Genomic DNA, 112577 nt, shown 5'->3' on the forward strand with positions numbered 1-112577 from the left:
AAGCTGTCCGACTCTTTCGCCCAGGTCGCGGACGAAACCATGCGCCAATTCGTGGTCAATACTTTCCACGTAGGGCATCCCGTTGCTTGGCGAATAGCCCCAGCGCAGTTCTTCGGCGCCGCAGAGGGCGCTCGTCAGGCAGAGGCAGATCAGGAGAAGACGCTGCAAGTCGGTCCCCATGTTCGGCGGGAGGTGACGGCAGCAGCAGTATAGCCGGCACAGGTGCCGGTCAGGCTGTTAAGATGGCGGCCTGCAAGGAGTGTTGTCATGAACGTGCAAGTCATCATGCGTGACGGCGAGGCGGAATACGCCGTTGTTCCCTGGGCCGAGTACCAGGCACTGTTGGCCGCCGCCGGCCGCGCCGCCGCTCAGGTGGTCCAGCCTGCCACAGCACCCGTATCCGATGAGGCGCCGAACTGGAAGTCCCTGCGCGAGGCGCGGGGGCTTTCCATCGAGACGCTGGCGCGTGCGGTAGGCATCAGTCCGTCGTACCTCGCTCTCATCGAAAACGGCGAGCGCGAGGCCAGCGACGCCATCCAGCACGGCCTGCGCCGTGCCCTGGGCAGTGGGGAGTCCGGGTCTTGAGCGTACAGATCAGTCGCAAACACTGGGATGGCCTGCTCGGTGAGCTGGAAGACGCACGCCGCCAGCGCCATCTGTTGACCTACCGGGCGCTGATCGAGCGCCTGCAGTTGCCGACGCCGGCAATGACCACCCTGACCGCTGCCCTCGAACATCTCGCGGCCCTGGATGCCCGCGCAGGGCGTCCGCTGCGCAGTTCTCTGGTGATCAGCCAGGGGGCGAGCCGCCTGCCGCGAACCGGCTTCTTCGAATGCGTGGAGCGCCTGGGGCGCTTCTCCGGCGCGCCGGATGGTCCTGCCGCAGCGGGTTGGCATGCGGCGGAGGTGGCTCGGGTGTTCGAGTTCGAGTACCCCGAGGAGCTCTGAGGTGGCGACGCCCCGTGAGCTGTACTGGCGCTTGCGCGCGCGGCTGACCTACGCCGTGGCGCGGCGTCTGATGGGCTGGCCCTGGCTGGTGCGCCAGCCGCGCGCCTGGCAGTGGATGCAGGGGCAGTACTCGCGCATGGCCAGCCTGGGCGATACCGCCGCACAGAGTTTCTACGGCCACCTGCTGCTGTTCCGTGGGCAAGGCCTGGGCGCTCGCGAGGAGGGGTTGCGCTTGCTGCGCCTGGCCGCCAGCGGAGGCGATGCCAAGGCGGCCTACCAGGTTGGCGTGCAGTCGCTCAAGGGCGATACGCGGCACGCCGCTGATGCGCAGGAAGCCGCGCACTACTGGGCGCAGGCTGCTGACGCCGGCCATCCACTGGCGGCGCGCCAGCTGATGGAACTGTACCGCAGTGGTGGCCCGGGTCTGCCGCCCGATGAAGCGCAGGCCGCGCGCTTTGAGGCGCGCGCCCATCAGCTGGGGCTCTGAATTCAGTCGGCGCTGAGGATGTGCAGGCTGTAGCCTGGCACCGCCTTGGCATGCCGCTTGGCCTCCGAGGCCAGTCCCGCCAGTTGTCCGGCATCCAGGCGCGCGCAGGCGCCGGGCGTCAGATGCACGACACCGATCGACAGTGACAGCAGCGGAAACTCCTCGCGCTGTCCCTGGCGGTTGTGCGAGACGAAGCAGCCTGCTTCGAGGTGCTCGCGGCTGTAGAAGCGCCGGCATTGTCCCTGGAAGTCTTCCAGCAGGTGATTGAGGCGTTCGCGCCAGTCCCGGGTACCCAGCACCAGCATGAAATCGTCGCCGCCGATATGGCCGACGAAGTCCTGTGCCGGGTCCACCCGCTCGCCCAGGCATTGTGCCAGGCACAGCAGCACTTCGTCGCCGCGCGCATAGCCGTAGAGGTCGTTGAAGGGCTTGAAGCTGTCGATGTCCACGTAGCACACCACGGCTTCCCGGCCCTGTTGCAGCAGCCGGCCCAGGCACTGCTGGATCGGCACGTTGCCGGGCAGCAGGGTCAGCGGGTTGGCGTGGCGCGCCTGGCGGATCTTCTGTTCGGTGATCAGCTTAAGCACGTCGATCACCCGGCCCAGCCCCAGGTAGCGGCCGTTCAGGGTAATGATGAAGTCTTCCTCGATGCGCTGCCGGGCACGGCTGGTCAGCAGGCGGCTGACTTGTTGCAACGATTGGCTGCGCTCGACGGCGAGGAAGTCGCCGCTCATCAGCCGGCTGATCGGCTTGCGCGCGTAAAGTTCCGGGGCGAAGGGCTTGAGCAGCGCATCGGACAGCGCATGTCGATGCACGATGCCCACCGGCCGGCCGTGCGGGTCGAGTACCGCCAGAGAGTTCAGGTTGGCCTGGGCGCGGAAGGCCTCCAGCACGTCATGGGTCGGGGTGTCGTCGCGTACCGCCGGTTGTTCCAGCAGCAGCGGCTGCAGGTCGGCGGGCTCGTCGGCGAGCAGGCTGCCGGTGGAGTCCACCTCCGGCAGCAGGTTGCGTGCATCGCGCGGCGGCTGTTCGCTGGGGCGGCCGAACAGGTAGCCCTGCACCAGGTCGACACCCATTTCCGAGAGCACCGCGAGCTCTTCCGCCAGCTCGATGCCTTCGGCGATGACCTGGGCGCGCGAGGCGTGGGCCATCTTCAGGATGGAGCCGACGAATTCGCGCTTCACCGCGTCCAGGTGGATGCCTTCGATGAAATGGCGGTCGATCTTCACATAGTCGGGGCGCAGCTCCGACCACAGGCGCAGGCTGGAATACCCCGCGCCGAGGTCGTCCAGGGCGATGGAGAAGCCCATCGCCCGGTAGTGGTGCAGCGCGGTGTCGAGCAGGCTGAAATCCTCGATGGGGGTCTGCTCGGTGAGCTCGATCACCACGTCGTTGGGCGAGATGCCGAAGGTCTGCAGCAATTGCAGGGTGCGGCCGGGCTGGTGGGTGGGTTCCAGTAGGGACTCGGGGGATACGTTGAGAAACAGCTTGCCGTCCAGGTTCAGCTCACGGAAGCGGGCGCAGGCCTGGCGCCGGCAGAGCAGTTCGAGCTGGCTCAGGCGGCCGCTGCTGCGGGCGATGCTGAACAGGGGCAGGGGCGAGTGCAGGGGGCCGTTGGAGGGCCCGCGGGTGAGGGCTTCGTAGCCCACCAGGCGCCGTTCGGAGAGCGACAGGATGGGCTGGAACAGGCAGTGCAGGTCGCCGTGAGCGAGGATCTGGTCCAGCGCGCTCAACTGCTCGGTGACGGTCATGACGGTTCTCGGTGGATGAAAATGCAAAGGGCCGGTTTCCCGGCCCTGTGCATTTCACGACAGCGTCATGACTGTTTGATTACATCCGATCAGTGTTTGGCGACCTGAGAATCCAGATTCAGGTAGTCGATCAGGATGTGCCCGGACTCGGTCAGGTAGGCGTCGTCCTGCGGCTTGGTCTTGTCTTCCTCCGGCAGGGCGTTCTCGTCTTCCTTCTTCAGTTCCTTGAGCGGCTCCTGGCCCTTGGATTTGCGCAGGGTGTTCTCCATGGCCAGCTGACGGTTCTCGATGCTGGTCTGCTGGGCACGACGCTTGGCTTCGTTGAGGCTGACGGTCTTCTCTTTCATCAGCTCCTGGGCCAGCGCCAGACGCTCGCGGGCATAGACGAAGTCGGCGTTGTTCGCGGTGCGCGCGTCATGCCGGCTGCGCAGCTGGTCGAGGAACGGCTTGAACGGATCGGCCTGGGCCTTGAGCACCGGCTTGATGGTGTCCCAGGGCATGGAGTCGGGCAGGGCGCTCTCGCCGATTTCCTTGTCGTCGACGATGGACGGGTAGCTGATGTCCGGGATCACGCCCTGGTGCTGGGTGCTCTGGCCGGAGACGCGGTAGAACTTGGCCAGGGTCAGCTTCAACTCGCCGTGGTTCAGCGGCTGGATGGTCTGCACGGTGCCCTTGCCGAAGGTCTGGCCGCCAACGATCAGTGCGCGGTGGTAATCCTGCATGGCGCCGGCGAAGATCTCCGAAGCCGAGGCGGACAGGCGGTTGACTAGCACGGTCATCGGGCCGGTGTAGAAGGCCTTGCCTTCGTCATCGTTGAGCACGTCGACGCGGCCGTCGCTGTTGCGCACCAGGACGGTCGGGCCCTGGTCGATGAACAGGCCGGTCAGCTCGGTGGCTTCCTGCAGGGAGCCGCCGCCGTTGTTGCGCAGGTCGATGACGATGCCGTCGACGTTGTCCTTCTGCAGCTCGCCGATCAGCTTCTTCACGTCGCGGGTGGTGGACTTGTAGTCCGGATCGCCCGCGCGGTAGGCCTTGAAGTCGAGGTAGAAGGCCGGCACGTCGATGATGCCCAGCTTGTAGGCCTTGCCTTCGTGGTCGAGAGTGATTTCCGACTTCTTCGCGGCCTGGTCTTCCAGCTTCACCGCTTCGCGGGTGATGGTGACGATCTTGCTGGTCTGGTCGTTCGGCGCGTTGCTCGCCGGAATCACTTCCAGACGTACCTGCGAGCCTTTCGGGCCGCGGATCAGCTTGACCACTTCGTCCAGGCGCCAGCCGACCACGTCGACCATTTCACCCTTGCCCTGGGCAACGCCGACGATCTTGTCGGAGGTGGCGATCTGCTTGCTCTTCTCGGCCGGGCCTGCCGGCACCAGGCGCACGACCTTCACGTAGTCGTTGTCGCTCTGCAACACGGCGCCGATGCCTTCCAGCGACAGGCTCATGTTGATGTCGAAGTTTTCCGCGCTGTCCGGCGACAAGTACTGGGTATGCGGATCGTAGGTCTGCGCGAAGGCGTTGATGTAGGCCTGGAAGATGTCCTCGCTGCGGGTCTGTTCCAGACGCATCAGCTGGTTCTTGTAGCGCTTGGTGAGCTGTTCCTGGATGGCCTTGTTGTCCTTCCCGGCGATCTTCAGGCGCAGGACTTCGTCCTTCACCTTCTTGCGCCACAGGTCGTCCAGTTCGGCGCTATTCTTCGCCCAGGGAGACTTCTCGCGGTCGATCTCGAGGGATTCGTTGGTGGTGAAGTCGATCTTGTCGACGCCCTTGCCGAGCATCGCCAGGGCGAAGTCCAGGCGCTCTTTCAGGCGGTCGAGATGACGCTTGTAGATGGTGAAGCCGGGCTCCAGCTCGCCGCTTTTCAGGAAGTCGTCGAACTGGGTGCGCCAGGGGGCGAACTGGTCGATGTCGGCGGCGGTGAAGTACATGCGCGCCGGGTCGAGGATCTTCAGGTAGCTGTCGTAGATCTTCGCCGAGCGATCGTCGTTCAGCGGCGGCTTGTTGTAGTGATGGCGCTTGAGCAGCTCAACTATGTTGAGGCTGGCGATCACCTGGTCCCGGTCCGGCTGCAGGCCATCCCAGACGTTCGGATTGCTGGTGGCAGCGAACGAGGACAGGGCGGTCGCGCCGAGGATGAACAACAGGGCGGTACGGGGCAAAAATCGCTTCATGCTGATTCGACTGATCGCGGAGTTATGACGCATATTAGGCCGTAATTGGCGGCGCCGGGTTCAATCGTTGGTGAATTCGGCGCGAAGAAAGGGCCCGACCTTACGGATCGGGCCCTGCAAGGTCACTATGGAGGCAGCGTGAAAGCATTGCAAGGTATCGAAGGGCGGGTGGAGTGGGGGGAGCGTCCCTCTCCGACCTGCACACAGGGGCAGATCCGCATCCAGGTCGCTGCCGCCGGTCTCAACCGTGCCGACCTGCTGCAGGTGGCCGGGCTCTACCCGCCGCCGCCGGGGGCCAGCGATATCATTGGCCTGGAGTGTTCCGGGGTGGTCACCGAGGTGGGCGCCGGCAGTACCTGGCAGGTGGGCGACCGGGTCTGCGCGCTGCTGGCTGGCGGCGGCATGGCCGAGGAAGTGGTGGTGGACGAGCGCCACGCCCTGCCGGTGCCGGCAGGCCTTTCCCTGGCTGAGGCCGCAGCCCTGCCCGAGGTGTACGCCACCGCCTGGCTGAACCTGTTCATGCTCGGTGCGCTGCAACCCGGCGAGAAGGTGTTGTTGCATGCCGGCGCCAGCGGCGTCGGCTCGGCCGGTATCCAATTGTGCAAGGCCTTTGGCAACCCGTGCTGGGTCAGCGTCGGCAGTGCCGAGCGCCTGGCCTACTGTGAGGGCCTGGGCGCCGAGGGCGGCGCGCTGCGCGGCGAGAGTCTCGAAACGCTTCGGGATTTCGCGCCGTTCGACGTGATCCTCGATCCGGTGGGGGCCAACTACGCCGCCCTGGACCTGGAAATCCTCGGTCGCGATGGCCGATGGGTGGTCATTGGCCTGATGGGTGGTCGCAAGGCCGAGCTGGATCTGGCCCTGCTGCTGGGCAAGCGCATCCAGTTGATCGGCTCGACCCTGCGTTCGCGCGATGCGGACTTCAAGGCGCATCTGATGGCGGAGCTGGGGCAGAAGGTCTGGCCATTGTTCGAAACTGCGAAACTGAGCCCGCAACTGGAGCGAACCTATCCGGTCGGCCAGGCACAGAAGGCCTTCGATGCGCTGGCCAGCAACCAGGTGCAGGGCAAGGTGGTGGTGCTGATCGACGAGAGCCTGAAGTAATCAGGCGCCGGACGCAGGGAGTGCGAGCATGGCGGAGACAAGGGAGGTCGCCGTTCACGGCGAAGCGGCGAGTGACTTCTGGAGCTTGCCGGGCTGGCTCAATGGGCTGCTCTGGCTGCTCCAGTTCAGCCTGAGCGCAGCAGCGGGCGCGTTGGCGGTGCTGCTGTCCATGTTGTGGCTGCCCGGGGGAGCGATCTGGAGTCTGTCGGGCATAGTCGCCGGCCTCTGCATCGTTTATCTGTCCGTCGTCGTCCATGAACTGGGCCATTTGCTGGCGGCACGCTGGGCCGGCATGACTGTCCTGCGCATGCGTGTCGGACGCCTGGATGTCCGACTGTTGCGCAAAGGCTGGAAACTGGGCTTTGCGCCGCGCACGCAAAAGCGCCTGCAGGGCTTCGTCATGGCTTTCGCCGACCCACGCGCTGCCTGGCGGCGGCAGCATATGGGCTTCGTTGCCGGCGGGCCGCTGGCGAATCTGACGCTTGCCGCGCTGGCTGGCGCCCTGGGGGCGTGGCTGGTTCCCGGTGCCGCCCACGGAGTGCTGCTGGCATTCGCCGCTTGCAACGCCTGCATCGGCGTCGCCAATCTGCTGCCGGTGGAGCGCAAGCCGCAGGTCAGTGATGGGCTCTGGCTGTTGCGCTGGTGGCGAGGTCTGGATGTCGCTCATCCCAAGCTGGCCTTCGCCCGTCTGATGGGGGCCGCCTGTGCGGGGCTGTGCGCCGATCAGGCGGACCCGGCGGATCTGCAATTGCTTGAGGCTCAGGGACAACCCATGTCACTGCTGGCCCTGTACATCCGCCTCAGGGGGCTGTTGGTGCAGGGGCGCTGGGAGGAAGCGGCCGCGCTGGATACCCTGTTCCAGGCGCAGCGTTCGGCGCTGCCGGAGGCGATGCTGCGTCCGTTGTACGATCTCTTGCGGTTGATGGAAACCGAACTGGCCTTCGCCCGGGCGATGGCCAGCAGGAGTGCCGTTGGCCTGTTCGACGAACTGCTGCCGAGCCGGCTGCAACGGGAATACACCAGCACCTGGGCGCGCTGCCTGGCTCTGCGTGCGGTGCTGGCCGGTGACGACGGGGAGCTTCGCCGTCAGCTGGCGCGGGGGATCGAGCATGCCGCGCGGTCACCCGATCTTTCCATGGAGAAAGAAGAGGCGCGCATTCAGCAGGGCATGCTCCGGTTCCTGGGTGGCTGAGTCGGCTCAGCTCCAGGCGAGACTGTCCCAGCCCATCTTCTGCGCATGCTCCAGCAGCACCGGATCGGCGTTCACCACATGCGGATGGCCGACCAGCTTGAGCAGCGGCAGGTCGTTGCGCGAGTCGGAGTAGAAGTGCGCGTCGGCCAACTGGCTGTCGTCCCCCTCCAGCAAATCGAGCAGGCGCAGGACCTTGCCCTCGCGGTAGGTGAGCACGCCGACGGTGCGGCCGGTGTAGTGGCCGTTCAGCACTTCCAGGTCGATCGCCAGCACCTCGTCGATGCCGATGCGCTCGGCGATCGGCTGCACCAGGTGCACGCCGGAGGCCGAGATCACCAGCGGGCGGTCGCCGGCCTCGCGGTGGCGGGCGAGGGTGGCGCAGGCGTCGCTGTGGATCAGCGGCTCGATCACGTCCTCGACGAAGGTTTCCACTTCACGCTCGATTTCCTCGACGCTGCGCCCGGCCATCGGCTCCAGGGCGAAGGCCATGTAGTCCTCCATGGGCAGCTTGCCCTGCGCGTACAGCGCCATGAGTTCGGCGTCGCGCTTGAGGAACGACTCCGCGTCGACCCAACCGAGATCGGCCATGCGCTGGCTCCACAGGCTCGCGCAGTCGCCGTCGATCAGGGTGTCGTCGAGGTCGAAAATCACCAGGGCCATCAGGCCACCTCCCGAATGCTTTCAAGGTCTATTTGCAGGCCGAGCGGGGTGCCGGCCGGGTACAGGCGCTCGGCGCTGCGGTTGAGGACGTCCACGGTCAGTTCGACGCCGGCGGCGTCCACCCGGTAACGGATCACGTTGCCCAGCAGGCTGTGGGAGAGTACCCGAACCGGGATGCCGTCGCCCGCGTCGGGGCTCAGGCGCAGGGACTCGGGGCGGATCGCCACCTGCTGGCGGAAGGGCCGGTCCAGCAGCTTCGTCGCCTGGGCGGCGTCAAGCAGGTTGTAGTTGCCGATGAAGCCAGCGGCGAAGGCATTTTCCGGCGCGGTGTAGAGGGTTTCGGCGTCGCCGCTCTGGACGATGCGCCCGGCGTTCATCAGCACGATGCGGTCGGACAGCGTCAGCGCTTCTTCCTGGTCGTGGGTGACGAACACCGTGGTCAGTTTCAGCTCCTGCTGGATGCGTCGGATCTGCTCGCGCAGGTGCTTGCGGATACGGGCGTCCAGTGCCGACAGCGGCTCGTCGAGCAGCAGCAGGCGCGGGCGGGTGACCAGCGAGCGGGCCAGGGCGACGCGCTGGCACTGGCCGCCGGAGAGCTGATGCGGGTAGCGCGCGGCCAGCGGGCCGAGTTCGACCATCTCCAGTACCTCGCGCACCCGCTGGGCGGATTCCGCCGCCGGCACTTTCTGCATGCGCAGGCCGAAGGCGACGTTCTGTTCCACGGTCATGTTGGGGAACAGCGCGTAGCTCTGGAACACCATGGCGATGCCGCGCTTCTGCGGGCTCTTGGGCACGATGTCCTCGCCGTCCAGCAGGATGCGCCCGCTGTCCACCGGAGTGAGGCCGGCGATGCAGCGCAGCAGGGTGGATTTGCCGCAGCCGCTGGGGCCGAGCAGGGTGACGAACTCGCCGCGCTCGGCGGCGAAGTCGATGTCCTGGAACACCGTGGTGCTGCTGTAGCTCTTGTTCAGTGTCTCGACGTTGAGGAAGCTCATGCCTTGTCCTTGTTAAGACGGTTCGCCGCCCAGGTGAGCAGCAGGACGAAGAGGAAATACGAGACCACCACCGCGCTGGTGTAGTGGCCGCTGCTGTTGCGCATGTTGTTGAGGAACACCTGCAGCGTTTCGTAGCGGGTGCCCACCAGCAGGTTGGCGAAGACGAACTCGCCGATGAGGAAGCTGAAGGACAGGAACAGCGCCACCATCAGGCCCTTGCGCAGGTTCGGCAGCACCACCAGCAGGGCGGCCTGCCAGGTGCTGGCGCCGAGCAGGTGGGCGGCGTCCATCAGGTCGTGCAGGTTGATCGCCTGCAGGTTGTTGCTGATCGCCCGGTACATGAAGGGCAGGGCGATGGTGAAGTAGCAGCCGATCAGCACCCAGGGCGTGCCGATCAGCGGCAGAGGCCCGGCGGCGTAGAGCTGCAGCAGGCCGACCGAGGAGACCACCGGCGGTACCGCGAAGGGCAGCAGGATCAGCACGTTCATCAGTGCGTCCAGGCGCGGGAAGTAGTAGTGCACGACGAACATCAGCGGCAGCACCAGCACCACGCTGAGCACCAGCGAGCCGAAGCACACCAGCAGCGACTGGCCAAAGGCGGTGAGGAAGCGCGGGTCGCTCCACAGCGTGAAGTACCACTTCAGGGTCAGGCCGTCGGGCAGTACGCTGGCGCTCCAGGAGGTGGCCAGCGAGTAGAGCAGGGTGGCGGCCAGCGGCAGCAGCAGGATCAGGAACAGCGCATACACCACCACGCGGTGGTAGATGTGGTTAGCGTTTCGCGACATGGTAGCTCCGGCGCAGCAGCCACTGATGGGCGAGGGTGATCAGGGTCATCAGGCCGACCAGGAACATCGCCAGTGCGCTGGCCATGTTCGGATCGAGGAACACGTCGCCCGAGACCAGGCCGGCGATACGGATCGGCACCACGTTGAAGTTGCCGGTGGTCAGCGAATACACCGTGGCGTAGGCGCCCAGGGCGTTGGCCAGGAGGATGACGAAGGTGCCCAGCAGCGCCGGGGTCAGCACCGGGATGCCGATGTGCCGCCAGAACGCCCAGTGGCTGGCGCCCAGCAGTGCGGCGGATTCGCGCCAGTCCTCGCGCAGGGCGTCGAAGGCCGGGTAGAGCAGCATCACCCCCAGTGGAATCTGGAAGTAGGTGTAGAGGATGATCAGGCCGGTCTTCGAGTAGAGGTTGAAGTCCTCGATGATTCCCGACTGCTTGAGCAGCAGGGTGATGGCGCCGTTGAAGCCGAGGATGATGATGAAGGCGAAGGCCAGCGGCACCCCGGCGAAGTTGCTGGTCATGTTGGCGAAGGCCATCACGAAGTCGCGCAGCTTGCTGTCCACCTGGCGCAGCGAATAGCTGCCGAGCACGGCGATGAGCAGGCCGATCAGGCTCGACCAGATCGATATTTCCAGGCTGTAGCGGATCGCCTGGCGGTAGAAGGGCGAGCCGAGGATTTCGGTGAAGTTGCCCAGGCCCCAGGCATCGCTGGTGCGCAGGCTGTTCACCGCAACCCAGAGCAGCGGGGCTACCTGGAAGGCGATGAAGAACACCGCGAAGGGCAGCAGGCAGAGCAGGGCGATGAGTTTTCCGCGATTCGATCTCATGCCTTGAGCAGCTCCCGGCAGACGGGTTTGTCGTGGGCTGCACCAAGGATTTCGCACAGCGTGCCGCACAGCTCGACCTGGCGTGGGCGCGCCTGGTCATCGAGGCTGAAGGCGTCGCCGAAGACGAACAGCGGCACTTCGCGCTCCTCCGGCAGGATGCCGCCGTGGCTGCGGTCGTCGTTCATGCCGTGGTCGGCGGTGACCATCACCTGGTAGCCGGCGGCCAGCCACTGGTGCAGGTACTCGGAGAGGATGATGTCGACGTGTCGCGCGCTGTTGCGGTACTGCGGCGTGCCCAGGCCGTGCTTGTGCCCGGTGTCGTCGATGTTCATCGGGTGCACCAGCAGGCAGTTCGGCGTGTGGCGGCGGCGCAGCGACTCGGCGTCGGTGAACAGATGCGAGTCGGGGTAGTGGTCGGTCCAGTAGAAGTGGCCGTACTGGATCGGCAGGGATTCGTCGTCGGTGTGGCGGTCGCGGGCCGGGTCGAAGGGGGTGCGGTTGTACAGCTCGCTCACCCAGTGGTAAGCCGCTGCGGCAGTGGACAGGCCGGCGGCGCGGGCATAGTGGAACAGGCTGCGCTGGTTCGACAGGCGCGATACGTCGTTGTGCAGGATGCCGCTGTCGATGGGCGGCACTCCGGTGAGGATGCATTCGTAGAGCGGTCGGGACAGCGAGGGCAGCTCGCATTCCAGCCGGTAGAGCTGGCCGCGGCCGGCGTTGCACAGGGCCTGCAGGTGGCCCATGCAGTCGTGGGCGACGCTGTAGTTGAGGCCGTCGAGAACGACCAGGATGAGGTCGTGGCGCATGGGGCGGGGCCTTTGTCGGAACGCGAAACCGCCCCGGCGAGCCGGGGCGGCCGGGCGTCACTGCATGTTGATGATGACGTTTTCCTGCCACATGCGCGGCAGACGCTTGGAGGTCTCTTCCCAGGCCTTGGCGTCCTTGATCGGCTGGGCCTTGGCGTACTGCTCGTTGGGCAGCAGCTTGGCCTTCACCTCGGCGGGCAGGGTCAGGTGCTCGGCGCGGATGGGCCGTGCGTTGCCCTTGGCCAGGTTGATCTGCCCGGCATCGCTGAAGATGTACTCGCGGGCCAGCTTGGCGGCGTTCGGGTTCTTCGCGTACTTGTTGATGATGGTGGTGTAGCCGGAGATCACCGAGCCGTCGGAGGGGATCAGCACTTCGAAGCGCGACGGGTCGATCTGGTCGCGGTAGCTCAGGCCGTTGAAGTCCCAGACGATGCCGACTTCCACTTCACCCTTCTCCAGGGTGTTGATCACCGGGTTGGTCAGCGACAGGCGGCCCTGCTTGGCGATCTGCGCGAAGAATTCCAGGCCCGGCTTGATGTTCTTCTCGTCGCCGCCGTTGGCGATGCTCGCGGCGAGCACGCCGTTGACCGCCTGGGCGGCGGCGCTGACGTCACCGATGGTGACCTTGTACTTGCCCTTGAGCAGGTCGGCCCAGCTGTGCGGCACGTCCTTGACCAGTTGCTTGTTGACGATGAAGGCGATGGTGCCGGTGTAGGCCAGCGCCCAGTGGCCGTCCTTGTCCTTGGCCCAGTCCGGAACCTGGTCCCAGGTGCTCGGCTTGTAGGGCTGGCTGACGTCCATCTGCATGGCGATGGGGCCGAAGGCGGCGCCGACGTCGCCGATGTCGGCGCTGGCGTTTTCCTTCTCGGCCTTGAACTTGGCCAGTTCCTGGGCCGAGCTCATGTCGGTGTCCATGTGCTTCAAGCCGTACTTGCTTTCCAGGTCCTTCCAGGTGTCTTTCCAGTTCGCCCAGCTGTCGGGCATGCCCACGCTGTTGACCTGGCCTTCCTTGCGGGCGGCGGCTTCCAGCGATTGCAGGTTGGCGTCGGCCGCCATGGCGAGGCCACTGCCGATGGCAATGGCCGATCCCAGCAGTGAAGCAAGCAAGCGTTTCATTCGGTGCTCCTTCGATCGTGAGGGTAGGTCCGTGTCCGGCATCCGCCGACGCGGGGAAACGAGTGGTCTAGATCAGCAAGACCCAGGCCAATCTATGCGGCCCGGATGACAGTTTGATGTCCGGCCTGGTGCGGGTTCGGGCGGCGAGGCAATCCGGCGGGGCATCCGGGGAAAGCGTAGACCATCGCCAATGCCCCGGTTTCATTGGGCTACGCTGCTTTGTGAAGCTGGCACGGGCGCTGCTTGAAAGCTGTCTGTCACGGGACCGTCACGGGATTTTCCTAGGATGAAGGCACCCCTGGCGGACGGCGAAATGCCCCGTTTTGGGGCTGGACTAGGCCAAAAGAGGAGTTGGCATGCGCGACACGGCGCTACCCACGGTGACGGCGATCTGCCGGGCACTGATCGAACAGATCGACAGCGGGCTGCTCAGCGCCGGTGGCAAGCTGCCGGCCGAGCGCAAGTTGAGTGAGCTGTTCGATACCACGCGGATCACCTTGCGCGAGGCCCTGGGGCAATTGGAGGCACAGGGGCTGATCTACCGCGAGGAACGCCGCGGCTGGTTCGTCTCGCCACCGCGCCTGCTCTACAACCCACTGGTGCGCAGCCACTACCACGCGATGGTGGAAGGTCAGGGCCGCGTGCCGGCCACCGAAGTCCTGTCGGCCCGGCAGATTCCCGCCAGCGCGGCGATCTGCGAGCTGCTGGAGCTGCCAGCGTTGTCCAGCGTGTTCCAGATCCGTCGCCTGCGGCGGGTGGACGGCCGGCTAGTGCTCTACGTCGAGCATTACCTCAACCCGGCGTACTTCCCGGGAATCCTCGACAGCGACCTGACCTGCTCGCTGACCGAGCTGTATGGCAGTCGCTATGACATCCGTTACGGCCGCGTACGCTTCGACATGGTGCCCACGGCCCTGCACGGCGAGGCGGCCAGCGTGCTGCGCGTTGCCGAAGGCAGTCCGGCGCTGCGCATCACCCGCATCAATCGCGACCAGCACGGACGGATCATCGATTGCGACCTGGAGTTCTGGCGGCACGATGCCATTCACGTGAGCGTGGAAGTGCCGGACTGACCGCCGGCATGAGGTGGAACCTGTAGGAGCGAGCTTGCTCGCGAACCACCCAACACCGGAGTCGCCAGCTGAATCTGTTGGCGGGCAAGCTCGCCGCTGCAAAAGAGGTTCAGCGATCCGGATTCCACTCCGGATACGCCGGAATCCCGTCCTGCGCCAGCCATGGTCGGTCATGGGATACCCAGATATGCCGCGCCGGCCGCGAACCCGGATCGTCGTCCAGGCTCGCCACGCGAACGATGACATGGGGTTGTCCGTCACGCTCGGCGATCAGTTGCGTCCCGCAGCGTGGGCAGAACTTGCGCAACTTGCCCGGCGACGACTCGTAGGCGGCGACCTTGTCCTCGCCGCGCGTCCAGCGGAAGTGCTCGCGCATCACCCCGGCGGTGGTGGCGAAGGCCGCCGAATGCGCTTTCTGGCAGGTCAGGCAGTGGCAATGGCCGATCGGCATATCCAGGCCGTCGACCTCATAGGCGATGTCGCCGCACAGACAGCTTCCGTTGAAGGGCATGTTCGATCTCCTGAAAGAAAAACGCCCGGCGGGTGCCGGGCGTTCGGGGGTCATGGCAGGTCGGCGCTGTCGTAGAAGGCGCTGAGTACCTTGGTCAGGTAGTGCAGGTCCTGGCTGCCGGCCAGCTCGCGGATGGAGTGCATGGCGAAGGTCGGCAGGCCGATGTCCACGGTGCGCACGCCGATCTGGCTGGCGGTGATCGGGCCGATGGTGGAGCCGCAGCCCATGTCGCTGCGGGTCACGAAGCTCTGCACCGGCACTTCGTTTTCCAGGCACAGGTGGCGGAAGAAACCGGCGGTCTCGCTGTTGGTGGCGTAGCGCTGGTTGCTGTTGATCTTGATCACCGGGCCGCCGTTGAGCTTCGGGCCATGGTTGGCGTCGTGCTTGTCGGCGTAGTTGGGATGCACGCCGTGGGCGTTGTCGGCGGAAACCAGCAGCGAGCGCTGCACGGTGCGGGTGAAGACGTCGCTCTCGGGCAGCACACGGCGCAGCACCTGCTCCAGGAACGGGCCGTCGGCGCCGCAGGCGGAGCAGGAGCCGACTTCTTCGTGGTCGGTGCAGACCAGCACGCCGCTCTGTTCGTCGCTGCTGGCCAGCAGGGCCTGCAGGCCGGCGTAGCAGGACAGCAGGTTGTCCAGGCGGGCGCCGGCGATGAAGGCCTGGTCGAGGCCGATCACGGCGGCGCGCTGGGTGTCGTAGAAGCTCAGCTCGTAGTCGAGGATGGCGTCGGCGGTAATGCCGTGCTCCAGCTGCAGCTGCTCGCCGAGCAGGTCGCGGAAGTCGCGGCCTTCGCCGGCGGAAACCTGGGCGAGGATCGGCGGCAGTTCGGTCTGCGCGTTGATCGCCCAGCCCATGTTGGCCTCACGGTTGAGGTGGATGGCTAGGTTGGGGATCACGGCGATCGGTGCCTTGAAGTCGATCAGCTTGCTTTCCACCTTGCCGGCCAGGCGGAAGGTGACACGGCCGGCCAGCGACAGGTCGCGGTCGAACCAGGGGGCGAACAGCGCGCCGCCGTAGACCTCGACGCCCAACTGCCAGTAACCCTGGCGCACCAGCTCGGGGTTGGGTTTGACCCGCAGGCAGGGGCTGTCAGTGTGTGCGCCGACCATGCGCAGGCCGTGCTCCAGCAGCGGCGCGGTGCCGAGCTTGAAGGCGATCAGCGAGGAGTCGTTGCGGGTGACGTAATAACGACCACCGGCCTCGGTGCGCCAGGCCTCGCGCTCGTCCAGACGCTGGTAGCCGGCTTCGTCGAGGCGACGGGCGAGGGTCTGGGTGGCGTGGAAAGGCGTGGGGGAGGCCGCGAGGAAATCGATCAGGCCCTGGTTGAGTTCTGCGCGCATGGGTAACTCCGAACAGCGAATGGCCGGAAGTTTATCGCAAATGCGGGAGTCTGCGGCCTGGATGAGAGGGCTCTTCGTAATGCCGTAGGGCGTACAACCGTTCGCGGTTGTACGCCGGTTCACCGGTGTATCAATAGGCGCAGGAGTGGTCGCGTGGGGCGTCAGAACGGCGCGGGGGACTCGAAGCGCAGGCGCTCGCCGGTCTGCGGGTGGGTCAGGCAGAGCATGCTCGCGTGCAGGCACAGGCGGTCGCGCAGGGTGAGGGCTTCACCCTCGGCATACAGGCGGTCGCCCAGCAGCGGGTGGCCGATGCTGAGCATGTGCACGCGCAACTGGTGCGAACGGCCGGTGATCGGCATCAGCTCGACGCGGCTCCAGTTGCCGTGGCGCTCCATGACGCGCCAGAAGGTCAGCGCATGGCGGCCCTGCTCGAAGTCCACCACGTGGCGCGGCTTGGTCGGCGGGTCGTAACGCAGCGGCGCCTCGATGCGGCCGCTGTCCAGTTCCGGCTCGCCCCAGCACAGCGCGGTGTAGGCCTTCTCGGTCTCGCGGTCGTGGAACTGCCGGGACAGCTCGCGGTGGCTGTCGGCGTCGCGGGCCAGGACGATCAGGCCGGAGGTTTCCCAGTCCAGGCGATGGACGATGCGCGCTTCCGGGTAACCGTTCTCCTGCAGGCGGGTGATCAGGCAGTCCTTGTTGTCGTCCGCACGGCCGGGCACGGAGAGCAGCAGGGTGGGCTTGTTCACCACCAGCAGGGCGGCGTCCTCATGGACGAATTCGATCTGGGACAGCGGCATGGAAGCTCTTGCGTGGATTAAGGGAGATAGAAACGACTGCGGCGGCCGAAGCCGCCGCAGGTTCACCACCGCCGGATCAACGTTCCGGCAGGGTGATGTTGAGTTCCAGGATCGAACAGCTGCCCTGGTTGGCCAGCTCGACCTGGACTTGTTCCTGGTCGATGGGCACGTATTTGCGGATCACTTCCAGCAGATCTTTCTGCAGCTGCGGGAGGTAGTCCGGTTGCGAACGGTTGCCGCGCTCATGGGCGACGATGATCTGGAGTCTTTCTTTCGCGATGGAAGCGCTGGAGGGCTGCTTCCGGCTGCGGAAGAAATCTAAAAGGCTCATTCACGTCCTCCGAACAGTCGTTGCAGGAATCCTTTCTTCTGCACGTCGAGGAACCGATGGGGCATTTCTTTGCCCAGCAGTCGCTCGACGGCGTCGCTGTACGCTTGGCCAGCATCGCTTTCTTCGTCGAGGATGACCGGTACGCCCTGGTTCGATGCCTTGAGCACCGCCTGGGATTCCGGGATCACGCCGAGCAGACGGATGGCCAGGATTTCCTCGACGTCCTCGACGCCGAGCATTTCGCCCTTGGTGACGCGCTCGGGGTTGTAGCGGGTCAGCAGCAGGTGTTCCTTGATCGGGTCCTCGCCCTTCTCGGCGCGGGCGGACTTGCTGGCCAGCAGGCCCAGCATGCGGTCGGAGTCGCGGACCGAGGAGACTTCTGGGTTGGTCACGACGATCGCCTCGTCGGCGTAGTACATGGCCAGGTGGGCGCCTTTCTCGATGCCCGCCGGGGAGTCGCAGATGATGTAGTCGAAGGACTGCTTGAGCTCTTCCATCACCTTGCCGACGCCTTCCTGGGTGAGGGCGTCCTTGTCGCGGGTCTGGCTGGCGGCCAGCACGTACAGGTTCTCGAGGCGCTTGTCCTTGATCAGGGCCTGGGTGAGGGTGGCTTCGCCGTTGATGACGTTGACGAAGTCGTACACCACGCGGCGTTCGCAGCCCATGATCAGGTCGAGGTTACGCAGGCCCACGTCGAAGTCGACGATGACGGTCTTGTGGCCGCGCAGGGCCAGGCCGGTGCCGATGGCTGCGCTGGAAGTGGTTTTACCGACGCCACCCTTACCGGAAGTGACTACGAGGATCTTGGCCAAGGTGATTCACCCCAAAGAAAAAACGAAGAATTCTGGTCCCTGAAAGTCGCGGCAGTATCCGTTAAAGGCGGGTGATGTTCAACACGTCACCCGACAGGCTGACGTGCACCGCCTGCCCCCATTGCGGACTGCGTCGAAGGTCTTCGGCGACCTTGTAATTACCAGCGATGGACACGAGTTCCGCGGCCAGTTGCTGGCAGAAGATCCGTGCGCTGGTGTCACCCTTGACACCGGCCAGGGCACGACCGCGCATCGGACCGTAAACATGGATATTGCCGTCGGCGAGAAGTTCCGCACCGGGGCTGACGGGGGCCAGCACGATCAGGTCGCCGCCGGCTGCATAGATCTGTACGCCGCCACGCACCGGAGTGGTGACCAGCTTGGTCGGCCTGACGACCGGTGCCGGCGGTTCGGCCGGTTTCTCCGGCGCGGCGTCCTTTTCCGGTTCCTGGGCCGCGGTCGGTTTTTCCGCCTGGGTTTCGGCCGGGACTGCCTCGGCAGGTTTTTCCGTCTGGGCAGTGGCGCTGTCGGCGGCCTGTTCCACGACCTTCTCGGACAGGCGCTCGCCGCGCGGACGGCGCACCGGGGTGGCGCCGGTCAGCGGGGTGACCGAGTCCTTCGGCTCGACGATGCGCTCGCGGGACGAGCCGGATGGCGGCAGCACGGGGATGTCGAACATGGTCGCCAGGCGGATGTCTTCCTCGCGGCTGGCGCGGATGGCCAGGGTGCGCAGGCCGTGGCGGCGGCAGATGTCCAGCACGCCCTGCAGGTCGAGCTGTCCCTCGCCGTCGGGCAGCTTGTCCAGCGCCAGCACCAGTGGGGTGTCACGGAAGAAGTTGGGCGCCTGGGCGACCTTGTCGGCGAGCTGGCGGTCCAGCCGCGGCAGGTCATTGTGGGCCAGTTCCAGAACGGTGACGGCCAGCATGCTGCCCTTGAGCTGGAATACGGGATCGTGGTCGAGAAGGTCAGCTTGGCTCATGGTCAGACTGCATCATTAAATGGGTTGGACTTATAGCGGACCGCCCCGGCAGCCGCAAGCGTGGCGCATAGCCAGGGCTCGAGGCAGGCACGGCGCGCATCGGCAAGGTAGAATGTCCGGCTTTGATCGTGACCGGAAAGTTCCATGGACCGCCCCACCTTTCGCCGTGAGTTCCTCCATCCCCGCCACTGGCCGCTCTGGCTCGGCCTCGGCGTGCTCTGGCTGGTGGTGCAGCTGCCGTATCCAGCGCTGCTCTGGCTGGGGCGCGCACTTGGCGCGGTGATGTACCGCGTGGTCGGCAGCCGCCGGGCGATTGCCGCGCGCAACCTGGAGCTGTGCTTCCCGGAGCTGTCCGCCGCCGAGCGCAAGCGCCTCTTGAAGGAAAACTTCGCCTCCACCGGCATCGCCTTCTTCGAGATGGCCATGAGCTGGTGGTGGCCCAAGGCGCGCCTGGCGAAGCTGGCGCACATCGAGGGGCTGGAGCACCTGCGCAAGGCCGAGGCCGAAGGCAAGGGCGTGATCCTCATGGCCATGCACTTCACCACCCTGGAGATCGGCGCGGCGCTGCTCGGCCAGGTACAGACCATCGACGGCATGTACCGCGAGCACGACAACCCGGTGTTCGACTTCGTCCAGCGCGCCGGCCGCGAGCGGCACAACGCCGACGCCACCGCCATCGAGCGCGAGGACGTGCGCGCCATGCTCAAGGTGCTGCGCGCCGGCCGGGCCATCTGGTACGCACCGGACCAGGACTACGGCATCAAGCAGAGCATCTTCGTGCCGCTGTTCGGCATCCAGGCCGCCACCGTTACGGCCACCACCAAGTTCGCCCGCCTGGGCCGCGCGCAGGTGTGTCCCTTCACCCAGTCGCGCCTGGCCGACGGTTCCGGCTATCGCCTGACGATCCATCCGCCGCTGGAGGATTTCCCCGGCGAGACCGAGGAGGCCGATTGCCTGCGCGTCAACCAGTGGGTCGAGCAGGAAATCCGCCGCCAGCCCGAGCAGTACCTCTGGGCGCACCGCCGCTTCAAGAGCCGCCCCGAAGGCGAGCCCAAGCTTTACGCCAGGAAGAAGTAGATCCCGCCCGGCTAATCTGGATACGACGCGACAAGGATTTCAGCCGTGACTGACGCCGCCAGCCCATCGACTTCCCCTGCCGTGACCGGCCTGATCCTCTCCGGGGGCGGGGCGCGGGCGGCGTACCAGGTCGGCGTGCTGGCGGCGATCGCCGAGTTGCTGCCGGAGGGCGCCGAGAATCCCTTTCCCGTGATCGTCGGTACCTCGGCGGGGGCGATCAATGCCGTTGGGCTGGCCTGCGGGGCTCTGTCCTTCCCGACGGCGGTGCAGCGGCTCACCCAGGTCTGGAAGGGCTTTCGCACCGGCCAGGTGTACCGCGCCGACTGGTCGGGCGTGATCGGCCAGGCCTTCAAGTTCCTCGGCCACAGCCTGCTCGGGCTGGGCAAGCGCCAGCCGGTGGCGCTGCTGGACAGCACGCCCTTGCGCTACCTGCTGGAACGCGAGCTGGATTTCTCCGGCATCGCCGCCGCGGTGCGCCGGCGCAACCTGCGCGCGGTTGCGGTCACCGCGTTCGGCTACGAATCCGGCCAGGCGGTGACCTTCTACCAGGGCCGCGCCACCATCGATCCCTGGCTGCGCCATCGGCGCGTGGGCGTGCCGACGCGCCTGGGTCTGGAGCACCTGCTGGCCAGCTCGGCGATCCCGCTGCTGTTCGCGCCGGTGAAGGTGCATCGCGAGTACTTCGGCGATGGCGCGGTGCGCCAGCAGGCGCCGATCAGTCCGGCACTGCACCTGGGCGCCAATCGCGTGCTGGTGATCGGGGTGAGCGGCAACCCGACCATGGGCAGCGCCAACGACACCGTGGCCAATTACCGTACCGGCCAGCCGCCGAGCCTGGCGCAGGTGGGCATCCATCTGCTCAACAGCACCTTCATCGACAGCCTGGAAGGCGATATCGAGCTGCTGCACCGGATCAACTTCCTCAGCTCCATGGTGCCGGAGGGCAAGCGCCGTGCGGCGTTGGGGCTGCAACCGGTCGATGTGCTGCTGATCTCGCCGAGCCGGCCGCTGGATGAAATCGCCGCCGAGTACCGCCACGAGTTGCCACGGGCGCTGCGCCTGTTCCTGCGCGGGCCGGGGGCGACCAAGGCGAGCGGGGCAGGGGTGCTGAGCTACCTGCTGTTCGAGCCGGGTTACTGCAATGCGCTGATCGAACTGGGGTATCGCGATGCCATGGAAAAGCGCACGGAGATCGCGCGTTTCCTGGGGATGGAGGAGTGGTCCCTGTAGGCGCGGACTTCGTCCGCGATCGAGGCCGCATCGGGGCTTTTCGCGGACGGAGTCCGCTCCTACGAGAGCTTGTCCGGGGAGGTGGGCCGTATAACGTTCGACGTTATACGGCGTTTGACCTGACGATCCGGGGGTATCGGCGTACAACCGCGAACGGTTGTACGCCCTACGGGTTGCTCTGGTCCCACAGGGGAAACATCAGACCGCCAGCACGCCGTCGCGGTAATCGCGCAGGGCCTGTTCGATCTCTTCGCGGCTGTTCATCACGAAGGGACCGTACTGCACGATCGGCTCGTTGAGCGGCTTGCCGGCCAGCAGCAGGACACGTGCGCCGTTGTCGCTGGAGAGCTGGATCTCATCGCCCTGGCCGAGCCGCACCAGGCGGTTGGTGGCCACGGTTTCGTCGCCGCGTTCGCCCGGTACCGTCAGTGAACCTTCGTAGACGTACAGCATCACCCGGTGTCCCGCCGGAATGCGCGGGCTGACCGAGGCACCCGCCGGCAGCCGCAGGTCGTAGTAGTGCGGCTCGGTGCCGGGGCGCTGCACGGCGCCATCCAGCGCGGTCTCGCCATCGTCGAAGCGGCCGGCGATCACGGTGACGCCGACGCCTTGCGCGGTGGTGGTGCGCGGCACGTCTTCCGGCTCGATGTCGCGGTAGCCGGCCGGGGACAGCTTGTCCTTCGCCGGCAGGTTCAGCCACAGCTGGAAGCCGCGCATGGCGCCTTCTTCCTGCTCAGGCATCTCGCTGTGGATGATGCCGTGGGCGGCGGTCATCCACTGTACGCCGCCGGGCTTGAGCAGGCCGCGGTTGCCCAGGTGGTCTTCATGGCGCATGCGCCCTTCGAGCATGTAGGTGACGGTCTCGAAGCCACGGTGCGGGTGGGCCGGGAAGCCGGCGATGTAGTCGTCGGGATTCTGCGTGTCGAACTGGTCGAGCATCAGGAACGGGTCGAAGCGCTCGATGCCGGGGCCGCCGATCACGCGGGTCAGGCGCACGCCGGCGCCGTCGGAGGCGGGGTGGCCGATGTGTTGGTCGATCAGGGTACGCAAGCGGGTCATGGGAACCTCCTTGATCAGTGAATGGGGTCATCCTAGACCCAAACGATGAATCAATGGTTGCGAGTTTTTCGCCAAAACAATCGAATAAATAGATTCATTGGTCGAAAAAGAAGCCGCCGCGAAAGGGCGGCGGCTTCGGGTCACTCCTGGATCTGCAGCTTGCGCGCTTCGCTGTAGACGTAGCGCAGCTTTTCGTACTCGAACGGGGAGTTGGTCTGGCCGTAGCGGAAGCTGTTGCTGTAGCGCTTGTCGATGACTTCCAGCACCGGCAGTTCCCAGTACTCGCTGTCGAGACTGGAGACATTGAGGTAGTTCACCTCGCGGGCCGCCACGAAGTCGGTCACCAGGCCGCCGGTGTCGCGCACATTGGAGGGGCCGAGTATCGGTAGTACCAGGTAAGGGCCCGCTGGCACGCCCCAGTAGCCCAGGGTCTGGCCGAAGTCCTCGCTGACCTTTGGCAGGCCCATGGCGGTGGCCGGGTCCCACAGGCCGGCGACACCGAAGATGGTGTTGAACAGCAGCCGCGCGGTGCTGTTCGCCGCCCGTTCGGGTCTGAGCTGGCCGATGTTGTTGAGCAGCGTCGTCACTTCGCCCAGGTTGCTGAAGAAGTTGCTCACGCCGGTACGGACGAAGCGCGGGGTGACGTATTCGTAGCCGTGGACGACGGGCAGGAACACCCATTGGTCGAAGCGGTAGTTGAAGTGGTACACGCGGCGGTTCCACGACTCCCACGGGTCATAGACGTTGAGGGCGTCCAGGGTGGCGCGTTCGAATTCGCGCTGGTCCAGGCCGGGGTTGAACTTCAGCGCGTCCATCGGGTGCTTGAAGCCGTCGGCCTCGGGCTGCTCGGAGAAGCTGTCGTTGCTGCTGGGATTGGATGTCGAAGTGGTGTCAGCCTGTGCCAGGCCGCAGCACAGCGCCAGGCCGAAAATCCAGGAAGAGCGGAGTCGCATGGATCAGTTCCCTGTCTGTGCGGTTGCCAGGCCGGGGGCCTGCGCATCCTGTCCTTTGAAGAACGCCAGCATGTCCTGCGCGTTCACGCGGTAGTTGAGGTTGCCGCAGTGGCCGCCGAGCGGGTAGAGCGTCAGGCGGTCGCCAAAGGTGCGGCGCAGGAAGCCGATATCGCCCGGGCCGAGGATGACGTCGTCGGCGTTGTGCATCACGGCGACCTTCGGGCTGTCGTGCAGGTAGTCCTGCAAGGCGTAGAGGCTCACCTGCTGGATCATCTGCGGCAGGCTGTTGCCCTTGCCGTGGGCGCGCCAGACCGGGATCAGCTGGTCGGTCAGGTAGCATTCGAAGTCACATTGCATGGCGCGCTTGAAGAAGGGCTCGAGGCTTGTGCCTTCCTTGATCGGGTAGTTCGGCGGGGTGATCAGGCCACGGCGGTTGATCAGGTCGGAGGTAAAAGCCATGTCGGCGGCCGAGAAGCGGAACACTGTCCCGATCAGCATGGCCATTTCCTCGTTGGAGAGGTGCTGCCTGGACTGCTGCAGTTCGTAGACGAAGGCATCGTTGAGGTCGATGTAGCCCTTCTGCTTGAAGTAGCGCGACAGCTTGCTCAGCACCACCTGGTAGAAGGTCTTGGAGTCGTTGATGCCCTTGACCCGGGTCTGCACCATCTTGTCCAGGTTGCTTACCGAGGTGTAGAGGTTCACCGGCGGGTTGAGCAGCAGTACGCGCTTGAAGTTGAAGCTGCGGCGGGTTTCGTCGAGCTGGCTGACGAAGGCGGCGTGCAGGGCGCCGAGGCTGTAGCCGGTGAGGTAGTACTCGCTGATCGGCAGGTCCGGATGCTGGGCGCGCACGGCCTGCATCACCCGGTAGAGGTCGTCGGCATCGGTGGGGGTGTAGCCGGGCGTGGCGGACTGCGAGGCCCCGGCCATGAAGTCCCAGCTCGTCGGCGAGGAAATCTGCACCACGTGGTAGCCGGCACTGTAGAACAGGCGCTTGAGGTATTCCGGGGTGCTGCTGAAGTAGGGCGCGCCGGTGCCGGCGATGATGAACACCAGCGGCGCCTCATGGTCCTGCCGGGCCAGGCGGTAGTGCAGCTTCTTCACCGCCCAGAAGTTTTCCGGCAACTGGTGCTCGCGCTCCGGCCGCAGCTTCAGGGCGTAATCGGACTGGCTGATGTCTTCGATATCGGGCAGCTGCGGACGCAGGTCCGGTGGTGTCGTGGCGATGGTGGCCTCGAACGGGTTGGTCAGCGGATAGCCGTAGCCGGCCTCATCGACATCGCGGCTGAACGCCGGCCCGGCGAGCCCCAGGGCGAGGCAGCCGAGCAGGACGGCCGCGCGTGAAAGACAGTTCATGGTGAGGGAGTCCTTTCGGAAAGAAGCCAACTCTAGGGAGACCGGCAAGTATGACCAGCGGATTGCCTACAAGTGCTACCGCGGCCTCACGCCTTGTGGGCCAGCTCACGCAGGGCGTCGCCGGTCAGGCGGTAGACCGTCCATTCATCCTGCGGACGGGCGCCCAGGCTGCGGTAGAAGCCGATGGCGGGCTCGTTCCAGTCCAGCACGGACCATTCCAGGCGTCCGCAGCCACGCTCCACAGCCAGTCGCGCCAGTTCCGTGAGCAGCGCCTTGCCCAGTCCGGCACCGCGGGCGGCGGGGCGTACGAACAGGTCTTCCAGGTAGATGCCCGGCTGGCTGAGCCAGGTGGAATAGTTGTGGAAGAACAGCGCGAAGCCCTGCGGCTGGCCGTCCACTTCGCCGATCAGCACTTCGGCGTAAGGGCGCGGGCCGAACAGGTGGTCGTGCATGCGCTGGGCGTCGGCCTTGACCTCATGGACCAGGCGTTCGTAGTCGGCGAGTTCGGTGATCAGCTCGATGATCAGCGGGATGTCGTCGGGGACGGCAGGGCGGAGCGTGACGCGCGGCATGGGAGCTACCTTGATGAGGGGACGCCCGAGAATGCCCCGTGGCCGGCGTCCCTGGCAACTGCCCGGTGCGACGGCGCTACAGGCGCTCCAGGCTCTCCACCCAGATCAGCTCGCAGGCCCCGGCGCCAGTGTCTTCGCGCGTCAGGGAACTGACCCAGCGCCAGCCGTCGTCGCCTTCCACCCGCACCAGTTTGCCGGAGAGACGGATGCGCTCGCCCTTGTCGACCTGCGCCAGGATGCGGGCCACGCTGTCGTTGGCGGGAATCATGTGCATGTTGGCGCTGTGGGTCTCGATGTCCCGGCGCGGGATCGGCATGGTATCGGCGTGCCAGTGGTACCAGCGGTTGCCCTGGGTGATGCGGATGCCGGCGAGGACGTTCGGATCGGCCATCGGCCCCCAGCCCAGGGCGAGGTCGGTGGGGGAAAGCTCGGCCTCGCGGCCCAGGCGGTAGTCCTCGCGGCCCAGCACCACGGCTTCGAGGTTGAAGTCCTGCAGTGGATAGATCGAATAGCGCTCCATCCGGAAGCCGCCGTTGGCCAGGATGTTGCCCTGCTGTTGCGGTGCGTGGGGCCGCTCGCCGGGCCACAGCCACCAGAAGCTGATGATGACGCAGACCAGCAGGAACAGGTTCGATCGCTTCATCGCAGGCTCCGCTGCCGCAGGCAATGTGAGTAGACGCAGCGCCTCTTGCATCGGCCATTGCGCTGGTTATGCTGGGCGCCGTTTTCGCCCCGGAGAGGCGCCATGCCCCGTCGATTGCCCGTCATCCTGCTGTTGCTCGTCCTGTTGCTGTGGCTGGCCGCCAGCTATGGCGTGCGTTTCGGGCTGATGGAGGATAGCCGCTGGGTCGGGCTGTGTGCCGAGTCGGCCGGCCGCTGGGAGTGCGTTGCGCGCTCACAACTGGGCCTGCTGATTCATTTCGGCGTATTCGGCACACTGGCGCTGGGCCTGTCGGCGCTGGCTTTCCTGGTCCCTGGCCGTAGCGGCTGGTGGCTGGCGGCGCTGGGGCTGTTCGCCGCGCTGCCGGCGCTGGTGCTGTACAACGCCAGCCTCGCGGTGTTCGCCGTGGTGCTCGCCGGGCTGCGCCTGGTGCGCGCGCGGCGGCCCTGATTCAACTGGCGCTTGCCGGCACGCCGCTCGCCAGCGGCAGGGGCTGCTGCAGACCGCGCCAGAGCGCTCCGAGCAGCAGCAGGCTGACCGCCGCCCAACCCAGCGCCTGCAGGTTGCTCAGGCCTTCCAGCAGCAGTTGCGCCGGCAGGCCGAGGGCGATGAACAGGATCAGCAGCAGGCTTTCGCGGCGCGGCGCGTTCACCGGCCGGCACAGGTAGACCAGCGCCGGGAACAGCAAGGCGACGCTGGGGAAGCTGCGGTAGCGGGCGTCGAACACCAGGCCCAGCATCAGCACCGCGCCAGCGAAGCCGGCCGCCGCCAGCCAGAGTCCTGCGCGTTTCTCCAGCCAGTCGAAGGCCGTAGCGCGCCAGCCCTGGCGTGCTGACAGGGTCAGGCTGAGGTGCGCCAGCACCAGCAGGTTCAGCCCGATCAGGAGCGCCGCCCACAGCCATTCGTCCCAGGACCGGCTGGTCACCACCGCCAGCTCTGCCCACAAACCGATGCAGGCGCCACCCAGTGCGGCGCCCAGAGGCAACAACAGCGCCGCGCGGGACGAGGCTGGGCGACCGCCCAGCAGCAGGCCGCCGGCCAGGACCAGCCCTGACAGCCCCAGCCACGCAGGCCAGCCCGGCAGGTTGCTGACGGGCCCGGCGAGCACGCCTTTCTCCTCGCGGTCGGCGCTGAACAGGCCCCAATAGCCGCCCACCGCGCCTTCGCTCTGGCGCTTCCAGGGTTGGTCGAACGCCTCGATCAGGTTGTAGTGCCAGCCGCGCTCCTCGGCCATGTGCACGAAGCCGCGGATGAAGCGCGCCTCGTTGACCCGGCTGGGCAGGGCGGTTTCGCGCTGGCGGCCTTCGCTGGGCCAGCCGGTCTCGCCGATCAGGATGTCCTTGGGTGCGAATTCGCGGCCGAAGTCTTCACGTATCTTCGCCACATGGGCGAGGGCGTCGTCGATGCCGCTGGGGTTGTCTTCCCAGTAGGGCAGCAGGTGGATGGTGACGAAGTCCACCGCCGGGGCGATTTCCGGGTGGCGGTGCCAGAACTCCCAGACATCGGCGTAGGTCACCGGCTGGTGTACCTGCGACTTCACCTGGCGGATCAACCCGGCGAGGTAGGTGGCGGTGACTTCCTTGCGCAGCAGGGTCTCGTTGCCGACGATCACCGCCTGGACCACGTCCGGGTACTCGTTGGCGGCCCTGATCAGCGCGGTCACCTCACTCTGGGTATCGACCGGATTGGCGTTCACCCAGGCACCGAGCATCAGCTTCAGGCCGTGCTTGCGAGCCAGCGCGGGGATGCCCTCCAGACCGGTCATCGAGTAGGTGCGCACGCAGTTGAAGCGCGTTGCCAGCAGGGCGAGGTCGGTGTCCATCTGCTCCGGGCGCAGGACGAAGGGCTTGTCGAAGGGCGACTGGTCCTTGGCGAAGGGACTGTAGGACGCGCATTGCAGCTTGTGCGTGGGCGTCGCCGCATCGGGCAGGTTCACCGGTTTGCCCAGGCCGTACCAGAGCCCGCACAGGGCGGCCAGAGCAAACAGCAGAGCGAGGCAATAGGGGAGGAGCGGAAAGCGCGAAGACTGTGGCATGAGGGCACGCGAACCGTGGCGAGGCGCGCATCTTAGCAACGCCGCCGGCTGGCGTCAGCGCCCCCGGCGTGCACTCAGGCGTGGCGGTGCAGCCAGTTGTGCGTCGGTGCGGCGTCGCCCGGCTGGCCCTGCTCGATTCGCTTCCAGAGCTTCTCGTGGAAGTGGAAGCCCACGGCGTTGCACAGCGGCTCGACGACCGCCAGCAGCCCACCCACGGTGATGCTGCCGGTCAGGGCATAGGCCACGCTGAAGGCGATGGTGAAGTGCATCAGGGTGAAGGTGACGGTCTTGAGCATGGCGGCTTCTCCGAGTTGAGAATTGTTCTCCGTTGAGAAAAGACTATCGCGGGGGAAGCCTGGTGGGTAATCGAGCCTCTGTATGGTGGTGATAGGAGCCCTGTTGTCGTGGAGGGAATGGCGCGGTCGTGGATGGAAGGATTCTGTCGCGGATCGGATCGTTGCGTGTCGTTCTCAGAGCAGTCCCCCCGCCGCTCGCGCAGATGATGGAGGGGCGGCCAAGACCGCGAATTGCGCCGGGTTCGCCCGGACGCTCCGACAAAAAATACGGGGAGAAAACCATGCGAATGATGCGACGCCTGATGGGCCTGGGCGCAGGGCTGGTGCTGTCGGCGGCTGCGGGGCTGGCCGGTGCGGCGGCCAAGCCGGAAGTCACTCTGGGATACGTGGACGGCTGGTCGGACAGCGTGGCGACCACGCACGTGGCCGCCGAGATCATGCGCGAGAAGCTCGGCTACCAGGTCAAGCTGATGCCGGTCGCGGCCGGGATCATGTGGCAGGGCGTAGCGCGCGGCAAACTCGACGCCATGCTCTCGGCCTGGCTGCCGGTCACCCACGGCGCCTACTACGACAAGATGAAGGACAAGGTGGTCAATCTGGGCGTGAACTACCCGGGTGCGAAGATCGGCCTGATCGTGCCTGAGTACGTGAAAGCCAACAGCATCGAGGACCTCAAGGCGCAGAAGGCCGATTTCGACGGCCGTATCGTCGGCATCGACGCCGGCGCCGGGGTGATGCTCAAGACCGATCAGGCAATCAAGGACTACGGCCTGGACTACAAACTGGTGGCCAGCTCCGGCAGCGGCATGATCGCCGAGCTGACCCGCGCGGAGAACGACAAGAAAGCCGTGGCGGTGACCGGCTGGATTCCGCACTGGATGTTCGCCAAGTGGAAGCTGAAGTTCCTCGAAGATCCGAAGAAGGTCTACGGCGAGGAAGAGCACGTCGACAGCGTCGCCAACCCGGCGCTGGAGAAGAAGGCGCCGGAAGTCTGGGCCTTCCTGAAGAAATTCCAGTGGAAGGACGGCCAGGAAATCGGCGAAGTCATGCTCGCCGTGCAGAACGGCGAGAAGCCGGACGTGGCCGCCAAGAAGTGGGTGGAAGCGCATCCGGATCGCGTGAAAGAGTGGCTGTAAGCGCTTAGATCGCACCGCGCTCGATACAGGGAAATCCCTCGCGAAGCCAAGTCTTCGCGGGGGATTTTTTTATTGCGCAGCGTCTATTCCGGGCTTGTTCGCAAAAACCTCGGGAAAGCTGCGACCCCCGCTACGACTAAAGTCGTCTGGAGCGCTTGCACCGTAGTCCTAAAGTGGAGATCGACGACATCCGCGTCATCCCCGCTGTGAGGACAAGAACAAAATGAACGACAGCATCTACCAGCGGATTGATACCAATCCGCGCTTCAAAGAATTGGTGGCCAAGCGCGAGCGATTCGCCTGGCTGCTCTCCCTGGTCATGTTGGGCCTGTACGTGGTCTTCATCCTGCTGATCGCCTTCCAGCCGCAACTGCTCGGCACGAAGGTCAGCGCCGATTCGTCCGTCACCTGGGGCATTCCCATGGGCGTCGGGCTGATCCTCTCGGCCTTCGTGCTCACCGGTATCTACGTGCGCCGTGCCAACGGTGAATTCGACCGCCTGAACCAGGAAATCCTCAAGGAGGCCCAGCAATGAAAGGCCGAATCGCCGCGGCCCTCGCTCTGGCCGCCCTTGTTCCCGCCTTCTGGGCTCCCGCACTCTGGGCTGACGCCCTCACCGGCGAGGTGCAGCGCCAGCCGCTGAACGTCTCCGCCATCGTCATGTTCGTTGCCTTCGTCGGCCTGACCCTGTGCATCACCTACTGGGCTTCGAAGCGCAGCAAGTCTGCCGCCGATTTCTATACCGCCGGCGGCAGCATCACCGGTCTGCAGAACGGCCTGGCCATCGCCGGCGACTATATGTCCGCCGCGTCCTTCCTCGGCATTTCCGCGCTGGTGTTCACCTCGGGCTATGACGGCCTGATCTACTCCATCGGCTTCCTGGTCGGTTGGCCGATCATCCTCTTCCTGATCGCCGAACGCCTGCGCAACCTGGGCAAGTACACCTTCGCCGACGTGGCCTCCTACCGCCTCAAGCAGAAGGACATCCGCACCCTGTCCGCCTGCGGTTCGCTGGTGGTGGTGGCCTTCTACCTGATCGCGCAGATGGTCGGCGCCGGCAAGCTGATCGAGCTGCTGTTCGGCCTGAACTACCACGTCGCGGTGGTCCTGGTCGGCATCCTGATGGTCATGTACGTGCTGTTCGGCGGCATGCTCGCCACTACCTGGGTGCAGATCATCAAGGCCGTGCTGCTGCTCTCGGGCGCCTCCTTCATGGCGATCATGGTGCTCAAGCACGTCAACTTCGACATCAGCACCCTGTTCTCCGAAGCCATCAAGGTCCACCCGAAGGGCGAGTCGATCATGAGCCCCGGCGGCCTGGTGAAGGACCCGATCTCCGCGTTCTCCCTGGGCTTCGCCCTGATGTTCGGTACCGCCGGCCTGCCGCACATCCTGATGCGCTTCTTCACCGTCAGTGACGCCAAGGAAGCCCGCAAGAGCGTGTTCTTCGCCACCGGCTTCATCGGTTACTTCTACATCCTGACCTTCATCATCGGCTTCGGCGCGATCCTGCTGGTCAGCACCAACCCGGACTTCAAGGACGCCACCGGCGCCCTGCTGGGCGGTAACAACATGGCCGCCGTGCACCTGGCCAACGCCGTGGGCGGCAGCCTGTTCCTGGGCTTCATCTCCGCCGTGGCCTTCGCCACCATCCTCGCGGTGGTTGCCGGCCTGACCCTGGCCGGCGCCTCGGCCGTGTCCCACGACCTGTACGCCAGCGTGCTCAAGGGCGGCAAGGCCAACGAAAAAGATGAACTGCGCGTATCGAAGATCACCACCGTCTGCCTCGGTGTGGTCGCGATCATCCTTGGCATCCTGTTCGAGAAGCAGAACATCGCCTTCATGGTCGGCCTGGCCTTCTCCATCGCCGCCAGCTGCAACTTCCCGGTGCTGCTGCTCTCCATGTACTGGAAGAAGCTGACCACTCGCGGTGCCAAGATCGGCGGCTGGATGGGCCTGATCACCGCAGTGGTGCTGATGATCCTCGGCCCGACCATCTGGGTGCAGATCCTCGGCCACGAGAAGCCCATCTACCCGTTCGAATACCCGGCGCTGTTCTCCATGGCCGTGGCCTTCATCGGTATCTGGTTCTTCTCCATCACCGACAAGTCGACTGCGGCCGACGAAGAGCGCGCGCGCTTCTTCCCGCAGTTCATCCGCTCCCAGACCGGCCTGGGTGCCAGTGGCGCCGTCGCCCACTGATCGCCTGAGCTGACCTGCCGGGGCCGGGGGTGGAAACACCTCCGGCCCCGTTGCTTTGAGACGGGGACTTCCCGATGTCCGACGATTTCAATTTCGCCTCTCCGCCCTTCGACCAACTGCGCCCGCAGGAGCGCGAGCAACTACGCGATGCGTTGAGCGTGGGCTACTACACGGTCGGCGAAGTGCTGCTGGAAGCCGGTGCGCCGGTGCCTGGCCTGTTCATCCTGCTCAAGGGCGTGATCGAGGAGCGCGGCGAGGACGGCAAACTGTTCGCCCAGTATGCCGCCGAGGACCTGTTCGACGTGCGCGGGCTGTTCTCCGGCAGCAGCAAGCACCGCTACCAGGCGGTGGAGGAGAGCATCGTCTATGAGCTGCCGGCGGAGGTGTTCCATCAGCTCTGTGCCGGCAATCCGGAGTTCGCCCGCTTCTTCCGCGCCGACCTTGCGAGCAAGCGTCAGCTGGAGCGCCGCGATGGCCAGAACCTCGCCGAATTCATCCTCACCCGCATCGCCCGCGAGCATCTGCTGCCGGCCATCGAGGTGGAGCCAACGCTGCCCCTGGGCGACGCCGCGCGCCTGCAACTGAGCCGGGGCGCCGACGCGCTGCTGGTGCGCGAGAATGGCGCGCTGGGCATCGTCACCCGCACCGACCTGATGGTCGCGCACTTCCGTGATGGCCGCAGCGAGGCCGAGCCCATCGGCCCGCTGGCACACCGGCCGCTGGCCAGCGTCGAACTGGGCGACTTTCTGTTCGACGCGATGATCCTGATGACCCGCCAACGTATCGAGCGGGTGGCGGTCTGCGAGGCGGGCAGGGTGGTCGGCCTGCTGCACCTGACTCAGGTGCTCAGCCTGTTCTCCACCCATTCCCATGTGCTGGCGCTGCGTATCGCTCGCGCCGAAAGCGAGGCAGAGCTGCGCGCGGCGGCGGAAACCCTGCACACCCTGATCGCCACCCTGGCCGGCAACGGCATCCGCCTGCGCTTCATCATGCAGCTGGTCAGTGCGCTCAACGAGCAATTGCTGCAGCGTCTGTTCGAACTGCAGATTCCCCCGGCGCAGCGCGGCAAGTGCTGCCTGATGGTGATGGGCAGCGAGGGCCGTGCCGAACAGCTGCTCAAGACCGACCAGGACAACGCCCTGATTCTCGCCGACGATCTCCCGGTGGAGCAGGGCCTGCACCTGATGCAGCGATTCTCTGCGGCCTTGCTGGACTTCGGCTATCCACCCTGTCCCGGCGGCGTCATGGCCAGCCGCAGCGAGTGGTGCAAGCCGCTTGCCGAGTGGCAGCGCGAATTGCGTGAATTGCCGCTGCAGGGACGTCCGGAACAACTCATGCGCCTGTCGATCCTCGCCGATGCCTGGCCGGTGGCTGGTAACCAGCAGTTGTTCGACGGCCTGCGCGAGGGCTTGAACGCCCTGGCCGGCGATGACAGCCGCTGGCTCAGTGACCTGGCGCTGCCGGCCCTGCAATTCGACACACCGTTGACCTTCCTTGGCCAGCTCAAGACCCAGGACGCCCACCTGGATATCAAGCGCGGCGGCATCTTCCCCATCGTCCACGGCGCCCGCGCGCTGGCGCTGCGCGAAGGGCTGGAGGAGCGCGGCACCCTGGGCCGGCTCGCCGCGCTCAAGGCGCTCGGCGTGCTGGACGAATCGCTGGCGGACAACCTGGTGGAGTCCTTCGAGCTGTTCCTGCAACTGCGTCTGCGCCAGCAACTGGACGACCAGCGTGACGGCCGCGTGCAGGGGCTCGACGTTTCGCGCCTGAGCCGCCACGAGCGCGACCTGCTGCGCTACGGTTTGCATGTGGTGAAGAAGTTCAAGCAGAGCCTGATCCGGCAATTCCACCTGGAGACCCGATGAACGCCTGCGTAAGCCTTCCCGATCAGCAGTGGTCCACCTGGCGTCGGCGCCTGTACTGGTGGCGCCACGACCCGGCGGACGCCGAGGAACTGGTGTCGCTGGACCTGGAGACCACCAGCCTCGATCCGCGCAAGGCCGACATCCTCAGCATCGGCGCGGTGCGCATCAGGCGCGGCAAACTGATCCTTGGCGAGCGCCTGGAGCTGCTGGTGGAGCCGCCGCCGAGCCTGAGCGGCGAGTCCATCCGCATCCACAAGCTGCGCCGCACCGACCTTGAAGGACAGCTACCGCTGGCCGAGGCGCTGCGCCGGGTACAGGCGTTCGTCGGCGATCGGCCGTTGCTCGGCTATTACCTGTCCTTCGATGTCGCCGTGCTGCGCCGGCACTTGCGCGAGCAACTGGGCGCGCGGCTTGATAACCCGCGGGTCGAGGTTTCCGAGCTGTATCACCGTAAGATGAGCCGGCGCTTCCCCGACCTGCACCTGGACCTGCGCTTCGACACCCTGGCGCGCCACCTGGATATCCCTGTGGAGGGCCGTCACACCGCCATCGGCGATGCGCGCACCGCCGCGCTGATGTTCCTGCGCCTGCGCAAGGGGTCGCTGCCGCGCAGCCTCGGTTGAGCCGGCTGCACGCTGACCGAATCTTTGAATCTTCCGGCGAACGCCCAAGTCCCAGATTACAAGCGCTGGCCGAATGCCTCACTGCGAGCCATCGCCCCTCGTCAAGCCAAGAGGAGAGACGATATGGGACTCGGGACCATTCTGTTGATCATTCTGATACTGCTGCTGATCGGTGGCCTGCCGGTCTTCCCCCACTCACGTAGCTGGGGCTACGGCCCCTCGGGCGCCATTGGCGTGGTGCTCGTCGTCCTGCTGGTGCTTGTTCTGCTCGGACATATATGAGTTGCGTCGGATCGCCCGGTGTTCCAGGCGGTCCGCCATGTCCATGATGTAGCAGGGTGATTCATCGCACAGCCCTGATGATGATGGCGTACTAACATACCGGTCCTTTGCCGTCGTGGAGTCGAAAGGATGCCGGGTATTGTGCTGATCGCACTGGGAGCGCTGTGGTTGATCATCCAGTGTGGCGTGGGTCTGCTGCCGCTGGCAGATGCCGTTGCGCTGGACCCGGTCAGTGAGCCCGAGCGTTTCTGGCAGTTCGCCTTCCTCGGCCCTTCCATTCCCCTTGCCCTGGGGATGTTCCTGCTGCGCTACCGGGTGCAGCGATTCGCGCAGCTCAAGCACGAGAGCGTCAACTGCGCTGCCTACGTGCTGATTTGCGCCGGGGTTGCCCTGGTGCTGGGCAAACTCTGCGCCCTGCTGATCGGTTGAGCGCTTGATCCGGGGGCCTGTGGCGGCGGTTTGCCGGGGGCATTCAGCGCCCTGATGTCGCCGCCGGGCCGGCGGGCCTTGGTTACACTTTGGCTCACTGTCCCGAACAACTCCCCGAACAAGAGCAGGCAAACCTCCCTATGCAAAACCGCATCATGATCACCGGCGCCGGTTCCGGCCTCGGTCGCGAAATCGCCCTGCGCTGGGCCCGCGAGGGCTGGAAACTGGCCCTGGCTGACGTCAACGAAGCGGGCCTGGCGGAAACCCTCAAGCTGGTGCGCGAGGCCGGCGGCGACGGCTTCACCCAACGCTGCGACGTGCGTGACTACAGTCAGCTGACCCAACTGGCGCAGGCGTGCGAAGAAAAGCTCGGCGGCATCGACATCATCGTCAATAACGCCGGCGTTGCCTCGGGCGGCTTCTTCAGCGAGCTGTCGCTGGAAGACTGGGACTGGCAGATCTCGATCAACCTGATGGGCGTGGTCAAGGGCTGCAAGGCCTTCCTGCCGCTGCTGGAGCAGAGCAAGGGGCGGATCATCAACATCGCCTCCATGGCCGCGCTGATGCAGGGCCCGGCGATGAGCAACTACAACGTGGCGAAAGCCGGCGTGGTGGCGCTCTCGGAAAGCCTGCTGGCCGAGCTGAGCCTGGTGGACGTAAAGGTCCACGTGGTCTGTCCGTCGTTCTTTCAGACCAACCTGCTGGACTCCTTCCGTGGCCCGAGCCCGGACATGAAGAACCAGGTCGGCAAGCTGCTGGAAAGCTCGCCGATCAGCGCCGCCGACATCGCCGACTACATCCACCAGGAAGTGGCCCGCGACGCCTTCATGATCCTGCCCCACGAGCAGGGCCGCATGGCCTGGCAGATCAAGCAGCAGAACCCGCAGGTGATCTACGACGAGATGGCGAAGATGGCGGAGAAGATGCAGGCAAAGCGCCGCACGCCCGCTTGAGAACCTGATTACGATCTGCTGCGCGTCGGCATAACTGCATAGGTAAGCGGAGAGAAATGCTTATTGACCCTCCGCTTTCTCAGTTGTCCTCGCCTTGTTCTCGTAAAGCAGGTTCCGAACCAGTCATTTGCCCTCTTTCGGTGCAGTGAAAGACAGGGCTTGCCCAGGCCGGTGCAAAGGGTTAGCTTTAGTCACCGGCCTGCCTGGCTGAAGAACGTTGGACCCCGGTGAAAGCCCCGCACATTTCGCGGGGCTTTTGCTTTTCCGGGCTACTGCGCATCGACGCGGATTCGCGCTTTGCGTGTCGGCGGGCCTGTGTTAGAAGGCACCGGTGTCATTGAAGGAAGAACCCGCTTGCAGTCCGAATCCATCGTCTATGGTTGCATCCGCGACTGGCCCGGCGACTCGATGGAGCGCCGCCTGCGCCGCGCCGCCAACCGCAAGGTGCTCGACAGCCTGCCGATGGGGGAGGCCTGGCCGTTCCTTGGCCGCGAGATGTTCAGTCGCTGCGAAACCGAGGGTGCCGGCCTGTACCAGTCCCAGGTGATCCATTTCGGCGCCAGCTACCAGACCATCGAGTACGAGTGGAAACTCTGGGTCGAGCAGTTCGAAGCCTTGCTGCGCCGTCTCTACTGGGCCAGCGCGGTGGTTCACCTGGAAACCGAAGTCAACGGCAGCCACACCTTCCGCTGGGAGTCCGAGAACGGCTTCCACAGCCCGCGCGAAGGCGAACTGAAAGTGCGCTGCGCCTGGGAACGCGAGGGCGGCCTGCGCGGCTGACCGGCAGGTTTCCCGTCACGGAAAGAGCCTCCCATGATCAATTACCTCTGGTTCGTCCTCGCGGCCTTCTGCGAGATTGGCGGCTGTTATGCCTTCTACCTCTGGCTGCGCCTGGACAAGAGCGCCCTGTGGATAATTCCCGGTCTGCTCAGCCTGACGGTGTTCGCCCTGCTGCTCACCCGCGTCGAGGCCAGTTACGCCGGGCGTGCCTATGCCGCGTACGGTGGCATCTACGTTGCCGCGTCGCTGTTCTGGCTGGCTTTCGTGGAGAAGAGCCGCCCGCTGTGGAGCGACTGGGTGGGCGTGGCGCTCTGCGTGATTGGCGCCAGCGTGGTGCTGTTCGGGCCCCGGTTCGCGCCCTGATTGGGGCCAACACCTGTAGGAGCGAGCTTGCTCGCGAACAGAATTACCCGGCCCCAATTGTGCTGGGCGGTTCGCGAGCAAGCTCGCTCCTACGAAAAGCGGTTTCCAGAGAAACATCCGCGCGCACCGGATGCAGGGGCAAGACCTTGGGTTACTTTCTGTGGGGCCGCCATCCGTAGTTTGAGAAAGTGACTCGCCCGAGGGGGCGAAACAAAATCTCTCAGCGGACACCGAAGCGGTGCAGGAACACCCAACCGAAAGCATCGCGGACAAGGTCCGCTCCTACGAGACCGCGCGAGTGCCGGCCCCGTAACGTAGGGCGTATAACGTTCGACGTTATACGCCGATTGACCTTGGTTTCAGATCACTCCGGACCTGGCCTCGGAGTCGACGCCAAACAGGGGTGTCACGGCGTACAACCGCGAACGGTTGTACGCCCTACGGTGGGGACCCGTTATTCCTCCAGCCACTCCTTCGGCACTTCGCTTTTCAGCATCAGCTGGCACTGCTGGCTTTCCGGATCGAAGACGATCACCGCCTCGCCGCGCTTGAGGGCATGCCGTGCGCGCTCCACGCGCACGTCCAGCGGCGTGTCGTCGCCGTTGTCGGTGCCTTCGCGGGTGACGAAGTCTTCCAGCAGGTTGTTCAGGGTGTCGGCTTCGATCAGGTCAAAGGGAATCAGCATGGCAGGGTACTCGCAATCGCAGCGCGGGATTGTAGTCCCGCGCTGCGGCGAGTGCAGCTTCAGTTCTTGCCTTTCTCGGTGTTGTCGCCGCTGTCGATCAGCTCATCCACCGGCTGCACATGGGTAGTGCTTTCCATGTGCACCGGATGCTCCAGCTGTTTGCTGAAGCGCTCCAGGGCGCCTTCGCTCGGCTCTGCATCGCTGTCGAATACCGGCGGGCTGAGCAGGTAGGCGGTGAGCAGGCGCGAGAGCGCGGCAAGGCTGTCGATATGGGTGCGCTCGTAGCCGTGGGTGGCGTCGCAGCCGAAGGCCAGCAGCGCGGTGCGGATGTCGTGGCCGGCGGTGATCGCCGACTGCGCATCGCTGTGGTAGTAGCGGAACAGGTCGCGGCGCACGGCGATCTCGTGGCGTTCGCTCAGCCGCAGCAGGTGTCGTGACAGGTGGTAGTCGTAAGGCCCGCCGGAGTCCTGCAGAGCCACGCTCACCGCGTGCTCGCTGGAGTTCTGCCCCTCGGCTACCGGAGCGATGTCGATGCCGACGAACTCGCTGACGTCCCAGGGCAGCGCACCGGCCGCACCGGAGCCGATCTCCTCGGTGATGGTGAACAGCGGGTGGCAGTCGATGGGCGGTTGCTGGCCGCTTTCGCGGATCGCCTTCAGTGCCGCCAGCAGCGCGGCGACCCCGGCCTTGTCGTCGAGGTGGCGGGCGCTGATGTGGCCGCTCTCGGTGAACTCCGGCAAGGGGTCGAAGGCGACGAAGTCGCCGATGGCCACGCCCAGGGTTTCGCTGTCGGCACGGCTGACCGTGTAGGTATCCAGCCGCAGCTCGACGTGATCCCAACTGATCGGCAGGCTGTCCACCGCGGTGTTGAAGGCGTGCCCGGAAGCCAGTAGCGGCAGCACGCTGCCGCGCAGCACGCCGTTCTCGCAGAACACCGTGACCCGGCTGCCCTCGGCGAAGCGGCTCGACCAGCAGCCCACCGGCGCCAGGGCCAGGCGGCCGTTGGGCTTGATCTCGCGGACGATGGCGCCAATGGTGTCCAGGTGCGCCGAAACCGCGCGGTCCGGGCTGTTACGCCGCCCCGAGAGGGTGGCGCGGATGGTCCCGCGGCGGGTCATCTCGAAAGGCACGCCGATCTCCTCCAGCCGTTCGGCGACGTAGCGCACGATGGTGTCGGTGAAGCCGGTGGGGCTGGGAATGGCGAGCATTTCCAGCAGCACGCGCTGCAGGTAGTTCAGGTCGGGTTGGGGCAATGCCGTCATGCGGAAGCCTCCATGCCGGGGTGGGATTCGCGGTTGAGCAGCTCGCGGCTCAGCGGGAACAGCAGGTCGACGAAGCGCTCGGCGGTGGGTTGTGGTTCATGGTTGGCCAGCCCGGGCCGTTCGTTGGCTTCGATGATCACGTAGTCCGGCTGGTCGGCGTCGCGCACCAGCAGGTCGAGGCCGGTGACCGGGATTTCCAGCGCGCGTGCCGCACGGATCGCGGCTTCGGCCAGCTTCGGATGCAGGCGCTCGGTGACGTCTTCCAGGGTGCCGCCGGTGTGCAGGTTGGCGGTGCGGCGCACGGCCAGGCGCTGGCCGCTGGGCAGCACGTCGTCGTAGCCGAAGCCGGCGGCGGCCAGGGTGCGCTCGGTTTCGCCGTCCAGCGGGATACGGCTTTCGCCACCGGTCGCGGCCTGCCGGCGCCGGCTCTGGGCTTCGATCAGTCGGCGGATACTGTGCCGGCCATCGCCGATGACTTCGGCGGGGCGGCGGATCGCGGCGGCCACCACTTCATAGCCGATCACCACGATGCGCAGGTCCTGGCCGGCGTGGTAGCTCTCCAGGATGACGCGGGTGTCGAACTGCCTGGCCTGGGCGATGGCGCTTTCCACCTCGCCGGTGCTGCGCAGGTCCACGGCGACGCCCTGACCCTGTTCGCCGTCCACCGGCTTGACCACCAGCGAGCCGTGCTCGGCGAGGAACCGGGCGTTGTCCTTGGCGCTGCCCGCCAGGCGCTGCTGCGGCTGACGCAGGCCGACGCGATCGAGGGCGCGGTGGGTGAGGGTCTTGTCCTGGCACAGGCTCATGCTCACCGCGCTGGTCAGGTCGCACAGCGATTCGCGGCAGCGGATGCGCCGGCCGCCCTGGGTGAGGATGAACAGCCCGGCGTCGGCGTCCTGCACCTGCACGTCGATGCCGCGCCGATGGGCTTCGTCGACGATGATCCGGGCATAGGGGTTCAGGCCTTCTTCCGGACCGGGGCCGAGGAACAGCGACTGGTTGATGCCGTTCTTGCACTTGATGGCGAAGGTCGGCAGTTCGCGGAAACGCAGCTTGCGGTAGAGCGCCTTGGCCTGCTGGTTGCTGTGCAGCACCGACAGGTCGAGGTAGGCCAGGCCCCGGCTCATGAAGTGCTCGATCAGGTGGCGCACCAGGGCTTCGCCCACGCCCGGCCGGCTGGACTGCGGGTCCACCGCCAGGCACCAGAGGCTGGAGCCGCCTTCCGGGTCGCGGAAGGCCTTGGCGTGGTTGATGCCCATGACGGTGCCGATCACCGTGCCGGTTTCGTCGTCCTCGGCCAGCCAGTAGGCCGGCCCGCCCTGGTGGCGCGGAGTGACCTGGGCGGCATCCACCGGGAGCATGCCGCGCGCCAGGTACAGGCGGTTGATCGCCGCCCAGTCCTCGTCGCTGTGTACGCGGCGGATGCGGAAGCCGCGGAACGGCCGACGCGCCGGCCGGTAGTCGGTGAACCACAGGCGCAGGGCGTCGGAGGGGTCCAGGAACAGTTGCTGCGGCGCCTGCGCCAGCACTTGCTGCGGTGCGGCGACGTAGAGGGCGATGTCGCGCTCGCCAGGCCGTTCGTTGAGCAGCTCGGTGGCCAGTTGTTCGGCGGTGGCGAAGGTGTGGCCGATCAACAGGCGGCCCCAACCGCATTGCAGGATCAGCGGGCCTTCGTGGCGCTGCGCGTGGTCGCCGGCAAATCGCGCCTGGAGGCGTTCATAGGTGGGTGTCTGGCCTCGCAGCAGGCGCTGGTTGTGGGGATGGGGCTGGTTCAAATGGGTCTTCATGGCTTACTCCCTGAAAAGCATTCGTCCCGGCTTCACAAACCCTGTTCGGTCAGCCAGAGGTTGAGCGCGGCCAGTTGCCAGAGCTTGGAGCCCCGCAGCGGCGTGAGGTCGGTCGACGGGTTGCTGAGCAGGCGGTCGAACATCGCCGTCTCGAACAGGCCGCGATCCTGGCTCGGGTCCAGCAGCAGTTCGCTGACCCAGGCGCGGGTGTTGCCTTGCAGGTGTTTGAGGCCGGGCACCGGGAAGTAGCCCTTGGGGCGGTCGATGACTTCGCTGGGGATGACGCGGCGGGCGGCGGCCTTGAGTACCTGCTTGCCGCCGTCGCCGAGCTTGAAGCGCGACGGGATGCGCGCCGACAGCTCCGCCACCCGGTAGTCGAGGAACGGCACGCGGGCTTCCAGGCCCCAGGCCATGGTCATGTTGTCGACCCGCTTGACCGGGTCGTCGACCAGCATGATGGTGCTGTCCAGGCGCAGGGCCTTGTCCACCGGGTCGTAGGCGCCGGGCTGGGCGAAGTGCTCGCGGACGAACTCGCCGGCCACGTCCTCTACCCGCAGGGCTTCGCGCACGGTCTCCAGGTACTCGCCGTGACTGCGGTCGAAGAACGCGGTGCGGTAGGCCTGCAGCGGGTCCGCAGCGCCGGCCACCTTCGGGTACCAGTGATAGCCGGCGAACAGCTCGTCGGCGCCCTGGCCGCTCTGCACCACCTTGCAGTGCCTGGATACCTCGCGGGAGAGCAGGTAGAAGGCGATGCAGTCGTGGCTGACCATCGGCTCGCTCATGGCCTGGAAGGCTGCCGGCAACTGCTCGATGACTTCCTTCTCGGCGATGCGCAACTGGTGGTGGCGGGTGCCGTAGTGCCTGGCGATCAGGTCGGAGTACTGGAACTCGTCACCGCGCTCGCCGCCGGCATCCTCGAAGCCGATGGAGAAGGTCAGCAGGTCGTCCACACCGGCTTCATGCAGCAGCCCGACCAGCAGGCTCGAATCGACTCCGCCGGAGAGCAGCACCCCCACTTCGCGAGCGGCACGCTGGCGCACGCTCACTGCGTCGCGCAGGCTGCCCAGCAGGCGGTCTTCCCAATCCTCCAGGGTCAGTTCCCGTTCATCGGGCAGCGGGCCGTAGTCCAGGTTCCACCAGCGCTGGCGCTCGGCGTGGCCTTCGGCGTCGATGCTCATCCAGGTGGCCGGCGGCAACTTGCTCACTTCGGCCAGCAGGGTACGCGGGGCGGGCACCACGGCGTGGAAGTTCAGGTAATGGTTGAGCGCCACCGGGTCCAGCGCCGGATCGATGTCGCCGCCCTTGAGCAGCGCCGGCAGGCTGGAGGCGAAACGCAGGCGCTTGCCGGTCCGCGACAGGTATAGCGGCTTGATGCCGAGGCGGTCGCGGGCGATGAACAGGCGCCGTTTGTCGCGTTCCCAGATGGCGAAGGCAAACATGCCATTGAGGCGTGGCAATAGTTCCTCACCCCAGGCGTGGTATCCCTTTAGAAGGACTTCGGTGTCGCCACCGGAAAAAAAGTGGTAGCCGAGGGCTTCCAGCTCCCCGCGTAACTCGGGGTAGTTGTAGATTGCGCCGTTGAACACCAGCGACAGGCCCAGCGTCGGGTCGATCATCGGCTGGCCGGAAGCTTCGGCCAGGTCCATGATTTTCAGGCGCCGGTGTCCCAGGGCCAATGGCCCTTCGCTGTGGAAGCCCCAGGCATCGGGGCCTCGTGGGGCGAGGTGGTGGGTGATGCGTTCGACCGCGGCGAGATCGGCGGCCTGTTTATCGAAGCGAAGTTCTCCTGCTATTCCGCACATGTCCTTACCGGTTCTCCGTTGGGGATGAGTGGGTGGTCCCTCAGGGGGGCCATAGGGGAGGACCGTCCGATTGGATGAGAGTTCTATTTGATTTCATTGAGGAAAGTTCGAAGGCGCAGGTGAACGATGATGGCTGATGGCAAATCTTCGACGCGTAACGCCCACGCCCTGTCGATGCTCCAGGCGCTGCGTCGCCTGCAGCAGGCGGCTGACGTGCACTCCAAGAGTCTGGGGCGCGATGGCGAGTTGACGCCGCTGCAACTGCTGATCCTGCAGGTGGTGGCGCTGGAGGGGGAAATTACCGCTGGTCAGTTGGCTGGACAGGTTGCACTGTCCCAGTCATCGCTGTCGGGCGCCCTGGCGCGCCTGGAAAGCCAGCGGCTGCTGACGCGCCGGCGCGATCCCGACGACCGCCGCAAGCAGTGGCTGAGCCTGAACGATGCCGGGCATGAGGCGCTGCGCGACGGGCCGGAACTGCTGCCCGAGCATGCCCTGGAGCGCTTCGCCGGGCTGCCGGAGTGGGAGCAGCACACCATTCTTGCCGGGCTGCTGCGCGCTGCCGAGCTGTTCGAGACGCCCGCAACGGCGGGCGTGGAAGAGGAAGAAAACTAGGACGCCAACAGCTTCTGCGCGGCCAGCGACAAGCTGACCGCCACCAGCATCAAGGCGAACAGGCGCTGCAGCGTTGCGCCACCCAGGCGCACGGCCAGGCGATTGCCGACCAGCACACCGAGCGCGCCACCCGCCGCAAGACAGGCCAGCAGCGGCAGGGGCGGCTGGGCATGGCTCAGGTAGAGCAGGAAGCCACCGCCGGAAACCAGTGCGATCACCGCCATCGACGTCGCCGTTGCCGCCAGCATCGACAGCGGGGTGAACCACAGCAGCCCCGGCACGATCAGGAAGCCGCCGCCCACGCCCATCAGGCCCGAGAGCAAACCCACCGCCAGCCCCACGCCCAGCAACGGACCGTTGCGTGTCGCCTGGCCGCATACGCGTTCCTGGCGCGAGCCTTGCCACATGCGCCAGGCCGACCACAGTACCAACAGGCAGAAGCCGACGATCAACCAGGCGTCCGGCACGAACTTTCCCAGCCACTGGCCGATGGCGTTGCCCGGCCAGCCGGTGATCACCAACCAGAACAGCGGCCGCCAGGCCACCTGGCCCTGGCGCGCCCGGGGTACCGCGCCGATTGTCGCAGACAGTGCCACCGCGCCGAGGCTGACGCCGATGGCGTCGTGCAGTGGCAGGTGCAGGCTGAGCAGCAGCGGCAGCGCCACCAGCGAGCCGCCGGCGCCGGTCAGGCCGAGCAGCAGGCCGAGGATCAGGCCAATGGCCGAGGATTCCAGCAGTAATGCATCCATGTCGGTGGTCCGCTCTGGAAGTGGGGCGCGGTCCGTCCGTCCGCGCCGGCGATCAGGAAGTCTTCTGCCCGCGCACGACTTCACGCAGGAAAAAACGATTGGGGTGGCAGGCCTCGGCCACGGTGCGGGGCAGCGGCAGCGGCTCGTCCTCCAGCCAGGCCGCCAGCAGTTCGCCGGACAGCGGCGCGGTGACCAGCCCGCGCGAACCGTGGGCGCTGTTCAGGTACAGGCCGTCGAACCAGGGGCAGGGCGTTTCCGGCACCTGGCGTGCGTCCTTGCCGAGCACCGCGTAGGCCGCGGCGAAGGCGTCGCGGTCGGCTAGCGGACCTACCAGCGGCATGTAATCCGGGGTGGTGCAGCGGAAGGCCGCGCGGCCTTGCAGGGTCGCCGGGTCGAGCTGGCCGACGTGCAGGCGCTCGCTCAGGTCTGTGGATATCTCCGCCAGCAGGTCGAGGTTGCTCAGGTGTTCTTCCAGCGAAGGCTCGGTGTCGTCCCTCTTGAATTCGAAACTGGCGCCGAGGGTGTGTTCGCCATGGCGCGGCGGCGCGACGTAGCCTTCGGCGCAGACCACGGTGCTCAGCGCCGCACTGTCGGCGGTGACCGGCAAGCGGGTGATCTGCCCGCGGATACGCTTCATCGGCAGGCCCTGGGCGCCCTCGAAACGGCGCACTTCAGCGGCGGTGGCAAGGACGGCGACCGGCGCGCTGGCGAGCTTGTCGTCACCGCTCCAGGCGCCCCAGCCGTCGGCATCGCGCTGCAGGCGGACTTCCTCGCCGGTCACGACGCGGATATTCGGATGCTGCGCCAGATGCCGGCACAGCGCCGGCGGATGCACCCAGCCGCCCTCGGGGAAGAACAGGCCGCCGGCGGGCAGTTCGACGCCTGCAATGCTTTCGGCTTCGGCCTTGTCCAGCAGGCGCAGCAGCGAGTCCGGAAAGGCCCCGGTCAACTGCGCCTGGCGCTGCGCTTCAGCGTCGTCGAAGCCCAGTTGCAGCACGCCGCAGTCCGACCAGTCCTCATCTTTCTGCAAGCCTTCGATCAGTCGCCGGGTGTGGCCGAAACCACTGACAATCAGGCGCGACAGCGCGGTGCCGTGGGCCGACAGCTTGAGGTAGAGCACGCCCTGCGGGTTGCCCGAGGCTTCTTCGGCCAGGGCGCCGTGGCGTTCGATCAGCGTTACCTGCCAGCCGCGTGCGGCGAGGCTTGCAGCGCTGGCGCAACCGGCCATGCCGCCGCCGATCACCAGCGCCTCGCGCGGGCCCACGCCACCCTGGGAAGAGCGGCGCGCGGGGCGGGCATACCAGGGTTTGCCGGCCGGCTGTTGGGCGCCGATGTATTCGCCCTGAGACATTTCCCATTTCTTGCCGAAGCCCAGGGTGCGACGGATCTTGAAGCCGGCAGCACCCAGTCCACGGCGGACGAAACCGGCGCTGGTGAAGGTGGCCAAGCTCGCACCCGGCGCCGAGAGTCGGGCGAGCTGGGCATACAGCGCGTCGTTCCACATCTCCGGGTTCTTCGACGGCGAGAAGCCGTCGAGGAACCAGGCGTCGATCTGCGCATCCAGCTCCGGCAGCATGTCCAGCACGTCGCCCACCAGCAGGGTCAGCACCACGCGGCCACCGGCGAAGACGAAGCGCTGGAAGCCGGGGTTGATCGCCACATACTGCGCCAGCAGTTGTGCCGACAGATGCTCCAGCTCCGGCCAGAGGGCGAAGGCGCGGCGCAGGTCGTCCAGCGCCACCGGGAACTTCTCCACGCTGACGAAGTGCAATCGCGCATCCGCCGGGGCCAGCGCTTCGAACTGCTGCCAGGCGCAGAGGAAGTTCAGTCCGGTGCCGAAGCCCGTCTCGCCGATGCACAACCGCCCGCCGGCAGGCAGTGCGGCGAAGCGCTCGGGCAGGCGGTTGCCGGCGATGAACACGTGGTGTGTCTCCTCGATACCGGAGGCGCGGGAGAAGTACACGTCGCCGTAGGCACGGGAGGTGGGCTGGCCATTCTCGTCCCAGTCGATCTGGGCGTTGTGGGCATTGGGAAGAGGAGGGAGCATGCGTCGGTCGTGGTGAAAGCAAAGGCGCAGTTTAGCCGATCCGTCAGGCGGACCTCAGGAATTGGCGAGCTTTCGAGGTGTGCCGCGTTGCCGCGGGTGATCACCGTCACGACAAAATCTCAGCAGTGCTGCCGCCACATCCGCTACCTTTTACGGCATTCGGAAACAAGGAGAGGTGCATGTTCGAATCCGCCGAGATCGGTCATTCCATCGACAAGGAAACCTACGAGAAGGAAGTCGCGGTGCTGCGCGAGGCCTTGCTCGAAGCGCAGTACGAGCTCAAGCAACAGGCGCGCTTCCCGGTGCTCATCCTGATCAATGGCATCGAGGGGGCCGGCAAGGGCGAGACGGTGAAGCTGCTCAACGAGTGGATGGACCCGCGCCTGATCCAGGTCGAGAGTTTCGTCCTGCCCACCGACGAGGAACTCTCCCGTCCGCCGCAGTGGCGCTTCTGGCGCAAGCTGCCGCCCAAGGGGCGTATCGGCATCTTCTTCGGCAACTGGTACAGCCAGATGCTCTACGCACGGGTGACTGGGGAGATCAAGGACAGCCAGCTCGATGGCCTGATCGCCGACGCCGAACGCTTCGAGCGCATGTACTCCGACGAAGGCGCGCTGATCTTCAAGTTCTGGTTCCACCTCTCGAAGAAGCAGCTCAAGGAGCGTCTCAAGACGCTGGAGAATGACCCGCAGCGCAGTTGGCAGCTCAGCGACCTGGACTGGAAGCAGAGCGAGGTCTACGACAAGTTCGTGCGTTATGGCGAGCGCGTGCTGCGTCGCACCAGCCGTGACTACGCGCCCTGGTACGTGGTCGAGGGCGCCGATGAGCGTTACCGCAGCCTGACGGTTGGTCGCACCCTGCTCGAAGGTTTGCAGGCCGCGCTCAAGCGCGAGGGCCGCCCGACGCCGCAACCCCATGCCGCCCCTCTGGTTTCCAGCTTGGACAACAAGGGGCTGCTTGGCGCGCTCGACCTGACCCTGGCGCTGGACAAGGACCAGTACAAGGAGCAGATGGCGAAGGAACAGGCACGACTGGCCACGCTGATGCGTGACAAGCGTTTCCGCAGCCATTCGCTGATCGCCGTGTTCGAGGGCAACGATGCTGCCGGCAAGGGCGGCGCCATCCGCCGCGTGACCGATGCGCTGGACCCGCGGCAATACCACATCGTGCCGATCGCCGCGCCCACCGAGGAGGAGCGTGCGCAGCCGTACCTGTGGCGCTTCTGGCGGCACATGCCGGCACGCCGGCAGTTCACCATCTTCGACCGTTCCTGGTATGGCCGCGTACTGGTGGAGCGGGTCGAGGGCTTCGCCTCGGACGCCGACTGGCTGCGTGCCTATGCGGAGATCAACGACTTCGAGGAGCAGTTGGCCAACTACGGCATCGTGCTGGTGAAGTTCTGGCTGTCCATCGACCAGGACACCCAGCTGGAGCGCTTCAAGGAGCGCGAGTCGATTCCGTTCAAGCGCTTCAAGATCACCGAGGAAGACTGGCGCAACCGCGACAAGTGGGATCTCTACGTGGACGCGGTGGGCGACATGGTCGATCGCACCAGCACCGAGATCGCACCCTGGACGCTGGTGGAGGCCAATGACAAGCGGTTTGCCCGGGTGAAGGTGCTCAAGACCATCAACGATGCGCTGGAGGCGGCGTACGCCAGTGCAAAGAAGGGTAAGAAGGACTGATGGCGCTGGCTTTTCTGTAGCGAGCTTGCTCCCGAACCGCCCAATACTGATGCAGCCGGGAAGTTTGTTCGCGAGCAAGGACTGGGCGTCTCCCTCGGTCCTACGGGTGTTCATCCTGTGGCGTAGGGGCAGTGGCGAGCCTTCGCGGACAAGGGCTAGGCGCCCCCGTCTCTCCTACGGGAGCATGCGCACCGCTCTGGCTCTGGATTTAACGATTTCCAGAGAAATACCCGCGCGCACCGGAGCGCCCCTTCAGGAGTCCGAGTGGAATCGGAGTTTCAGGGGTTGAGCGGCATGGATGCCGCGAGAGCGTCGTTGGGCCATGGATGGCTCGTCGACGCGTGCCCCTGAAACTTCGATGGAGCGAGGGAACCCCGGCGAAGCCGGGGCCGGATGCAGGGGCAAGACCTTTGCCTCCGTTGGGGCGTTTGCCAAAGGAGGTCGCCCGAGGGGGCGAAACAAAATCTCTCAGCACACGCCGAAGCGGCGCAGAAATGTCCAACCCCAAGCATCGCGGACAAAGTCCGCTCCTACGCCCCGTTCTTCTGCGACGGCCGCGGCGCCCCGATAAGCCTACCCATCGCCCCGGCAATCCCCATTTCCCGCAACACCTTCAACTCGCCTTCGCTCTCCACCATCTCCGCGATCAGCGGCAGGTCGATGCTGTTGGCCGCACGGAACACCGCCTCGATGAACAGGCGCTTGTCGTTGTCCTGGTCGATGGCGCGGATGTAGCTGCCGTCGATCTTCAGGTAGGCCAGGCCCAGGCGGGTGAGGTTGCCGATCAGGCTGAAACGACCGCCGAAGTGTTGCAGGCCGAGCTTGCAGCCGACTTCCTGCACGGACTGGCTGAGCTTCTCCAGCTCCGCCGGCGGCGGCAGGTAGCGTTCGTCCACTTCCAGGGTCATCAGCCGGGCTTCCTCCGGATGGGCGCGAAGGATGTCGAACAGCTGCCGCAACGGCGCGGCGCCGCGCACGGTTTCCGCCGAGAGCGACAGCGCCAGCGGCGCCGGCTGCTGGGCGAGGTGGGCGAGGGCGTGTTCGAGCATCGCCAGGTCGAAGCGCGCGGACCAGCCGAAGCGTTCGATCCACGGCAGGAACTGGCCAGCGGCCACGGCCTCGCCCTGCGGATCGAGCAGGCGCGCGAGAACCTTCTGGTGCAGCAGTTCGCCGCTTTCGGCGCAGGCGCGCACGGGCTGGAACCAGAGTTGCAGCTTGCCTTTCTGCAGGGCGTCGTCGAGCCAGTCGCGCCAGGCGTGGGAATCCTGCGCCGGTTGGCTGCCGGAACTGTCCAGGCGCTGCCAGGGGCGGTCCGGCGAGGACTGCGACTGGGCCAGCGCCTGGTCGGCGCGGGACAGGACGCTGGCCGGGGATTCGCCGGGGCGGAAGGCCGACAGGCCCAGGTGAGCCACCGGCGTGCAGTCGCTGGCGCCGGTGCCGCGCAGGTTTTCCAGGGAGGCGCTGAGTTCGTCCGCCAGTTGCTCGGCGCTGGCGCTGTCCAGGCCCGGGGCGAGCAGGGTGAATTCGCCACCGCGACTGCGCGCGGCCAGCCAGTCCGGAGTGCCGTGGTGCTGGCGGGTGCGTTCCAGCAATTCGGCAACGTCGCGGATCAGCGCGTCGGTGCGCTGTCCGCCCAGGCGCTGGTTGAGCCCGGCCAGGTCGTTCAGGCGCAGCAGCAGCAGGTAGCCGGCGGTGTTCTGCTCGCTGGGCGAGAGCTGCGCATCCAGGCGCGCATCGAACAGGCGGCGGTTGGCCAGGCCCGAGAGGCTGTCCTGGTAGGCCTCTTCGCGCAGCTTCTCGCTGCGCGAGGCTTCCTCGGCGAACAGTGCCTTGAGCTTGTCGACCATCTGGTTCATCGCCTGCACCACGCGCTTGAGTTCCGGGGTGCGCGGCTCCTTGGGCAGGGTGAGGAATTCGCGGCGGGTGATGGCCTGGGCCTGCTGCACCATCTGGTCCAGCGGCTTCAACTGGGTGCGCAGCAGCCAGCCGCCGAGGATGGCGCTGACCAGTCCGCACAGCAGCAGCCAGGCCAGGCTGCCCAGCGCGCTGTCCCACAGCTTGGCCAGGGCGAACTGTGGATGGCTGACCACTTCGACCCGCGCGGCCTGTTCCCAGCCGCGCATGATCAGCGCATCGCCCCCCTGGGCCTTGAGGTTCACCAGGCTGGCGAACCAGTGCGGTACCTGTTCGGACTGGGTGTCGGTGTCCCGTTCGACGATGACCTTGCCTTCGGGAATGCTGACCACGCGGATGGTGGCGAAGTAACCGGAGTCGAAGATCGAACTGACCATCAGCTCGATCATCGCCGGGTCGTCCACGTGCGGTGTCAGCGACAGGCCCAGCGCGGTGGCGGCATCCTGGGCATGGGAGCGCAACTGGCTGATCAATTGCTCGCGGGAGCTCTCCAGGCTGGTGACGAAGCTGCCGGCGAAGGCCACCACCAGGAACAGGCAGATCGCCAGGAACAGTTGCTTGAGCAATGACATGCCGGGTTCTCCTATCGCGTCTCGTCGAGGTCCAGGCCCTCGGCGCGCATCTTGGTCAACAGGTCCTGCCAGCGCGACAGCTTCTTGCTGTCGCCGGTGCGCTTGCCGCCGCCGGGGCCGGGCAGCCACAGCCCCTCGGCGTTGAAGGCGTAGACGGGCAGGAGGTCCTTGCGCTGGGAGGCGGGCCTGATCTGCGGAATCAGGTTGTCCAGTACCAGCGGGTCGGCAGTGGGGGTGGGGTAATAGGTGAGCACCATGTGCGCCTGGTTCTGCACCAGTGCCTTGACGTAGGTGATGCGCAGCTTGTCGCTGTCGACCCCGAGGCGGCGCAGGGTGACGTACTTGGCGATGGAGTAGTCCTCGCAGTCACCGGCACCCTTGTAGAGGGATTCAACGGGCGTGGCCCAGTAGTCCTCCTGGTGCCAGACGGTGCGGTCGTCGGTGAACACCAGGGCGCCATTGAAGAAGGAATTCACCGCCTTGAGCTTGGCGGCTTCGTCGAGGTTCTGGCTGTCGTCGATCAGCCGGCCCCAGGACTGCAGGCGAGTCTTGGCGGTGCCCAGGTCGCCGTAGCGCTGCTGGGCGTTCCGCAGGATGGTGTCGAAATTCCAGGCGGCGCCGGCGGTGAGCGCGAGGAGGGCGAGCAGCAGCCCGCCAGCCCGCAGACGCAGCGGGCTGGCGAACAGCCTAAGGGCTCCTCCGGTTGGCTGCATCGCCAGCGCTCCATGTGGGATGAATGGAGTCTAGGCGGTCCGTGGAAAGTTGCGCTGGCGTATTGCCAGTGAACGGGCCGGAGAGCGGACTAGTCCAGCCGGCGCGTCTTGACCCGGATCAGGTAGATCGTCACCAGCGTTGCGCTGGTCAGCATGAAGCCCCAGGCCCAGGGGCGCTGCACCAGATAGCAGGAGAGGGCGATGCTGCTCCACATCAGGCCGATGGCGTAGACCTTGCCCTTGAGCGGGATGCCTTCGCCGTCGAGGTAGTCGCGGATCCAGGGGCCGAGCTTCGGGTGGTTCACCAGCCAGTCGTAGAAGCGCTGGGAGCTGCGCATGAAGCAGGCGGCGGCGAGCAGGAGGAAGGGCGTGGTGGGCAGCACCGGCAGGAAGATGCCGATCACGCCCAGCGCCACGCTGAGCCAGCCCACGCCCAGCAGGCAGTAGCGAACCCAGGCGTGGCGGCTCTGGCGGATTTGCCGTGACATCGGTGTGCGCGATCGCATCCGGAGCCGCAGGGCGCGGCTCCGGCGTCGGATCAATGGGTGCGGGGTTTCAGCAGCGCCGGCTTCTCTTCCGGGGCCTGGCACAGCAGGAACAGGTTGGTCAGCAGTTCCGGGATCTGCGCGACCATGTCGTCGACCAGCTGACGGTCGCGGGCGATTTCGTCGAACTCGGGTTGTTCGTCGAACAGGCCGGAACCGACCATGATCGGCAGCAGCAGTTCGCTGACCTCTTCCTCGGCCTGCTCGAACCACACCGCTTCACGCAGGAACACGCCTTCCATGAAGCCGATGCACCAGCCGCGGATGTCGGAGTCGTCCGGCTCGTCGCCCAGGTAGGGTTCGCACGGCAGTTCCAGCTCTTCGTCGCTGGCCAGCAGGCGGGTGATGTGCGCCTTGAGCTGGACCAGGGTGCCCTCGATCTCGCTGCGTTCCTCGTCGCTGCGGTAGTGCGGCGGCTCGGCGAACAGGGCGTCGATCCACTCGCGGTCCGGCACTTCCTCCGGGCAGATCGCCAGGGCGGTCAGGTAGCCGTGTGCCGCCACGTAGTCCAAGGCTTCCTCGTGCAGGTCATCGGCATCGAGAAAGGCTTGCAGGCGGGACAATTGGTCGGCGAAGGACATCGGGTACTACCTCGGAGGTGATCGGCCCCAGATTGTAGTCGTTCCGGGGCCTCGCGGCAAAAGCGAAATACCCGCGCGGCCCGCACCGACGCGGGCTTCGGACGCATGTGGCGGATTTTTCCGCAGTTTCCCGGACAAGGTGCCGGTCGTGGACTGATGGCTTGCGTATAATGCCCGGCTTCATTCGGAGTCCCCCATGCTCGACCAGGCCCAGCGCATCCTCAAAGACGTTTTCGGTTACGACGCCTTCCGTGGCAATCAGGCGCGGATCATCGAGCGCGTGGCCAGCGGCGGCGATGCCCTGGTGCTGATGCCCACCGGCGGCGGCAAGTCGTTGTGCTTCCAGGTCCCGGCGCTGCTGCGCGACGGCCTGACGGTGGTGGTGTCGCCGCTGATCGCGCTGATGGAAGACCAGGTTGCCACGCTGGACGAGCTGGGCGTGCCGGTGGCGGCGCTGAACTCCTCGCTCAGCCCCGACGCCCAGCGCGAGATCGCCGACCGCCTGCTGCGTGGCGAGATCAAGCTGCTCTACCTGGCGCCGGAACGTCTGGTGCAGCCGCGCATGCTGGCCTTCCTGCAGCGCCTGCAGATCGGCCTGTTCGCCATCGACGAGGCGCACTGCGTGTCGCAGTGGGGCCATGACTTCCGTCCCGAATACCTGCAACTGGGCCAGCTCGCCGAGCTGTTCCCGGACGTGCCGCGCATTGCCCTGACCGCAACGGCGGACATGCGCACCCGCGAGGAGATGATCCAGCGCCTGCACCTGCAGAACGCCGAGCAGTTCCTCTCCAGCTTCGACCGGCCGAACATCTTCTACCGCATCGTGCCCAAGGAGCAGCCGCGCAAGCAGTTGCTGGGTTTCCTCGCCGAGCGGCGGGGCGATGCCGGCATCGTCTACTGCATGTCGCGCAAGAAGGTCGAGGAGGTCGCCGAGTTCCTCTCCAACCAGGGCTTCCCGGCGCTGCCTTACCACGCGGGTCTGTCCAACGACCTACGCGCCTATCACCAGAAGCGCTTCCTCAACGAGGAAGGGCTGATCATGGTCGCCACCATCGCCTTCGGCATGGGCATCGACAAGCCCAACGTGCGCTTCGTCGCGCACCTGGACCTGCCGAAAAGCCTGGAGGCCTACTACCAGGAAACCGGCCGCGCCGGCCGTGACGGCCTGCCCGCTGACGCCTGGATGGCCTACGGCCTGCAGGATGTGTTGCTGCTGCGGCAAATGATGCAGAACTCCGAGGGCGACGAGCGCCACAAGCGCGTCGAGCGGCACAAGCTCGAAGCCATGCTGGCGTTGTGCGAGGAAACCCGCTGCCGCCGCCAAGCGCTGCTGGCCTACTTCGACGAGGTGATGCCCAACCCCTGCGGCCACTGCGACATCTGCGTCGACGGCGTGGAAACCTGGGACGCCACCGAGCCCGCGCGCCAGGCGCTGTCGGCCATCTACCGCAGCGGCCAGCGCTACGGCGTCGGCCACCTGGTGGACGTGCTGCTGGGCAAGGACACCGAGAAGGTGCGCAGTGTCGGTCATCAGCACCTGGCGGTGTTCGGTATCGGCAGGTCCCGTGGCGAGGACGAGTGGCGCACGCTGTTCCGCCAGCTGGTCGCCCGTGGTTTTGCCGACGTGGATGTCGACGGCTTCAACGGCCTGCGCCTGACCGAAGCCTGCCGTCCGCTGCTGCGCGGCGAAGAGACGCTGGCGCTGCGCCGCGATCCCAAGCCGCAGCGCAGCAAGTCGTCGTCCTCCGGCGGCGCCAGCCCGGCCAGCCAACTGGTGCGCCAGGAAGAACGCGAGATGTGGGAAGCCCTGCGCACCCTGCGGCGCAAGCTGGCCGAAGAACACTCGGTGCCGCCCTACGTCATCTTCCCCGACGCCACCCTGCTGGAAATGCTGCGCAGCCAGCCCACCACGCTCACCGCGATGGCCCAGGTCAGCGGCGTCGGCGCGCGCAAGCTGGAGCGCTACGGCCAGGCCTTCCTCGATGTGCTCACCGAGTCCGACAAGGCACCGGACACGCCGGCGCCGGTCACCGACCTGCGCCACGAACTGGTGACCCTGGCCCGCGCCGGCATGACCCCGGCGCAGATCGCCCGCCAGCTCGATTGCAGCGAGAAGAACGTCTACAGCCTGTTGGCCGAGGCGATTGGCCGCCAGCAGCTGACCCTGGAGCAGGCGCTGGACCTGCCCGAAGAGTTGCTCGGCGAAGTGCAGGACGCCTTCCTCGACGAAGACGGTGAACTGCCGCCGGTGAGCGCCATCGCCGACCTGTTCGAAGGCCGCGTACCGCTGGGCGTCCTGCACTGCGTGCGTGCCGCCCTGCAGGCCGAGCTGGAAGTCTGATCGCGCGAGCCGCCTGGTGCTGATTCCGTTTTCGTAGGAGCAACTGTCTTCTTCTGGATAATCCGTGCCTGCGCTCCCCCTCACCCCAGCCCTCTCCCCCAGGAGAAGGAGCTGTCCGTGCCGGCTGACACCTCGGTTTGATCCTGCGCCGAACGGTCCCCTCTCCCCTAGGGAGAGGGTTAGGGTGAGGGCCGCCCCGAGTGCAGATGTATCTCGTAGGAGCGGACTCTGTCCTCGATCCGGCCGCAAGGCCGGCGGTCAGCCATTGCACCGCTATCGTGGTGATCGCGGACGGAGGCCGCTCCTGCATTCAATGCACCTCAATACACCCCGCTCCGTCAGTTTCGTGGCGTGTTAAAACGACAAACTTGTGACGCTCATCTCGAACGGCTATGGTGGCACTTAGACCTCCACGAGAAGAGGTGAACGTGTCACAACAAAGCTGGCTGGACGACGTCCACTCCAATGCCTACGCCGAGCAGCTCTCCCAGGGTTTTCGCCGCTTGCGCTTTGCGCCCGACCTCGAAACCCAATACCGCCACTATCTGCGGGAAGACAGCTTCGATCTCAAGCGCACCGCACTGACCATCGGCCTACTGATCTGGCTGGCGCTGGCGGTTATCGACTTTCTCCTCATCAGCGGTCCGGTGCACTGGCAGATGCTCGCCGTGCGCGCCGGCGTGCTGGTACTGCTGGTGGCCTGCGGCGCGCTGATCCTGCAGCGCCGCCATAGCCAATTGCTGGTGCCGCTGAGCCTGGCCTGCATCCTCAGCATCGGCGTCGGTGCCGCCGCGGTAGTCGCCATCGCCCACTCGGTCGACCAGACCTATCCCTACGAGGGGCTGTTGCTGGTCAGCATGGCCGCCTATTTCCTGATCGGCCTGCGCTTTGCCGAAGCGGTGGCCTGCGCCTTCGTCATCCTGCTGGCGTACGTGGGGGGCGAGCTGTATGTGGGGCTCCCGTTGCCCAAGCTGGTCAGCAACGTGGTGTTCCTGCTGTTCGGCAACCTGGTCGGTGCCGTGGGTTGCTACCTCCTTGAATACAAGTCCCGCCAGCACTTCCTGATCAGCCGCCTGCTGCGGGTGATGGCCGAGCACGACAGCCTCACCGGGCTGCACAACCGGCGCAGCTTCAATCGCCAGCTGGAACGCCTGTGGCGCCAGGCGCAGCGCGAGAGCGTGGGGCTGGCGCTGCTGCTCTGCGACGTCGACCATTTCAAGGCCTACAACGACCGCTATGGCCACCAGGCCGGCGATACCGTGCTACAGCGCATCGGCGAGGTGCTTGCGGCCTGCGCCCGGCGCCCGCTGGACATGGCGGTGCGCCTGGGCGGCGAGGAGTTCGCCGTGCTGCTCTACGGCGCCAGCGAGCGCGAGGCCAGGGAGCGCGCCGAGGTGTTGCGCGAATCAGTGCAGGGGCTGGGCATCGCCCACGAAGGCTCGCTGACGGCGGACGAGGTGACGTTGTCCATTGGCGTATCCTGCCTGTGGCCGGAGACCGGGCATCCGCTGCGCAGCATCTATGAGCATGCCGATCGGGCGCTGTACGAGGCGAAGGCATTCGGGCGTAACCAGGTCGTGGCGTAATGGCTTATTCCGTCCCCCGCACTGGCGCCGTGCGTGACTGCGGCGCCCGCAGGCGCGGTGCTAGCATGCGCCGGACCCCGCCACCGAGCCCGCGCCCATGCAGCAGCTGATCCAGTCCAACGGCCAACCGCACTACGGCATCTTTCCCACCACTCCGGCGACGATCAACTACCGCGACTTCGACTTCCGCTCACCCATGGGCCGCCGGCTCGGCGCGCTGAGCAAGTGGCGCAGCTTCCACCAGTTCCAGTATTTCGGCCTGATCAGTCCGACCCTGATCGGCGGCTGCGCGCTGGCCGACGTCAGCCTGCTCACCGTCGGCTTCGTCTACCTCTACCACCCGGAAAGCGGGCGGATGATCGAGCGCCAGTTCAAGTGCCCGCTGGGCATGGGCTCGAACTTCACGCAGAACCCCAACGATGGCATCTGCGAACTGCGCCAAGGGCGCAACCTGCTGCGTCTGGAGAACAGTTCCTCGCCCTTCGAGAAGCGCCTGCTGGTCGAGCTGGACGACGGCACCCGCATCGACGCGCGCTTCAGCGAGGAGCAGCCCGCTTTCGAGCCCATGAGCATCTGCACCCCGACGGCGGTGAACGGCTGGGTCTACGCGCGCAAGGTGGCCGGCGTGCACTGCCACGGCGAGGTGCGCAGCGCCCTGGGCAACTACGACCTGCGCGCGCTGGACGCCTACGCGCATCACGACTGGTCCGCCGGCTACATGCGCCGCGAGACGTTCTGGAACTGGGCCTGCCTGTCCGGCGAGGCACAGGGCCGGCGGGTCGGGCTCAACCTGTCGTGCGGGGTCAACGAAACCAGCTTCACCGAGAACTGCTACTGGCTGGACGGCAAGCTGGTGAAGGTGGACAGCGTCCGCTTCGAGTTCGACCGCGACCATCCGCTGCAACCCTGGACCATTCGTTCCTACGACGGCCAGGTCGAGCTGCGCTTCGAAGCCCATGGGCTGCACCAGGAACGCCTCAACCTCGGCGTGCTGGCCAGCAACTTCAAGCAGATCTTCGGCCGCTTCAGTGGCGTGCTGCGACCGGCGGGGCAGGCCGAGGTGCGCATCGACAACCTGTGGGGTTTCGTCGAGGACCAGTACGCCAAGTGGTGAGGCGTTCCGTCACGCCCTGCGACAATCTGTCATTGTACGGGCTTGATTAGCTGGCTAATAATTAGTCAAATCAATTAGCCGCATCATCCCCGACTTCTTTCAGAAAAAAGCCGCGACACAATGGCAGACAACGATAAGCACTACTTCGGTACCCAACTGGCCCAGGCTTCGCGTGCATGGCGGGCTGAACTCGACCGCCGCCTCAGTCATCTCGGCCTGTCCCAGGCACGCTGGCTGGTGTTGCTGCACCTGGCACGCCACTCCGCCGCACCCACTCAGCGCGAGCTCGCGCAATCGGTCGGCGTCGAAGGCCCGACCCTGGCCCGTCTGCTCGACGGCCTCGAAGCCCAGGGACTGGTTCGCCGCCAGGCCGTGGCCGAGGACCGCCGCGCCAAACGCATTGCCCTGACGCCCAAGGCTGACGTCCTGATCGCCGATATCGAGAGCATTGCCGCTGCGGTGCGCAATGAGGTGCTCAACGGCATCACCGAGGACGAGATCGCCCTCTGCCAGCGGGTCCTCAGCCGGATTCTTGGCAATCTGGAGAAGAACTGAGCAACTCATCACAGTAAATTCGGTAAGATAGCCATTTTTCTGGCGGTTTTTCGCGAAGCCGCCAGTCCACCACCCGATTACCCTGACCATTCGCCGGTTTTTCGACGATTTGTCTTGACCAAACCCGTTGCAGCACCTAATCCCTGATATCAATCGGCCTGTACCTTTCAGGTGCAGTGGTAGGGCGCGTGGGTCTGTGTCCGGCTAGGTGGTTCGAGTGTGTGGACAGGTAAAGCCTGCCGCTTTCGGGTGGTCAGGGAACGGCTAGCAGACCCGAACAATGGGATGGGGTTATGGCTCGTATAACAAATAGAATTCCGCTGACGCTCGCTGCGCTTTCGGTGTTTGTTTCCGCTCATGCCAATGCCCTTGGCCTGGGTGAGATCACCCTGCACTCGTCGCTGAACCAGCCTCTGGATGCTGAGATCGCCCTGTTGCAGACGGGCGACATGACCTCCGATGAACTGATCGCTCGCCTGGCGAGCCCGGCCGCTTTCGAGCAGGCCGGCGTCGATCGTTTCATGTTCCTGCAGAATCTGCGCTTCACGCCGGTGATCCGTGGTGGGCGCAGTTACATCAAGGTGGTGTCGACCCAGCCGGTCCACGAGCCGTACCTCAATTTCCTGGTGGAAGTGGAGCGGCCAAACGGGCGCATGCTGCGCGAGTACACCGTGCTGCTCGACCCGCCGAGTTACAACAGCAGCGCGCGGACCTCTGTCGCCGCCAGTATTCCCCGGCCAGAACGCACGGCGCCTGAACCCTATACCCAGCGCGCCGCACCGGTTCGCAGCGTCCCTGCGGCGCCGCCCATCCCCGCGGGCGAAGGGCGCTACACCACCGTGCGCAACGACACGCTGTGGCGGATCGCCTCGCGCCTGAGCGGCACCGGCGCCTCGCACAGCCAACTGATGGACAGCCTGCTGGCGCTCAATCCCCAGGCCTTCGTCAATGGCGACCCGCATCGTCTGAAGGTGGGACAGACGCTGATCCTGCCGCAGGGCCAGCAGTACGCCGGGCACACCAACGCTCCCGCGCCGCAGCCCGCTGCCGCGGCGCCCGCGGCCAATGCCACCGTGCAGCCCGTACAGGTCGAGCCGGAAGCCACGCCGGCCGCTGACGCGCCCGCCGCCGTTGCGCCCGCCTCACCGGCGGTAGAAGGCAACCTGGCCAAGGTGGAAGCCGATCTCGCCCTGAGCAATGCCCAGCGCGACCAGTTGAACCAGCGCATGGATGCCATGCAGAAACAGCTCGAAGCACTGCAGAAAGCCCTGGAAAGCCGCGACCAGCAGGTGCAGAGCCTGCAGGCTGAACTGGCCCGCCGTGATGCGCCTGGCACCCAGGCGGCTCCCGCAGCACCCAGGGCCGAGCAGTCGGCGCCGGTCGTTGCAACGCCGGCGACGCCCGCCAGCGATGCCTTGGGTAGCTCGTTCAACCTCTGGCCGTGGCTGGGTGTGGGTGCTCTCGGCGCGTTGCTCGCCGGGCTGCTGGTGATGCGCCGCAAGCGCGAGGATCAGCCGGTCAAGGACACCCGCGTCCAGTCGGCGCAACCCAAACCCATCCCGCCGGCCAAGCCGCTGGCCGCCGCGATCGTGCCGCCGGTGCCCGCGTCCGCGCCGGTCCAGCGTCCGCAGCCGGTGATCACACCTGATGCCGGTGTGGCGCGCCTTCCGGCGGCCAGCGCGGATAGCCTGGAGGGGGCGGACATCTACATCGCTTACGGACGCTTCAGCCAAGCGCGCGACATGCTGCGCAAGGCCGTGGCCCAGGAGCCTGAACGCCGCGAGCTGCGCATGAAGTTGCTGCTGGTGTTCGCCGAACTGGGCGACCTGGTCGGCTTCCATGAGCAGGAGCGCGAGTTGGTGGCACGTGGCGGCGACCAGAAGCAGATCGACCAGATCAAGTCGCGCTACCCGGCGATGCTCGAGCGCGCGGAGGAGGTGCCGGTCGTTCCGTCGGGCGAAACCCTGACCGACTGGGATGACCTGTCGCTGGATGACACGCCCGCACCGACTGCACATGCCACCACTGGCGACGCGGACCCGGACTTCGCGCTGAATCTGAGCGACATCTCGCTGGATCTGGACTGGGACTCCCTCGACCCCTTCGAGACGCCGCAGCGCAACAAGAACGTGCCGGCCGCCGAACAACCGGTTCCCGCGAATTTCCTCAGCAATCTTCGCGAGCTGCCGGAAATCACCGAGCTGGACCTGGATGGTGAGCACGCCAGCATGTTCGGCCAGGCCACGGAGACCGACCTGGTGTTCGAGCTGCCGGAGACCGAGGTGCACGAGCATGACGAGTTGCTGGCCAGCCTCGACGAAGCGCGCGCCTGTATTGACCGGGGCAACCTGGACGAGGCCTATCGCATCCTCAAGCAGGTGATCGAGAACGGCGACTCCAAGGCCAAGGCCGAGGCTCGCGAACTGCTGGCGCTGATTGCCTGATTCGCACGGTGAATGAAAAAGCCCGGCCTGGTGCCGGGCTTTTTAATGGGCGTTGATCGGCGTTTCGTAGGCGCAATTGTTTTCTTCGGGAAATTCGGTACCGGTATTTCCCCTCACCCCAGCCCTCTCCCTCAGGGAGAGGGGGCAGATCGTGCCGGCTGACGCTAACGTTTCATCCTGCACCGAACGGTCCCCTCTCCCGCTTGCGGGAGAGGGTTAGGGTGAGGGGCTCTTGATCTCGTAGGAGCGGTATGGGCGCCAAACTCAGGCGTGGTGTAACGGCGTACAACCGCGAACGGTTGTACGCCCTACGTCGCAGCGCTTAGAAATTCCGCCCCAGGTTGACATACACCGCATGCTCGCTGGCGTTGTTCAGGCCGTAGCTGAAGGACAGCGGCCCCAGCGGCGTTTCGAAGCCCATCAGGATGCTGCCGGCGTTGATGTAGCCGGTGTCGTAGCTGTTGTCGTTGTTCCACACCCGGCCGCGCTCCAGGCTGCCGCCGAGGTAGAAGGGGAAGTCCAGCGGCAGGAAGGAGCGCTCGGTCATGCGCCGGTAGTAGATGACCCGGCCCAGGCTGTAGTTCTGCCCGGCCAGGGCATCCTGGCGGTAGCCTGAGAGCTGGCGGGCGCCGCCGAGCAGGAAGCTCGACACCACCACGTTGGCGTCGTCGATGGTGCGACCATAGCCGCCGCCCAGCACGAAGGTGTCCGGACCGCTGCTCAGGGCCTTGTCCAGGCGGATATCCCACTGCCGGTAGCGGTCGTCGTCGCCCAGCGAGGGGGTGTGCTCGCGGAAGGCGGTCTGGATGTTTTCGCCCTCGCGGGGAAAGTCGACGTTGTCCATGGTGTCGAAGGAGTACTTGAGTTCGGCATAGCCTTCGTTGAAGTGGTAGTTGGGCAGGTCCTGCTCGCCCACGCGCACGTCGGCCTTGCCGTAGGCCTGGGCCACGCCGAAGCGGATCTCGCCGTTGTTGGCGATCTGCCGACCGAGGTTGAGGCCGTAGCCGTAGCGCTCCAGCCGGTACTCGGCGATGGGGTCGTTGTCGTCGGTCGCCTCGACGTTCTGCGCCTCGTTGAACAGGAAGGGCGCGACGAAGTAGCGCGAGCCCACGTCCAGCGGCTGGTAGAACTCGCTGTAGAGCTCCTGATGGTCGCCGATCTGCAGGCGGGTCAGCCATTCCGCGCCCAGGCGGTTGATGCCATTCATGCGATAGCTGGCGCCAACGTTGAAGGTGCTGTCGCCGCGCAGGTCGTCGGAGAGGCTCAGGCCCAGGCGCAGGTAGTCGGTGCCGCCGCGCTTGCCGTACGCGTGGATCACCAGGGCGTTGCCGTCCTTGCCATCTTTGCCCGCCTTGTGATGCACCACTCGGTATTGCACCTGATCGAAGTAGTCCAGGCCGTAGAGGGTGCTCATGTCGCGCTGCAGGCGTTCGAGGTCCAGGCGTTCGCCCAGCGGTTGGCGGATGTAGTGGCGGATGACGTCGTCGCTGACCTTGGAGTTGTTCTCCACCTCGATGCGGTTGATCACCGGCTGGCGCTCGCCCGGCGTGCGTGCCTGGTTCAGCGCCAGGGCGTGTTCGTCCTCGCTCTGGCGCAGGCTGGCCAGGCGCGGCGCGAGGATGGTGGTGGCGCGGTAGCCGGCGTCGATCAGTTGCGGCACCTTGCCGAAGTCGGCGGAGCTGTAGCCGCTGAGCGGCGGCTGGATCAGCACGTCGCTGGCGGTCAGGGTGGCCAGCTGCGCCTCGGAGTTCTTGCGGGTCATCAGGGTGACGGACTGGTTGAGCATGTCCACCACAGTGGTCAGTTGCTTGCGGTCCAGCAGCGGGTTGCCGATGTCGACCACGATGACGACGTCGACGCCCATCTTCCGCGCCACGTCCACCGGGATGTTGTCGACCATGCCGCCGTCCACCAGCAGCTTGCCGTTCACGTCCACCGGCGCGAACACCGCCGGAATCGACATGCTGGCGCGGATCGCCTGGGGCAGGTGGCCCTTGTCGAACACGACCTTCTCGCCGGTGGCGATGTCGGTGGCCACCGCGCGGAAGGGGATGGCCAGCTTGTCGAAGTCGCGGGTGTCGCTGGTGTGCACCAGCAGGCTTTCCAGCAGCATCGACAGGTTCTGGCCCTGGATCGCACCCAGGGGCAGGCCCAGGGTGCCGTCGTCGCGGAAGCTGAGCTTCTGCTTCACCAGGAAGTCGCGGTCGTCCTGCTTGCGCCGGAAGGGCATGTCGACCCGTGGCGGGGAGTCGGACAGCGCCTGTTGCCAGTCCAGGCCCAGGGCCAGCGTCTCCAGTTCCTTGGGCGTGTAGCCCGCCGCATAGAGCCCACCGATCACCGCGCCCATGCTGGTGCCGGCGATGGCGTCGACGTGGATGCCCTGTTCGTCCAGTGCCTTGAGCACACCGATGTGCGCCAGGCCCCGGGCCGCGCCGCCGGAGAGCACCAGCCCGATCTTCGGCGGCGGGTTGGCCGCCAGGGCGCCGAGGGGCAGGAGCAGGAGCAGGGCGAACAGCAGGCGGCGCATGACAGAAACATCCGGATAGGCGTATGGGCCGGTATTATAGGTGCGCGTCCTACAGCAGGGTCTGATTCATGTCCGAAGCCAAAGCCGAAATCGTCATCACCTATTGCACCCAGTGCCAGTGGCTGCTGCGCGCCGCGTGGCTCGCTCAGGAACTGCTGAGCACCTTCGGCGACGACCTGGGCAAGGTCAGCCTGGTGCCTGGCACTGGCGGGGTTTTCCATATCAGTTGCGATGGCGAGCAGATCTGGGAGCGCAAGGCCGACGGCGGTTTCCCCGAGGCCAAGGTGCTCAAGCAGCGCGTGCGCGACCGCATCGATCCGCAACGCGACCTGGGGCACAACGACCGGTCCTGAATCGAGAAGATCATTTCGATAGCAGGCTAACTTCCTTGCTGCATGTCAACGGGGTACGCCCCTACCACTCGTAGTCTGAGGCATCCATTCTCCGCAGGGGATGCCTGACATGAGCATCATCGTCACTGGCGCCGCCGGTTTCATTGGCAGCAACCTCGTCAAGGCGCTGAACGCGCGCGGCGAGGCCGACATCATCGCGGTCGACGATCTGACCGATGGCGACAAGTTCGCCAACCTCGCCGACTGCGACATCAGCGACTACCTGGACAAACGCGATTTCATTGAGCGCTACGCCCGGGGCGACTTCGGCGTGGTACGCGCGCTGCTGCACCAGGGCGCCTGCTCCAGCACCATGGAGCGCGATGGGCGCTACATGATGGACAACAATTACCGCTACAGCTGCGATCTGCTGGACGCCAGCCTGTCGTTGGGCGTGCCGTTCCTCTACGCCTCGTCGGCGGCGGTGTACGGCGGTGGGCATGAGTTCCGCGAGATGCGCTCGTGCGAGCGCCCGTTGAACGTCTACGGCTATTCGAAATTCCTCTTCGACCAGCGGGTGCGCAAGGTGCTGCCCACCGCGCGCAGCCAGGTGGCGGGCTTCCGCTACTTCAACGTCTACGGCCCGCGCGAGCAGCACAAGGGACGCATGGCCTCGGTGGCCTTCCACTGCTTCAACCAGTTCCGCGAGACTGGAAAGGTGAAGCTGTTCGGTGAATACGGCGACTACCCGGCGGGCGGTCACCTGCGCGACTTCGTCTCGGTGGAGGACGTGGCCAGGGTCAACCTGTACTTCCTCGACCACCCCGAGCGCAGCGGCATCTTCAACCTGGGCAGTGGCCGTGCGCAGCCGTTCAACGACGTGGCGCTGGCGGTGATCAACACCCTGCGCGCGCAAGAGGACCTGCAGCCGCTGACCCTGGATGCGGCGATTCGCGCCGGGCTGCTGGAGTACACCGCATTTCCGGATGAGCTGCGCGGCAAGTACCAGTGCTACACCTGCGCCGATATCGATTTCCTTCGCGAGGCGGGTTATCGCGAGCCGATGCTGGGCGTGGAGGAGGGCGTGGAGCGGTATTGCCGCTGGCTGCTGGAGCAAGCCTGAGACGGCATGTATTGCCGGTTTTACCCAGTCTTTACCCAGTGCTGACACTCAAGGACGGGGGAACACGCGATCATTGCACTCAGAGCGGCGGACATCGGTCCGCCCGATACCGCTTCAACCGAGGCTCCTGAAACATGAGAGCCGTCACCGGACAGGCCGCTTCGCAGGCTGTCATGCGAGGAATCCTTGGCAATCCCTCCCCGGGGCAAGGACTCGAAATCCGCATGCTGCGAAGCGGCCTTTTTATTGGATTCGCGAGAACGCGGAGCCCAGTGACGTAGGGCGTATAACGTTCGACGTTATACGCCGTTTGACCATGGCACCCGAGCACGTCGGGGGTTGCCCCCAAACCACCGTTCCGAGCTCGGCAATGGCGCCGATAATGAGCACGGTGTATCGGCGTACAACCGCGAACGGTTGTACGCCCTACGGGGTCAGTGCGATCCGCGCGCGCTGAGGAAGGTGGCGAAGATGATCAGCGCGCCGCCCGCCAGCATGCGCAGGCTTGGTGCTTCGCCGAATAGCACGGTGGCGAAGGCGATGCCGTAGACCGGCTCCAGGGCGAAAATCACCGCCGCCGTGCGTGCCTTGATCAGCCGCAGGCTGGCGACGAACAGGCTGTGGGCGACGCCGGTGCAGAGCACGCCCAGCAGTACCAGCCACAGCCAGTCCATGCCGCGCACCGACGGCAGCTCGACGAACACCAGCGGCAGCAGGCAGGCGATGATGGTCAGGTTCTGGCACAGCGCCGCCTGGATCGGGTCGATACCACGCACGCTCACCCGGTTGGCCAGCGACAGCAGGGCGAACAGCAGGCCGGAGAGGGTGCCCCAGAGCAGCCCGGCGGTGGCGCCGTCGCGCAGGTCCAGGGTTGGAGTGACCATCACCAGGCCGATGCACACCAGCGCCACCACCCCGTATTCACCCTTGCGGATGCGTTCGCGGAACAGCAGCCCTTCCAGCAGCACGGTGAAAGCGGGGAAGCTGGCGAAGCCGAGGGTGGCGACGGCGACGTTACCGACCTTCACTGCGAGGAAAAAGGTCAGCCAGTGGGTGCACAGCAGCACGCCGCCGCCGACCAGCATGGCCACCTGTTTCAGCGTAGGCCTTTGCTGCTCGCGCAGGTGCCTGGCGAACACCGCCGCCAGCGACAGCGAGCCGAACAGCGCGCGGCCGAAGACGATGACCAGGGGGCCGGCGAGGATGAGTTTGCCGAAGATGCCGGACAGGCCGAACATCAGGGCGCCGATATGCAGGCCGAGCAGGGCGCCGCGGGGAGTGAGTCGGGAAACGGAAATCATGCCTGCGAACCCGCCGACTGCCGTGGCGGGACCTTGATGGAAAGGAAGAAAGCGCGCCGGAGCAGCCGGCTTGCGGTGAAGCTCAAGTCAGGCCAGCCGTGCGCCATTGGGCAGCGGCTTGTCGAAGCCGGCCAGCACCACCTTATCGTCGCTGTCGTAGGCACCGGTGACCAGCACTTCCGAGCGCACCCCGGCGATGGACTTGGGCGCGAAGTTGCAGACGCAGAGCACCTGGCGGCCGATAAGGTCTTCGATGGCGTAGTGTGCGGTGATCTGCGCGCTGGAGGTCTTGAGCCCCAGCGGGCCGAGGTCCACCTGGAGGATGTAGGCGGGCTTGCGCGCCTTCACATTGGGTTCGGCCTGGACGATGGTGCCCACGCGCAGTTCGACGCGTTCGAAGTCCTGCCATTCGATGGTGTCTGCCGACATCGCTGTTTCCTTGTGTAGTCGCCTGTTCGATGGCCGGCAGTCTAGGCCGTGGGCGCGTAGCTGTCTGTCGCGCGGCTAGCGGGAATTGTCGCGCGCCTCCTGGCGCAGTTGGCGCGCCGTGGTGCCGAACTGACGCACCAGCGCAGCGGTGAAGGCGCTCTGCGAGGCGTAGCCGACCTGCGCGGCGATCTCGCCTACCGGCAGGTGCGTGCTGCGCAGCAGGTCACGGGCCTGTTGCAGGCGGCGCTGGCGCACGTAGTCCATGGGCGTCAGCCCGGTCTCGGCGAGGAAGCGGGCGTGGAAGCGCGCGGCGGAAAGGCCGGCGAGGCGCGCCAGGTCGGCCACCTGCAGCGGGTGCGCGGCGTGGCGGTCGATGTAGCTGTCCAGGCTCGCCAGCGGCAGTTGCGCCGGTTCTTCGATGCGCTGCTGGCCGGCGGCGAGGCTGGCCAGCAGCAGGATCGCGCCCTGGCGCGCCAGCACCGGGTCGTGCAGCGAGCTGCTGGCCAGCCAATGCACCAGTTGCGCCTGGTCGTTGTTGAGCAGGCGCTGGCCGGGGGTTTCCAGCAGGCGGCGGCCGGCGTCGGCGTGCTGGCCGAGGCCCGCGAGCAGGTCGTCTTCGTCGTCCAGATCGACCACCAGGCAACGGCTGCCGTCGGGGCTGGCGCAGGCGTGATGGGTTTCGCGCGGGACTACCGCGAAGCACTGCCGGGTTACCAGGCTGCCGCGCCCGCCCACCTCGAAGTCCAGGCTGCCGGAAAGGCCCAGCACCAGTTGCGCATGGCTGTGGCTGTGGGCGAGGTGGTCATGGCTGTAGTTGCGCAGGGAGAGGATCTGGCTCATCGGGGCTGCTTATCCGGGACGCTGTCGGGCAGGCCGCCAGTCTAGCGCGGCACGGGTTGTAACGGGACTGTCGCCAGTCGGTCATGTGCACTTCACCGCCAGCGCCGAAAATTGGACAAACCCCACTGGAGGTTGCCGACGATGAGCAGCGCGCAACGCATGACGCCGACGAAGAAACAACGGGTACGGACCCTGTGGATATCCGATGTCCACCTCGGCACCCGCGATTGCCAGGCCGAGCATCTGGCCGGCTTCCTCAAGCGCTACCACGCCGACCGTATCTACCTGGTCGGCGACATCATCGATGGCTGGAAACTGCGCGGCGGCATCTACTGGCCGCAGGCGCACACCAACGTGATCCGCCGCCTGCTGACCATGAGCAAGCGCGGCACCGAGGTGATCTACGTCACCGGCAACCACGACGAATTCCTGCGGCGCTATTCCTCGCTGCTGCTGGGCAACATCCGCCTGGTGGACGAGATCGTCCACACCACCGCCGACGGCCGCCAGTTGCTGGTGATCCACGGCGACCAGTTCGACGTGATCACCCGCTACCACAAGTGGCTGGCCTTTCTCGGCGACTGGGCCTACGAGTTCACCCTGACCCTGAACCGCTGGCTTAACCATTGGCGCAGCCGCTACGGCTATGGCTACTGGTCGCTGTCGGCGTACCTCAAGCACAAGGTGAAGACGGCGGTTAACTTCATCAGCGACTTCGAGGAGGCTATCGCCCACGAGGTGCACAAGCGTGGCCTCAATGGCGTGGTCTGCGGGCACATCCACCACGCGGAGATCCGCCAGATCGGTGAGGTGGAATACCTCAACTGCGGCGATTGGGTGGAATCCTGTAGCGCGCTGATCGAGCACTGGGACGGCAGCATCCAGCTCTACCGGCTGGCCGAGGAACAGGCGCAGGTCACTGAGCTGGCGGCGGTCGAGACGGCGGCATGAGGCTGCTGATCGTCACCGATGCCTGGCTACCGCAGGTCAACGGCGTGGTCACCAGCCTCAAGGCGCTGGTGGCGGAGCTGGAAGGATTGGGGCATATGGTCGGGATGATCACCCCGCAGGATTTCCGGCACCGACCCTGCCCGAGCTATCCGGAGATTCCGCTGGCCTGGGACCTGTGGAAGGTCGGCGAGAAGATCGCCGAATTCGCCCCCGACTGCGTCCATCTCGCCACGGAAGGGCCGCTGGGCTGGGCCGCCCGGCGCTGGCTGATGCGCCGGGGCCTGAGGTTCAGCAGCGCTATCCACACGCGCTTTCCCGAATACGTGAACACCCGTTGGCCCTGGTTGCCGTTGTCCTGGGGCTATGCCTTCCTGCGCCGCTTCCATGCACCCAGCCAGGCCGTGCTGGTGAGCAGCGAGCGGATGCGCGAGGCCTTTGCCGAACAGGGCCTGGAACGCCTGGCGTTGTGGCGCAAGGGGGTCGATCTGTCCCGTTTCCAGCCGGACGAAGGAGCGCCGGCGGCGGAGCCGGTGTTCCTGTATGTGGGGCGCCTGGCACGGGAGAAGAATGTCGAAGCCTTCCTGGAGCTCGACCTGCCCGGCCGCAAGCGCGTCGTGGGTGACGGCCCGCAGCGTGCGGAGCTGCAGGCGCGTTATCCACAGGTGGAATTCCTCGGCTATCGCCACGGAGAGGAGCTGGCAACGGCCTATCGCAGCGCCAGTGTGCTGGTGTTCCCCTCGCGGACCGATACCCTGGGGCTGGTGATGTACGAGGCGCTGGCCTGCGGCACGCCGGTAGCGGCCTTCCCGGTGGCGGGACCGCTGGATGTGCTGGAGGAAGGCGTGACCGGTGCGCTGGACGACGACCTGCGCAGCGCTTGTATGCGAGCGCTGGAACTGGACCGCCAGGCCTGCGCGCAGTGGGCGCGTGGTCAATCCTGGCGGTCGTCGTCGCAGGAATTCCTTTCCCTGCAGGTACGTCTGACGGAATTGCCGGTCAGCGAAGCGCCGGCCTGCTGATCAGAACAGCGGACGGTCGTGGTCCAGACTCTGGTCCACCAGCCATTTACCGTGGGCGATGGACGCGTGCTGGGCTTTCTCCAGGTCCGCCATGTAGGCGAACTCCAGCGGCAGGGTCTTGCGCTTGGTGGTCTTGCCGTCAGGGCTGGTGATGTGGCAACCGCCGGCCCAGGGCGTGGGCATGCCGGGGTGTTCGACGACATCGGCGGTAATGGTGTACTTGCGGTATTCGCACTGCATCAGGCTCATGGGACGTCCTCCGGTCGAATCGCCAGTGGCCCGGGCCGGGCGCCTGGCGGGGCAGAACGAGCCGACAGGGTTGCCGGCAAACCTTGTCAATCCCCACCATAGACCAGCCGTAAAGCCCGTTTGCCGGATACCGACGAACGTGAATGTCATCGCCGCTGGCTTTTCCTGCGCGAATCTTCCCTTCCCGGGCGCTGCGCGCCAGACTGTCGGGCATGCCAATCCAGACCCTTGCCCGCCTCGCCGATGTGGATGCCCGTCAGTGGGATGCCCTGCTGCCGGACGACCAGCCGTTCCTGCGTCACGCCTTTCTCAGCGCCCTGGAGGAAAGCGGCAGCGTCGGCGGTCGTACCGGCTGGACGCCCGCGCATCGCGTCCTGTTCGGCGACGATGACTGCCTGCTCGCCGCCGTACCGGCTTACCTGAAGAGCCATTCCTACGGCGAGTACGTGTTCGACTGGAGCTGGGCCGATGCCTGCCAGCGTGCCGGCATTCGCTATTACCCCAAGCTGCTGGTGGGCATTCCCTTTACGCCGGTGGGTGGCGCCCGCCTGCTGGGCGCGCCCGAGGCGGCCCTGAGCCTGGTTGGCGTACTGGCGGGGGAGGTGGACGAGGCGCACTGTTCCGGCGTGCATGTGAACTTCACCGATGGCGCCGCCGATGCGCTGCTCGGCGGCGCGGACGGCTGGCTGGAGCGCCTGGGCTGTCAGTACCACTGGCGCAACCGAGGCTACCGCGACTTCCAGGATTTCCTCGACGCCTTGAGTTCGCGCAAGCGCAAACAGGTGCGCAAGGAGCGCGAGCAGGTCGCGGGGCTGGGCATCGATTTCGTCTGGATGGCGGGCCATGAGCTGTCCGAGACGCACTGGGACTTCGTCTACGCCTGCTACAGCAGCACCTACGAGGTGCGCGGGCAGGCGCCGTACCTGACGCGGGCCTTCTTCAGCCTGCTTGGCGAGCGCATGCCGGAGGCCATCCGCGTGGTGTTCGCCCATCGTGGTGGCCGCCCAGTGGCCATGGCCTTCAGTCTGGTCGGCGGCGACACCCTGTACGGTCGCTACTGGGGCTGCCTGGCGGAGTTCGACCGGCTGCATTTCGAAACCTGCTTCTATCAGGGCCTCGATTACGCCATCGGTCATGGCCTGCAACGTTTCGATGCCGGGGCGCAGGGCGAGCACAAGCTGATTCGCGGTTTTGAACCGGTGATCACACGCTCCTGGCATCGCCTTGGTCATCCGGGCTTGCGGGAGGCGGTGGCGGAGTTCCTGGAGCAGGAGCGGGTGGGGATTCTGGCGTACGCGGAAGAAGCGCGGGCGGCGTTGCCGTATCGGCAAGGTGACGCGTAGGGCGTTCAACCGTTCGCGGTTGTACGCCGTTACACCATCGTTTGCCATCGGCTCCGGGGCTGAGTTCGGAGTGCCCTGAGATCAAGGTCAAACGGCGGATAACGTCGAACGTTATCCGCCCTACGTTCCTGATGTGCCGGTGCCAGGCGGTTCGCGAGCAAGCTCGCTCCTACAGGCGGCGCCGTCCTCGGAGATTTTCCTGTAGGACCGGATTCCTCCGCTCTGGATTCCGCGGACAAGGTCCGCTTCTACGGGCTGGCGGTGCCGCTGTCATCAGGATCGCCCCCCGACCGCCACCACAGGCTCGCGGGGTTTGGCCAAGACGGCCGGAGGGCGATGTTCGGTAAGGCTCAACCCTGGCTGGTGCTACCGCCCCATTCGAGGAAGCGAACCTTGTGGGTTTCGCCCTGGTGATCCTGGTAGACCATGTATGCCGGAACGATGCCGACCTTGCCGGAGTTGTCGGTGCGGTGCAGCACCTTGTCCACATCCAGGGCCATGCCGTAGTGGTATTCGGTGGCCGGCAGATCGGCGCCGGGGGTCTTGATTGCGTCCTGGGCAAAAGCCATGGGGGCGAGGCTGGAGATGACAGCCGACACGACAGAGGCAAGCTTCATTCTGATATTCCTCGGTAGCGAACTCGGTGTGCGAGCTCGATCAGTGGGTTTGAAAGCCCCACCGGGGAGCGCTGGCATCGATGATGTCTGTCCTGGGGTCCAGACAGGACAGGGGACGATGCTGCAGGCGTCCATCAGGTGGCGGGGCACGGGACAGATATTTCCATCCCGGTCGCCCGCCGAGAAATTGATGTGCTTGCTAATGAAGATTGATGCAGGTGATGCGGCGCTCTGCCGCAGCCCCGCTCTTGAGCTGAAGAGCTAGGGCGTCCAGTCGCGCCAGTGCTCGCAGTCGCCCCGGCACTGGCCGGGGCAGGCGCAGCCGGTACGGCTGCGCCCGGTGGCTTTTTCCATGCGCCGGGCCACTTCGTCGTCATCGGCGAAGGGCAGCATGCTGGCCTCCTCGATGCCATGTTCGCGGTGCGCCCGCAGGGTCCAGCCGACACCGAAATACAGCGCCAGCAGGCCCGCCAGTCCCAGCCACAGCGTCATCTCAGGCCATCCGTTGTGCGGCCAGCATGGCCTGCGGTTGCGCGCGGCGCACGGTCATCCAGGTATTCCAGGCCATCAGCAGCATGCCGCTGAGGAACATCAGACCACCGGTCATGCGCACCACGAAGCCCGGATGGCTGGCCTGCAGGGCTTCGACGAAGGAGTAGGTGAGGGTGCCGTCGGCATTGACCGCGCGCCACATCAGCCCCTGGGTGATGCCGTTGACCCACATCGAGGCGATGTAGAGAACCGTGCCGATGGTGGCCAGCCAGAAGTGCGCGTTGATCAGGCCGATGCTGTGCATCTGCTCGCGGCCGAAGACCTTGGGAATCAGGTGGTAGAGCGAGCCGATGGAGATCATCGCCACCCAGCCCAGGGCGCCGGCATGGACGTGGCCGATGGTCCAGTCGGTGTAGTGCGACAGGGCGTTGACGGTCTTGATGGCCATCATCGGGCCTTCGAAAGTCGACATGCCGTAGAACGCCAGCGACACGACGAGGAAGCGCAGGATCGGGTCGGTGCGCAACTTATGCCAGGCGCCCGAGAGCGTCATCATGCCGTTGATCATCCCGCCCCAGCTGGGCGCCAGGAGGATCAGCGACATCACCATGCCCAGCGACTGCGCCCAGTCGGGCAGGGCGGTGTAGTGCAGGTGGTGCGGGCCAGCCCAGATGTACAGGGTGATCAGTGCCCAGAAGTGGACGATGGACAGCCGGTAGGAATACACCGGACGCCCGGCCTGCTTGGGCACGAAGTAGTACATCATCCCGAGGAAGCCGGTGGTGAGGAAGAAGCCCACCGCGTTGTGGCCGTACCACCACTGCACCATGGCGTCGGTGGCGCCGGAGTACACCGGGTAGGACTTGAACCAGCTCACCGGAATCGACAGGTGATTGACGATGTGCAGCATCGCGGTGACCACGATGAAGGCGGCGAAAAACCAGTTGCCCACATAGATGTGCGGGGTCTTGCGCTTCAGCAGGGTGCCGAAGAACACCACCGCGTAGGCGACCCAGACGATGGCCATCCACACCGCGCCGGTGAATTCGATCTCGGCGTATTCCTTGGTGGTGGTGTAGCCCAGCGGTAGGGTGATCAGCATCACCACGATCAGCGCCTGCCAGCCCCAGAAGGTGAAGGCTGCCAGGCTGTCCGAGAACAGCCGCGCCTGGCAGGTGCGCTGTACCGTGTAGTAGCTGGTGGCGAACAACGCGCAGCCGCCGAAGGCAAAGATCACCAGGCTGGTGTGCAGCGGGCGTAGGCGCCCGAAACTGGTCCATGGCAGGTCAAGGTTCAGTTGTGGCCAGACCAGTTGGGAGGCGATCAGTACCCCCATGGCCATGCCGACCACGCCCCAGACCACCGTCATGATGGCGAACTGGCGAACCACCTTGTAGTTGTACGCCTGCTCCGTGCTTATCGTGTTCATGCTGGATTCCCGCTTGTGTCAGAACGTCCGGGCGCGCGCAGGTGGGCCGGCGGCGTGCTCCGGTGAGCGGGCAATCTAAGGAGATGCGTCAGCGGGAAACAGATTCAGATGGGCCGTGCAAATGCATATCAGTGGTCCGCCGCGCGGATTCAGTCGGTCCGGGCGCACCCTGCGAGGAAATGCCGCAGGCGTTCCTGCAGGTAATCCACCGCCTGCTCGTGGGCGAGGTATTCGCTGACGCGCATCAGGCGCCAGTACTGCCCTTCGTCGCCGAAACGGATGGCATCGAACTCGGCCTGTTCCAGGCGCGCCACCAGGAACCAGGCCCAGGGAGCGGGGCCGTGGGTGGCGCGGTAGCGGCGCTGCCATTCGATGCGCTGTTCATCCAGGCGCACGGTGAACTCTTCTTCCAGCTCGCGCAGGGCGCATTGCGCCGGTGTTTCGTTGCCCTCGCGGCCGCCACCGGGAAAGTCCCAGCAGCCGGGGTAGGGGATGCCGGGTTTCTCGTCGCGCTTGTAGACCACCAGTTGGCCGGCATGGAACAGCGCCAGCTTGGCGCCGGTGAAGTCATCTTCGTGCCGCATGGACGCGTTCCCCCGTAACTCGACTAGTCTTTCCCGATCGCGGGCGGTGCTTTGCCGCCCGCAAGCGCGTATGATGCGCGACCTTTTTTATTCGTTGCATGCCACACCGGGAGGTGCCCAGATGACCGACACGCACGAAAACCTTGAAGAACTTACCCCAGCCCCGGCCGGCGAGAAACTGCAGAAAGTTCTCGCGCGCATGGGCGTCGGCTCGCGCCGCGACGTCGAAGCCTGGATCGAAGAAGGCCGCGTCAAGGTCAATGGCGCCGTGGCCACCCTTGGCCAGCGCGTGGGCGACCGCGATGCCATCGCCGTCGACGACCGCCTGCTCAAGCGCGAGAAGATCGAAGAGCACGTCCGCCGCGTGCTGATCTACAACAAGCCCGAAGGCGAAGTCTGCACCCGCGACGATCCGGAAGGTCGTCCGACCGTGTTCGATCGCCTGCCGCGCCTGCGCAGCGGCCGCTGGATCAACATCGGCCGCCTGGACATCAACACCACCGGCCTGCTGATGTTCACCACCGACGGTGAGCTGGCCAACCGCCTGATGCACCCGTCCTACGAGATGGACCGCGAGTACGCCGTGCGCGTGCGTGGCGAAGTCGACGAAGAGATGATCGAGCGCCTGAAAGCCGGCGTGATGCTCGAAGACGGCCCGGCCAAGTTCAGCGACATCCAGGAAGCGCCCGGTGGCGAAGGCTTCAACCACTGGTACCACGTGGTGGTGATGGAAGGCCGTAACCGCGAAGTCCGTCGCCTGTGGGAGTCCCAGGGCGTAATCGTCAGTCGCCTGAAGCGCGTGCGCTTCGGACCGGTCTTCCTGACCTCCGAGCTGACCATGGGCCGCTACCGCGAAATGGATCAGCGTGAAGTCGACATCCTCAGCGAGGAAGTCGGTCTCAAGCCCGTCGCCCTGCCGAACCTGTCCGGCAAGGCCATGGAAAAGATCGAGCGTCAGTCGCGCAAACTCGGCAAGAAGCTGGCGCCCAGCGAGCGTCCGGGCCGTGGCTCGCGTTCGCGCAAGGAGCATGACGAGGGCGAGCGTTCTCATCGTGCGCCGCGTCCGGCTGCCGGCGAGCGCCCGGCCCGTGGTTCGCGTGACGGCGATGAGCGTCCGGCCCGCGCCCCGCGCGGTGAAGACAGCCGTGCCCCGCGCAAACCGCGTGACGCCGGCAGCGATCGTCCTGCACGCGCTCCGCGCGATACCGGTGATCGTCCGGCCCGTGGCCCGCGCAGCGATGCTGGTGAAGGCCGCGCTCCGCGCAAGCCTCGTGACGCCGGTGGTGATCGTCCTGCACGCGCTCCGCGCGATGGTGCGGATCGTCCGGCCCGTGGGCCGCGTAGCGATGCTGGCGAAGGCCGTGCTCCGCGCAAGGCTCCGAGCGATCGTCCGGCGCGCGCCCCCGAGCGCGACAAGGGGGCCCCGCTGGCCGAGCGTCCGGGCAAGCCGGCGCGCAAGCCGATCGCCAAGCGTCGTCCGCAAGCCGCCGGTGATGGCATGCGTCCGGGCTTCAAGCGCTAAGCGTCAGCTGAAATGAAAAAAGGACTCCTCGGAGTCCTTTTTTCTTGCCTGGAATTCGACGGCTTTTTGTAGGGGCGGATCTTATCCGCGATCACCGCGACAGCTGTGCATGCTCCAAGGACCGGCCTATCGGCAGGCTCGCGGATAAGATCCGCTCCTACGAAGAGAAGAGCCTGCGATTCTGGAACGGGTTGCTATCAGCTGGCGCAGGCGAGCCGGTTCCGCCCATCACGCTTGGCGCAGTAGAGCGCGTTGTCGGCGCGGCGCAGCAGGTCGTCCACTGACTCGCCGGCATCGAGCGAGGCGCAGCCCAGGCTGATCGACAGCGGCAAACGTTTGCCGTCGATGGCCAGGTCCAGCTCCTCCACGGCGCGCCGCAGCCGCTCGCCCACCTGGGCGGCGCTGCTGCCGGAAGTGTTGGAAAGCAGCACGAGGAATTCCTCGCCGCCAAAACGGAACACCATGTCGACATTGCGCAGGCTGGCCTTGATGGCCTCTGCCACCGCACGCAGGGCATCGTCGCCGATGCTGTGACCATAGACGTCGTTGATCTGCTTGAAGTGGTCCAGGTCGAGCATCAGCACCGACAGTGGCTGCAGGTGGCGCCGGGCGATCTCGACCTCGCGGGTCAGGGCCTGGTCCATGGCGATGCGGTTGCCGGTGCCGGTGAGCGCGTCGCGCAGGGCCGACTGTACCGCGGCGCGGTAGAGCAGGGCGTTGCGCAGGGGGTAGAGCAGGCAGGCCATCAGCGATTCCAGCTGGCCCAGCTCGGCCTCGGAGAAGCGCTGACGGCGACGGAAGCAGAGCTCGCCCAGGTACTCGCCGTCGTGAATGAGGCGGTAATCGGCGCTGTGCTGTGCCGCGTCACCGAATTCCAGGCGCAGGTCGGCCCCGCTGTGATGGTAAGCCAGGTAGTCCACCGGCAGCAGGCGCTGAATCTCGCTGAAGAACACCGCCAGGATGCGGTCGGCTTCCAGGCTCGCCTGCAATTGCAGGTTCAGATGCTGGCGCAGCTCCAGCAGGTCGAGCGGGCGCCCGGAGCGCTGGCGCGGCTCTTGGGCGGCCAGGCGCTGGAGCTTGGCGGCATCAAAATCGATGGTGTTGGACTTGGGGGGAACCATGGCGCGAGGCAACCTCTGGCGCGTTTCATACGGCGACAGGAGGGACAGAGCGATTTCCGTGCCAGCCCTCGAAAAATCTCCAAAAGAGGGCTTATGGACCGACAGGAGGGGGCTTGGGTTCCGAAAGTAGGGCGGATTTGTCAGAAGAATGGCGAAATGATGGCACTTTGCGCGAAGGGGAAAAGCGAAGTTGCCAGAAAACCGGCGGAAAGCGGCGCCCTCGATGCGGGGCGAGGGCGCCGTGTATCGGGTGTCAGTCCTGGGCGTTGAAGGCCTGGCCGTTGACGCCCTTGCTGTCCGGGCCCATCAGGTACAGGTAGACCGGCATGATCTCTTCGGGCAGCGGGTTGTTGAACGCGTTCTCGCCCGGATAGGCGTGGGCGCGCATGGCAGTGCGGGTGGCGCCGGGGTTGACGCTGTTGGCGCGCACGCGGGTGATGTCCTCGCATTCGTCCGCCAGCACCTGCATCAGGCCTTCGGTGGCGAACTTCGACACCGCGTAGGCACCCCAGTAGGCGCGCCCCTTACGACCGACGCTGCTGGAGGTGAAGATCACCGAGGCATCCTCGGAGAGCTTGAGCAGCGGCAGCAGGGTGTGGGTCAGGCTGAACATGGCGTTGACGTTCACCTGCATGACGCGGGTGAAGTTGTCGGTGGAAATCTGCTCGATGGGCGAACGCAGGCCGAGGATCGAGGCGTTGTGCAACAGGCCGTCGAGCTTGCCGAACTCCTTCTCGATGGTGGCCGCCAGCTCGTCGTACTGGTGCGGCAGGGTGGTTTCCAGGTTCAGCGGGATCACCACCGGTTCCGGATAGCCGGCGGCGACGATCTCGTCATACACCTCGTTGAGGTAGTCCTCGGTCTTGCCCAGCAGCAGCACGGTGGCGCCATGGGCGGCGAAGGTGAGCGATGCGGCCCGGCCAATGCCGCGGCCGGCGCCGGTCACCAGGATCACGCGGCCCTTGAGCAGGTCGGGACGGGCGGAATAGTCGAACATGGAGGCTCCTTCGGAGAGCGGCAAGCTTCAGGCGGTCAGCGGCAAAGAGCGGCGTGAACGTGAAGCTTGCGGCGTGTTGCTTGAGGCTGCTTCAGCAGCTGCAGAGGGCGCGGTCGAGGACGGCCAGCAGCTCGCTCGGGTGGTTGACGATGACGTCGGCGCCCCAGTGCGCGGGGTTGTCGTCCGGGTGGATGTAGCCATAGCGCACGGCTGCAGTCTTGGTCCCGGCGGCGCGGCCCGACTCGATGTCGCGCAGGTCGTCACCGATGAACAGCACTTCCGACGGATCGACCTTCAGCTGGCTGCAGGCCAGCAGGAGCATTTCCGGGTCCGGCTTGCTGTTCTTCACGTGGTCCGGGCAGACCAGCACGGCGGAGCGCTCGGCCAGCCCCAGTTGCTGCATGATCGGCGCGGCGAAGCGCACCGGCTTGTTGGTCACCACGCCCCAGATCAGTCGCGACTGCTCGATGCTTGCCAGCAGCTCGGGCATGCCGTCGTACGGGCGGGTGAAGACAGCGCAATGCTCCTGGTAGCGGTCGAGGAACTCCTGGCGCAGGGTCTCGAAGCCGGGAGCTTCCGGGTCCATGTCGAAGGTCGCGGCGACCATGGCGCGGGCGCCACCGGAGACCACGTCCTGGATGCGCTTGTCGTCGATCGGCGCGCGGCCATGGGCTTTGAGCATCGCCTGGCAGACGGCGATGAAGTCCGGCGCGGTGTCCAGCAGCGTGCCGTCCATGTCGAAGAGAACCGCCTTGAGCATGCGATTCACTCCTCGCGCAGGGTCTGGATCATGTAGTTGACGTCGACGTCGTCCGCCAGCTTGTAGTGCTTGGTCAGCGGGTTGTAGGTCAGGCCGATGATGTCCTTGACCGCAAGGCCGGCGTCGCGCGACCAGGCGCCCAGCTCGGAGGGGCGGATGAACTTCTTGAAGTCGTGGGTGCCGCGTGGCAGCAGGCGCATCACGTATTCCGCGCCGACGATGGCGAACAGATAGGCCTTCGGATTGCGGTTGATGGTGGAGAAGAACACCTGGCCGCCGGGCTTGACCATCTTGTAGCAGGCGCGGATGACCGAGGCCGGGTCCGGCACGTGTTCGAGCATCTCCAGGCAGGTCACCACGTCGAACTGCTCGGGCATTTCCTCGGCCAGCTCTTCGGCGGTGATGCGGCGGTATTCCACCGGCACGCCGGATTCCAGCTGATGCAGCTGGGCGACGGCCAGGGGGGCTTCGCCCATGTCGATGCCGGTGACGGTGGCGCCACGCTGGGCCATGGCTTCGCTGAGAATGCCGCCGCCGCAGCCGACGTCGAGCACCTTCTTGCCGGCGAGGCTGACGCGCTCGTCGATCCAGTTGACCCGCAGCGGGTTGATGTCGTGCAGGGGCTTGAACTCGCTTTCGCGGTCCCACCAGCGGTGGGCGAGGGCCTCGAATTTGGCGATCTCGGCGTGGTCGACGTTGCTCATGGTGTCCCTATGTTTATAAAGCTGAAAAACGAATGCCGCCTATGATGCCAGCTTCGTGCGGCAGATGGGGCGCGGCATGACAGATTGTCGCAGCGGCGGCCCGTATCGGGGCCGCGCTGCGTAGGGATGGCCGATCTTGAGAGGGCTCAGGCGCCGGCGATCTTGCGACCCCATTCGCCGGCGACGGCGATCAGGCGCTCTTCGTCCAGGCGGGTGAGTTTGCCGTCTTCCAGCAATTGCTTGCCGCCGACCCAGACGTGGCGCACGCAGTCGCGGCCGCTGGCATAGATCAGCTGGGAAACCGGCTCGTAGACCGGCTGCTGGGCCAGGCCGGAGAGGTCGAAGGCGGCCAGGTCGGCGGATTTGCCCAGCTCCAGGCTGCCGGTTTCCTGCTCCATGCCCAGGGCGCGGGCGCCGTTCAGGGTGGCCATGCGCAGGGCTCGGTGGGCGTCCAGCGCGGTGGCCTGGCCGGCCACCGCCTTGGCCAGCAGGGCGGCGGTGCGGGTTTCTCCGAGTAGGTCCAGGTCGTTGTTGCTGGCCGCGCCGTCGGTGCCGATGGCGACGTTGACGCCGGCCTGCCACAGGCGTTCCACCGGGCAGAAGCCGCTGGCCAGCTTGAGGTTGGATTCGGGGCAGTGCACCACCGAGCTGTTGGTTTCCACCAGCATGGCCAGGTCCTCGTCGTTCACCTGGGTCATGTGCACGGCCTGGAAGCGCGGGCCGAGGAGGCCGAGGCGGTGCAGGCGGGCCAGCGGCCGCTCGCCGTTCTTCTCCAGCGCTTGTTGGACCTCGAAGGCGGTTTCGTGGACGTGCATGTGAATGCCCGCGTCCAGCTCCTCGGCGAGCATCAGGATGTTTTCCAGCTTGTCGTCGCTGACGGTGTAGGGCGCGTGCGGGCCGAAGGCCACCTTGATACGCGGGTGGTGCTTGAGGTCGTCGCGCAGCGCCAGGCCCTGGCGGATCGCCTCGTCGGCGTCGCGGGCGCCGGGCACCGGGAAGTCCAGCACCGGCACGCTGATCTGTGCGCGTACACCGGCCTTGTGCACCGCCTCGCAGGCCACCTGCGGGTGGAAGTACATGTCGGAGAAGCAGGTGATGCCGCCCTTGAGCTGCTCGGCGATGGCCAGTTCGGTGCCGTCGCGGACGAAGTCCTCGCCAACCCACTTGGCCTCGGCCGGCCAGATGTGCTCCTGCAGCCAGGTCATCAGCGCCAGGTCATCCGCCAGGCCGCGGAACAGGCTCATCGCCGCGTGGCCGTGGGCGTTGATCAGGCCGGGGGCGAGCAGCATGCCCGGCAGTTCGCGGGTTTCCGTGGCCGGATGGCGCAGGGCCTCGGCGCGCGGGGCGAGCAGGGCGATGCGGCCGTCGCGGATGCCCAGGCCATGACCCTGCAGGACGATGCCGGCAGGTTCCACGGGGACGATCCAGGTGGGGAGCAGAAGCAGGTCGAGCGGGGCTTTGGCGGTGGGCATGAAGCGCATCCTGGGCGCGGCGGAGAGAGGTCCGGAGTATAGCCGAGCGCCACTGCCGCAGGCTCGGTATACTCGGCGCTTTTACCCGCTTGTGCGGGAATATTCCTGGGGGCCGGGAAGGGCCCGCGATTCCATTCGAATGACGAGGTGTTCCATGCGTGAGCGACTGTTGGCGGCCGAACGGGTTACGGCCATTGATTGGCGCAAGGGGACCCTCCGCCTGCTGGACCAGCGCTTGCTGCCGCTGGAAGAAACCTGGCTGACCTATGAAAGCGCCGAAGGCGTGGCCGACGCCATCCGCCAGATGGTGGTGCGTGGCGCGCCGGCCATCGGCATTGCCGCCGCCTATGGCGTGGTCCTGGGCCTGCGCGCCCGCCTGGCCGTTGGTGGCGACTGGCGTGCGGCGCTGGAAGAGGACTTCACCATACTGGCCGAGTCGCGGCCGACCGCGGTCAACCTGTTCTGGGCGCTGAACCGCATGCGCGACCGCCTGGAGCGCCTGAAGCCGGGTGAGGACCCGATGCCGGTACTGGAAGCGGAAGCCATCGCCATCCATGAAAGCGATCGCGAGGCCAACCTGACCATGGCCCAACTGGGCGTGGAACTGATCCGCAAGCAGCACAGCGGCCCGCAGAAGATCCTCACCCACTGCAACACCGGGGCCCTGGCCACCGGCGGTTTCGGGACCGCGCTGGGGGTGATCCGCGCTGCGCACCTGGAAGGCTTGATCGAACGCGTCTACGCCGACGAAACCCGCCCCTGGCTGCAGGGCGCCCGCCTGACGGCCTGGGAGCTGGCCAACGAGAACGTGCCGGTCACCCTCAATGCAGACGCCGCCGCCGCGCACCTGATGAAGACCGAAAGCATCACCTGGGTCATAGTCGGGGCCGACCGCATCACCGCCAACGGTGACGTGGCCAACAAGATCGGCACCTACCAGCTGGCGGTCAATGCCATGCACCACGGCGTGCGCTTCATGGTGGTGGCGCCCAGTTCGACCATCGACATGAGCCTGGAAAGCGGCGAGGACATCCCGATCGAGGAGCGCGACGGCCGCGAACTGCTGGAAATCGGTGGCAAACGTGTCGCTGCCGAGGTCGACGCCTTCAACCCGGTGTTCGATGTGACTCCGGCGGACCTGATCGACGCCATCGTGACCGAGCGCGGCGTGGTCGAACGCCCGGACGCCGAGCGCATGGCCCAGCTGATGAGCCGCAAGCGCCTGCATTGACGGGGCCTGCGGCAATTCATCGAGGGGCTTGGGCGAGGGTAGGGTTTGACCCTGGCTTGTGGTAAGCTCCGACGGTTCTTCGGGGGGCGTTTTCGCACCCCCTTCAGCATCGCGGATCAGCGCAATAAGTCGTTGATTTGTAGAGAGTCGGTGGCGCTTTGATGGCGCACCGCGCTCCGCCGGGCTCAGGACGAGCGTGGCGGAGTCCCATTTGAAAAAGGAACCAGGCTTCTCATGGGCGAACTGGCCAAAGAAATCCTCCCGGTCAACATCGAAGACGAACTCCGACAGTCCTACCTCGATTACGCCATGAGCGTGATCGTCGGTCGTGCCCTGCCCGATGCGCGCGACGGCTTGAAGCCCGTGCATCGCCGCGTCCTGTACGCCATGAGCGAACTGGGCAACGACTGGAACAAGCCCTACAAGAAATCCGCCCGTGTGGTCGGCGACGTGATCGGTAAGTACCACCCGCACGGCGACACCGCGGTGTACGACACCATCGTCCGCATGGCCCAGCCCTTCTCGCTGCGCTACATGCTGGTCGACGGCCAGGGCAACTTCGGTTCGGTGGACGGCGACAACGCCGCGGCCATGCGATACACCGAAGTGCGCATGGCCAAGCTCGCCCATGAGCTGCTGGCGGACCTGGACAAGGAAACCGTCGACTGGGTGCCCAACTACGACGGCACCGAGCAGATCCCGGCGGTCATGCCGACCAAGATCCCCAACCTGCTGGTCAACGGTTCCAGCGGTATCGCCGTGGGCATGGCGACCAACATCCCGCCGCACAACCTCACCGAGGTGATCGACGGCTGCCTGGCGCTGATGGACAACCCCGAGCTGTCCATCGACGACCTGATGAACTACATCCCCGGTCCGGACTTCCCGACCGCGGGCATCATCAACGGTCGTGCGGGCATCATCGAGGCCTATCGCACCGGTCGTGGCCGCATCTATATCCGTGCCCGCGCCACCATCGAGGACATGGAGAAGGGCGGCAACCGCCAGCAGATCATCATCACCGAGCTGCCCTACCAGCTGAACAAGGCCCGCCTGATCGAGAAGATCGCCGAGCTGGTGAAAGAGAAGAAGATCGAAGGCATCACCGAGCTGCGCGACGAGTCCGACAAGGACGGCATGCGTGTGGTCATCGAGTTGCGCCGCGGCGAAGTGGGCGAGGTCGTGCTGAACAACCTCTACGCCCAGACCCAGCTGCAGAGCGTTTTTGGCATCAACGTGGTGGCCCTGGTCGACGGCCAGCCGCGCACGATGAACCTCAAGGAAATGCTCGAGGTCTTCATCCGCCACCGCCGTGAAGTGGTGACCCGCCGGACCGTCTATGAGCTGCGCAAGGCCCGCGAACGCGGCCACATCCTGGAAGGTCAGGCCGTCGCCCTGTCGAACATCGACCCGGTGATCGAGCTGATCAAGACCTCGCCGACCCCGGCCGAAGCCAAGGAACGCCTGATCGCGACCGCCTGGGAATCCAGCGCCGTAGAGGCCATGGTCGAGCGCGCCGGCGCCGACTCCTGCCGTCCGGAAGACCTGGACCCGCAGTACGGCCTGCGCGACGGCAAGTACTACCTGTCGCCGGAGCAGGCCCAGGCCATCCTGGAACTGCGCCTGCATCGCCTGACCGGCCTGGAGCACGAGAAGCTCCTGTCCGAGTACCAGGAAATCCTCACCCTGATCGGTGAATTGATCCGCATCCTGACCAGCCCCGAGCGCCTGATGGAAGTCATTCGCGAAGAGCTGGAGAAGGTGAAAGCGGAGTTCGGCGACGCCCGCCGCACCGAGATCGTCGCGTCGCAGATGGACCTGACCATCGCCGACCTGATCACCGAAGAAGAGCGCGTGGTGACCATCTCCCACGGCGGCTACGCCAAGTCCCAGCCGCTGGCCGCCTACGAGGCCCAGCGTCGCGGTGGCAAGGGCAAGTCCGCCAGCGGCGTGAAGGACGAGGACTACATCGAGCACCTGCTGGTCGCCAACAGCCACGCCACCCTGCTGCTGTTCTCCAGCAAGGGCAAGGTCTACTGGCTGCGCACCTTCGAGATCCCGGAAGCCTCCCGTACCGCCCGTGGCCGTCCGCTGGTGAACCTGCTGCCGCTGGACGAAGGCGAGCGCATCACCGCGATGCTGCAGATCGACCTGGAAGCCGTGCGCGCCCAGTTCGCCGGTGAAGACGGCGATGATGACGACGTGGTCGCTGAGCAGGTCGCCGAAGTGGTGGAAGCCGAAGAGGGCGAAGAGGGCGACGACGCCGACTTCAGCCAGGACGAGCCGACCGGCGCGTACATCTTCATGGCCACCATGAAAGGCACCGTGAAGAAGACCCCGCTGATCCAGTTCACCAAGCCGCGCTCCAACGGCCTGATCGCCCTGAAGCTGGAAGAGGGCGACTCGCTGATCGCCGCTGCCATCACCGACGGTTCGAAGGACGTGATGATGTTCTCCAACGCCGGCAAGGTGATCCGCTTCAAGGAAAGCAAGGTGCGCATCATGGGCCGTAACGCCCGTGGCGTGCGTGGCATGCGCCTGGCCGAAGACCAGCGCATCATCTCCATGCTGATTCCGGAATGCCGCGAGGCGCAGATCCTCACCGCTTCCGAGCGTGGCTACGGCAAGCGCACCCCGCTGGCCGACTACCCGCGTCGCGGTCGTGGTGGCCAGGGCGTGATCGCCATGGTGATCAACGAGCGTAACGGCAACCTGGTCGGCGCCGTGCAGGTGCTGGATGGCGAGGAAATCATGCTGATTTCCGACCAGGGCACCCTGGTGCGTACCCGCGTCGACGAAGTTCGCGGTGCGGGCCGTAACACCCAGGGCGTGATCCTCATCAAGCTCGCCGCCGACGAGACCGTCGTGGGCCTGGAGCGGGTGCAGGAGCCTACCGTCGTGGAAGACGACGTCATCGACGGCGAGATCGTCGAAGGCGAAGTAGCGGACGAGAACCAAGAAGCAGGCGAAGCTGCGGCTGAAGAAGCCCCGCAGGCCAGCGAAGACTGATAGCGAGAGTGGATGTGAGCAAGCGAGCCTTTAACTTCTGCGCCGGTCCCGCGGCGCTTCCCACCGAGGTGCTGGAGCGCGCCCGCGCCGAACTGCTGGATTGGCAGGGCAAGGGCCTGTCGGTCATGGAGATGAGCCACCGTAGCGACGACTACGTGGCCATCGCCGAGAAGGCCGAGCAGGACCTGCGCGACCTGATGAACGTGCCGTCGAACTACAAGGTGCTGTTCCTGCAGGGCGGCGCCAGTCAGCAGTTCGCCGAGATCCCGCTGAACCTGCTGCCCGAAGATGGCGTGGCGGATTACGTGGAAACCGGCATCTGGTCGAAGAAGGCCATCGAAGAGGCTCGCCGCTTCGGCAACGTCAACGTGGTTGCCAGCGCGTCCAAGTACGACTACTTCGCCATCCCCGGGCAGAACGAGTGGAACCTGTCCAAGGACGCCGCCTACCTGCACTACGCGTCCAACGAGACCATCGGCGGCCTGGAATTCGACTGGGTTCCGGAAGTCGGCGACGTTCCGCTGGTGGTGGATATGTCCTCGGACATCCTCTCCCGCCCGACCGACGTGTCGAAGTTCGGCCTGATCTACGCCGGCGCGCAGAAGAACATCGGCCCGTCCGGGCTGGTAGTCGTCATCGTTCGCGAAGACCTGCTGGGCCGTGCCCGCAGCATCTGCCCGACCATGCTCAACTACAAGGTCGCCGCCGATAACGGCTCCATGTACAACACTCCGGCTACCTACTCCTGGTACCTCTCCGGCCTGGTCTTCCAGTGGCTGAAGGAGCAGGGCGGCGTCGACGCCATGGAGAAGCGCAACCGCGCGAAGAAGGACATGCTGTATTCCTTCATCGACAGCAGCGACTTCTACACCAACCCGATCCAACCCAGCGCCCGCTCCTGGATGAACGTGCCGTTCCGCCTGGCCGACGAGAAGCTCGACAAGGCCTTCCTCGAAGGCGCCGACGCGCGCGGCCTGCTCAACCTGAAAGGCCACCGTTCGGTGGGCGGCATGCGTGCCTCCATCTATAACGCCCTGGGCCTGGACGCCATCGAAGCCCTGGTCGGCTACATGGCCGAGTTCGAGAAGGAGCACGGCTGATGAGCGACGCTGACCAGCTCAAGGCTTTGCGCGTACGCATCGACAGCCTCGACGAGAAGATCCTCGAGCTGATCAGCGAACGTGCCCGCTGCGCCACCGACGTGGCGCGCGTGAAGATGGCCTCCCTGGCCGAAGGCGAGAAGCCGGTGTTCTACCGGCCCGAGCGCGAGGCCTGGGTGCTCAAGCACATCATGGAGCTGAACAAGGGCCCGCTGGACAACGAGGAAGTCGCTCGTCTGTTCCGCGAGATCATGTCCTCCTGCCTCGCCCTGGAACAGCCGCTGAAAGTGGCCTACCTCGGCCCGGAAGGCACCTTCACCCAGGCTGCGGCGCTCAAGCACTTCGGCCACGCGGTGATCAGCACCCCGATGGCGGCGATCGACGAAGTGTTCCGTGAAGTCGCCGCCGGTGCGGTGAACTTCGGCGTGGTGCCTGTGGAAAACTCCACCGAAGGTGCGGTCAACCACACCCTCGACAGCTTCCTCGAGCACGACCTGGTGATCTGCGGCGAGGTGGAGCTGCGCATCCACCACCACCTGCTGGTGGGCGAGAACACCAAGACCAACAACATCACCCGCATATACTCCCACGCCCAGTCCCTGGCCCAGTGCCGCAAGTGGCTGGACGCGCACTACCCGAACGTCGAGCGCGTGGCAGTCTCCAGCAACGCCGACGCCGCCAAGCGGGTGAAGAGCGAGTGGAACAGCGCAGCCATCGCCGGCGACATGGCCGCCAGCCTGTACGGCCTGGACAAGCTGCACGAGAAGATCGAGGACCGCCCGGACAACTCCACGCGCTTCCTCATGATCGGCAACCAGGAAGTGCCGCCCACCGGCGACGACAAGACCTCCATCATCGTCTCCATGCGCAACAAGCCGGGCGCGCTGCATGAGCTGCTGGTGCCGTTCCACACCAACGGCATCGACCTGACCCGCATCGAGACCCGCCCGTCGCGCAGCGGCAAGTGGACCTACGTGTTCTTCATCGACTTCGTCGGCCACCACAAGGACCCGCTGATCAAGGACGTGCTGGAAAAGATCAGCAGCGAAGCCGTTGCCCTGAAGGTGCTGGGTTCCTACCCCAAAGCGGTTCTCTGAGAAACCGCGAGCCGCAAGCCACCGGTGCGCCGGGGAACGGCTTGCGGCCCATAGCTTGAGGCTTTTAGCGATGTCGTGTGATTTCCTTGCCCTGGCTCAGCCGGGCGTGCAGAAGCTTTCCCCCTATGTGCCCGGCAAGCCGGTCGATGAGCTGGCCCGTGAGCTGAAGCTCGATCCTGCCGGCATCATCAAGCTGGCCAGCAACGAGAACCCGCTGGGCCCGAGCCCGAAGGCGCTCGAAGCGATCCGCGCCGAACTGGCCGAGCTGACCCGCTATCCCGACGGCAACGGCTTCGAGCTGAAGAGCCGCCTGGCCGCTCGCTGTGGCGTCGGCACCGCGCAGGTGACTCTGGGCAACGGCTCCAACGACATCCTCGATCTGGTCGCTCGTGCCTACCTCGCGCCCGGCCTGAACGCCGTGTTCAGCCAGTACGCCTTCGCCGTCTACCCGATCTCCACCCAGGCCGTCGGCGCCCAGGGCAAGGTCGTGCCGGCCAAGGAATGGGGCCATGACCTGGAAGCCATGCTGGCGGCCATCGATGCCAACACCCGCGTGGTCTTCATCGCCAACCCGAACAACCCCACCGGCACCTGGTTCGGCCCGGATGCGCTGGAGCGCTTCCTGTCGCAGGTTCCGGAGAACGTCCTGGTGGTGCTGGACGAGGCCTACATCGAGTACGCCGAAGGCGAGGAACTGCCGGATGGCCTGAAGTACCTGGCCCGCTACCCGAACCTGCTGGTTTCGCGCACCTTCTCCAAGGCTTATGGCCTGGCGTCGCTGCGTGTCGGCTACGCGATCTCCTCGGCGCAGGTCGCCGACGTGCTCAACCGCGTGCGCCAGCCGTTCAACGTCAACAGCCTGGCCCTGGCCGCCGCCTGCGCTGCGCTGGACGACGCCGAGTACCTGGCCGAAGGCAAGCGCATCAATGACGAAGGCATGGTTCAGCTGGAAAACGGCCTGCGCGCACTCGACCTGCAGTGGATTCCTTCCAAGGGCAACTTCATCGCCGTGGACCTCAAGCGCGACGCCGGCCCGGTCTACCAGGCCCTGCTCGCCGAAGGCGTGATCGTCCGCCCGGTCGGCGGCTACGGTATGCCGCAGCACCTGCGCATCTCCATCGGCCTGCCGGCCGAGAACGCCCGCTTCCTCGAAGCGCTGGCCAAGGTGCTTGCCCGTGCCTGATGTCCAGCCGCACAAGCTCCGCCGCCTCGTCGTGGTGGGGCTCGGCCTGATCGGCGGCTCCTTCGCCAAGGGCATCCGCGAGAAGGGGCTGTTCGAGGAAGTGGTCGGCGTCGACCGTGATCCGGAAACCCGCCGCCTCGCGGTGGAGCTGGGCGTGGTCGACCGCTGCGAGGAAAGCCTCGCCGCCGGCTGCCGCGAGGCGGACGTGATCCAGCTTGCCGTGCCGATCCTGGCCATGGAGAAGGTCCTCGGCGAACTCGCCACCTTCGATCTGGGCAACGCCATCCTTACCGACGTGGGCAGCGCCAAGGGTAACGTGGTACGTGCCGCGAAAGCGGTGTTCGGCGGAATGCCGTCGCGCTTCATTCCCGGCCATCCCATCGCAGGCTCCGAGCAGAGCGGGGTGGAGGCAGCCAACGCGAAACTGTTCCGCCGTCATAAAGTCATCCTCACGCCGCTGGATAATGCAGACGCGGACGCGGTCCTGTGCGTCGAGAGCCTCTGGCGCGGGTTGGGCGCGGATGTCGAGCAGATGGACGTGGAGCACCACGACGAAGTCCTGGCGGCGACCAGCCACCTGCCGCACCTGCTGGCCTTCACGCTGGTCGACTCGCTGGCCAAACGCAGCGAGAATCTGGAAATCTTCCGCTATGCCGCTGGTGGCTTCCGCGACTTCACGCGGATCGCCGGCAGCGACCCGGTGATGTGGCACGACATCTTCCTCGCCAATCGCGGGGCGGTGCTGCGCATCCTCGACGTATTCCGTGACGACCTCGATGCGCTGCGCGAGGCCGTTGACAAGGGGGACGGGCAGCAACTGATGGGCGTCTTCACCCGCGCCCGGGTTGCCCGCGAGCATTTCAGCAAAATCCTGGCCCAACGGGCCTATGTGGACGCCATGCACAACAATGACCTGATTTACCTGGCCCAGCCGGGTGGCCGCCTGTCCGGACGTGTTCGCGTACCGGGCGACAAGTCCATTTCCCATCGCTCGATCATGCTCGGCTCCCTGGCCGAAGGCACGACCGAGGTGCAAGGCTTCCTCGAAGGCGAAGACGCCCTGGCCACCATCCAGGCGTTCCGCGACATGGGCGTGGTCATCGAAGGCCCGCACCACGGTCGCGTCACCGTTCATGGCGTCGGCCTGCATGGCCTGAAGCCGCCGCCCGGCCCGATCTACCTGGGCAACTCCGGGACCTCCATGCGCCTGCTCAGCGGCCTGCTGGCGGCGCAGCCGTTCGATTCGACCCTGACGGGCGACCCGTCGCTGTCCAAGCGCCCGATGAATCGCGTAGCCAAGCCGCTGCGCGAGATGGGCGCGGTGATCGAGACCGGTCCGGAAGGCCGTCCGCCGCTGACCATCCGTGGCGGCAAGAAGCTGACCGGCATGCACTACGACATGCCGATGGCCAGCGCCCAGGTTAAATCCTGCCTGCTGCTCGCCGGCCTCTACGCCGCCGGTAGCACCTCCACCACCGAGCCGGCCCCGACCCGCGACCACACCGAGCGCATGCTGCGCGGCTTCGGCTACCCGGTCGACGTGGAAGGCGCCACCGCCAAGGTCGAGTCCGGCCACAAGCTGACCGCCACCCAGATCGAAGTCCCGGCGGACATTTCCTCCGCTGCCTTCTTCCTGGTCGCCGCGAGCATCGCCGAAGGTTCCGACCTGGTGCTGGAGCACGTCGGCATCAACCCGACCCGTACCGGCGTCATCGACATTCTCAAGCTGATGGGCGCCGACATCACCCTGGAAAACCAGCGTGAAGTGGGCGGCGAACCGGTCGCCGACATCCGCGTGCGTTCGGCCAAGCTCAAGGGCATCGACATCCCTGAAGACCTGGTGCCGCTGGCCATCGACGAGTTCCCGGTACTCTTCGTCGCCGCCGCCAACGCTGAAGGTCGCACCGTACTGCGCGGCGCGGAAGAGCTGCGGGTGAAGGAATCCGACCGCATCCAGGTCATGGCCGACGGCCTGATCGCCCTGGGCGTGAAAGCCGAACCGACCCCGGACGGCATCATCATCGAAGGCGGCGCCTACGGTGGCGGCGAAGTCTGGAGCCACGGTGACCATCGCATCGCCATGTCCTTCAGCGTGGCCTCCCTGCGTGCCGGCGCGCCGATCCGCATCCACGACTGTGCCAACGTCGCGACTTCCTTCCCGAACTTCCTCGGGCTGGCCTCCGGCGCGGGCATCCGCGTCGCCGAGGAGAAGAACTGATGAACGCTGAATGGCCGGTCGTCGCCATCGACGGCCCCAGCGGTTCCGGCAAGGGCACCGTCGCCGGCCTGCTGGCCAAGCGCCTGGGCTGGAACCTGCTGGACTCCGGCGCGCTATACCGCCTGCTGGCGTTCGCTGCCGGTAACCACGGCATCGACCTGACCAACGAGGAAGCCCTCAAGGTCCTGGCTGCGCACCTGGACGTCCAGTTCACCCACGCCAAGGGCGGGCAGGGCCAGCACATCATCCTCGAAGGCGAAGACGTCACCGACACCATCCGCACCGAACAGGTCGGCGCTGGCGCCTCGCAAGTCGCCGCGCTGCCGGCGGTGCGCGACGCCCTGCTGCAACGCCAGCGCGCCTTCCTCGAAGCGCCGGGCCTGGTGGCCGACGGCCGTGACATGGGCACCGTGGTCTTCCCCAGCGCCCAACTGAAGATATTCCTCACCGCTTCGGCCGAAGAGCGCGCCCGCCGCCGCTACCTGCAGCTCAAGGACAAGGGCATCGAAAGCGACCAGGCACAGCTGGCAGAAGAAATCCGCGCCCGCGACGAGCGTGACAGCCAACGCGCTGTAGCGCCGCTGAAGCCGGCCAAGGGTGCAATTCTGGTGGACTCCACCGAGATGAGCATCGATGCAGTGGTGGAAAGTATCCTCGCCGAAGTTTCACGGTTGGGATTGGCCGACTGATCGGCTTGGACACAGAAATCCCTCGGCAGCGCCGGGGGATTTTCCTTTCAAGGGCGGGGTGGATCTGACAAACGGTGAAGCCGCTTGCCCCGCTTCGCGCGAAACTGACAGACCAAGGCTGGTGCTCACAAAAGAGCGTCGTATCTCAGTAGCCAGACTCGCTCAATTGACGCGGTCTGCAAGCATTGCTACCATTCCAGACCTTGTATCGGGAGGGTTTCGCCCATATTGAGCGAAGCGTTCCCTTAAAATCTGAATGTGGAGTGCCCGTTTCGGCGGGTGCAACAGGGGGCCGGCAGGATACCAGTCTTGATCCTGCTGGCTTCTTTTTCATCACTTGACCGTGTTTGCTGGTGACGCGGAATCGGGCTTACAAGCCTTTGACTACAGGTATAGACATGAGCGAAAGCTTCGCAGAACTCTTTGAAGAAAGTCTGAAATCCCTCGACATGCAGCCCGGTGCCATCATCACCGGCCTGGTGGTCGACATCGACGGTGACTGGGTTACCGTTCATGCCGGTCTGAAATCCGAGGGCGTCATCCCGGTCGAGCAGTTCTACAACGAACAGGGCGAGCTGACCATCAAGGTGGGTGACGAAGTCCACGTTGCGCTGGACGCGGTTGAAGATGGCTTCGGTGAGACCAAGCTGTCCCGCGAAAAAGCCAAGCGTGCAGAATCCTGGCTGGTTCTGGAAGCTGCCTTCAACGCTGACGAAGTGGTCAAGGGCGTCATCAACGGCAAGGTCAAAGGCGGTTTCACCGTCGACGTCAGCGGTATCCGCGCGTTCCTGCCGGGCTCCCTGGTGGATGTGCGTCCGGTACGCGACACCACTCACCTGGAAGGCAAAGAGCTCGAGTTCAAGGTCATCAAGCTGGACCAGAAGCGCAACAACGTTGTCGTTTCCCGCCGCAGCGTCCTGGAAGCCGAGAACAGCGCCGAGCGTGAAGCTCTGCTGGAATCCCTGCAGGAAGGCCAGCAGGTCAAGGGTATCGTCAAGAACCTCACCGACTACGGTGCGTTCGTTGACCTGGGCGGCGTCGATGGTCTGCTGCACATCACCGACATGGCCTGGAAGCGTATCAAGCATCCGTCGGAAATCGTCAACGTTGGCGACGAGATCGATGTCAAGGTTCTGAAGTTCGACCGCGAGCGCAACCGCGTATCCCTGGGTCTGAAGCAGCTGGGCGAAGACCCATGGGTTGCTATCAAGGCTCGTTACCCGGAAGGCACCCGCGTTACCGCGCGCGTCACCAACCTCACCGACTACGGCTGCTTCGCCGAGCTGGAAGAGGGCGTGGAAGGCCTGGTACACGTCTCCGAAATGGACTGGACCAACAAGAACATCCACCCGTCGAAAGTCGTTCAGGTTGGCGACGAAGTGGAAGTTCAGGTTCTGGACATCGACGAAGAGCGTCGTCGTATCTCCCTGGGCATCAAGCAGTGCAAGTCCAACCCGTGGGAAGACTTCTCCGGCCGCTTCAACAAGGGCGACAAGATCTCCGGCACCATCAAGTCGATCACCGATTTCGGTATCTTCATCGGCCTGGAAGGCGGCATCGACGGTCTGGTTCACCTGTCCGACATCTCCTGGAACGAAGTTGGCGAAGAAGCCGTTCGCCGCTTCAAGAAGGGCGACGAGCTGGAAACCGTCATCCTCTCCGTTGATCCGGAGCGTGAGCGCATCTCCCTGGGCATCAAGCAGCTGGAAGACGATCCGTTCTCCAACTACGCCTCGATGCACGAGAAGGGCACCATCGTTCGCGGCACCGTGAAGGAAGTTGACGCCAAGGGCGCTGTCATCACCCTGGCCGGCGAAATCGAAGGCATCCTGAAAGCCTCCGAAATCAGCCGTGACCGCGTTGAAGACGCTCGCAACGTTCTGAAAGAAGGCGAAGAAGTCGAAGCCAAGATCATCAGCATCGACCGTAAGAGCCGCGTCATTTCCCTCTCCATCAAGTCCAAGGACGTTGATGACGAGAAGGATGCGATGAAAGAACTGCGTAGCAAGCAAGACGCAGAAAGCACTGGTCCGACCACCATTGGTGACCTGATCCGTGCTCAGATGGAGAACCAGGGCTAATCCCTGCTTCCTCATCCAAGGAAAAGGGCGACTTCGGTCGCCCTTTTTCGTTTCTGCCTTTCGCAGGCGGCGGGCGCGCAGCCCTTTTCTCCAGAGTGAGACTGGCGCTATGGTGCTTGCCCCGTTCCGGTCGCATCCCTCATGCCATACCTGCTTTTCGTTACCGTCCTCTGGGCGTTTTCCTTCAGCCTGATCGGCGAGTACCTCGCTGGGCAGGTCGATAGCTATTTCGCGGTGCTGACCCGTGTCGTGCTCGCCGGACTGGTATTCCTGCCGCTGACTCGCTGGCGCGGCGTGCATCCGCGCTTCGTCGCCGGCGTGATGCTGGTGGGGGCGCTGCAGTTCGGCATTACCTATGTCTGCCTGTATCAGAGCTTCCGGGTGCTCACGGTGCCCGAGGTGCTGCTGTTCACTGTACTGACGCCGCTGCACGTGGCGCTGATCGATGATGCGCTGAACCGTCGCTTCAATGCCTGGGCGCTGCTGGCTGCCGGAGTGGCGGTGCTGGGGGCCGGGATCATTCGTTACGACGGGGTGAGCGGCGACTACATCGAAGGTTTCCTGCTGCTGCAGCTGGCCAATGCCACCTTTGCCGCCGGCCAGGTGTTCTACAAGCATCTGGTGCAGCGCTATCCCTCGGATATCCCGCAGTTCCGCCGCTTCGGTTACTTCTTCGTCGGGGCGCTGTTGATCGCGCTGCCGGGCTGGCTGCTGTTCGGCAATCCGCAGAAGCTGCCGAGCACCGAAGTGCAATGGGGCGTGCTGGTGTGGATGGGGCTGCTGGCCACTGCGCTGGGGCAGTTCTGGTGGAACAAGGGCGGAACCCTGGTGGATGCCGGCACCCTGGCGGTGATGAATAACCTGCACGTGCCGGTGGGGCTGCTGATCAATCTGCTGATCTGGGGTGAGCAGGCCGATCTGCCCCGCCTGGCGCTGGGTGGTGCGGTGATCGTCGCGTCCCTGGGCGTCAATCGCTTCGGTTTGCGTCGTCACAAGGAGCGTTTCGCATGAATATTTCCGGACGTGGTGTGGCGCTGTCTTTGGCGTCGTCCGTTTTGTTCGTGACCTTGCCGGGCTATATCCATGCGTTGGAGCCGCTGACCAGCATCCAGGTGATCGCTCACCGGGTGGTCTGGTCGATTCCCATGGTGCTGTTGCTGGTGTGGTTCACCCGCCAGGGCGGGGTGTTGCGTGACGCGGGGCGGCGCCTGCTGCGCGAGCCCTGGCTGCTGGCGTGTTTCCCGCTGACGGCGGCGATGATGTTGGTGCAGTGGGGTGTGTTCATCTGGGCGCCCATGGTCGGGCGCACCCTGGAGCTGTCGCTGGGCTATTTCCTGCTGCCCCTGACCATGGTGCTCTGCGGTCGAGTGTTCTACGGCGAGCGACTGACGCCTTTGCAGGCCATCGCGGTGGCCTTCGCCGTCGCGGGTGTGCTGCATGAACTGTGGCTGACCCGGGCGTTTTCCTGGTTCTCCATGATCACTGCGCTGGGGTATCCGCCGTATTTCATGCTGCGCCGCAGGATGGGCGTGGATGCGTTGTCCGGGTTCGTCTTCGAGATGGTCGTGTTGCTGCCGTTCGCCTTCCTGGCGCTGTGGATGACCGGTAGCGGGCAGGTGCTGGAGGAGACGCCACGGCTGTGGGCGCTATTGCCGATTCTGGGGCTGATCAGTGCGCTGGCCTTCGGCGCCATGATGGCGTCCAGCCGGCTGCTGCCGATGGGGCTGTTCGGGATTCTCAGCTATGTCGAGCCGGTACTGTTGTTCGCCATTGCCGTGCTGTTCCTGGGCGAGGCGTTCAATCCGGCGCAGATCTGGACCTACGGGCCGATCTGGATCGCCGTGTTGTTGACCGGGTGGGATAGCGCGCGATTGCTGCGCCGACAGGCGCGTCGCGAGGCGTTCGAGGTGAAACGCTAGGAAGGGAATCGCTCTCCCGTGAGGGGAGAGCGCAGGCCGTCAGTCGAAGCGACGGCCGCCGACGTCGGCCTTGGCCAGGGTTTCCGGCAGGATGCGGCGAGCAGCGGTGTAATGACGCTTCCAGTAGTCGCCATTGAGGTCGGAAACGCGGACCTTCTGGCCGCGGCGCGGCGCATGAACGAACTGGTTGTCGCCGACGTAGATGCCAACGTGGTCGACATTGCGGCGATTGTGGATGCGGAAGAACACCAGGTCGCCGGGCTGAAGGTCATCGCGTGCCACCTTCGGGTTGCCGCGCATGCTGTAGATTTCGCGTGCGGTACGCGGCAGGTCGACTTCATCGATGTTCTGGAACACGTAGTTGACCAGGCCGCTGCAGTCGAAGCCGCGCTTGGGCGAGGTGCCGCCCCAGCGATAGGGCGTGCCGATCATGCTGTAGGCGCGCTGGGTAACCTGGTGCGCCTCGCTCTTGGCCGGCTTGTCGGCCTGGGGCGTCATGGTCAGCAGGGCGCTGCCCTGGACCGGGACGCGCAGGTCGACCGGAGCAGGGTGGTAGGTGCGTGAGACCTTGGAGGAGGCGGTTGCCTCGGTGGCGGCCAAGAGGGTCGCCAAGCCTATGGAAAGGCATGTCAAAATGTTACGTCGCATTCGGCATGTCTTCTTGCTGGTTGATGTCACCCAGACTCCGCTGGATCGCCGTTGCTTTCGGCGTGGTTTCCTTTTTGTCCGTTCAAAAATTCGGGGCATTTTGAACGAGTTTTCATGACAGTTTTTACCGTCTGTCGATTCTGACGATTGTCATGTGACTTGCCGGACGTTGCGTGACATGTGAACGGACCCACTGGTCACGACCACGGCTTATAGCTTGAAGCCCTATAGCATGCGGGTTTCGGCAATGATGGCGGGGCGCTGTGGCTCTGATGGCGCAAAGCCAGGCGAGGCGCACTGTCGCAGGTAAAAACCCGACGAAATGCAGGTTTTTAGGGGCGGAATCAGCCCAGGTGCTGGAGGAGGGCGGGCAGTACCTGTTCGCGCAGGAGCGGTGCGAGCTTGTGCGGGGTGTTGGCGGCGGGAGCCAGCCAGGCCAGTTCTTCCAGCTCTGCCGCCGGGCTTACCGGGTGGGGCAGGGCGGCGACATAGACCTGCGCGTCGACCCGGGTATCGGGCTCATTGGCGGCGTCGGCCTGGAAATGGCCCAGGGGCGTCAGGGCGTTTTCCGTCAGGCGCAGATTGAGTTCTTCATCCAGTTCGCGCAGCAGCGCCTGTACCGAGGTTTCGCCGGGCTCGTGCTTGCCGCCGGGCAGCATGAAGGCCTGGGTGCCGCGCTTGCGTACCAGCAGCAGGCGGCCGGAGTCGTCGAGCAGGCAGGCGGCAGCGATGCTGATGGTGGCGCGGGTCATGATGAGAGACTTTCCTTGAGGACCTGGTAACGCAGTTGCACGATTCCACTGGGAAAGCTGCGCTGTTCCAGCAGTTGCAGACGTTGCTCGAGTCCGATGCTGAACAGCGGAATGCCGGCTCCGAGCAGGTGCGGAATGATGCTGACGATCAACTCGTCGAGCAACCCCGCGGCGAGAAAGTTTCCTGCCAGACTCCCTCCGCCAACCAACCAGACTCGCTTGCAGCCCTTGGTTTGGAGGGTTTCCAGGGCTTCGCTCGGTGGGCAATGCATCAGCTCGATCTGGGGGCCTGCCAGCGGCAGGTGGTTGGCGCGGGTCAGGACCAGGGTTGGCTTGTTCGGATAAGGCCAGTCGCCTTGGGTCAGGCAGTGCAGGTAGGTGGTCCGCCCCATCAGCAGACCGTCGATGCCCGCATAGAAGGCGCTGTAGCCGTGGTCGTCGGTCGCGCTGTCATAGCCCAGCAGCCAGTCGACGCTGCCGTCGGGGCGGGCGATGTAGCCGTCCAGGCTGGCGGCCACGAAATAAACGAGAGTCGATTGCACCCTGTTTCTCCGTTGCGGAAAGCTCGATCAGAGCATGGCACGGCGACTGCGGGGTGCTGATACGTTCGTCCGATTCCTGCCTACGTTGGGCGGCGTGTCATCCAGCAAGCTCTTCCAGGGTTCGGCCGCGGGTCTCGATGCCGAAGGCCCAGACCACTCCGGCGGCGAGCAGGAAGCACAGCGCACCGAGGCTGAACACGCCTCCCTGGCCGGCCACCGGCAGGATCACGCCGCTGACGGTGGGGCCGAGCAGCGAGCCGATGCGGCCGACCGCCGAGGCGAAACCCGACCCGGTAGCGCGCGCCGAAGTTGGGTAGAGCTCCGGCGTATAGGTGTAGAGCACCGCCCACATGCCGAACAGGAAGAACTGCATGGCCAGGCCAAAACCGATCAGCAGGGCCAGGCTGCCGCCGAATACCGCCGTCTGCCCGTAGGCATAGGCCATCGCACCGCCGCCCAGGAGCATCAGCACGCAGCTCGGTTTGCGGCCCCAGCGCTCGACCAGCCAGGCCGCGCAAAGGAAGCCGGGAATGCCGGCCAGGGAAATCAGCACCGTGTAGTAGACCGACTGGGTTGCGGCGAAGCCCGATTGCTGCAGTAGGGCGCTGAGCCAGGAGGTGAGGCCGTAGAAGCCGAGCAGGGCGAAGAACCACAGACTCCAGACCGTCAGGGTGCGGCGCCGGTAGGCCGGCGACCAGAGTTCGGCGAAGGCGCGGAAGAAGCCCGGCGCACTCGGCTCCGGGCGCGCCAGCGGGCGTGGCTCCGGCAGGCTGCTCAGCTTGAGCGAGGCCATCACCCGGGCCTCGATGCGTTGCAGGGAGCGCTCGGCCTGATCGAGCAATCCGGCCTGCTCCAGCCAGCGTGGCGATTCGGGGATCATGAAGCGGATCGCCAGGACGAAGATCGCCGGGAAGGCCAGCAGCAGGAACAGGCTGCGCCAGCCGGCCACCGGCAGCACGAAGTAGGACAGGCAGCCGGCGGCGATGAAGCCCAGCGGCCAGAAGCCGTCCATCAGCGCGATGTACTTGCCGCGCTTGTGCGCCGGGATCATTTCCGAGAGCAGCGACTGGGCAATGGGGAATTCCATGCCCATGCCGATCCCCAGCAGCACGCGGTAGAGGGTCAGTTGCTGCACGTCGCCGGCGGTGGAGCAGAGGTAGCTGGCGATGCCCCAGAGCACGATGCTCCACTGGAACACCGGCTTGCGCCCGAAGCGGTCGGCGAGCAGCCCGGACAGAGCCGCACCGACCACCATGCCGACGAAGCTGGAGCTGGCCAGCAGTCCGGCCTGGGCGCTGGAGAGGCCGAACTCGGCTTTGATCGAGCCGAGCAGGAAGGTCATCATCGCCAGGTCCATGGAGTCGAAGAAGAACGCCAGGGCGATGATCACGAAGATCAGCCGGTGGTAGGGGCTCAGTGGCAAGCGCTCCAGACGTTCGGCGGCGGTCGGGCGGTGCGTCATCGCGGCGTTCCTTGTGCGGCATTCTTGGGCGTTGCAGCCAGTCTGGGAGTGCCTTGCGGACGCCTCTGTCCCGCACGCGACGTGGGCCATACCGATTGCGACCGGCGAATAAAACCCGCGCATCGGTTACGCTATGCAGCTATTTGGTCTTTACGTGATATCGAGGTCTGCCTTGTTCTCCCAATTCGCCCTGCACGAACGCCTGCTCAAGGCGCTCGATTCGTTGTCCTTCTCCGAGCCGACCCCGGTCCAGGCAGCAGCCATCCCGAAGGCCCTGGAGGGACGCGACCTGCGGGTGACGGCGCAGACCGGCAGCGGCAAGACCGCCGCCTTCGTGCTGCCGCTGCTGCATCGCCTGCTCGCCGAGGAGAAGCCCAAGAGCGGCGCCCGCGCGCTGATCCTGCTGCCGACCCGCGAGCTGGCCCAGCAGACCCTCAAGGAAGTCGAGCGCTTCGCCCAGTTCACCTTCATCAAGGCCTGCCTGATCACCGGCGGCGAAGACTTCAAGGTGCAGGGCGCGCGCCTGCGCAAGAACCCGGAAATCATCATCGGCACGCCCGGCCGCCTGAACGAGCAGTTCAACGCCGGCAACTTGCCGCTGGGTGATGTGGAAGTGCTGGTGCTCGATGAGGCCGACCGCATGCTCGACATGGGCTTCTCCGAAGACGTACTCAAGCTCGCCGCGCAGTGCCCGGCGCAGCGCCAGACCCTGCTGTTCTCCGCCACCAGCGGCAGCGGTCTGCACGAGATGGTCGAGAAGGTCCTGCGCGAGCCGGAAAACCTGCAGCTCAACCGCGTCAGCGAGCTGAACGAGGACGTCAGCCAGCAGGTGATCCTGACCGACGATGTCGCGCACAAGGAAGCCCTGGTGCACTGGCTGATCGGCAACGAGACCTACGACAAGGCGATCATCTTCACCAATACCCGCGTCGCCGCCGACCGCCTGACTGGTCGCCTGATCGCCGCCGGGCACAAGGTCTTCGTGCTGCACGGCGAGAAGGACCAGAAGGACCGCAAGCTGGCCATCGAGCGCCTGAAGCAGGGCGCGGTGAAGGTGCTGGTCGCCACTGACGTGGCCGCCCGTGGCCTGGACGTCGACGGCCTGGACCTGGTGATCAACTTCGACATTCCGCGTCGTGGCGACGAGTACGTGCACCGCATCGGCCGCACCGGCCGTGCCGGCGCCTCGGGCACTGCGATTTCGTTGGTCGGCCATGGCGACTGGAACCTGATGTCGAGCATCGAGCGCTACCTCAAGCTGCGTTTCGAGCTGCGCACCATCAAGGAGCTGAAGGGCACCTACAAGGGGCCGAAGAAGGTCAAGGCCTCTGGCAAGGCCGCCGGCACCAAGAAGAAAAAAGATGATGTGAAGAAGACCGGCAGCAAGGCGCCGGCGAAGAAGAAGCCGGCTGCCAAGCCCAAGGCCGGCCCGTCCAAGGTCGTGAGCCAGGACGGCATGGCGCCGCTCAAGCGCAAGAAGCCGGCGGCGGAGTAAGCCTTCCGCGTCACCTCAAACGCCTCCCTGACCGGGAGGCGTTTTTGTTTCTGCGCGGGCTAGCCCAGCGTCTCCGGCGGCGCCTCGTAGCTGCCGGACTCGTAGCTCACCCCGTGGCGGATCACCGGCGGCGCGTCGCCCGCGTGCAGGCTGGTGACGTTGTCGATGATGGTCTTGTCCTCGATGGTGAGACGGTCGAGCATTCGCAGGTGGCTGATCCAGTTGTCCACCAGGAACAGCTCCTGCCAGATTTCCGGGTTGCTCACATCGCGATACAGCGCCCAGCGCTCCGCGCCATTGCGCAGACGCAGGCGGCGTAGCGGCTTGGCGGCGCGGACGAAGTCGCGGGTGCGCTCGGCCGGGATGCGGTACTCGATGGAGACCAGCACCGAACCCCGCTCGGGGTTGAACACGAAGGTCGGCTGGCCCGGCATTCCGCTCGGCGCGCGAGCGATGTTGCTGGCGTCCAGCTCCGGCAGGCGCGAGTTGTACAGCACCGCCACCGACACCAGCAGCAGGCAGCCAGCGGCAATCAGCGCCCCTTGTACGCCCAGTGTCTCGGCGAAATGTCCCCAGAGGAACGAGCCCGCCGCGAGACCGCCATACAGCGCGGTCTGGTACAGCGCCAGCGCCCGCGCCTTGACCCAGTCGGGCACGAGGATCTGCACCGCGGAGTTGTAGGTCGCCACGGCGGCGATCCAGCAGGCGCCGCCAAGGATCAGCGCAGGGAAGATCACCCAGAGGTTGTCGATCCAGCCCAGGGTCAGCATCACCAGTGCCAGCGTGGCGGCGGAAAAACTGATCAGCCGGCTGCTGCCGAGCAGCAGCCGGGCCTTGCTCACCATGGTGCTGGCGACGATGGCTCCCAGGCCCAGGGCGCCGAGCATGTAGCCGTACACCGAGGCGTTGCCGTCTGGATTACGGTGTGCCAGTAGTGGCAGCAGTGCCCAGATGGCGCTGGCGGACAGGCCGAAGGCGAAGGAGCGCATCATCACCAGGCGGGTGACGCTGGAATACTGGGTGAAGCGCAGCGCGGCGATCACGCCCTCGAAGATGTGCTCCGGCGGCAGGGTGCGTTTGGGCACCTCGCGGCGCCATTGCCAGATCGCCCAGATCAGCGCGGCGTAGCAGATGCAGTTGAACAGGAACACCCACGACGGTCCGGTGGCCGACAGCAGCAGGCCGCCAATGGCCGGGCCGACGGCGCGGGCGACGTTGTAGTTGACGCTGTTGAGCAGCACCGCATCGCCCACCATGCGCGGCGGTACCTGCTCGTTCACCGCCGCCTGCCAGGCGGGGATGGTGATCGAGCTGCCCAGCGAGAGCCAGAGGATCGACACGATCAGCATCAGCGGATCGAGGTAGCCGAGGAACGCCAACAGCGTCACCAGCGCGGCGCCGGAGAGTTCGACCGAGAGCCCCACCAGCATGATCTTGCGGCGGTCGTGGTTGTCGGCCAGCACGCCGGACATGATCGACAGCAGCACCAGCGGCAGCGCCGAGGCCACCTGGATCATCGCCACCATCAAGGGGCTGGCATGAGCTTCCGTGACCACCCAGGCGGCCGCTACCGATTGCGCCCAGGTACCGAGGTTGGCGAACAGGTTGCAGATCCAGATGATGCGGAACGCGGCGATGCTGAAGGGGGCGAGGACGCCGCTGCGGGGTTCGGCTGGATCGGGTTTGAGGGGAAGGTCGTGCTTGGGTGAAACGGACTGCAGCATGGGAACGCCCTTATTTCGAGTGACCGGCCATCAGGCAGCGCCGGTGTCTTTCCATGCCGGGCAAGTGTAGTGGCTGAGGCGCTTCGCGCCATTGATGATGGTCAGCCGTGGCGTTATCGGTGACATACGCTGGCCAACTTCGACAGTGCCGTCGTGGCTCCGGATTGTTAGGCTGCGTCCGAATTTTTCTTCCGCATTGCCCAATAAGAGCGAAAAGCCGATGAAGCGACTCTCCACCTGTCTGCCCACCTGCCTGCTGGCCGGCCTGCTGGCGCTGCCGCAAAGCCTCTGGGCCTGGTCCAATCACACCCTGGGCAGCTACATCGCCCTGCAGCAACTGCCGGCGATCACCCAGGCGCCCGAGGTTGAGGTGGAGCCGCTGGAGAGCTTCATCAGCCAGCAACGGGCCGGCCTGGTGAAGCTGCTGGATGAGCAGGAAACCTATGCCCGCGAACATTTCCGCCAGTACCCGCCGCGCCCGGATGATCTGCGTCTGACCGAGGACGGCCGCGACGACCTGGGCAAAGCCTTCCTTATGGCGCTGCGCCTGAACCCGGAGATCAAGCTGGCCACCGCCGTGCAGCCGCCGCCGGGTGGCGAGCTGCCGGGCCATGTGGCGCTCAAACCGGCCGATGTGCTGGTGTTCCACAATCTGTCCGGCTGGAACCAGTGGCGCTTCGTGCAGTTGCAGGCGGGGGAGAAGATCCCCGCGCTGGACGTGCTGGCCAGCGCCGCCGACGAGCCGGACTTTGGTCACGACATCAACCTGTTCAGCGACAATCCTGGCGAAGTCGGCCAGCGCTACGGCTTCGGCCCGCAGCCGTTCGGCGACCCGCGCTACGAATTCAGCTCCCAGGCGCCGTTCCACATGGGCTTCTACCACGAGGACGCGATCATCTTCACCGGCGCGCCGTACCTGGAGCGCAACTGGCCGGAATGGCGCGCCTACCAGTTCTACGGCCTGGCGCGCTTCGCTTTCGACAAGGGCCATCCGTACTGGGGCTACCGCTTTCTCGGCTGGGCGATGCACTACATCCAGGACATGACCCAGCCGTACCACTCGACGCCGCTGCCGGGTGAAACCACCACCAGCATGCTGTGGACAGCGGGCAAGTCCATGGCCGGCTTCGATGCCGACAAGCAGGCGGCGATCCAGCGCGTGGCGGACCGGCATACGGGTGTTGAGCGTTATCAGGTGGACTGGCTGCGCGAGACGCTGCGCCAGGGCGGGCAGTCGCCGTTGCTGGCGGCCTATGCGGATGTCAGTACCGATGGAAGTTATCCACCGTACTCGACGGAGTATCTGCGCGAGGTGGTGGCGAGCGAGTCCCATGCCCATGCGGCGGCGTTCGACGCGGCCATTGGCCATTGGCTGGAGAGTGAAGAGAAGCCGGCGGGGGATTTCAGCGCGGGGAACTCACCGGCGCCGTTCCGCCACGATGAGGCGCTGGATGAGCAGATTCTGCAATTGATCCGGCATTTCGGCGCGCACAGTCGCAACATCGCGAAGGCGGCCCTGCAGCCGTAGTTTCCACGGCTGGAATCCAGGGCACTCCCGGCGCGGCGGCGTGGAGCCGCGCCGGGAATGCACAAGCCTGATCAGCCGCCGGAGCAGCCGTTGCCCCACACCTGGTATTCGACGGTGTGGCGCTGACCCTGGGAATCCTCGTAGGTCATGCGCGCCGGCACGATGCCGCACTGGCTGGACACGTCGGTGGTGGAGATCACATGGGCGACGTCCAGTTTCATGTCGTAGGTGTACTGCTCCACGGCCGCGCTTTGCGCCTGGTCGCCGGCATTCGCCTGCTCGGCCAGGGCGAGCGAGGAGAAGCCCAGCATGGCCAGGATGACTACAGCTTTCATGAATTTACCTGCCTTGTTCCCGCTGTCCGGACGTGACTCGTCCGTGACGCTGAGCCGGAGCTGCATCGGGAAGCGTTGGGGGATGATTACGGGTGTCGAGTGGTGTTGCGGCGCGCGCTGTAACAGCACGGAAATAATAGGATTTGCCTGACCTGAGTCATATATCCAGGTGCCAACAAGACTTCGTACTCAGAGGCAATAATCCAGGATTGACGCGGGTTGCAGGGCAGGTTCTGCGGTGGCTGGTCGCAGCTTGGTCCCGGGAGCGATGTGGCTGTCGGGTGCGTGGGAGCAACTGTCTTCTATGGTAATTCCGTGCCACTGAATTCCCCTCACCCCAGCCCTCTCCCAGAGGGAGAGGGGTAGGGGCTCGCGAACCCGCGTAACTCAATCGCGCAACGGCGACTGCGGATCGAGTAGCGAGGTGCGGATGAAGTGCAGGTAGCTGCACACCCGCCGCAGCGGCGAGGAGTCGAAGTGCGGCGGCCGGCGATCATCGGTGGAGCGGGTCGCGTGGATGGCGTGCTCAACCGCCGCCAGTGCACGCTGGCGATTGCTCTCGCTGGGCTGGATGAACAGCCGGATCAGCGCGCGGCCCAGGGCACGAATCGCCCGCCGCCAGGGCATGCGCTCGGCGTACCAGGGCTCCTTCGGCAATGCCTCCTGCTCACGGCGCAACTCGATGATCGACAGGCCGATCTCCTGCACCTGGAAAGTCCAGCGCAGCAGCCTGCGCTGCACATCCGGGCGGCCTGTGGATAACCCGTAGGCCTGGTTCAGCAGGTCGCGGGTGCCGCTCTCGAAGCCGGACGACAGGCCTTTCAGCGGATCGCTGATCACCCGCACCACGCGTAGGCGCAGCTCGGCTTCCAGGCGCTCCCACAGCCACGGCCGGTTCGGCGGCAGGATGACGATGGCCGCGACCACCGCCATGCCCATCGACAGCAGCATCGCCAGGTATTCGTTGATGAAGGTGTAGGCGTCGTAGCGGGCGACGTTCGCCGGCAGCGAGGCGATGCAGAACCACACCAGCAGGCCGACGCCATAGCCGCTCCACTTCGGCCGGGAGATGAGGAAGGCGCCGAGGGCGAACACCGGTGCGAGCACGAAGCACAGCAGCGGGAACCCGTCGATGTGCGGCAGCACGCGGAAGGTGATGATGAAGCCGAGCGTCGCGCCCAGCAGGGTGCCGAGGGTCAGTTGCAGTGACAGGCGCTTGGGGTTGGGCGAGGCGGAGGAGAGGGCGGCGATCAGTACCGAGGTGAGCGCGAAGGTGGCGCCGCTTAGCCAGGAGGTTTCGATCCAGAACACCCCGCCGACGATCACCAGCAGCGCGCAACGGAAACCCGCGACCGCAGCCGCCAGGGCGTTGGCCTTGGGCGTGAAGCGCTCCTTCCACTGCTCGCGCTCGTGCTTGTGGGCGGCCAGCGAGGCGTGGGTCTGGGCATAGTTGTGCATGTCGTCGGCGAAGCGGTAGAGCAGCTCGGCGGCGGTCTCGAAATCCAGCTGGTCGGCTTCCCGCGGGCAGGTGTGGCCGAGCGTGGCGCGGGCCTCGCGGATGCGCGGCATCAGGTGGTGCTTGCAGAGTTCCAGCTGCACGCTCAGGCGCTCGGCGTCCGCTTCGCTGAGTGGCCGGCCGTGCCAGCTGGCGAGCAGTTCGCTGACGTCGATCAGGCACGGCATCAGCACTTCCAGCACGTTGCTGGCCTGGCGCTCGCGCAGGCGTTCGAGCAGGCGCTGCAGGGCATGGAAGCGCGTGGTCAACTGCATGAACTCGCTGTTCAGCCGCGCCAGGCGGCCGCTGCGCAGGCGCATGTGCGGGTCCTCGAAGGCGGTGACGTTGCGCAGGCTTTCCAGGCCCACCACTTCGGCGGCAATGCGCGCGCTGGCCTGCTCGAAGCGTTCGCGCTCCAGCGTGCCATTGAGGCCGGCGCTGGCGAGCCCGGCGAAGTCGCCGAAACGGGTATTCAGCGCGTTGCGCAGGGCGGCGGTGCTGGTCTGCGGCAGTACGATGGCGCTGACCACGCCGGTGCAGAGAATCCCCAGGGTGATCTCCAGCACCCGCCACAGCGCCTGCATGAAGGCGCCCTCGGGGTGCAGGGTGGCGGGGATGCCGATCATCACTGCCGTGTAGCCGGCGAGGAGGCAGGCATAGGCGCGAAAATCCCGGTAGCGTGCGGCGCCCGCCGTGCACAGGCCGACCCAGATCGCCACGCAGAGCAGGAACAGCACGCGCTCCTGGGCGAACAGAGCGATGAAGGTGACCATCACCGTCAGCCCGGCGAGGGTGCCGAGGATGCGGTAGAAGCTCTTCGCCAGCACCTGGCCGCTTTGCGGCTGCAGCACGATGAAGGCGCTTACCAGCACGGTGTTGGGCTGCGGCAGCTCCAGGCGGTAGGCCAGCCACAGCGCGGTGAAGGCGGTGATCAGCGTCTTGAGGATGAACATCCAGGTGACGCCGTCGGTGTGCGCCCAGTCGGACAGGGCGAAGCGCAGCGCGGCAGCCTTGGGCAGGCGCACGGAGAGACTGCTCATCAGGCTTATCTCGGCAGGCGTTGTTCGGGGCGGATCGGGTTTTGATAACCCTGTAATTCGAAAGTGGAGCGAAGGGGTGGAAGCACGTTGCACGAAAGGCGGAGCACGGCTGCTTGTCCTGGGAGGTTGCGGGAGACCGCGTTGGGGACGGCGATTCTAGAAGTGCGCCAGGGGCAGGATAAGCTGACGGATGGGCGAATTATTGTTACCTGAAAGTACAATAATCCCCGCCCGGCACCTGTGCGACAATTCGCCGCCTGTCATGAATCTGTAACAAGGCGTTGCTCGGTCGAGCGCCGTTGCAGAGACCGCCCGCCGTGGCGTCTGACAGGCTCTTCAGGAGAAATGATGGACCTGCTGCACAACATGCGTGCTTTCGTCTGTGTCGCCGAGACCGGCAGCTTCACCGCCGCCGCCCAGCGCATGGACCTCACCACCGCGTACGTCTCGCGGACGGTGGCCAAACTCGAAGCGCACCTGCGCACCCGCCTGCTGCACCGCACCACCCGCCGCATCGCCCTCACCGAGGCCGGCCAGCGCTACCTGCAGCGCTGCCAGCAGATCCTCGGCTACATCGAGGAGGCCGAGGCCGAAGCCGGCGACGCCCACGCCCGGCCCCACGGCAAGGTGAAGGTGCATGCCATGACCGGCATCGGCCAGCACTACCTGATCCGCGCGATCTCGCAGTACTGCGAGATCTACCCGGAGGTCAGCTTCGACCTGACCCTGGCCAACCGCATCACCGACATCCTCGACGAGGGCTACGACATCTCCGTGGTCATCGCCCAGGAGCTGCCGGACTCGGGTTTCGTCTCCAAGCGCATCGGCAAGACCTACAGCGTGCTCTGCGCATCACCCGAGTACGTCGCGCGCCATGGCATGCCGCAGAAACTTGCGGAGCTGACCGAGCATCGCTGCCTGCGCCTGGTGAACTCGGTGATGTCCCTGGACAAGTGGCTGTTCGACGGCCCGGACGGCCAGGAGCTGGTCGGCGTCAACCACAGCCATTTCCAGGTCAACACCGCCGACGCCATGACCGAGGCGGTACGTGCCGGCATGGGCATCGGCGCGCTGCCGGTGTATTCCGCCGTGCAGGGCCTCAAGGACGGCAGCCTGGTGCGCGTGCTGCCGGACTACAGCCTGTTCCACCTCAACGTCTACGCGCTGTACCCGTCGCGCCAGTACCTCGATGCGAAGATCCGCACCTGGGTGGAGTTCCTCCGCGATTGCGTGCCCGGCATGCTCGAGGAGCACGAAAGGATGATGGTGCAGCACGGGCGTACTGCTTTGGTCTGATAGTCGCTTACGACCGCCAGAAGTCGCACTTATGGGGCCCATCAGTACGGGGTCCCGAGTGGTAAGACCATGGTCGAATGGCCCGGAGGAGTGTGTCGCCGTTACAACTGACGGCAACAAAAACAACACTCTTCACCGAGGTAGAACGCCATGACTGCGGCATCCGTGTACCCCGTGCGTCCCGAAGTGGCCGCGACCACTCTGACCGACGAGGCCACCTACAAGAAGCTGTACCAGCAGTCGGTGGTCAACCCCGACGGCTTCTGGCGCGAACAGGCCCAGCGCATCGACTGGATCAAGCCGTTCACCAAGGTCAAGCAAACCTCCTTCGACGACCACCACGTGGACATCAAGTGGTTCGCCGACGGCACCCTGAACCTCTCCTACAACTGCCTCGACCGCCACCTCGCTGAACGCGGCGACCAGGTCGCCATCATCTGGGAAGGCGACGATCCGGCGGATCACAAGGAAATCACCTACCGCGAACTGCACGAGCAGGTCTGCAAGTTCGCCAACGCCCTGCGCGGACAGGACGTGCACCGCGGCGACGTGGTGACCATCTACATGCCAATGATCCCGGAAGCCGTGGTTGCCATGCTGGCCTGCGCCCGTATTGGCGCGATCCACTCCGTGGTGTTCGGCGGCTTCTCTCCCGAAGCCCTGGCCGGCCGCATCATCGACTGCCGCTCCAAGGTGGTGATCACCGCCGACGAAGGCGTACGTGGCGGCAAGAAGACCCCGCTCAAAGCCAACGTCGACGACGCGCTGACCAACCCGGAAACCAGCAGCGTGCAGAAGATCATCGTCTGCAAGCGCACCGGTTCGAACATCAAGTGGAACCAGCACCGCGACGTGTGGTTCGAGGACCTGATGAAGGTCGCCGGCACCACCTGCGCGCCGAAGGAAATGGGGGCCGAGGACCCGCTGTTCATCCTCTACACCTCCGGCTCCACCGGCAAGCCCAAGGGCGTGCTGCACACCACCGGTGGCTACCTGGTCTACGCCTCGCTGACCCACGAGCGCGTGTTCGACTACCGCCCGGGCGAAGTCTTCTGGTGCACCGCCGACATCGGCTGGGTCACCGGTCACACCTACGTCGTCTACGGCCCGCTGGCCAACGGCGCGACCACCGTGCTGTTCGAAGGCGTGCCGAACTACCCGGACATCACCCGTGTCGCCAAGATCGTCGACAAGCACAAGGTCAACATCCTCTACACCGCGCCGACCGCCATCCGCGCCATGATGGCCGAGGGCAAGGCCGCGGTCGAAGGCGCCAATGGCTCCAGCCTGCGCCTGCTGGGTTCGGTGGGCGAGCCGATCAACCCGGAAGCCTGGCAGTGGTACTACGAGACCGTCGGCCAGTCGCGCTGCCCGATCGTCGACACCTGGTGGCAGACCGAAACCGGCGCCTGCCTGATGACTCCGCTGCCGGGTGCCCATGGCTTGAAGCCGGGCTCCGCCGCCAAGCCATTCTTCGGCGTGGTGCCGGCGCTGGTGGACAACCTGGGCAACATCCTGGAAGGGGCCACCGAGGGCAACCTGGTGATCCTGGATTCCTGGCCGGGCCAGGCGCGCACCCTGTACGGCGACCACGACCGCTACGTGGACACTTACTTCAAGACCTTCAAGGGTATGTACTTCACCGGCGACGGTGCCCGTCGCGATGAGGACGGCTACTACTGGATCACCGGTCGCGTGGACGACGTGCTGAACGTCTCTGGCCACCGCATGGGCACCGCCGAGATCGAGAGCGCCCTGGTTGCCCACCCGAAAGTGGCCGAGGCCGCTGTGGTTGGCGTGCCGCACGACATCAAGGGGCAGGGTATCTACGTCTACGTCACCCTGAATGCCGGTGAGGAGTCCAGCGAGCAGCTGCGCCAGGAACTGCGTGCCTGGGTGCGCAAGGAAATCGGCCCGATCGCCACCCCGGACGTGATCCAGTGGGCGCCCGGCTTGCCGAAGACCCGTTCGGGCAAGATCATGCGCCGTATCCTGCGCAAGATCGCCACCGCCGAGTACGATTCGCTGGGTGACATCTCCACCCTGGCTGATCCGGGTGTGGTGCAGCATCTGGTGGAGACGCACCAGTCCATGCGCGCGGCCTGATCCAGCGCTCGATGAAAAACGCCCCGCTTGTCGGGGCGTTTTTCTTTTCGGTTTTTTGATTTTCGTAGGAGCGAGCTTGCTCGCGAACCCTGCCTGACGCCGGCTTTGCCGGCGGATCGCGGACAGAGTCCGCTCCTACAGGCTGGGCTCGGTACAGCTCCTGTAGGAGCGGACTCCGTCCGCGATACTTTTTGTTCTTGTTTGGGTGTCCATGCGCCGCTTCGGTGTGTGCTGGGGCTTTTTGTTTCGCCCCCTCGGGCGAGTCCCTTTTGGGGCCCAAAAGGAACCAAAAAGCCTCGCCCCTGCATCCGGTTTTTCGCTTAGGCGAAAAATGCCCTCGCTCCATCGAAGTTTCAGGGGCACGCGTCGTCGGGCCATCCATGGCCCGACGACGCTCTCGCGGCATCCATGCCGCTCAACCCCTGGAACTCCGATTCCACTCGGCCTCCTGAAGGGGCGCTCCGGCGTGTGCGGATGTTTCTCTGGAAACCTTTGAGGGCCAAAGCCAAAGCCAAAACCAAAGCAGAAGCTGCGCTCCCGTAGGAGCGGACCTTGTCCGCGAAGTCCCTCGCGGATGAATCCATTTCCACAAGGGGGCGCCGGTGCTTTGCGCTTGCGTAGGCGTGGGCTCTGTCCGCGATGAAGCCGTGCGGGTCGCGAGCAAGCTCGCTCCTACAGTGTGCGTCGTGCTCTCCGGTAACATTTTCGCGCAGCAAATTGAGGCGTCAGGAAACAATTCGCACAGCCTTGGTGCGCATTTTTTGTCGACTTCGAGTGGGCTAATATTCCGGAGCCCGCATGAATAGTGAGTCGTTAAATTTTTGGCCTGATAACTGCAAGTAAAATTGGTTTTACTACTCGCTTCCGGATCACTTAATATCCGCGCCGTCAAGCCGCAGGGGCTCTGTCTCCAGCGCTTCTATAATTACTTGTCGCATTGAAGAAATAACCGCTCAGGGGCTGTCGCTAGAATGCCGCTCACCCCAGTAGGCGCGCTTTTCACAAGAATCGCGCCGGCAATGCGCAGACGAACAATAACCTTCACTTCTGCCGGGCAGCCTGGGCCAACCCCTTTCTCCTGCCAATCGAAGTCTTACCCTCGAAGGAGTTACTGATGAAGAAGTTTGCACTTCTCGGCGCGCTGGCCCTGTCCGCGCTTTCCCTGGTTGCCCACGCTGACGACAAGCCTGTCCGCATCGGCATCGAAGCCGGTTACCCGCCGTTCTCCTTCAAGACGCCCGATGGCAAGCTCGCCGGTTTCGACGTGGATATCGGCAACGCGCTGTGCGAAGAGATGAAGGTCAAGTGCACCTGGGTCGAGCAGGAGTTCGACGGCCTGATCCCGGCACTGAAGGTCCGCAAGATCGACGCCATCCTCTCGTCCATGACCATCACCGACGAGCGCAAGAAGTCCGTCGACTTCACCAACAAGTACTACCACACCCCCGCGCGCTTCGTGATGAAGGAAGGCGTGACCCTGAACGATCCGCTGGTGGACCTGAAGGGCAAGAAGGTCGGCGTGCTGCGCGCTTCGACCCATGACCGCTACGCTACTGATGTCCTGGCCCCGGCCGGCATCGAAGTCGTGCGTTACAACTCCCAGAACGAAGCCAACATGGACCTGGTCTCCGGCCGCATCGACGCGACCATGGCCGACTCGGTCAACCTCGACGACGGTTTCCTCAAGACCGACGCCGGCAAGGGCTACGCCTTCGTAGGCCCGGAATACAACGATCCGAAGTACTTCGGTGGTGGCGCCGGCATCGCCGTGCGCAAGGGTGATACCGCCCTGGCCGAGAAATTCAACGCGGCCATCGCCGGCATCCGTGCCAACGGCAAGTACAAGCAAGTACAGGACAAGTACTTCAAGTTCGACGTCTACGGCGGGAACTGATCAACGTCCACGAAAGTGGCGCAAACCCGGGTCCTTTCCTGAAGTTTGTGCCACTTTTTTATTGGGTGTGATCCCGCGTCGGGTGATCGCCCTGCAGCGTCCGTGCGGTTGCGGACGGCGTCCGGTCTAGAGGTACGAAACTATGTTCAATGGCTACGGAGCTACCATCGTCGATGGTGCCTGGCTGACGCTTCAGCTGTCGTTGCTATCGATGGCCCTGGCGATCGCGCTGGGACTGCTCGGTGCCGCCATCCGCCTGTCGCCGGTAAAGTGGCTGGCCTGGTGCGGCGACCTCTATGCCACCGTGATCCGCGGCGTACCGGACCTGGTGCTGATCCTGCTGATCTTCTACGGCGGCCAGGCAGCGGTGAACTGGGTTGCGCCCATGGTCGGCTATGAGGACTACATCGACCTCAATCCCTTCGCCTCCGGCGTCGGCACCCTGGGCTTCATCTTCGGCGCCTACCTCTCCGAGACCTTCCGTGGCGCCTTCATGGCCATCCCGAAAGGGCAGGGCGAGGCTGGCTTCGCCTACGGCATGAGCCCGCTGCAGGTGTTCTTCCGCATCCAGGTGCCGCAGATGATCCGCCTGGCCATCCCCGGCTTCACCAACAACTGGCTGGTGCTGGTCAAGGCCACCGCGCTGATCTCGGTGGTCGGCCTGCAGGACATGATGTTCAAGGCTAAGCAGGCCTCGGATGCCACCCGCGAACCCTTCACCTATTTCCTCGCCGTGGCGGCGCTGTACCTGGTGGTCACCACCGTCTCCCTGGTACTGCTGCGCATGCTCGAACGCCGCTATTCGGTCGGCGTGAAAGTCGCCGAGCTTTGAGTCAGAGGACGCTATCGTGATATTCGACTTCTCCGTCATCTGGGACAGCCTGCCGCTCTACTTCAGCGGCCTGCTGGTAACCCTCAAGCTGCTGGCGATCTCCCTGTTCTTCGGCCTGGTAGCGGCGGTGCCGCTGGCATTGATGCGCTGCTCGAAGAACCCGGCGGTGAACCTGCCGGCCTGGCTGTATACCTACGTGATCCGCGGCACCCCGATGCTGGTGCAGCTGTTCCTCATCTACTACGGCCTGGCGCAGTTCGAGTTCGTGCGTGAAAGCGCGATGTGGCCGCTGCTGTCCAACGCGACCTTCTGCGCTTGCGCGGCCTTCGCCATCAACACCAGTGCCTACACTGCCGAGATCCTCGCCGGCAGCATCCGCGCCACCCCGCATGGCGAGATCGAAGCGGCCAAGGCCATGGGCATGTCGCGGATCAAGATGTACCGCCGCATCCTGCTGCCCTCGGCGCTGCGCCGCGCGCTGCCGCAGTACAGTAACGAAGTGATCATGATGCTGCAGACCACCAGCCTGGCGTCCATCGTCACCCTGGTGGACATCACTGGCGCCGCGCGCACCGTGTACTCGCAGTATTACCTGCCGTTCGAGGCGTTCATCACCGCCGGCATCTTCTACCTGATCATGACCTTCACCCTGGTGCGCCTGTTCAAGGCCGCCGAGCGCCGCTGGCTGGCCTATCTCGCGCCGCGCAAGCACTGAGGAGTCGACTGTGGAACGTATCGATCATCTGTTGCCGTGGAGCAGCCTGGGTAGCGAGCGCCGCCTGAGCGTGTTCCGCTACGGCAAGGGCTCGCGCAAGGTCTACATCCAGTCCAGCCTGCACGCCGACGAGCTGCCGGGCATGCGCACCGCCTGGGAGCTCAAGCAGCGCCTGGCCGACCTCGAGTCGCGCGGGCAGCTCAAGTGCCTCGTCGAACTGGTGCCGGTGGCCAACCCCATCGGCCTCGGGCAGACCCTGCAGGCCAGCCACCTGGGGCGTTTCGAATTCGGCAGCGGGAAGAACTTCAACCGTGATTTCGTCGAGCTGTCGGCACTGGTCGCCGAGCGTGTCGGCAGCCAACTGGGTGTCGATGAGGCCGCGAATGTCGAACTGATCCGCCAGGCCATGCGTGACGGCCTCGATGCGCTGCCGCCGGCCTCGTCCGAGTTGCAGGGCATGCAGCGCATCCTGCTGCGTCACGCCTGTGATGCCGAGGTGGTGCTCGACCTGCACTGCGACTTCGATGCCGCCATCCATGTCTACGCGATTCCGCAGCACTGGCCGCGCTGGAAATCCCTCGCCGCACGCCTGAAGGCCGGCGTTGCGCTGCTCGCCGAAGATTCCGGCGGCAGCTCTTTCGACGAGTCCTGCTCGCTGCCCTGGCTGCGCCTGTCGCAGGCCTTCCCGAAGGCAGCGATTCCGTTGGCCTGTCTGGCAACCACCGTCGAACTGGGCGGCGTGGGCGATACCCGCGTCGACCAGGCGCAGGCCAATGCCGAAGCGATCCTTGGCTTCCTCGCCGAGCAAGGCCTGATCGACGGCGACTGGCCGGT

General features: G+C 65.6%; 103 protein-coding genes (2 of these 103 running past the window's edge). 50 read left to right on the top strand and 53 right to left on the bottom strand.

From position 1 onward, the window contains the following. Window positions 1-180: the 5' end (the start) of a substrate-binding periplasmic protein gene (locus tag SD196_RS08050; RefSeq protein ID WP_416311247.1), read on the bottom strand. The gene continues 579 nt to the left of window position 1, outside the view; only the first 180 of its 759 coding nucleotides appear in the window; it begins with the start codon at window positions 178-180; its stop codon lies off the left edge, out of view. Window positions 181-267: 87 nt separating this feature from the next. Here SD196_RS08050 and SD196_RS08055 point away from each other — a divergent pair, with 87 nt between their 5' ends. The 3 genes from SD196_RS08055 to SD196_RS08065 all read left to right on the top strand — a co-directional run bounded on the left by SD196_RS08055 (window position 268) and on the right by SD196_RS08065 (window position 1434). Next, window positions 268-585, top strand: coding sequence for a helix-turn-helix domain-containing protein (locus SD196_RS08055; RefSeq protein WP_416311248.1), 318 nt, complete (start codon window positions 268-270; stop codon window positions 583-585). Beyond that, on the top strand, window positions 582-947 hold the full coding sequence (locus SD196_RS08060; RefSeq protein WP_275610814.1) for a hypothetical protein: 366 nt from the start codon (window positions 582-584) through the stop codon (window positions 945-947). Before SD196_RS08055 ends, SD196_RS08060 begins: the two co-directional genes overlap by 4 nt. Window positions 948-1017: 70 nt before the next feature. After that, window positions 1018-1434 carry a sel1 repeat family protein gene (locus tag SD196_RS08065; RefSeq protein WP_331316725.1) on the top strand — a complete coding sequence of 139 codons (417 nt, stop codon included), beginning with the start codon at window positions 1018-1020 and terminating at the stop codon, window positions 1432-1434. A gap of 2 nt (window positions 1435-1436) precedes the next feature. On the opposite strand, the gene SD196_RS08070 is transcribed toward SD196_RS08065, so the two are convergent. Both SD196_RS08070 and SD196_RS08075 read right to left on the bottom strand, forming a co-directional pair. Beyond that, on the bottom strand, window positions 1437-3185 hold the full coding sequence (locus tag SD196_RS08070) for a GGDEF domain-containing protein (RefSeq protein ID WP_275610815.1): 1749 nt from the start codon (window positions 3183-3185) through the stop codon (window positions 1437-1439). Window positions 3186-3274: 89 nt separating this feature from the next. Then, a complete protein-coding gene (locus tag SD196_RS08075; protein WP_275610816.1) occupies window positions 3275-5353 on the bottom strand; it encodes a carboxy terminal-processing peptidase in 2079 nt (692 codons plus the stop codon). A gap of 138 nt (window positions 5354-5491) precedes the next feature. Between SD196_RS08075 and SD196_RS08080 the strand changes: the two genes are divergently transcribed. Both SD196_RS08080 and SD196_RS08085 read left to right on the top strand, forming a co-directional pair. Beyond that, window positions 5492-6454, top strand: coding sequence for an NAD(P)H-quinone oxidoreductase (locus SD196_RS08080; protein ID WP_331316112.1), 963 nt, complete (start codon window positions 5492-5494; stop codon window positions 6452-6454). Between the two features lie 28 nt (window positions 6455-6482). Then, the gene (locus SD196_RS08085; RefSeq protein ID WP_416311249.1) at window positions 6483-7646 is read left to right on the top strand and encodes a site-2 protease family protein; all 1164 of its coding nucleotides are present in this window, start codon (window positions 6483-6485) and stop codon (window positions 7644-7646) included. A gap of 6 nt (window positions 7647-7652) precedes the next feature. Here SD196_RS08085 and SD196_RS08090 read toward each other — a convergent pair whose 3' ends face one another. The 6 genes from SD196_RS08090 to SD196_RS08115 are packed head-to-tail and all read right to left on the bottom strand — an operon-like array spanning window position 7653 to window position 12834. Beyond that, on the bottom strand, window positions 7653-8306 hold the full coding sequence (locus tag SD196_RS08090; RefSeq protein ID WP_275610819.1) for an HAD family hydrolase: 654 nt from the start codon (window positions 8304-8306) through the stop codon (window positions 7653-7655). Next, a complete protein-coding gene (locus SD196_RS08095; RefSeq protein ID WP_275610820.1) occupies window positions 8306-9301 on the bottom strand; it encodes an ABC transporter ATP-binding protein in 996 nt (331 codons plus the stop codon). The genes SD196_RS08090 and SD196_RS08095 overlap by 1 nt, the downstream gene beginning before the upstream one ends. Continuing rightward, a complete protein-coding gene (locus SD196_RS08100) occupies window positions 9298-10086 on the bottom strand; it encodes an ABC transporter permease (protein WP_275610821.1) in 789 nt (262 codons plus the stop codon). The genes SD196_RS08095 and SD196_RS08100 overlap by 4 nt, the downstream gene beginning before the upstream one ends. After that, complete coding sequence (locus SD196_RS08105; RefSeq protein WP_343573920.1) at window positions 10070-10912, bottom strand: ABC transporter permease subunit; 843 nt, start codon at window positions 10910-10912, stop codon at window positions 10070-10072. The genes SD196_RS08100 and SD196_RS08105 overlap by 17 nt, the downstream gene beginning before the upstream one ends. Further along, the gene (locus tag SD196_RS08110; RefSeq protein WP_416311250.1) at window positions 10909-11718 is read right to left on the bottom strand and encodes an alkaline phosphatase family protein; all 810 of its coding nucleotides are present in this window, start codon (window positions 11716-11718) and stop codon (window positions 10909-10911) included. Before SD196_RS08110 ends, SD196_RS08105 begins: the two co-directional genes overlap by 4 nt. A 57-nt stretch (window positions 11719-11775) precedes the next feature. Then, entirely contained in the window at window positions 11776-12834 is a 1059-nt protein-coding gene (locus SD196_RS08115; RefSeq protein WP_275610824.1) for an ABC transporter substrate-binding protein, read from the bottom strand. A gap of 356 nt (window positions 12835-13190) precedes the next feature. On the opposite strand from SD196_RS08115, the gene SD196_RS08120 reads away from it, so the two are divergent. Further along, window positions 13191-13907: a UTRA domain-containing protein gene (locus tag SD196_RS08120; RefSeq protein ID WP_331316099.1), complete on the top strand. Its 717-nt coding sequence runs from the start codon at window positions 13191-13193 to the stop codon at window positions 13905-13907. 109 nt (window positions 13908-14016) lie between these two features. Here SD196_RS08120 and SD196_RS08125 read toward each other — a convergent pair whose 3' ends face one another. The 6 genes from SD196_RS08125 to minC form a co-directional block, all read right to left on the bottom strand. Then, window positions 14017-14418, bottom strand: coding sequence for a GFA family protein (locus SD196_RS08125; protein ID WP_343573914.1), 402 nt, complete (start codon window positions 14416-14418; stop codon window positions 14017-14019). A gap of 50 nt (window positions 14419-14468) precedes the next feature. After that, window positions 14469-15758 (bottom strand): M18 family aminopeptidase, encoded by a 1290-nt coding sequence (locus SD196_RS08130; RefSeq protein WP_275610827.1) that lies wholly within the window; start codon window positions 15756-15758, stop codon window positions 14469-14471. 161 nt (window positions 15759-15919) lie between these two features. Further along, window positions 15920-16555 carry an RluA family pseudouridine synthase gene (locus SD196_RS08135; RefSeq protein WP_343573911.1) on the bottom strand — a complete coding sequence of 212 codons (636 nt, stop codon included), beginning with the start codon at window positions 16553-16555 and terminating at the stop codon, window positions 15920-15922. A 76-nt stretch (window positions 16556-16631) separates the two neighbouring features. After that, complete coding sequence (gene minE / locus SD196_RS08140; protein ID WP_207887941.1) at window positions 16632-16886, bottom strand: cell division topological specificity factor MinE; 255 nt, start codon at window positions 16884-16886, stop codon at window positions 16632-16634. After that, window positions 16883-17698, bottom strand: coding sequence for a septum site-determining protein MinD (gene minD, locus SD196_RS08145; protein ID WP_207887944.1), 816 nt, complete (start codon window positions 17696-17698; stop codon window positions 16883-16885). Before minD ends, minE begins: the two co-directional genes overlap by 4 nt. Window positions 17699-17759: 61 nt before the next feature. After that, window positions 17760-18677 carry a septum site-determining protein MinC gene (gene minC, locus SD196_RS08150; protein WP_275608098.1) on the bottom strand — a complete coding sequence of 306 codons (918 nt, stop codon included), beginning with the start codon at window positions 18675-18677 and terminating at the stop codon, window positions 17760-17762. Between the two features lie 144 nt (window positions 18678-18821). Here minC and SD196_RS08155 point away from each other — a divergent pair, with 144 nt between their 5' ends. Both SD196_RS08155 and SD196_RS08160 read left to right on the top strand, forming a co-directional pair. Next, the gene (locus tag SD196_RS08155; protein WP_343573899.1) at window positions 18822-19754 is read left to right on the top strand and encodes a lipid A biosynthesis lauroyl acyltransferase; all 933 of its coding nucleotides are present in this window, start codon (window positions 18822-18824) and stop codon (window positions 19752-19754) included. 45 nt (window positions 19755-19799) lie between these two features. Further along, complete coding sequence (locus SD196_RS08160) at window positions 19800-20984, top strand: patatin-like phospholipase family protein (RefSeq protein WP_370601008.1); 1185 nt, start codon at window positions 19800-19802, stop codon at window positions 20982-20984. Window positions 20985-21182: 198 nt separating this feature from the next. Here the strand turns inward: SD196_RS08160 and SD196_RS08165 are convergent, their stop codons facing one another. The 5 genes from SD196_RS08165 to SD196_RS08185 all read right to left on the bottom strand — a co-directional run bounded on the left by SD196_RS08165 (window position 21183) and on the right by SD196_RS08185 (window position 25564). After that, window positions 21183-22043, bottom strand: coding sequence for a pirin family protein (locus SD196_RS08165; RefSeq protein WP_416311251.1), 861 nt, complete (start codon window positions 22041-22043; stop codon window positions 21183-21185). Window positions 22044-22183: 140 nt separating this feature from the next. Then, window positions 22184-22996: a VacJ family lipoprotein gene (locus SD196_RS08170; protein ID WP_416311252.1), complete on the bottom strand. Its 813-nt coding sequence runs from the start codon at window positions 22994-22996 to the stop codon at window positions 22184-22186. A 3-nt stretch (window positions 22997-22999) separates the two neighbouring features. Further along, a complete protein-coding gene (locus SD196_RS08175) occupies window positions 23000-24349 on the bottom strand; it encodes a serine/threonine protein kinase (protein WP_275608093.1) in 1350 nt (449 codons plus the stop codon). A gap of 86 nt (window positions 24350-24435) precedes the next feature. Next, complete coding sequence (locus SD196_RS08180) at window positions 24436-24921, bottom strand: GNAT family N-acetyltransferase (RefSeq protein ID WP_275608092.1); 486 nt, start codon at window positions 24919-24921, stop codon at window positions 24436-24438. Window positions 24922-24997: 76 nt separating this feature from the next. Further along, entirely contained in the window at window positions 24998-25564 is a 567-nt protein-coding gene (locus SD196_RS08185) for a hypothetical protein (protein ID WP_416311253.1), read from the bottom strand. A 102-nt stretch (window positions 25565-25666) separates the two neighbouring features. Between SD196_RS08185 and SD196_RS08190 the strand changes: the two genes are divergently transcribed. Further along, a complete protein-coding gene (locus SD196_RS08190) occupies window positions 25667-26032 on the top strand; it encodes a hypothetical protein (protein ID WP_416311254.1) in 366 nt (121 codons plus the stop codon). A 1-nt stretch (window position 26033) separates the two neighbouring features. Here SD196_RS08190 and SD196_RS08195 read toward each other — a convergent pair whose 3' ends face one another. Then, window positions 26034-27617 (bottom strand): glycosyl hydrolase family 17 protein, encoded by a 1584-nt coding sequence (locus SD196_RS08195; RefSeq protein WP_343573889.1) that lies wholly within the window; start codon window positions 27615-27617, stop codon window positions 26034-26036. A gap of 74 nt (window positions 27618-27691) precedes the next feature. Continuing rightward, window positions 27692-27913, bottom strand: a complete 222-nt coding sequence (locus SD196_RS08200; RefSeq protein WP_331317078.1) for a DUF2061 domain-containing protein — start codon at window positions 27911-27913, stop codon at window positions 27692-27694. Between the two features lie 281 nt (window positions 27914-28194). Here SD196_RS08200 and SD196_RS08205 point away from each other — a divergent pair, with 281 nt between their 5' ends. From SD196_RS08205 to SD196_RS08250, 10 genes are all read left to right on the top strand, one after another. Further along, a complete protein-coding gene (locus SD196_RS08205) occupies window positions 28195-29049 on the top strand; it encodes a glycine betaine ABC transporter substrate-binding protein (protein WP_275608087.1) in 855 nt (284 codons plus the stop codon). A 223-nt stretch (window positions 29050-29272) separates the two neighbouring features. Further along, window positions 29273-29584, top strand: a complete 312-nt coding sequence (locus SD196_RS08210; protein WP_275608086.1) for a DUF485 domain-containing protein — start codon at window positions 29273-29275, stop codon at window positions 29582-29584. After that, window positions 29581-31251: a cation acetate symporter gene (locus SD196_RS08215; protein ID WP_275608085.1), complete on the top strand. Its 1671-nt coding sequence runs from the start codon at window positions 29581-29583 to the stop codon at window positions 31249-31251. Before SD196_RS08210 ends, SD196_RS08215 begins: the two co-directional genes overlap by 4 nt. Window positions 31252-31325: 74 nt before the next feature. Further along, window positions 31326-33116, top strand: a complete 1791-nt coding sequence (locus SD196_RS08220) for a DUF294 nucleotidyltransferase-like domain-containing protein (protein ID WP_275608084.1) — start codon at window positions 31326-31328, stop codon at window positions 33114-33116. Beyond that, on the top strand, window positions 33113-33739 hold the full coding sequence (locus SD196_RS08225; protein WP_275608083.1) for a 3'-5' exonuclease: 627 nt from the start codon (window positions 33113-33115) through the stop codon (window positions 33737-33739). The genes SD196_RS08220 and SD196_RS08225 overlap by 4 nt, the downstream gene beginning before the upstream one ends. 123 nt (window positions 33740-33862) lie before the next feature. After that, window positions 33863-34021, top strand: coding sequence for a DUF3309 family protein (locus tag SD196_RS08230; RefSeq protein ID WP_275608082.1), 159 nt, complete (start codon window positions 33863-33865; stop codon window positions 34019-34021). Between the two features lie 129 nt (window positions 34022-34150). Continuing rightward, window positions 34151-34450 (top strand): hypothetical protein, encoded by a 300-nt coding sequence (locus SD196_RS08235; RefSeq protein WP_275608081.1) that lies wholly within the window; start codon window positions 34151-34153, stop codon window positions 34448-34450. 140 nt (window positions 34451-34590) lie between these two features. Beyond that, window positions 34591-35403 carry an SDR family oxidoreductase gene (locus SD196_RS08240; protein WP_275608080.1) on the top strand — a complete coding sequence of 271 codons (813 nt, stop codon included), beginning with the start codon at window positions 34591-34593 and terminating at the stop codon, window positions 35401-35403. A 354-nt stretch (window positions 35404-35757) separates the two neighbouring features. Continuing rightward, window positions 35758-36183 (top strand): hypothetical protein, encoded by a 426-nt coding sequence (locus tag SD196_RS08245; protein WP_015478190.1) that lies wholly within the window; start codon window positions 35758-35760, stop codon window positions 36181-36183. Between the two features lie 33 nt (window positions 36184-36216). Beyond that, window positions 36217-36546 carry a YnfA family protein gene (locus SD196_RS08250; protein WP_275608079.1) on the top strand — a complete coding sequence of 110 codons (330 nt, stop codon included), beginning with the start codon at window positions 36217-36219 and terminating at the stop codon, window positions 36544-36546. Between the two features lie 454 nt (window positions 36547-37000). Here the strand turns inward: SD196_RS08250 and SD196_RS08255 are convergent, their stop codons facing one another. The 4 genes from SD196_RS08255 to SD196_RS08270 are packed head-to-tail and all read right to left on the bottom strand — an operon-like array spanning window position 37001 to window position 42082. After that, window positions 37001-37231 carry a YheU family protein gene (locus SD196_RS08255; protein WP_275608078.1) on the bottom strand — a complete coding sequence of 77 codons (231 nt, stop codon included), beginning with the start codon at window positions 37229-37231 and terminating at the stop codon, window positions 37001-37003. A gap of 59 nt (window positions 37232-37290) precedes the next feature. After that, the gene (locus tag SD196_RS08260) at window positions 37291-38493 is read right to left on the bottom strand and encodes an osmoprotectant NAGGN system M42 family peptidase (protein WP_275608077.1); all 1203 of its coding nucleotides are present in this window, start codon (window positions 38491-38493) and stop codon (window positions 37291-37293) included. Continuing rightward, complete coding sequence (gene ngg / locus SD196_RS08265) at window positions 38490-40280, bottom strand: N-acetylglutaminylglutamine synthetase (RefSeq protein WP_275608076.1); 1791 nt, start codon at window positions 40278-40280, stop codon at window positions 38490-38492. The genes SD196_RS08260 and ngg overlap by 4 nt, the downstream gene beginning before the upstream one ends. A gap of 32 nt (window positions 40281-40312) precedes the next feature. Next, entirely contained in the window at window positions 40313-42082 is a 1770-nt protein-coding gene (locus tag SD196_RS08270) for an N-acetylglutaminylglutamine amidotransferase (RefSeq protein WP_275608075.1), read from the bottom strand. 129 nt (window positions 42083-42211) lie between these two features. Between SD196_RS08270 and SD196_RS08275 the strand changes: the two genes are divergently transcribed. Beyond that, a complete protein-coding gene (locus tag SD196_RS08275; protein WP_275608074.1) occupies window positions 42212-42694 on the top strand; it encodes a MarR family winged helix-turn-helix transcriptional regulator in 483 nt (160 codons plus the stop codon). Here SD196_RS08275 and SD196_RS08280 read toward each other — a convergent pair. After that, entirely contained in the window at window positions 42691-43443 is a 753-nt protein-coding gene (locus SD196_RS08280; protein WP_416311255.1) for a sulfite exporter TauE/SafE family protein, read from the bottom strand. The genes SD196_RS08275 and SD196_RS08280 overlap by 4 nt on opposite strands. Before the next feature lie 52 nt (window positions 43444-43495). Next, entirely contained in the window at window positions 43496-45490 is a 1995-nt protein-coding gene (mnmC, locus tag SD196_RS08285; RefSeq protein ID WP_343573870.1) for a bifunctional tRNA (5-methylaminomethyl-2-thiouridine)(34)-methyltransferase MnmD/FAD-dependent 5-carboxymethylaminomethyl-2-thiouridine(34) oxidoreductase MnmC, read from the bottom strand. A 179-nt stretch (window positions 45491-45669) separates the two neighbouring features. Between mnmC and pap the strand changes: the two genes are divergently transcribed. Then, the gene (gene pap, locus SD196_RS08290; protein WP_275608071.1) at window positions 45670-47175 is read left to right on the top strand and encodes a polyphosphate:AMP phosphotransferase; all 1506 of its coding nucleotides are present in this window, start codon (window positions 45670-45672) and stop codon (window positions 47173-47175) included. 530 nt (window positions 47176-47705) lie between these two features. Here pap and lapD read toward each other — a convergent pair. From lapD to SD196_RS08310, 4 genes are all read right to left on the bottom strand, one after another. Next, entirely contained in the window at window positions 47706-49661 is a 1956-nt protein-coding gene (lapD, locus tag SD196_RS08295) for a cyclic di-GMP receptor LapD (RefSeq protein WP_416311256.1), read from the bottom strand. Window positions 49662-49672: 11 nt separating this feature from the next. Continuing rightward, on the bottom strand, window positions 49673-50374 hold the full coding sequence (lapG, locus tag SD196_RS08300) for a cysteine protease LapG (protein WP_343573864.1): 702 nt from the start codon (window positions 50372-50374) through the stop codon (window positions 49673-49675). A gap of 89 nt (window positions 50375-50463) precedes the next feature. Then, window positions 50464-50862: a YbaN family protein gene (locus SD196_RS08305; protein WP_275608068.1), complete on the bottom strand. Its 399-nt coding sequence runs from the start codon at window positions 50860-50862 to the stop codon at window positions 50464-50466. 50 nt (window positions 50863-50912) lie between these two features. After that, entirely contained in the window at window positions 50913-51500 is a 588-nt protein-coding gene (locus tag SD196_RS08310) for a YecA family protein (protein ID WP_343573861.1), read from the bottom strand. Between the two features lie 196 nt (window positions 51501-51696). On the opposite strand from SD196_RS08310, the gene recQ reads away from it, so the two are divergent. The 5 genes from recQ (at window position 51697) to SD196_RS08335 (ending at window position 59540) form a co-directional block, all read left to right on the top strand. Continuing rightward, entirely contained in the window at window positions 51697-53841 is a 2145-nt protein-coding gene (gene recQ, locus SD196_RS08315) for a DNA helicase RecQ (RefSeq protein WP_416311257.1), read from the top strand. A 422-nt stretch (window positions 53842-54263) separates the two neighbouring features. Next, the gene (locus SD196_RS08320; RefSeq protein WP_275608065.1) at window positions 54264-55427 is read left to right on the top strand and encodes a sensor domain-containing diguanylate cyclase; all 1164 of its coding nucleotides are present in this window, start codon (window positions 54264-54266) and stop codon (window positions 55425-55427) included. Between the two features lie 97 nt (window positions 55428-55524). Beyond that, the gene (locus SD196_RS08325) at window positions 55525-56541 is read left to right on the top strand and encodes a DUF2804 domain-containing protein (protein ID WP_275608064.1); all 1017 of its coding nucleotides are present in this window, start codon (window positions 55525-55527) and stop codon (window positions 56539-56541) included. A gap of 120 nt (window positions 56542-56661) precedes the next feature. After that, the gene (gene slyA, locus SD196_RS08330; RefSeq protein ID WP_275608063.1) at window positions 56662-57096 is read left to right on the top strand and encodes a transcriptional regulator SlyA; all 435 of its coding nucleotides are present in this window, start codon (window positions 56662-56664) and stop codon (window positions 57094-57096) included. Window positions 57097-57389: 293 nt separating this feature from the next. Beyond that, window positions 57390-59540, top strand: a complete 2151-nt coding sequence (locus SD196_RS08335; RefSeq protein ID WP_343573853.1) for a FimV/HubP family polar landmark protein — start codon at window positions 57390-57392, stop codon at window positions 59538-59540. A gap of 322 nt (window positions 59541-59862) precedes the next feature. Here SD196_RS08335 and SD196_RS08340 read toward each other — a convergent pair whose 3' ends face one another. After that, entirely contained in the window at window positions 59863-62067 is a 2205-nt protein-coding gene (locus SD196_RS08340; RefSeq protein ID WP_331317110.1) for a patatin-like phospholipase family protein, read from the bottom strand. Window positions 62068-62135: 68 nt separating this feature from the next. On the opposite strand from SD196_RS08340, the gene SD196_RS08345 reads away from it, so the two are divergent. Both SD196_RS08345 and rfaD read left to right on the top strand, forming a co-directional pair. Further along, the gene (locus SD196_RS08345) at window positions 62136-62420 is read left to right on the top strand and encodes a SelT/SelW/SelH family protein (protein ID WP_236171477.1); all 285 of its coding nucleotides are present in this window, start codon (window positions 62136-62138) and stop codon (window positions 62418-62420) included. Window positions 62421-62529: 109 nt separating this feature from the next. After that, on the top strand, window positions 62530-63522 hold the full coding sequence (gene rfaD / locus SD196_RS08350) for an ADP-glyceromanno-heptose 6-epimerase (RefSeq protein WP_343573846.1): 993 nt from the start codon (window positions 62530-62532) through the stop codon (window positions 63520-63522). Window positions 63523-63956: 434 nt separating this feature from the next. Here rfaD and SD196_RS08355 read toward each other — a convergent pair whose 3' ends face one another. The 3 genes from SD196_RS08355 to SD196_RS08365 all read right to left on the bottom strand — a co-directional run bounded on the left by SD196_RS08355 (window position 63957) and on the right by SD196_RS08365 (window position 66092). Next, entirely contained in the window at window positions 63957-64823 is an 867-nt protein-coding gene (locus SD196_RS08355) for a DMT family transporter (RefSeq protein WP_275608059.1), read from the bottom strand. Between the two features lie 87 nt (window positions 64824-64910). Beyond that, a complete protein-coding gene (locus tag SD196_RS08360; RefSeq protein ID WP_275608058.1) occupies window positions 64911-65252 on the bottom strand; it encodes a tRNA-binding protein in 342 nt (113 codons plus the stop codon). 75 nt (window positions 65253-65327) lie between these two features. Then, entirely contained in the window at window positions 65328-66092 is a 765-nt protein-coding gene (locus tag SD196_RS08365; protein WP_343573843.1) for an AraC family transcriptional regulator, read from the bottom strand. Between the two features lie 141 nt (window positions 66093-66233). Here SD196_RS08365 and SD196_RS08370 point away from each other — a divergent pair, with 141 nt between their 5' ends. Together SD196_RS08370 and SD196_RS08375 are read left to right on the top strand one after the other, a co-directional pair. Continuing rightward, complete coding sequence (locus SD196_RS08370; RefSeq protein ID WP_343573842.1) at window positions 66234-67043, top strand: UDP-2,3-diacylglucosamine diphosphatase; 810 nt, start codon at window positions 66234-66236, stop codon at window positions 67041-67043. Next, window positions 67040-68062 carry a glycosyltransferase family 1 protein gene (locus SD196_RS08375; protein WP_343573839.1) on the top strand — a complete coding sequence of 341 codons (1023 nt, stop codon included), beginning with the start codon at window positions 67040-67042 and terminating at the stop codon, window positions 68060-68062. Before SD196_RS08370 ends, SD196_RS08375 begins: the two co-directional genes overlap by 4 nt. Here SD196_RS08375 and SD196_RS08380 read toward each other — a convergent pair whose 3' ends face one another. Further along, window positions 68063-68311 (bottom strand): hypothetical protein, encoded by a 249-nt coding sequence (locus SD196_RS08380; RefSeq protein WP_275608054.1) that lies wholly within the window; start codon window positions 68309-68311, stop codon window positions 68063-68065. Window positions 68312-68523: 212 nt separating this feature from the next. Between SD196_RS08380 and SD196_RS08385 the strand changes: the two genes are divergently transcribed. Next, window positions 68524-69654 (top strand): GNAT family N-acetyltransferase, encoded by a 1131-nt coding sequence (locus SD196_RS08385; protein ID WP_331317122.1) that lies wholly within the window; start codon window positions 68524-68526, stop codon window positions 69652-69654. 350 nt (window positions 69655-70004) lie between these two features. Here SD196_RS08385 and SD196_RS08390 read toward each other — a convergent pair whose 3' ends face one another. The 4 genes from SD196_RS08390 to SD196_RS08405 form a co-directional block, all read right to left on the bottom strand. Then, complete coding sequence (locus tag SD196_RS08390) at window positions 70005-70271, bottom strand: DUF2790 domain-containing protein (RefSeq protein ID WP_275608052.1); 267 nt, start codon at window positions 70269-70271, stop codon at window positions 70005-70007. Between the two features lie 261 nt (window positions 70272-70532). After that, a complete protein-coding gene (locus SD196_RS08395) occupies window positions 70533-70763 on the bottom strand; it encodes a cbb3-type cytochrome c oxidase subunit 3 (RefSeq protein WP_343573833.1) in 231 nt (76 codons plus the stop codon). Window position 70764: 1 nt separating this feature from the next. Continuing rightward, complete coding sequence (gene ccoN / locus SD196_RS08400; protein ID WP_343573830.1) at window positions 70765-72192, bottom strand: cytochrome-c oxidase, cbb3-type subunit I; 1428 nt, start codon at window positions 72190-72192, stop codon at window positions 70765-70767. 149 nt (window positions 72193-72341) lie between these two features. Then, entirely contained in the window at window positions 72342-72776 is a 435-nt protein-coding gene (locus tag SD196_RS08405; RefSeq protein WP_331317128.1) for an NUDIX hydrolase, read from the bottom strand. A gap of 121 nt (window positions 72777-72897) precedes the next feature. Here SD196_RS08405 and rluB point away from each other — a divergent pair, with 121 nt between their 5' ends. Then, on the top strand, window positions 72898-74298 hold the full coding sequence (rluB, locus tag SD196_RS08410) for a 23S rRNA pseudouridine(2605) synthase RluB (RefSeq protein WP_370601027.1): 1401 nt from the start codon (window positions 72898-72900) through the stop codon (window positions 74296-74298). Between the two features lie 197 nt (window positions 74299-74495). Here rluB and SD196_RS08415 read toward each other — a convergent pair whose 3' ends face one another. From SD196_RS08415 to SD196_RS08435, 5 genes are all read right to left on the bottom strand, one after another. Next, on the bottom strand, window positions 74496-75419 hold the full coding sequence (locus SD196_RS08415) for a GGDEF domain-containing protein (protein WP_343573824.1): 924 nt from the start codon (window positions 75417-75419) through the stop codon (window positions 74496-74498). 253 nt (window positions 75420-75672) lie between these two features. Next, on the bottom strand, window positions 75673-76416 hold the full coding sequence (locus tag SD196_RS08420; protein WP_343573821.1) for a YciK family oxidoreductase: 744 nt from the start codon (window positions 76414-76416) through the stop codon (window positions 75673-75675). A gap of 91 nt (window positions 76417-76507) precedes the next feature. Beyond that, window positions 76508-77185 (bottom strand): N-acetylmuramic acid 6-phosphate phosphatase MupP, encoded by a 678-nt coding sequence (gene mupP, locus SD196_RS08425; RefSeq protein ID WP_275608046.1) that lies wholly within the window; start codon window positions 77183-77185, stop codon window positions 76508-76510. After that, on the bottom strand, window positions 77182-77880 hold the full coding sequence (ubiG, locus tag SD196_RS08430; protein ID WP_275608045.1) for a bifunctional 2-polyprenyl-6-hydroxyphenol methylase/3-demethylubiquinol 3-O-methyltransferase UbiG: 699 nt from the start codon (window positions 77878-77880) through the stop codon (window positions 77182-77184). The genes mupP and ubiG overlap by 4 nt, the downstream gene beginning before the upstream one ends. Window positions 77881-78026: 146 nt before the next feature. Further along, a complete protein-coding gene (locus SD196_RS08435; RefSeq protein WP_343573818.1) occupies window positions 78027-79352 on the bottom strand; it encodes a TRZ/ATZ family hydrolase in 1326 nt (441 codons plus the stop codon). A 154-nt stretch (window positions 79353-79506) separates the two neighbouring features. Between SD196_RS08435 and mtnA the strand changes: the two genes are divergently transcribed. The 10 genes from mtnA to rarD all read left to right on the top strand — a co-directional run bounded on the left by mtnA (window position 79507) and on the right by rarD (window position 93879). After that, window positions 79507-80583 (top strand): S-methyl-5-thioribose-1-phosphate isomerase, encoded by a 1077-nt coding sequence (gene mtnA / locus SD196_RS08440; RefSeq protein ID WP_343573815.1) that lies wholly within the window; start codon window positions 79507-79509, stop codon window positions 80581-80583. A gap of 234 nt (window positions 80584-80817) precedes the next feature. Beyond that, a complete protein-coding gene (gene gyrA, locus SD196_RS08445; RefSeq protein ID WP_343573813.1) occupies window positions 80818-83592 on the top strand; it encodes a DNA gyrase subunit A in 2775 nt (924 codons plus the stop codon). A gap of 14 nt (window positions 83593-83606) precedes the next feature. Beyond that, window positions 83607-84692: a 3-phosphoserine/phosphohydroxythreonine transaminase gene (gene serC, locus SD196_RS08450; RefSeq protein ID WP_275608041.1), complete on the top strand. Its 1086-nt coding sequence runs from the start codon at window positions 83607-83609 to the stop codon at window positions 84690-84692. Next, window positions 84692-85789 (top strand): prephenate dehydratase, encoded by a 1098-nt coding sequence (gene pheA / locus SD196_RS08455; protein ID WP_243808806.1) that lies wholly within the window; start codon window positions 84692-84694, stop codon window positions 85787-85789. Before serC ends, pheA begins: the two co-directional genes overlap by 1 nt. Window positions 85790-85859: 70 nt before the next feature. Further along, window positions 85860-86972, top strand: a complete 1113-nt coding sequence (gene hisC, locus SD196_RS08460) for a histidinol-phosphate transaminase (protein ID WP_416311258.1) — start codon at window positions 85860-85862, stop codon at window positions 86970-86972. Continuing rightward, window positions 86965-89190: a bifunctional prephenate dehydrogenase/3-phosphoshikimate 1-carboxyvinyltransferase gene (locus tag SD196_RS08465; RefSeq protein ID WP_416311259.1), complete on the top strand. Its 2226-nt coding sequence runs from the start codon at window positions 86965-86967 to the stop codon at window positions 89188-89190. The genes hisC and SD196_RS08465 overlap by 8 nt, the downstream gene beginning before the upstream one ends. Beyond that, the gene (cmk, locus tag SD196_RS08470; protein WP_416311260.1) at window positions 89190-89879 is read left to right on the top strand and encodes a (d)CMP kinase; all 690 of its coding nucleotides are present in this window, start codon (window positions 89190-89192) and stop codon (window positions 89877-89879) included. Before SD196_RS08465 ends, cmk begins: the two co-directional genes overlap by 1 nt. A gap of 398 nt (window positions 89880-90277) precedes the next feature. Beyond that, window positions 90278-91960, top strand: a complete 1683-nt coding sequence (rpsA, locus tag SD196_RS08475) for a 30S ribosomal protein S1 (protein WP_275608017.1) — start codon at window positions 90278-90280, stop codon at window positions 91958-91960. 141 nt (window positions 91961-92101) lie between these two features. Beyond that, entirely contained in the window at window positions 92102-92971 is an 870-nt protein-coding gene (locus SD196_RS08480; protein ID WP_275608016.1) for a carboxylate/amino acid/amine transporter, read from the top strand. After that, window positions 92968-93879 carry an EamA family transporter RarD gene (gene rarD, locus SD196_RS08485; RefSeq protein WP_275608015.1) on the top strand — a complete coding sequence of 304 codons (912 nt, stop codon included), beginning with the start codon at window positions 92968-92970 and terminating at the stop codon, window positions 93877-93879. The genes SD196_RS08480 and rarD overlap by 4 nt, the downstream gene beginning before the upstream one ends. Before the next feature lie 39 nt (window positions 93880-93918). Here rarD and SD196_RS08490 read toward each other — a convergent pair whose 3' ends face one another. The 4 genes from SD196_RS08490 to SD196_RS08505 form a co-directional block, all read right to left on the bottom strand. Then, window positions 93919-94479 carry a C40 family peptidase gene (locus tag SD196_RS08490; RefSeq protein ID WP_370601033.1) on the bottom strand — a complete coding sequence of 187 codons (561 nt, stop codon included), beginning with the start codon at window positions 94477-94479 and terminating at the stop codon, window positions 93919-93921. A 392-nt stretch (window positions 94480-94871) separates the two neighbouring features. Beyond that, window positions 94872-95279 carry an NUDIX hydrolase gene (locus tag SD196_RS08495; RefSeq protein WP_275608013.1) on the bottom strand — a complete coding sequence of 136 codons (408 nt, stop codon included), beginning with the start codon at window positions 95277-95279 and terminating at the stop codon, window positions 94872-94874. Beyond that, window positions 95276-95821, bottom strand: coding sequence for a dihydrofolate reductase family protein (locus SD196_RS08500; RefSeq protein WP_275608012.1), 546 nt, complete (start codon window positions 95819-95821; stop codon window positions 95276-95278). Before SD196_RS08500 ends, SD196_RS08495 begins: the two co-directional genes overlap by 4 nt. Window positions 95822-95918: 97 nt before the next feature. Then, a complete protein-coding gene (locus SD196_RS08505) occupies window positions 95919-97283 on the bottom strand; it encodes an MFS transporter (RefSeq protein WP_416311261.1) in 1365 nt (454 codons plus the stop codon). Between the two features lie 157 nt (window positions 97284-97440). Here SD196_RS08505 and SD196_RS08510 point away from each other — a divergent pair, with 157 nt between their 5' ends. Further along, window positions 97441-98778, top strand: a complete 1338-nt coding sequence (locus SD196_RS08510; protein WP_275611987.1) for a DEAD/DEAH box helicase — start codon at window positions 97441-97443, stop codon at window positions 98776-98778. Between the two features lie 59 nt (window positions 98779-98837). On the opposite strand, the gene SD196_RS08515 is transcribed toward SD196_RS08510, so the two are convergent. After that, window positions 98838-100502: an MFS transporter gene (locus SD196_RS08515; protein ID WP_331317164.1), complete on the bottom strand. Its 1665-nt coding sequence runs from the start codon at window positions 100500-100502 to the stop codon at window positions 98838-98840. Between the two features lie 220 nt (window positions 100503-100722). Here SD196_RS08515 and SD196_RS08520 point away from each other — a divergent pair, with 220 nt between their 5' ends. Then, window positions 100723-102030 (top strand): phospholipase, encoded by a 1308-nt coding sequence (locus SD196_RS08520; RefSeq protein ID WP_343578006.1) that lies wholly within the window; start codon window positions 100723-100725, stop codon window positions 102028-102030. A 71-nt stretch (window positions 102031-102101) separates the two neighbouring features. Here the strand turns inward: SD196_RS08520 and SD196_RS08525 are convergent, their stop codons facing one another. Both SD196_RS08525 and SD196_RS08530 read right to left on the bottom strand, forming a co-directional pair. After that, window positions 102102-102365 carry a DUF2790 domain-containing protein gene (locus tag SD196_RS08525; protein WP_275608008.1) on the bottom strand — a complete coding sequence of 88 codons (264 nt, stop codon included), beginning with the start codon at window positions 102363-102365 and terminating at the stop codon, window positions 102102-102104. A gap of 387 nt (window positions 102366-102752) precedes the next feature. Continuing rightward, window positions 102753-104900 (bottom strand): FUSC family protein, encoded by a 2148-nt coding sequence (locus tag SD196_RS08530; RefSeq protein WP_343578005.1) that lies wholly within the window; start codon window positions 104898-104900, stop codon window positions 102753-102755. Between the two features lie 348 nt (window positions 104901-105248). Between SD196_RS08530 and SD196_RS08535 the strand changes: the two genes are divergently transcribed. The 6 genes from SD196_RS08535 to SD196_RS08560 all read left to right on the top strand — a co-directional run. Next, window positions 105249-106196, top strand: a complete 948-nt coding sequence (locus SD196_RS08535; protein WP_275608006.1) for a LysR family transcriptional regulator — start codon at window positions 105249-105251, stop codon at window positions 106194-106196. 150 nt (window positions 106197-106346) lie between these two features. Beyond that, entirely contained in the window at window positions 106347-108302 is a 1956-nt protein-coding gene (gene acs / locus SD196_RS08540) for an acetate--CoA ligase (RefSeq protein WP_275608005.1), read from the top strand. Between the two features lie 1114 nt (window positions 108303-109416). Next, entirely contained in the window at window positions 109417-110196 is a 780-nt protein-coding gene (locus tag SD196_RS08545; RefSeq protein ID WP_343578004.1) for an ABC transporter substrate-binding protein, read from the top strand. A gap of 142 nt (window positions 110197-110338) precedes the next feature. Further along, the gene (locus tag SD196_RS08550) at window positions 110339-111028 is read left to right on the top strand and encodes an ABC transporter permease (protein ID WP_152221871.1); all 690 of its coding nucleotides are present in this window, start codon (window positions 110339-110341) and stop codon (window positions 111026-111028) included. A gap of 16 nt (window positions 111029-111044) precedes the next feature. Further along, window positions 111045-111743: an ABC transporter permease gene (locus SD196_RS08555; RefSeq protein ID WP_275608002.1), complete on the top strand. Its 699-nt coding sequence runs from the start codon at window positions 111045-111047 to the stop codon at window positions 111741-111743. Window positions 111744-111753: 10 nt separating this feature from the next. After that, window positions 111754-112577, top strand: partial view of a succinylglutamate desuccinylase/aspartoacylase family protein gene (locus tag SD196_RS08560; protein WP_343578003.1) — the 5' portion only. 289 nt of this gene lie beyond the right edge of the window; 824 of the gene's 1113 nt are visible here — the first part of the coding sequence; it begins with the start codon at window positions 111754-111756; its stop codon lies beyond the right edge, outside the window.

It is taken from the genome of Pseudomonas macauensis, from assembly GCF_047902425.1.
Classification (GTDB): Bacteria; Pseudomonadota; Gammaproteobacteria; order Pseudomonadales; family Pseudomonadaceae; genus Pseudomonas.

Coding starts and splice junctions, on each gene's coding strand:
- SD196_RS08055 (WP_416311248.1), top strand. CDS start 268: ATGAACGTGCAAGTCATCATGCGTGACGGCGAGGCGGAATACGCCGTT.
- SD196_RS08065 (WP_331316725.1), top strand. CDS start 1,018: ATGGGCTGGCCCTGGCTGGTGCGCCAGCCGCGCGCCTGGCAGTGGATG.
- SD196_RS08070 (WP_275610815.1), bottom strand. CDS start 3,185: ATGACCGTCACCGAGCAGTTGAGCGCGCTGGACCAGATCCTCGCTCAC.
- SD196_RS08075 (WP_275610816.1), bottom strand. CDS start 5,353: ATGAAGCGATTTTTGCCCCGTACCGCCCTGTTGTTCATCCTCGGCGCG.
- SD196_RS08085 (WP_416311249.1), top strand. CDS start 6,483: ATGGCGGAGACAAGGGAGGTCGCCGTTCACGGCGAAGCGGCGAGTGAC.
- SD196_RS08090 (WP_275610819.1), bottom strand. CDS start 8,306: ATGGCCCTGGTGATTTTCGACCTCGACGACACCCTGATCGACGGCGAC.
- SD196_RS08095 (WP_275610820.1), bottom strand. CDS start 9,301: ATGAGCTTCCTCAACGTCGAGACACTGAACAAGAGCTACAGCAGCACC.
- SD196_RS08100 (WP_275610821.1), bottom strand. CDS start 10,086: ATGTCGCGAAACGCTAACCACATCTACCACCGCGTGGTGGTGTATGCG.
- SD196_RS08105 (WP_343573920.1), bottom strand. CDS start 10,912: ATGAGATCGAATCGCGGAAAACTCATCGCCCTGCTCTGCCTGCTGCCC.
- SD196_RS08110 (WP_416311250.1), bottom strand. CDS start 11,718: ATGCGCCACGACCTCATCCTGGTCGTTCTCGACGGCCTCAACTACAGC.
- SD196_RS08115 (WP_275610824.1), bottom strand. CDS start 12,834: ATGAAACGCTTGCTTGCTTCACTGCTGGGATCGGCCATTGCCATCGGC.
- SD196_RS08120 (WP_331316099.1), top strand. CDS start 13,191: ATGCGCGACACGGCGCTACCCACGGTGACGGCGATCTGCCGGGCACTG.
- SD196_RS08125 (WP_343573914.1), bottom strand. CDS start 14,418: ATGCCCTTCAACGGAAGCTGTCTGTGCGGCGACATCGCCTATGAGGTC.
- SD196_RS08130 (WP_275610827.1), bottom strand. CDS start 15,758: ATGCGCGCAGAACTCAACCAGGGCCTGATCGATTTCCTCGCGGCCTCC.
- SD196_RS08135 (WP_343573911.1), bottom strand. CDS start 16,555: ATGCCGCTGTCCCAGATCGAATTCGTCCATGAGGACGCCGCCCTGCTG.
- minE (WP_207887941.1), bottom strand. CDS start 16,886: ATGAGCCTTTTAGATTTCTTCCGCAGCCGGAAGCAGCCCTCCAGCGCT.
- minC (WP_275608098.1), bottom strand. CDS start 18,677: ATGAGCCAAGCTGACCTTCTCGACCACGATCCCGTATTCCAGCTCAAG.
- SD196_RS08155 (WP_343573899.1), top strand. CDS start 18,822: ATGGACCGCCCCACCTTTCGCCGTGAGTTCCTCCATCCCCGCCACTGG.
- SD196_RS08165 (WP_416311251.1), bottom strand. CDS start 22,043: ATGACCCGCTTGCGTACCCTGATCGACCAACACATCGGCCACCCCGCC.
- SD196_RS08170 (WP_416311252.1), bottom strand. CDS start 22,996: ATGCGACTCCGCTCTTCCTGGATTTTCGGCCTGGCGCTGTGCTGCGGC.
- SD196_RS08175 (WP_275608093.1), bottom strand. CDS start 24,349: ATGAACTGTCTTTCACGCGCGGCCGTCCTGCTCGGCTGCCTCGCCCTG.
- SD196_RS08180 (WP_275608092.1), bottom strand. CDS start 24,921: ATGCCGCGCGTCACGCTCCGCCCTGCCGTCCCCGACGACATCCCGCTG.
- SD196_RS08185 (WP_416311253.1), bottom strand. CDS start 25,564: ATGAAGCGATCGAACCTGTTCCTGCTGGTCTGCGTCATCATCAGCTTC.
- SD196_RS08190 (WP_416311254.1), top strand. CDS start 25,667: ATGCCCCGTCGATTGCCCGTCATCCTGCTGTTGCTCGTCCTGTTGCTG.
- SD196_RS08195 (WP_343573889.1), bottom strand. CDS start 27,617: ATGCCACAGTCTTCGCGCTTTCCGCTCCTCCCCTATTGCCTCGCTCTG.
- SD196_RS08200 (WP_331317078.1), bottom strand. CDS start 27,913: ATGCTCAAGACCGTCACCTTCACCCTGATGCACTTCACCATCGCCTTC.
- SD196_RS08205 (WP_275608087.1), top strand. CDS start 28,195: ATGCGAATGATGCGACGCCTGATGGGCCTGGGCGCAGGGCTGGTGCTG.
- SD196_RS08210 (WP_275608086.1), top strand. CDS start 29,273: ATGAACGACAGCATCTACCAGCGGATTGATACCAATCCGCGCTTCAAA.
- SD196_RS08215 (WP_275608085.1), top strand. CDS start 29,581: ATGAAAGGCCGAATCGCCGCGGCCCTCGCTCTGGCCGCCCTTGTTCCC.
- SD196_RS08220 (WP_275608084.1), top strand. CDS start 31,326: ATGTCCGACGATTTCAATTTCGCCTCTCCGCCCTTCGACCAACTGCGC.
- SD196_RS08225 (WP_275608083.1), top strand. CDS start 33,113: ATGAACGCCTGCGTAAGCCTTCCCGATCAGCAGTGGTCCACCTGGCGT.
- SD196_RS08230 (WP_275608082.1), top strand. CDS start 33,863: ATGGGACTCGGGACCATTCTGTTGATCATTCTGATACTGCTGCTGATC.
- SD196_RS08235 (WP_275608081.1), top strand. CDS start 34,151: ATGCCGGGTATTGTGCTGATCGCACTGGGAGCGCTGTGGTTGATCATC.
- SD196_RS08240 (WP_275608080.1), top strand. CDS start 34,591: ATGCAAAACCGCATCATGATCACCGGCGCCGGTTCCGGCCTCGGTCGC.
- SD196_RS08250 (WP_275608079.1), top strand. CDS start 36,217: ATGATCAATTACCTCTGGTTCGTCCTCGCGGCCTTCTGCGAGATTGGC.
- SD196_RS08255 (WP_275608078.1), bottom strand. CDS start 37,231: ATGCTGATTCCCTTTGACCTGATCGAAGCCGACACCCTGAACAACCTG.
- SD196_RS08260 (WP_275608077.1), bottom strand. CDS start 38,493: ATGACGGCATTGCCCCAACCCGACCTGAACTACCTGCAGCGCGTGCTG.
- ngg (WP_275608076.1), bottom strand. CDS start 40,280: ATGAAGACCCATTTGAACCAGCCCCATCCCCACAACCAGCGCCTGCTG.
- SD196_RS08270 (WP_275608075.1), bottom strand. CDS start 42,082: ATGTGCGGAATAGCAGGAGAACTTCGCTTCGATAAACAGGCCGCCGAT.
- SD196_RS08275 (WP_275608074.1), top strand. CDS start 42,212: ATGGCTGATGGCAAATCTTCGACGCGTAACGCCCACGCCCTGTCGATG.
- SD196_RS08280 (WP_416311255.1), bottom strand. CDS start 43,443: ATGGATGCATTACTGCTGGAATCCTCGGCCATTGGCCTGATCCTCGGC.
- mnmC (WP_343573870.1), bottom strand. CDS start 45,490: ATGCTCCCTCCTCTTCCCAATGCCCACAACGCCCAGATCGACTGGGAC.
- pap (WP_275608071.1), top strand. CDS start 45,670: ATGTTCGAATCCGCCGAGATCGGTCATTCCATCGACAAGGAAACCTAC.
- lapD (WP_416311256.1), bottom strand. CDS start 49,661: ATGTCATTGCTCAAGCAACTGTTCCTGGCGATCTGCCTGTTCCTGGTG.
- lapG (WP_343573864.1), bottom strand. CDS start 50,374: ATGCAGCCAACCGGAGGAGCCCTTAGGCTGTTCGCCAGCCCGCTGCGT.
- SD196_RS08305 (WP_275608068.1), bottom strand. CDS start 50,862: ATGTCACGGCAAATCCGCCAGAGCCGCCACGCCTGGGTTCGCTACTGC.
- SD196_RS08310 (WP_343573861.1), bottom strand. CDS start 51,500: ATGTCCTTCGCCGACCAATTGTCCCGCCTGCAAGCCTTTCTCGATGCC.
- recQ (WP_416311257.1), top strand. CDS start 51,697: ATGCTCGACCAGGCCCAGCGCATCCTCAAAGACGTTTTCGGTTACGAC.
- SD196_RS08325 (WP_275608064.1), top strand. CDS start 55,525: ATGCAGCAGCTGATCCAGTCCAACGGCCAACCGCACTACGGCATCTTT.
- slyA (WP_275608063.1), top strand. CDS start 56,662: ATGGCAGACAACGATAAGCACTACTTCGGTACCCAACTGGCCCAGGCT.
- SD196_RS08335 (WP_343573853.1), top strand. CDS start 57,390: ATGGCTCGTATAACAAATAGAATTCCGCTGACGCTCGCTGCGCTTTCG.
- SD196_RS08340 (WP_331317110.1), bottom strand. CDS start 62,067: ATGCGCCGCCTGCTGTTCGCCCTGCTCCTGCTCCTGCCCCTCGGCGCC.
- SD196_RS08345 (WP_236171477.1), top strand. CDS start 62,136: ATGTCCGAAGCCAAAGCCGAAATCGTCATCACCTATTGCACCCAGTGC.
- rfaD (WP_343573846.1), top strand. CDS start 62,530: ATGAGCATCATCGTCACTGGCGCCGCCGGTTTCATTGGCAGCAACCTC.
- SD196_RS08355 (WP_275608059.1), bottom strand. CDS start 64,823: ATGATTTCCGTTTCCCGACTCACTCCCCGCGGCGCCCTGCTCGGCCTG.
- SD196_RS08360 (WP_275608058.1), bottom strand. CDS start 65,252: ATGTCGGCAGACACCATCGAATGGCAGGACTTCGAACGCGTCGAACTG.
- SD196_RS08365 (WP_343573843.1), bottom strand. CDS start 66,092: ATGAGCCAGATCCTCTCCCTGCGCAACTACAGCCATGACCACCTCGCC.
- SD196_RS08370 (WP_343573842.1), top strand. CDS start 66,234: ATGAGCAGCGCGCAACGCATGACGCCGACGAAGAAACAACGGGTACGG.
- SD196_RS08375 (WP_343573839.1), top strand. CDS start 67,040: ATGAGGCTGCTGATCGTCACCGATGCCTGGCTACCGCAGGTCAACGGC.
- SD196_RS08380 (WP_275608054.1), bottom strand. CDS start 68,311: ATGAGCCTGATGCAGTGCGAATACCGCAAGTACACCATTACCGCCGAT.
- SD196_RS08385 (WP_331317122.1), top strand. CDS start 68,524: ATGCCAATCCAGACCCTTGCCCGCCTCGCCGATGTGGATGCCCGTCAG.
- SD196_RS08390 (WP_275608052.1), bottom strand. CDS start 70,271: ATGAAGCTTGCCTCTGTCGTGTCGGCTGTCATCTCCAGCCTCGCCCCC.
- SD196_RS08395 (WP_343573833.1), bottom strand. CDS start 70,763: ATGACGCTGTGGCTGGGACTGGCGGGCCTGCTGGCGCTGTATTTCGGT.
- ccoN (WP_343573830.1), bottom strand. CDS start 72,192: ATGAACACGATAAGCACGGAGCAGGCGTACAACTACAAGGTGGTTCGC.
- SD196_RS08405 (WP_331317128.1), bottom strand. CDS start 72,776: ATGCGGCACGAAGATGACTTCACCGGCGCCAAGCTGGCGCTGTTCCAT.
- rluB (WP_370601027.1), top strand. CDS start 72,898: ATGACCGACACGCACGAAAACCTTGAAGAACTTACCCCAGCCCCGGCC.
- SD196_RS08415 (WP_343573824.1), bottom strand. CDS start 75,419: ATGGTTCCCCCCAAGTCCAACACCATCGATTTTGATGCCGCCAAGCTC.
- SD196_RS08420 (WP_343573821.1), bottom strand. CDS start 76,416: ATGTTCGACTATTCCGCCCGTCCCGACCTGCTCAAGGGCCGCGTGATC.
- ubiG (WP_275608045.1), bottom strand. CDS start 77,880: ATGAGCAACGTCGACCACGCCGAGATCGCCAAATTCGAGGCCCTCGCC.
- SD196_RS08435 (WP_343573818.1), bottom strand. CDS start 79,352: ATGCCCACCGCCAAAGCCCCGCTCGACCTGCTTCTGCTCCCCACCTGG.
- mtnA (WP_343573815.1), top strand. CDS start 79,507: ATGCGTGAGCGACTGTTGGCGGCCGAACGGGTTACGGCCATTGATTGG.
- gyrA (WP_343573813.1), top strand. CDS start 80,818: ATGGGCGAACTGGCCAAAGAAATCCTCCCGGTCAACATCGAAGACGAA.
- pheA (WP_243808806.1), top strand. CDS start 84,692: ATGAGCGACGCTGACCAGCTCAAGGCTTTGCGCGTACGCATCGACAGC.
- hisC (WP_416311258.1), top strand. CDS start 85,860: ATGTCGTGTGATTTCCTTGCCCTGGCTCAGCCGGGCGTGCAGAAGCTT.
- cmk (WP_416311260.1), top strand. CDS start 89,190: ATGAACGCTGAATGGCCGGTCGTCGCCATCGACGGCCCCAGCGGTTCC.
- rpsA (WP_275608017.1), top strand. CDS start 90,278: ATGAGCGAAAGCTTCGCAGAACTCTTTGAAGAAAGTCTGAAATCCCTC.
- SD196_RS08480 (WP_275608016.1), top strand. CDS start 92,102: ATGCCATACCTGCTTTTCGTTACCGTCCTCTGGGCGTTTTCCTTCAGC.
- rarD (WP_275608015.1), top strand. CDS start 92,968: ATGAATATTTCCGGACGTGGTGTGGCGCTGTCTTTGGCGTCGTCCGTT.
- SD196_RS08495 (WP_275608013.1), bottom strand. CDS start 95,279: ATGACCCGCGCCACCATCAGCATCGCTGCCGCCTGCCTGCTCGACGAC.
- SD196_RS08505 (WP_416311261.1), bottom strand. CDS start 97,283: ATGACGCACCGCCCGACCGCCGCCGAACGTCTGGAGCGCTTGCCACTG.
- SD196_RS08515 (WP_331317164.1), bottom strand. CDS start 100,502: ATGCTGCAGTCCGTTTCACCCAAGCACGACCTTCCCCTCAAACCCGAT.
- SD196_RS08520 (WP_343578006.1), top strand. CDS start 100,723: ATGAAGCGACTCTCCACCTGTCTGCCCACCTGCCTGCTGGCCGGCCTG.
- SD196_RS08525 (WP_275608008.1), bottom strand. CDS start 102,365: ATGAAAGCTGTAGTCATCCTGGCCATGCTGGGCTTCTCCTCGCTCGCC.
- SD196_RS08530 (WP_343578005.1), bottom strand. CDS start 104,900: ATGAGCAGTCTCTCCGTGCGCCTGCCCAAGGCTGCCGCGCTGCGCTTC.
- SD196_RS08535 (WP_275608006.1), top strand. CDS start 105,249: ATGGACCTGCTGCACAACATGCGTGCTTTCGTCTGTGTCGCCGAGACC.
- acs (WP_275608005.1), top strand. CDS start 106,347: ATGACTGCGGCATCCGTGTACCCCGTGCGTCCCGAAGTGGCCGCGACC.
- SD196_RS08545 (WP_343578004.1), top strand. CDS start 109,417: ATGAAGAAGTTTGCACTTCTCGGCGCGCTGGCCCTGTCCGCGCTTTCC.
- SD196_RS08550 (WP_152221871.1), top strand. CDS start 110,339: ATGTTCAATGGCTACGGAGCTACCATCGTCGATGGTGCCTGGCTGACG.